An 88,122-nucleotide genomic window follows, 5' to 3' on the forward strand; every position below is an offset into this window, starting at 1 on the left:
CAATCCCAAATCGAAAATCGAAAATCCTCAAGAAAGAGCATTGATCCGTGGGGTCGCCTCTCAAATCGAAAATCGAAGCTGTCTTCTGCCTTCAAATGACAAGCGAATTTCTTCATGTGATACCCGCCACGTGATTTATCCGTGGAATCAATCCCAAATCGAAAATCGAAAATCCTCAAGAAAGAGCATTGATCCGTGGGGTCGCCTCTCAAATCGAAAATCGAAAATCGAAAATCGAAAATCGATTGACTCCTCAATCGCTAAAAGAACAAATGACTTTCCGGCTGAATATTAATCTCCATCGGCACAGCTTGCGGGTCAGCCGAAAGAGCAAACATAATCGCATTTGCAGCAGTTTCGGTACTCAGCATTTTTGACCTGTCTACCTTCAAACTCACATTATCCCAAAAGGGAGAATCCACCCCGCCAAAATAGAATAGCGTAAACTTAATGCCGTAGCGTCGCAGTTCATCTGCCATGCACTTGCTGAAACCAACTACCCCAAACTTTGAAGCGCAATAAGCCGTTCCCATCGCCATCGAATGCTTGCCCAAAATCCCGATGACATTGCAAATGTGGCCGGATTTGCGCTCTTTCATCACATTCGCCGCTGCTTGAGACGTGTAAAAACTGCCTTTCAAGTTCAAGTCAAGCATTGCATCTAAATCAGCGGGTTCTAACTTGTTCCACTGCTTGAGAATTCCGGCACCGGCGGCGTTGATGAGGGCATCAATTTGTCCAAAATGTTCCAGAGTTGTCTGCATCAACGTCTCGACTTGTGGCAAATCGGTGATATCTGTGGGCACGCACAGTACCTCTGTTGCTGAAAGTTCGCTAGCTAAAGTGTCTAATTTACTGCTGTCTCTGGCGGCGAGCACTAGCCTCGCACCCGCATCAGCGAGTTTGCGGGCCACTGCTGAACCGATGCCGCCAGTCGCACCCACCACAACCACAACTTTGTCCTGCATATCCCTTTACATTTCTTTACGTCCAGATTGTATGATAACTCAAGTTGCTAGTAATGGGGATGTTGATATAGCAATTCTTGCAGGAGTCGTAAATTTTTGACCCCACCCCAACCCTCCCCTTATCAAGGGGAGGGAGTAAGAAATTCACAAATTATTTAGGATGGCTATATATTTTAATTTTTAATTAATTGAGGGAAACTTGCCAGCCTTTTTCGGCTTTTTTTAGCTGGAGAGAAGCGCAGGATTGCAAAAATTTAGTAAATTTCTTACCCAAATTAAAATCTTTAATTATTTGGGTAATTTGTTTGCCGTATTGTCGGTGAAATTCGCTGCCTACATTGGAGAGAAATACAGAATTTTCAGGAGAGTTGTCGGTTAAGTCTCCAACGATTTTGACAAGAGCTCTTTCTAAGTCTTCGAGAGAATTAATATCGGTCAAAGTTGCAGGTGCTGGCTGGTGGTTATTCAGATTTTCTTGGTTAAGTATTGGCGGTGGGGGCGATAATCTTACTTCAAAAAGAGTGACATAAGTTTGAGAAGTTTCTGATGGTTTGTGGAGGACAAAATCGGTGGGATATTTGAGAAAGATATCCCTAGTTTTAGTGCCAAGCAAGTGATGGGCCACAACTTGATTGAGGACTAAACCGTAATTCTCCTTAAATAAAGCTGAAACAGTGGAAAGTTTTATCCACTGAGTTGAGGTGCGTTTTTGCTCTTTTTTGATTAATTCTTTGAGCTGAATAACTAATTGTTCTAGGGGTGTAATTTCCGGTGTGGTTACTAGGGAATGGGTTTCCAATTGTCCGGTTTTGCTGTTTAAAACTATGATTTTATCTATTTGTTTGCGGACTTGAAATACGGTTAGTCCGTGGGCTTGCAGTGTGTTGCTGAGGTGAGTGAGGGCGCGATCGGACGAACAGACAAAAATCTCTTTGGCTGTGGGATAATGTACGAAAATCGATGCGCCGACTGTAGCCATTTTTAAGTCGGCGCTGTCTTTGCCGGGGGGAACGTGAATTAGTTGATAGCCGCGCTGGTGAAATTCGGCATCTTTCTTGCCCATGCTGCGCCAGTTGGCAAAGGCAACTTTGATTTGGATGGGATAGTGGCAAATTCCTTCTAGGAATTTTTCGGTTTCGATGTTGAGTTGCAAGTTTTCGACATCTAGCAGCAAGATAGCAATGCCGAGAGGAAGCGGGGCTGGTTGATTGGTTGTGGGAGTTGGAGGTTCGGAGGAAACTGAGTTTTGTGATTTAGCCGGTGCTGTGTGAGATTGGGCTAGCTGCTGAATTTTGGCAAATAATTTGCTGAATTGAGGTGAATTAACGAATTCTGGAATCAGCAGAATTTGTAGGTATTTTTTCGCACTCAGCACCAGGGAATCTGTATCGCTGGCTACGCTGAAACTTTTTGTCAATTTTCCAATCAAAACTGACTGAAAATCAGGTTTGGCCCAGGGGGTTTTCCTGTATTTTTCAGTTATCCATTCGGGATGCTTTTCCTGAATGGTAATTAGGGTTTGAGCTATATAGCGACTGATGGCGCTGAATGCGAGAGATTCTTGAGTCGCAAGCTCGGAGGTTCGATCGGGCATGGCCCTCTACAATGCGGGATGCTGTTTCAATTTATCACAATTCTAGTTTTTCGCCGGGAGTCGGACGATCGCCCGCCAAATTAAACCGGCGACAATTAATGCCAATCCTGTCAGCCAAATTTGTCTCTCCACCCAAAAAGCCAGAAACAGACAATTCCCCAAACCCACCCAAGCCAACCACTGCGGATAAAGTCTTTCGGCGGGGGAAAGTTGCAGCGCCGCGAGGTTGGTGATAGCGTAGTAAATCAAAACGCTAAAAGCGCTAAATGACCAAGTGGTTTTGACATCGCCGACGAGGATTAAAAGTGCGATCGTAACTTCCACAACCACCACAGCCACGTAGGGAGTTGTCCCCGAAGGATTCAGCCGCGCCAAGACTCTGGGCATATCCAAGCGTCGCCCCATCGCCAGCCAGATGCGCGACAGCCCTAAAATTAAGTTCAGCAAGACTCCCAACATAGCGGTAATTGCGCCGACGGCTAGCAGTTGAGAAACTCCCGGAATTCGGAAACTGCGGGCGATGACTTCCAAGGGTGCAGTCGTGCCGCCTGGTTGTAAAGACAATTTATCGGCTCCCCCCGCGCCCGCGACAACTACTGCTACCCCGACGTAAAGCAGCATTGTCAGCACCAAAGTGAAAATTATGGCTTTGGGAATGGTTTCCCTCGGTTCCCGCACTTCCTCGCTCATTGTGGTGATGCGGGCGTAACCGCTATAAGCGACAAACATCAGGGCGGTGGCCTGGAAGATGGAGCCGATCGAGCTATCATTCTGTACGGTGGCCATTTCCCACCTTACCTCTGGCAAACCGACAGCAACAAACAGTGCTAAGGATAGAAGTGTAACTGAGACTATGGCAGTATTGGCAATATTCGATCGCCTAATTCCCGTCAATACAATTAAAGTGATGGCGGCGAGGGCGACTAAAGCTGTTAGGATCAGGTAAGTGCGATCGGCGACACCAACTGCATTTAAAAAATACCCCGCAAAACCTAAAGCAGCAGTAGCCGCAGAAGCCGTTTTCGCCAACAAAAACATCCAGCCGGCAGTGAAACCCAGCCAAGGATTGAGATATTTGTAGCCATATTCATAAGTACCGCCGCTAACAGGATGATTTGCTGCTAATTGAGCGCTGTTAAGGCCATTGCAAACAGCAACAAAAGCTGCAATACCCACAGCCAAAATCACCCCCGGCCCAGCAACTTCCGCCGCAATGCCGATACTCACAAATACTCCGGTACCGAGGATTGAGCCCAGGCCCATGAGAGTTGCGCCGAAAACACCTAACTCTCGCTTCAGAAGTGGTGAAGACATTTTTGCAAAAAACCTTACAAAGTTTTCAAGACGATCGCAAATAGCACATTAGACATATCCAATAATTTTTGTGGAACAGGCATCCTGCCTGTTCAAAACTGGCGTTTCTGGAGATGCCTCTTTAAAAAAACAATTGTCGCTGCCGTTTCTAGTTTAAGCTTTTTCCCGATCAATTTTATAGTCATCAAAAGATTGGTTCAACAGTCCATTATCTCAGTTGGTGGGAAAAATTTAAACTGTTCATAATCTAAATTAATTCAAAATTTAAAGATCGACTGTTATCCTCCTATAGGATTCGCTGCTCATCATACTTAACGCACAGGATCAAATTATATGGCGCTCAATTTGATGAAATTTAAGCTTAACGGCTGGACAATAGCCGGTGCATCGGCATTTGTAGCTGCGGCGATCGGTATGTCAGTCCCAGCGATTCAGGCTCAAGGACAAAGAATAATTAAAATCGACGGTTCCAGCACAGTCTACCCGATTACCGAAGCTGTCGCCGAAGAGTTCCAAAAAACCAACAGAGGCATACAAGTTACCGTGGGCGTCTCCGGTACGGGTGGGGGCTTCAAAAAATTCTGCCGCGGTGAAACTGACATTTCCAACGCTTCCCGACCGATTTTGAAAGCGGAGATACAGGCCTGCGCTCAAGCTGGGATTAGATATATAGAACTCCCCGTGGCTTATGACGCTCTGACAGTGGTGGTTAACAACCAAAATACCTGGGCGCAAAACTTGACAGTTGCCGAACTCAAGAAAATGTGGGAACCCGGAGCTCAGGGTAAAATCAATAACTGGAACCAAATTCGGGCAGGATTTCCCAACGCACCCCTGAAGCTTTTTGGTGCTGGTACGGCTTCTGGAACTTTTGACTATTTTACTGAAGCGATCGTCGGTAAATCTAAATCTAGCCGGGGCGACTACACTGCCAGCGAAGACGACAACGTGTTAGTCAACGGTGTTTCTCGCGACAAAAATGCCATAGGTTACTTTGGCTACGCTTATTACGAAGCAAATAAGGGCAAGCTCAAATCAGTGGCAATTAATGGTGGTAGAGGACCTGTATTGCCTTCTGCACAGACAGTGCAAAATGGCTCTTATCAACCGCTATCCCGTCCTCTGTTCATCTACGTTAATGCCAAGTCGGCAGATAAACCGGAAGTGAAGCAGTTTGTCGAATACTATATCAAGAACGGTGCTAAACTAGCGCGCGATGTCAAGTACGTAGCTCTACCTCCACAGGCTTATACAACTGCTATGGGTCATTTTACCAAGCGTCGTGTAGGCACTATTTTCGGTGGCGAAGAAGCTGTAGGTTTGACGATTGAGGAAATGTTGAAGCGCGAAGCCAGATAGCAAGTTTATCGGTATTTATTTAGTCAGCAGTCATTAGTTACTGGCGTAAATCCCGATCGTGGCGCTGCATTTACTTACAAAAATTATATCAATATTTCGGGGTGCCAATCCGAGAGTCACTACTAATGACCGATCGCTAATGACTAATAACCAATAACTCTTGATAACTAATGGCTCAAAAATCACTGAAATTATCCAAACAAGCCGCGTTTTCCCCAAAGCTAGTGAGGGATTTGCGCGAAGGTGCGATCGCTTTTTTGCTGTTCCTCGCAGCCTTTTCCTCAGTAGTAACTACTTTCGCTATTCTTTACATCCTAGTTTCGGAGTCCTTGGGTTTCTTCCAACAAGTTTCTTTGGTGGAATTTCTCACGAGTACAGAATGGACTCCCCTATTTTCCGAGCCTCGCTACGGGATTTTGCCCCTAGTTTCGGGTACTTTGGTAATTGCGGGAGTTTCAATGATGGTGGCAATTCCTATGGGTACAATCATTGCGATTTACCTGAGCGAATTTGCTGACAGTCGGGTGCGCGAGGTGATGAAGCCAGCGTTGGAATTGCTGGCGGGAGTTCCCACAGTAATCTACGGTTACTTTGCCTTCTTATTTGTGACCCCGATGTTGCAAATAGTGCTGCCGGATTTACCGGGATTCAATATGTTGAGCGCTGGATTGGTGGTGGGTATTATGATTGTACCCTTCATTAGTTCGATCGGCGAAGATGCAATGCGAGCTGTGCCAGTATATCTCAAGGAAGGCGCTTATGCAATGGGAGCAACACGATTTCAAACAGCAACGTCGGTAGTTTTTCCCGCTGCACTTTCGGGAATTTCTGCTTCTTACATTTTGGCAATTTCTCGCGCTGTGGGCCTTACAATGGTCCCCGCGATCGCCTCTGGTTTGCAGCCGAGTTATACCTGGAATCCAATGGAACCCGGTGCTACAATTGCTTCTTATATCGTGCAAGTTAGTCTCGGCGACTTGCCGCACGCCAGCTTAGAGTATCAAACAATTTTTGTGGCGGGGCTGACCCTAGTGTTGATGACTTTGATATTTAACATAATTGGGCATTTTCTGAGCAAGCGTTACAGGGAAATCTACTAATACTAAGTAAGGGTAATACCAATTTTTGGTGAGTTTCCATACAATCAGATCCCCCCTAACCCCCCTTAGTAAGGGGGGGACAACATTCTTCTCTCCGCCCTTAATAAGGGGGGACTCTTCTCAAAGTCAACCCCTACTCCCCTTATTAAGGGGGATTTAGGGGGAGCTAGCTATGTGAAACTACCCATTAAATTGGTATAAAAAGAAAGTTTTAAGGCTTGAGTTAACTAAACACAAGAATCAAAACTCCTCACCAATTACTAATCATCAATTGCCAATTACTAACTCCCAAAATATGGCCGTAAAAAATATACAGGAAATCCGAAAAATAATTGCAAAAGCTAAGCTGTGGGACAGCATTTTCGCTGCGATCGGCTTATTGTTGATGCTAGTAGGCGTGGTTGTCCTGTTAGCATTAATCATTGATTTGGCGATCGATGGTGTACCGCGTCTTTCCTGGCAATTCTTGACATCCTTCCCCTCCCGTCGCGCGGAAGACGCAGGCGTACTGTCTGCTTGGGTAGGCTCGGCTTTAGTAATGTTAGTAACAGCTTTAGCCGCGGTTCCCTTGGGTATTGCGTCGGGTATTTACTTGGAAGAGTACGCCCGGAAAAATTGGGTTGCTGATTTTATCGAAATTAATGTCACTAATTTAGCAGGCGTTCCTTCAATTGTTTATGGACTTTTAGCTTTAGGTTTCTTTGTATATCAATTAAACTTGGGTCAGAGCATTCTCACTGCTGGTTTGACTTTAGCACTGCTGATTTTACCAGTAGTAATTGTTACTACTCGCGAGGCACTGAGGGCTATTCCTAATGAGATCAGGGAAGCTTCCTACGCCACAGGCGCTACCAAGTGGCAAACGATTTCGGATCACGTTTTGCCATACTCCGCTGGCAGTATTATGACAGGAGTAATTGTGGGGTTGTCAAGGGCGATCGGAGAAACAGCACCTCTAATTACAATTGGGGCTCTCACATTTATTGCCTTTTTGCCCGACTCTCCCCTGCAATCCGAATTTCCTTATGTTTCGTTTAAATGGCTGATGTCACCCTTCACAGTCATGCCCATGCAAATGTTCAACTGGGTATCCCGCCCGCAACCGGAATTTCAAAACAACGCTGCCGCAGCAGGCCTGATAATACTGGCGATGACTTTGGCAATGAATGGCTTGGCAATTTATCTCCGCTATATTTTCCGCAAAAACATCAAATGGTAAAAAAAATCACAACCAACTCTTCGTCTTCAACTACCGTTAAGGCAAAAGCTGAAGTCAGAAACCTGAATTTTTTCTACGGTTCAACTCAGGCACTGAAAAATATCAACCTAGTTGTTGATGATAAAAAAGTGACCGCGCTAATTGGCCCGTCTGGCTGTGGCAAAACTACGCTGCTGCGGTGTTTTAATAGGATGCACGACCTCTATCCCGGCAATCGTTACGAAGGGGAAATCTTGCTGGACTCCGATGAGATTAATATCCTCAGCCGCAAGGTAGATCCCATCGAAGTTCGGATGCGGATTAGCATGGTATTTCAAAAGCCAAATCCTTTTCCCAAGTCAATCTATGAAAATGTAGTTTATGGGTTGCGAGTGCGGGGTCAAACGAAGCGCAGCGTCATGGATGAAAAAGTCGAAAAAGCTCTGCAGGGCGCGGCTTTGTGGAATGAAGTAAAAGACAGATTAAATGATTTGGCGTTTAATCTTTCGGGAGGTCAACAGCAGCGGTTGTGCATTGCTAGAGCTCTCGCAACCGAACCTGAGATAATTTTATTTGACGAACCAACTTCTGCCCTAGACCCGATCGCAACTTCCAGCATCGAAGCTTTAATTGCCGAATTGAAGGAACAAGTGACAATTCTAATTGTTACTCACAATATGCAGCAAGCCGCACGGGTTTCTGACTATACAGCTTTCATGTATTTAGGTGAAATGGTCGAGTTTAATCAAACTAAGACTATTTTTAACAGTCCTGCCAAGCAGCAAACGCAAGAATATGTAGAAGGTCGATTTGGATAATCAATGACTCAATTAAGGTGCGTTACAACTAGATATAACGCACCCTAATTTTTCAACTAATTACACTATCTATGCGGCTGTAAGTGCCCACATAATCAGAGGTCGTTTTATGTTGAGGACTCAGGAATATAGAAGGAGCTGAAGCATACTCTACAAGTTCGCCCACTCGCCTTCCTTCTTGAATCTTGATATTGAAAAAGGCAACAAGATCAGCAACTCTTGAAGCCTGCTGTAAATTGTGCGTGACTATAACAATTGTGTAATGCTTCTTCAGCCTGTTAATCAATTCTTCTATGCGTAAAGTTGAAATTGGATCGAGCGCTGAACAAGGTTCATCCATCAAAATTACCTCTGGTTGAAGTGCTAAGGCTCTAGCAATGCAAAGTCGCTGCTGCTGGCCCCCTGATAAAGTCATAGCATTTTTATTAAGCCGGTCTTTTACTTCATCCCACAGCGCTGCTTGACGGAGAGAATCTTCGACAAGCTCGTCAATATTTCCCCGATAGCCGTTGACGCGAAGTCCCAAAGCAATGTTCTCGTAAATCGATTTGGGGAATGGATTGGGTTTTTGAAATACCATACCGATGCGGCGGCGAATCTCTATGAGATTGAACTCTGTGATGTCTCGATCGTAAAAAGTAATTTTTCCGGTTATTTTAGCGCCTTTAACTAAGTCGTTGATGCGGTTAAAACAGCGCAGCAGAGTCGTTTTTCCGCAGCTAGAAGGGCCGATAAATCCTGTAACTTGATTTTTGTAAATTTCCATATTGATTCCTTGTATGGCTAAAGTGTCATTGTAGGATACGGATAGTTGCTGGACGCGCAAAATAGCTTCTAGGGGTGTTGGCAATTCAAAATCTGTTTGCATAGGTACAAAGAAACTGGGTATTGGCGATTGGGAATTGCAGATAGGGGGGTGTAAGGAAGAAGCAATAATTTATCCATTACAATCCTAATCCTGGATTTTTAGGTTTACAGGTGCGGAATTTTATTGCTACTTGGGTGAGGCTTGCTAATTGCTATTTGATGCTTTAAGCTTTTTTTTTGCTACAGCTATCTCGCAATATTATAGCCGAAATATTCATCACAAATAGAATGCCAATTAGCAAGATAATTGCTGCTGCTGCATTTTGTTGGAAATCGGCTTGACTTCGAGAAACCCAGTTAAATATTTGAACTGGTAGAGCGGTAAAAGGACTGCGTAACCCCTCCAGAGATAAAGCAGGCGTAAAGGTAATAAAAGCCGATGCACCTACCGCAATTAGCGGGGCAGTTTCGCCAATTGCGCGGGAGAGGGATAAAGAAATTCCCGTTAAAATACCGGGCATTGCAGATGGCAGGACTAGATGCCACAAAACCTGCCACCGAGTCATTCCTGTAGCGGTGCCTCCTTCGCGCAAGCTATGGGAAACGGCGCGCAGTGCTGAACGAGTAGCTATAATTATTGTGGGTAAAGCGATTACTGATAGAGTGAGGGACGCAGAAAGTAAACTGTACTTGCCAGTCACAAATCCTAATCCGTGAACAAATACTCCCAGCCCTAGCAAGCCATAAATAATAGAGGGCATTGCTGCTAAATTTGCAATGTTAATTTCGAGGAATTCGCTAAATAGATTATTGGGGACGTATTCTTCGAGATAAATGGCTGCTCCTACTCCAATGGGAGTAGCGAAAATTGCAGTTAATCCCAGCAACCAAAAAGTTCCCGCTAAGGCTACGTAAATTCCTGCTTCTTCGGGGTTCCTGGAAGCAAATGACGTGATAAATTGCCAGTTAAGGCGCGAGAGACCATCTTGAGACACATCAAATAATAAAAGCCCTAGAACGGTTATTAAAACCAAAGGTGGAATAACGGTGAGAATTATGAATATTCGATCTAGGAAGTGACGTTTGGTGAAATCAGGCTGAAAAATGTGAGGAATCTTTGGTATTTTTTGAGGGGAGTATTGAGCGATATCTGACCGAGAATTAATAGCTAAATGTTCTTGATTTACCTCCGGGCTGCCAATTGGGACTTCTAACATTAAATCGCGGTGACGCCGGACAAGCAAGTGACTCAGTGTGTTGAGGATCGAGGTCATCAAAAATATGACCGTCCCTACTGTGAAAATAGTGTGAAATTCTAGAGAATTTATAGGTACATCACCCAAACTTACTTGAATGATAAAAGCAGTCATTGTCGATACTGCTTCTAGCGGATTCAGAGCAAAGTGGGGATTTTGTCCGGCTGCAATGGAGGCGATTAGGGTTTCTCCCAAACAGCGAGAAGCTGCTAATGTAAAGGAGGCAATGATGCCGGGAAATGCGACTGGTAAAATTATTTTAGTGATAATTTCTGGTTTGGTAAAACCTAAAGCATAAGCTGCTTCCTGTAATCGTTTTGGGACATTTTGAATAGCGTCTTCACTCATAGAAGATACAATAGGTGCAATCATTATGCCAGTGACTAAACCTGCGCTTAAAGGGCTAAACCCGGCTAGATTGGGGATAAGTTTTTGCAGCAGCGGGGTGACAAATAACAGAGCAAAATAGCCATAGACTACAGTGGGGATGCCCGATAGAGTTTCTATAAAGGGTTTGAGCAGATAACGCACTCTATGGGGAGCGTATTCGCTGAGGTAGATGGCAGTGAGGAAGCCAATAGGCACGGCAACAGTCATGGCGATCGCCGTTGTCAACAATGTGCCGCTGGCAAGTACCATAATGCCAAAGGTTTTATTAGGAAACAGCGGCGTCCACTGCGTATCTGTCAAAAATCTCCACAAAGGTACTTCTTGGAAGAAAATAGCTGTTTCATAAATCAGGACTGTAATAATTCCTAGGGTGATGAATGCGGGAATACACCCAAGTATTCCCAATAGAGCGTGTAAAGCATACTCTTTCCACATAGCTGAGGTTAAATTGCGCTGCCAAAGCTTAGACTCAGGGGGTGGCAGATGCGAAGGGGCAGTTTTCATTTAAACCTGGGCTTTTGATTGTTGGCGATCGAGAGTGTCTTGATAGTTTAAAAATAATTAATTTTTCGTGCTAGTTAGTGAGGGATTAATTATTATTCAGTAATTGAGTCGCTGCAAACTGACTCAAAAAATTAGCTTTAAAAACTAATAACTAATGATTGCTAGTAGATGGTTATTTAAAATAACTGATGTTCTCTGATAATTTATCACAATAGCTAATCAAAAAGGGTTAAGAATAGGTAAGCAATTCGATAACTGAGGATTAAAGCCTCGGACTGGTTGAAAGAAAAGTGGGCCGCCCGATTAAAACCTGAGAGGCGAAAAGTTGTCTATTTGACCGAAAGCATCCAGGATACAAGCCCCCGAATTTATCTGTGGGGTCAATGCTTCAATTCTTTAATCTCAAATCTAAAATCTAAAATCGATTGACCTCAATCTTGAATACGATCGCCAGGGAGTACATGAGCCTAGTCGAAGAGCGAGCGTTACCTAAGCACCTTGGCGACTGCTATAGCTTGTAAGGTACGTCCAAGCGCACCTTACCCTCACAATTTATGACTTTTGAGTCATATATTTAATCCGTAACTTTGGCGATCGCCACTTGATGCTCCTTACCCTTTTTCTGAACTTTGAATTTTTGGCATGACTGCAAAAAATCGTGAAAATTGCTCCCCAAATGCAGCGATTGCAGCTTTTTAGTAATTGGTTGACCGTATTGCTTGTGAAATTCGGTCGCTACCTGGTTAATGCCAATGTAATTGCCGGGAGATTTAGCAGTTAATGCCTGTACAATATTTGCTATAGATGCTTCCAGGGCGGCTGAGGACTGTGTTTTTGAAGATGCTGCTGCTTTGGGAGCGATCGCCACTTGATGTTCGTTACCGAGCAATTCCATTTTGAAAACAGACGGACGCGATTTAAAAAAATTAATTAGACTAGAATCAGGCAAAAAATTTTTCACAATTAAATCGGCATGACACTGATATTTAGTATAAAATTGTTTCTTGATTGTTGTGACGGGAATAGCATTTTGTTTTAAATCAACTATCGCTTTCGCAATCATTGCTACAAGTATCTTTTCTAAAGCATCCAGCGAATGAATCCCAATTGAATTGACTGACTTGGTTTCGGGAACTTTTTGGGATTCAATATCTAGATCCACGACAAGAGGAGTTATACACTCTTTAGTCCCAGAAGAAATTTTGTCTTCTGCTGACTCCGACAGTGCAGCAGGGGAAGTTGTAGAAGGGAAAACAATAGTGTGGCGCTCTTGAAAAAGCTCAGCCACACTAGAAAAACGAGCGATCCGCTCATCAATAGATTTGTGTTCAGCCTTCAACAACTCTGCAACTTGATTAGCCAATTCTGCAAAACTAGGGATTTCCTCTTCCCTTTCGCAAGAATAGTGCTTGCTCTCACCATTCTGACAGTTTTCTACAGACAAAACTGAATTTTGCCGACGCACCCGAAACACAGTCACTCCCTGATTTTGCAACTGATTGCAAAGATGATTTAACAAACCATCCGAAGAACAGACAAAAACTTGTTTTACATCCCGATATCGATATAAAATAGCCGCGCCAAAAGCAATCATTTTACCGTCAGCACTATTAGCACCGCCCGGAACGTGAATCAGTTCGTAACCGCGATCGTAAAGTTCAGCATCCAACTTGCCGATACTCGGATTTTTCCAGTTAGCAAAAGCAATTTTAACTTGCAGGGGATAGTCGCACAAATCGGCTAAGAATTGTTCTGTATTAACCTTAAGTTTCAGATTTTCGGCATCTAACAGCAAAATCGCAATCCCGCCGGACTCTGTGGTGGTTGCAGACTCGATTCCTTGCAGGATAACTTCGCTTAACCGTGTTTCCGTGCATTTGCGACTTAAAGACGGCGGACTGGGCGGGTCAAAAAAATGTTTGCGGCAAGCTTTGCAAAGATACCGCTGGTGCCCGTTGGGACGGCCGTTTTTACGAACTTCGTCAGATTCGCATCTTGGACATTTCATGTAACCCATTATGCAGCCTAGGATCGCGAATTAAATAACTTACAATTTTAATTGTTATTGTGGGATGGGCCTAAGAGCCCGTCCAAAAAGGACGGGCTCTTAGGCCCATCCCACTTTCAAGAGTGGAAGTTATTTAATTCTCATTCCCTACTCCCGAACCGAACAAGGCATCACCTATCTTCTTCTTTCTCTTCCTACCCTACCCTTCGGGAACCCCTGCGGGGAACGGGAACGGCTTCGCCGAACGTGCCCTTGGCGTCTTCGCGGTTCGTTAAATAGATATTCTTTGACGGGTTCAAGAGTAACTTGTGGCAGTCGATCAGCTCATAATAACAAAAGAACGTTAACAATTCTTAAAAAAAATGGCTAGAGACTTGCGGGGATTCCTAAAACTACTCGAAGAACGGGGACAACTGCGCCGGATTAGCGCCTTAGTCGATTCCGACCTCGAAATTGCCGAAATTTCCAACCAAATGCTGCAAAAAGGCGGCCCTGGACTGCTGTTTGAAAACGTCAAAGGGGCCGAATTCCCCGTCGCAATCAACCTGTTGGGTACGGAAGAGCGCGTTTGCTGGGCGATGAACATGGAAAAGCCGATCGAATTAGAAGAACTCGGCAAAAAATTAGGAATGCTACAACAGCCAAAACCGCCGAAAAAGATTTCCCAAGCGATAGAATTCGGTAAAGTGCTGTTCGACGTAGTGAAGGCCAAACCGGGGCGCGACTTTTTCCCAGCTTGTCAGCAAGTGGTACTGGAGGGAGAAGGGCTGGATTTGAACAAAATCCCGATGATTCGCCCCTATCCGGGAGATGCGGGCAAAATTATCACCCTCGGTTTAGTAATTACCAAAGATTGCGAAACGGGCACGCCGAATGTGGGGGTTTATCGGTTGCAGTTGCAGTCAAAAAACACGATGACTGTACACTGGTTATCGGTGCGGGGCGGGGCGCGACACTTGCGGAAAGCGGCGCAGGCTGGTAAAAAGTTGGAAGTTGCGATCGCCCTGGGAGTCGATCCCCTGATTATTCTCGCCGCAGCAACCCCAATTCCTGTAGATTTATCGGAATGGTTATTTGCCGGACTTTACGGCGGTTCCGGCGTGCAATTGGCGAAGTGCAAAACAGTAGATTTGGAAGTACCGGCGGACTCGGAAATCGTGTTAGAAGGAACGATTACGCCGGGGGAAGTTCTGCCCGACGGGCCCTTCGGGGATCACATGGGTTATTACGGCGGCGTGGAGGATTCGCCGTTGGTGCGGTTCCACTGCATGACGCACCGCAAAGACCCGATTTATCTGACCACATTTAGCGGGCGGCCGCCGAAAGAAGAAGCAATGATGGCGATCGCGCTTAACCGTATTTATACCCCTATTTTGCGGCAGCAAGTATCGGAAATTGTCGATTTCTTCTTACCGATGGAAGCCCTGAGTTATAAAGCGGCAATTATCTCGATCGATAAAGCATATCCCGGTCAAGCGCGCAGGGCTGCTTTAGCATTTTGGAGTGCTTTACCGCAGTTTACTTACACTAAGTTTGTGATTGTTGTCGATAAAAGTATCAACATTCGCGACCCGCGTCAAGTAGTTTGGGCAATTAGTTCTAAAGTCGATCCTGTTCGGGATGTATTTATTCTGCCGAATACGCCTTTTGATACGTTAGATTTTGCCAGTGAAAAGATTGGTTTGGGAGGCAGAATGGGGATTGATGCTACTACGAAGATGCCGCCGGAAACCGATCACGAATGGGGGGAAGTTTTGGAGTCCGATCCTGATGTGGCTGCGATGGTAGAAAGGCGTTGGGCTGAGTATGGTTTGGCCGATTTGAATTTGGGAGAAGTCGATCCGAATTTGTTTGGATATGAGATGAAGTAGGGAAGGAATCGTAAAGGCGCAGAGGAGAAGGGGAGAGCGATAATTTCTCCCTTTTTTTCGTAATTTTGATAAACTTAGAGTAACGTTCAGTCACTTCTGAGATTTTCAGTATGTTGGAATGGTTGCTCAGGCTTAAAAATGCAAAATGAAAAATTAAAGATGGAGGATAGACCATGACATCACAACTTCAACAAGCCATAAATCTGGCTCAGTCACTTTCCTTCATAGAGCAGCTTGAACTCCTAAAAACACTATCCACAATCATTCAACAAACCCATTCTCTAGAAAAAAAAATCACGCCCGAAGCAGACACAGATTTTTCAGGAGAAAGCTTTCGCACATCCTGGCGCCAAGCTGTAACCGGACAAACTCTACCCCTTTCTGAACTTTGGGAGGGCATCGAACAAATATCTTGCATTTGTTGCGACATTCCGGCAGGGGTTTAAACCCCTGCCTCAAAACGAAAGTCCACGCTTTGTGGACTGAAGAAATGATTGATTCAAAATTTAAAAAAAAGGATTGAAGCGGAGAGCGATCGCTTTTTCAGTCGTCTTTAGACGACTTGAGCTTTGAGGCGGGGGTTTCAACCCCCGACGGACTGTTGCAAGAAGTGCAAAAACTAAATCACAAATCAGTTTACCGTTCCAAAACCTCAACCAAATCTTCCACCATCAAATCGAAGACAGCAGCAAGTTTCTGCAAAGCCGTGTAGTCCACCGTTGCCATTTTGGGAGCTTGGGCGTATTTTTTAACCGTGCTGTAGGGAATGCCCGTTCTCTCGGAAACTTCTTTCAGCGTCCAACCCTTTTCCTCAGCTAGTTCTCGAACTCGCAACCGTATTAGCCCCATCTTCCCGCTGACAAATCAGTTTACTGTTCCAAAATCTCGACTAAATCTTCGATCGCAATATCGAAGGCACGGGCCATCTTGTCCAAAGCCGTGTAGTCAACAGTTGCCATACCTGGAGAACTGGCATAGGTGGCGATCGTGGTATATGGAATACCTGTTCTTTTGGATACTTCTGTCAGATTCCAACCCTTCTCTTGAGCAAATTCTCGAACTCGCAGCCTAATTCGTCCCCTATTCCCAACGATTAATCAGCCTACTCTTCCAAAATCTCAACTAAATCTTCGATCGCAATATCAAACACGCGAGCCATTCTGTTTAAAGCTGTGTAATCTACCGTTGCCAGCTTGGGAGAATGGGCATAGCTTCTAACCGTACTGTAAGGAATGCCCGATCGCTCAGAAACTTCTTTAAGCGTCCAACCCTTCTCTTCAGCTAGTTCTCGAACCCGCAACCGAATTAGACCCATCTTGCACTTGACAGTCGATACGAACGTATCATAAGATTAATATTATCAAATTAGCGATCGCCCTCCGACCTGAGAAATCAAGGGCGAACGCCTTTCCTTTACCACCCACAAAAGTGGGCAGAACACATCTATGATACCAAAACAATCGACATATCGCGATCGACTTCAACCGGGAGTGCATAATTCGCCACCTCCCCAACTGTCAGCGCTTAACAGTCGCCCGTTTCAGCCGTCGCCCCGATGCCGAATCTTACCTAAATGCACTGCGCCGCTTAATGCCCGCAGTCCCGCATACAATTGTTTTCGTGAATGCGCTGTCTGTCTTAGATGAATCCCCATTTGAGTTTTTTGCTTTTTCGAGTTTTAGTTCTTCGGTTAGTTCTTTAACTTTGAGCTTGTACCGATCGCGTTGAGCTTCTACATTTTTAATTTCTTGTGACAGATATTTTTTAGTGTCTGCAAGCTTTCGGCTTAGTATTCTGTTGGTGTTTTGCAGGTTTTTGATGCTATCGCGTTTCTTTTTTTCCTTTTCAGTTTCTGACATGGTTATAATATTGATGCAAGGATTTGGCGATGGCCTAGTTTAGGCTCTGTTATGTATGATGCGAGACCTCGAAATACAGTGGCTTAAGCTCCCCTCAAGTTTGATTCTTGAGCCTTGTTCTACAGAATGGTTTGCAGTGCCGCTAGTCCTGCCAGATGGATTGGGTAGAAGTAGTAAAAAAATCTTTTCTCTACTGCCGTTGGTTTTTGGTCTTTGGTTGGGTCGTGGTAAGCTAATATCAGTGGTGTCAAGATTGCAAATATTTGAAGCAAGTAACCTGATGTTATTGCGTACACTCCATTTACCAGACACCAAGCAATCCACCACATTCGATCGCCTTTGCTTTTTAAGTTAATCATCAGCAGCGGACACGCGACTGTGTACCACCCGTAACTTACTCCCCACAATTGAGCTGCTGTTAACCCTAGTATTGTTATTATGAGTTTTCTATTTGTTTGAGCTTTGTGAATTTGTGTAAATGTTATTACAACCAGTGCAAAGCTAATTAATATATTAAACTCTAGCCTATTGAACAATATGATGTATGGAATTTGACTGATTATCCCAAACAACAGCAATCTGGTAATTAAAGGTTTAGCGCTTTTTTCTGGCTCTCGCCGCTTCCAGTTTTGAGCCAGTACCCATGCAAACAGCGGAAAGCTTAAGCGGCCGATAACACGCATTGGCTCTATTTCTACTAAAAATCCTACATGATCGATTACCATTAAAATTGTTGCCAGCCACTTGATTTGATTTTGATTCATGTTGATTGTACTCCGGTTAATTGATTGATAAATTCCGTAATAATTTCTAAACCTTTTTCTGAGACTATATAATTTTTTTTTCCCTGCTTCCATTCAAAGCTTACTAAATTTTGCTCTTTTAGTACGTTCAACCTTTTATAAATTCCGATGCGTGAGGGTGGTTTGTTTAGATTTATTTCACCTATTTTTTTTACGATATTTGACAGAGACAACTTATTTTCCCGAGACAATACTGCCAACACAAATACATCAACTCTACTCATAAGCTTTTTTAACTCATCACTTAGATTTTAGTAAACCCTTTTATTTAAAGCAATGGGTTGCTAAAAAGATAAGTGTCATTACTGTTGTGCTGACTACGTATCCCTCAGAAGATGGATTTATTGATTGGGCAACAAAATGATTGAACTGATTTTAGCGGCTTCGATCGCAAGCACTACGACAATGCCACCACCTCCACCCGTGACTGCTACCCCAAAACCAACTTACACTCCTACTCCTAAACCAACTTACACTCCCGGCCCTAAAGTAAATTCTACTCCTCCGCCTAGTGAATCTTGGTCGGATAAAATGTGGCGGCGCTACAAGGAGAATTCTAAATAATGGCTGTAACTAAAGAGGGCCGCGATTTAATCTCCAGCATTCTCCGAGTTGGAGACACTGGACCCGACACGAATGCTCGTCAAGGAAGAAAGACAACTAATGTTCCGGGCTACCCTGTGATTTTGTGTTGGGCTCGATGGGGTGGTGCTGAATTGAACGCTTCCGGCAATAATAAGGCAATTTTATTTTTGCCGTATCTCCAGACAGGTCAAATGCCACTGACTAAGTACAATGGTGCAACTTCTGTCGAGACTCCGCTTGATATGGTTATGAGTGAAGTTGATAATCCTTATAATTGCAAAGTTGGCGTTACTCCTTCACTTAATATCAGCAAGTTGATTGAGGGAGAGTATTACAGTTTTGTTTTAGCACTTAAACCCGCTGCGGTTGGGAATGGTAACAATCCAACTCCTTATTGGGATGGCTGGATCAAGGCAGTTGGTGCTGCTCCTAGTGATGTCTTTAAGGATTATTTTGCATTGTTTAATATCACGAAAACTCAATGGTCTAAGGCAAAAGTCTCTCGTGACGGCGAGGATGAGGAGGAAGTAGATGATACTCCTGACCACGTACAGCAATGATGATTTGATATCACTTATCGTTAGCTTTCTTTGGTCTAATCTTTTCATTTTACTAACTCAATTTTTCTGCCTTGCGTTGATTCTTCGGATAGTTCGACTGTTTATTGATTGAGGTGCTAATGAATGTCTATCGACTTAATGGTTGTCATTCTTGCCGTTTGGCCGCACTTTCTATTATTCTCGGTTGTGGTTTTTGGGTTTTGGGCGATACTTTCAGCTTTGCAGTAGCAGGCGATCGGATTACTGGAGCTCAAGCAGTGGAGAGAATATCGACTGTTTTGGGTTCCCCTGAACAATTTGCCGAAAATATGCGGTTGTCAACTCAAGATTTTATCGCCGACCACTTTGGCAGTATGGCGATTGCCTGTGCTTTTGGCATAGCTATAAGAATGAGGTCTTAACTATGTGGACCGCTGCCTTTCTTTCGGTTTACTTGATGGCTGCTCCCAGCATTGCAGGCAGTGCTGCTGAGGCGATGAATTTCATCAAAGAAGATATTAAGCCTGTGATCGAGTTTTCCATGGATTGGGCAATGAAAGCTGCTTTAGCTGCTACCTCTACCCATGCGTTTATTGTGTTAGCTAAGAGGTTTATTGATTGATGAAAGATTTTTTTCAAAATCTTTATTCTCAGGCTGAGCGTTACATGGCTTTACCTGACAAAATTATCGATACTCGTGCTGTTTTTTTAGCTCAACTTGCTATGTGTGCGTTTTTATATGCTGCCATAGTCGTAGCTCAAATGACGATTGTAAATCGTTGTATTGTCCCCATTCCTTCCTCGTTTGTTAAATGAAAGATTTTATTGATTCAGTAGTTGATGCTGCTGCGAGATACCGTTTCAGGGTTGCGGTATTGGTGCTTAGCCCCTGGTTTTCTCAATTCATTAGTCCTTTTAGTTAGTGGGTGACAAACATGGTTCAAGTTCAAGATCGAGTGCAAGATGAGGTTGCAGATGATATTTTTTCATCTATTGACCCTGAGCAACTTCGCAAACTCAATGAGCTTTTTTGGAAAGTTGAGCATAGTAAATCAGCTCAATCTGTTGCTGCTTCTGGTGCTGCTTTAGCTGCTGGTGGGGCTATTCTTGGCGCTGGCGGTGCTTTTGCTACTGCCACTGCTGGTGCTGGTGGTGATGCTGCGGAAGCTGCTGCGGCTTCAATTGCTGCCGGAGTTACGAATGCCATCAATATGATTAAAGCTATTGATGGCATTGGGCTAGCAGCTTTTGGCGTCGCGCTGGCTCCGATGGGTTTCATGGTTACGCTTCGCGTTCTCAACATGGTTTTAAGCCGCGTTTAGATTTTAGATTTCGGATTGTAACTATTTAGCTAAGGCGATCGCGAGTGCTTGGCGATCGCTTTTTAATTTAAAGGAGGTATCTTGCCTTTCACTGCTATTTATGGTCTTCCTGGTCGTGGTAAAAGTTTGCTTATGTTACAGCATGGTTTACGGATTGCTGAAAAATACAAACTAAGACTTGTTACAAATTTTAATCTTGACCCGCTTTGTCTTGCTTATTACTGCAAAATTAATAATTTAAAATGGCTTTGGCAAAATATACCCAAAGGTATTATTTATTATGTATCGAGCAATAAAAACTTTGCTCAGTTTTTACAAATTCGCAGGGCTGTAATTCTTTTGGATGAAATGGGTTTATACGCTCCATCTGCTCAGTCCTGGACTTTACCTCCTGAAGCATTTAATGCGGTAGCTAATAATCGTAAAATGTGCCAGCATATAGTTTACGCAGCTCAATACCCTACACAGGTGCATTCTTCGCTTCATCAAATCTGTTCAGAAATCTTATATGCTGAAGGAACTACTATTTGGAGTGAAGAACTAGGCAATGAGCGCTTACTTTTTAAGGATTGTCATTTGTTTATGCCTAGTGAATTCGAGGTATGGTTTAGGGACCCAAAAGTTCGTAAGAATCCTATTAAGGTTTGGGTGTTGGCTACCAGGCATTGGAAAGGAATTATCAGCGCTTTGGATGCTCACACTTTTAGAATTTATGATAGTTTTGGACTTCTTGAGAAGCAAGATGATAAAGTATTGCTTGATAAGAGCTTTGGCTATCAACCTTATGTAATTGATTCAGCTTGTTCGGTTGAGTTGTCTGCCCAAGACCTTCTTGACGAAGGGCATACTTTTGATGAGATTGAAGATAAGTTAGACCAATACTATAAAGCTGATAGATTCAAGAAAAAGCGTATTTATGAAGCTAGCAACAATTATCCTTTTGTGGCTTGGAAATTAGAGGGTCAGATTCCTTTTCCAGGGCCTCATATTTTCCAGAAAAATCTAATTCCTTTGTGGAATATGTTGCCGGCGGCTAGTTATCCTGGCTTAAAAAAACTTGATTTACGAATTACTAGGGAGTGTTTAATTTGGGATAAACTAGATAAGCAAGCTAAAGATGGTTATAAAATAATGTGGAGGGTGTTTATTGGGTTAATTTTATGGTTTATTACTTTATTAATAATTGACATATTTCTACCCAGAAACCCTTTGATAGCGTTGATTTCTCTTATGGGCTCGTTTTATTTACCCGTTCAAATGTTTAAGTAATATGGAATATTTAGCTCGAAACATTAGAATTGATTGGTTGAGATTTCAGGTGTCTAGTTATCATCCTAGTATGCTCCGACAAATTCAGCGGACTTTAGGATTACCATTTGAGCGTAAGCAGCAACAATTGCAGGATGCTCGTGATACTAATATTCTTGCTTTAAATAAAGTTTGGCATGAAGTTCATGAATTTCAAGGTAGTTTGATAGGTACTCGTTATCCTTCCGCTGGAACTCATGAACTTTATAAGCATTTTGTTGACCTTAATGGTTCTACGCTTGCCGGTGTTACTTTTGATAAGATTGCAGCTCTTTTAGCGTTTTGTCAGTTTGAGGAGGAATTTGTCGCCAATAGAATTGATATTGCGCTTGATTTTCCTGTTCAAACTCCCCGATTGTCGCGTCGTTACTGGGAGGTTTTTTTGGCTGATAATTTGCTTGTTGGTTATCGCGCTGTTAAACGCATTTCAAATTCTGGTAATAACCGACCTGGGACTACAGTTTATCTAGGTTCCCGCGAGTCAGAGCGATTTGTGAGGATTTACGATAAAAATATTGATGGTATAGATTACGATCGCCTTGAGATTGAATTTAAGCGTACCCGCGCTGAGTGGATTATGCAGGAGATGGTTTCTTGTCCCGTTGACGAATTGCCTAAATTTTTAAACGGTGTGGTTTGCGGTCAAATTAACTTTTCTCGACAGCGCGAGGATATAGAATTTTTTAAAGATTATAAATACGGGTCTATATCTGTTCCCGCTCCGTCGCTTCACTTGGATATTGAGCGGTCGATCGCTTTTATTGAGAAGCACTGCGCTACTTTGGCGATGGTTGAGGAGTTTATGGGTTCAGAGCGCTTCGACAAATTTATGCGATCTATGTTGGCGGCTGGTAAACTTCGGATGAAGCCCCGTCACCGCACTATTTTAGAGAATGCTAAGTTTTTGGGTGTTACTGCCTTTGGAGTTTTTCTGATGTTAGTTCAGACTCCTGGTGCGATCGCTGGTGGGTTGACCTGTCCTGTGCCGGTGCCGCTTTCCTTTCAGATGACTCAGAAATTTCCCATTGATATCGTTCAACCAAATGCTGCTGAGCAAGCATATTTTGACAATATTGGTGACGGCTGCTTTCAAATTAATGCTGGTTTAGAGTTTGAGCGTATTTGTCTCCCTGGCATGATCGTAAACGCACTCAAGCCTTTTGTAATCATGGGTTTGGGCATAAAGTTTATATTTAGTGATTGACTTGACTATGCTTTTACCTTTTTTGATTGCTACTTCTACCCCTGCGCTGCCACCTACTTACACTTGGTGTGTATATCAAGTTATCCAAGTTAATACTAGCGAGATGATTTCTGCCGCTTACGGCATGGGAGACGTTCCTGTTGGCACAAATTTAGAAGGGCTTTGTCATTCCTTTTATACTCGTGATATTCGTGCTGAGGATAAGCCCCTGGAGCTTGTGAGTTCTACTGGAAGTCAAACTACATCTAACCCTGATAATTTTTGGATTGCCAATACTTGGAGGCGCCCTTTAACCGCTGCGGAGTTGGAGCAGTATGATTGTTTGCTTAATAAAAGTGCTGGTTTGGCTTTATCTAATAAGGTATTGGATTTAATGCCAACTTCTCCCGATTCGATTCGTATACCTGCTTTAATGATTGCTGCAATAGATTCCGTTAATTCCCCAATTATGCGTTATGCTGCTGTTGTTTTGTATAGCACTGGATTACCTGTTATGCTAATAGCAGGATTGGTTAAGGCTTGGCGTTTAGTGAAGAAATAGATGCTTTTAAGATATGCAAAATTAGCTGGAGGTTTGCGGCTGTTAATAGCAACTGCTGCACCGCTTGCCGTTTCTACAGTATCGGTTATAAGTGTTAGGTCTGCTGCTTATTTAATAGGATTTGGTTTGAGTAGCATCCTTTCGATTTGGTTGCCAGTTGTGCTGTCTTTGGTGACTTTAACTGGCGCTTTTGGAGGGAGTACAGATACTACTATTTGTGATGCTTATAGAGCGCAAATACCTGTATCTACTGATAGTTTTGAATATTTTGATCCAGACAGTGGCTGCGGCTCTGTATATCCCCCTTGCCCTCCTGGCAAAAAAGTATGGTTGCAGGTTTTATGGGCAAGTCCTCGCGGTAATGCTAGTGATGCTAAAGGTTGTTTTATCGTTGCTTACAGTCAGGATTCTAATATATTGCCTCCTGTAATCGAATATAATCCTTATCTTCCCGTGGCTTTTGTTACTAATCAAGCTCTTCCTTATGCTGAAATTAAGGGTAATCGTTTGGCGGGTGCTAATACTGAGATTTGGAAAGATTTAGATTCAGTCAATGGCTGGGATAAAGGCTATTGGCAAGCTGAGTTTGTCCATCCTGAGTGTCGAGGCTGGCGTCCTGGTTGGTCGTTCAAGGTAAAATAAATGATTTTTAAAAAGTTAATTTTTTCTGCTTTTATAACAGGTATTATTTTTAATGTTTGTACTCTAGTTTTGGCAATTGTCTATATAATTGCAGTTGAAAATTATTTTAAACCTTTTGATTTCAAACATTCTATTAAATTAGGCACAATTTTAAGTGCTTCTAATATGTTTGACTTCAAAAATTTAAAAGATAAGCGAACTATTCCCCGATGGCAAGCAATAGAATCTAAGTTTGATTTTTTTATTCCTGATGTGGCTTTAAGGTCTGATGAACGCGGTCAAAAGTCTCCGAGGGTTGATGATTGGTGTCGCCGTCGTGCCAATCGCTGTTGGGCTCACCGCGTCGCCTACGATGATTCCCGCAAAAAAGATTATCGTATTTATACAGTTGATGATTGGTTTTTTAAGAATAGTCGTTTTCTCAATACTTCTCATGATGCACAAGTGCGCCTGCTTGATGTATTTTTGGCGGGACTTCCTGGTAATGCTGAGGTTGTATTGAATGAGCCTCTTGCTTTGTTTCAAAGCAACCCTAAAAATTTTCAACTTTTTAAGGATTGGGTAATCATTCTTAGGCGCAAGCATCCCTCCTTAAAATTCAAGCTCGGTTTGCAGTTGCATTTTCAGTGGCTAGATACTCAATTTTTGCGCTTGAGCGATGGGGTGTTATTTTCTCAGTTTGCTGATTTTTCTAAAAATTACGATATTCCTTGGGGAATTTTAGAATTTTCTATTTACGATCGCGTTTGGCGGCGCCGGCTTCAAAATACTTATGTGGCTGGTCGCCGCACTGATGGGTTAACTTCTTCTTTCGAGTCGCTTGTTCCCGATCGCCTCCGCCGTGCCATCGTCCTTCATCAGGCTTATATTATCCATCGTGATGTCGTGCGATCGGGTGCCAGCTTTATTGTTGAGTGGGGAAATTTTCCTACAATCTGGTTTTCTGGGGAGATTGATCAGGATTATCGATCGACTTTTGCGCTCTTTGACTGGGATGGTCGGCCGCTTCCTATGTGGTGGGCTGTTGCTCGGGGGATGGATGACGGGAAGAAGTAAATTTTTGATAGATTAATCCTGTTGCAACTGCTATTTGAGATACTAAAAACAGTGTTGCAATTCCCATATTTTTGTATCCTCCAATTTTTAAAGGATAAAGCAATAATTCTATGTAAAAAAATCGGGGTTGTATTTTACGTCCTGGTTTTTGCAGATTTTGGAACGAATAAGCTCCCCTACCGTAATTAAATTGTTGCTGGCAAAACGTATAAAAATTTAGTTCGTGCCAGTGATGAATTATTGCGTTTTTTTCGTATACGATATTGTACCCGTGCTTTATCCATCGCTGACAAAATTCTCTGTCTTCTGCTGCTGCTAGTGGGAATTGCTCGTTAAATCCTCCGATTTGTTTAAATTTGTTTGCACTGATAGCAAAATTATTAGATGTTATAAACTTACTATATTCAGCTATTTCGTTGTAATAGTTGTATAAGTAATCAATCAACATTTGGCTGGCAGTTGAGTATATATTATCGATGCCGTTTAATGTGTGACCTCCGATTAAACAGTTTGGTTTTTCTGTTAGATGCTTTTCTAAATTTTTTAGCCATTGTCTATCGGCAGTACAGTCATCATCCGTAAATGCTAGAAAGATTCCCTTTGCTGTTTCTGCACCTTTGTTTCTCGCTTTTGCTGGCCCTACTCCTCCAGACTTTATTAATGTAATATTTAATTTGTCTTGATAGTGCATAATTGTTCTATCAGCTCGTTCGTTTCCGTCATCCACTATGATAATTTCAAAGTTGTCTTTTGGATAGTTTACAGCGGTAAATAAGTGTAGACAGCGCCATAAATCATTTAAACGGTTGTAGGTGGGGATAATTATCGAAAATATAGGTTTACGCATTGGTTTTGTGCTAAAATGTAATTATTCTATTTTACAATATTTGAGTCGCTATGGATATTGAACAAAGATTAGAAGATTTGGAAAATTCTGTTTCTTACCTTTTAACCGAAGTAGAAGGTAAGCCAAAATTAATTAAGTTGATTGATGCTTTGCAAAAAGATAATGCGGAATTTCATGTACGGTGTGATAAATTAATTCGTGAGAACGTTGCTTTAAAAGAAAAATTATCACAACAAGAGTCTTTAATAAAGAAGTTGCGGTTAATAGTAGATGATGAAAAAAAATCATTTGTATTAGAGCAGCTAACTTGTATTCTTGATTTGTTAGAAAATGCTGAGTTAGAAATTAATAATTTACTTTATAAATTTCGGATTGATTGATTTAAATTTTTGGAGTTTTTTAATGAAAAAACGAGCTGTGTATAAGCGAAAACTAGCGCGTGTTTTGAAATCTGCATTTCTAGAAATAGATAGTTTTCCTGCTTATACTGCTGATGAGGCTTGTAAACGACTTGTAGAAATATCCTATAAAAAATCCTTAAGTGATAAACCGATTGTAGTGTGAAGAACGTGGGCCGGGGGGGGAGCTGGTTTATGGTTTGCCCCCCCGGCCGCGCCGGTAAAGATTTAGGGCGCCGCAGGCCAACCGGGGGGAGTAATACCCGGTATAACCTAAAGAAGTTGACATAAATTCACTAGAGGTGATAGTATGTCTGATTTAGTTTTATATTTTGTATGAAGAGACAATATTTTATTCGTGTTTTGTTTCAACGGATTGCGCGGCTAAAACGCGAGCGTGATTTTTACCGCTATCAAGCTCGCTGCTTAGCTTGCGCTCTGAAGTTTTACCAGCGCCGCTACTAGCTGCTACTGTAGAGCTTGTTGTAGGGATAGCTATGATGATGGGTTTGACGTTTTAAAATTAACCCAGTGGTCATTGGTTGTCCTTTCGCAGTTCCATTCCAGGTCTGAATGCGCTAGCTATCATTTGAACTCTCCAAGCTGCTTCTCGTCCGATTTTGATGTTTATTTTCGTAAAAACAAAAGTTCCTCGTTGAAACTGACTTTTGTTAGGTTTCGTCCCTGTCAGCTCTTTGATTTTCGAGCTTGGCAGGAATATGATGTGATTGGCGGCATATTCCAACGCTTTGTACTTTGCCAGTGGGTCTTGTTTGGCGGCGAAATGCCGGGCGATCGCTTCGACTAATTGCAGTGTTTCGTTGAAGTTGTCTAGTTGTCCAGTTGACTTGTCTAGTTGTCCAATCGAATTGTCTAGTTGTCTACTAGACAAAGATTCTACATTCCTTGGAAACTCCCAGATTTTGGCTCCTGGGTTGCTTTTCATGAATTTGTCCAGTTTGTCCAGTTCGTCCAGTGCTTGACTGGATATTTCACCGCGACTGACTGGATTGATTTGCAGCGCCTTCATGCGATCGTACACAGATTGTTTGCTTCCTAGACCGTAGCGATTTTGCAGTTCCGAGATTTTCATTGGTTGATGATTTCTAAGATTTTACTAATTGGTTCTCCGCTCCTTAGAGCTTTGCGGACTGCCGGACATTTGCTTGCCGGACAGTATTTTGCTCGTTGTCGCTTTCCGTCCATCCAGCGGTAACTGCTATAGGGGCCGGTGCATCCGATTTCAGGGCAGTTGATTGAATGCTGCTTTCCATTGCGGCGGATTTTGTAGTGGCTTTCGAGCCAGCCGTTGCCGCTGTATCCCTCGTCGGAGTTGTAGTAATTTTTAGGTTTCCCTACAACAGGCTCGACTATTGATTGCGCTGCGGGGGAAAGTTCCCCTACAACAGGCTCGACTATTGATGGCGTGATTCCAAGTTCCCCTACAACAGACTCGACTATTGGTTGCACTGCGGGGGAGATTTCCCCTACAACAGGCTCGACAGTTAACTTAATTTCCTCTGGATATAAAAAATCCCACTGATTAATGTGGGGATTCCAGAATTTCAGACTGCCGTTGATTGGGTGTACTTGATGGATTCGGAAAACTTCGCCGCGTTTAACCCATGCTGCTACTGCTGGTTTCCGTCGCAATTTCACCCAGTCACCCGCTTTGTACTCGCTCCCGGTCGCGGCGTTTGTGTCAAACAGTGAAAGCTGGCTACTGTTCATGGTTTATTGGGCGATCGTATTCGGGGTTCCATCCCATTTCTAGGATTTTGTAAGTCACTGGATAGTTTTTGAAGATTTCTTGCAGTTGTACTGCCGTACAAATTGCGATTTCTGTAAATTCACTGGTAGCGTTTGGGTGTCTGCTTGCCAGTTGGATGTGTGTAATCATCGCAAATACTGCGATTTCAGGCAGTCTGACTCCTACAGACTGCGATTCTTTGATTTTTTTTAGTTCGGCGGCAAATGCTTTGATGTCTTCTTCTTTGCTGTTGCAGTAGTTCATTTCTGGCAATGCAGTAAGTAAATAAGTGCCGGTCTCTCCCGGCTGTGATTCACCACTTTGTTGCAGACCCTACTACTTTTTTGAGAAGGCCAGGTCAGTCCTTAGCTTTGGTAGGGGTTCCACTCTTTCCCCATTACTGGTGCGTTGTTTGATGCCGGCAGCTCCTCCGATTTTGGAGCCCACGCAGGTTTTCTGGCAGGTGTCGCCAGCTCTTTTTGGATTGCTACTGATTACAGATTCCTGGGCGTATCAGTCAAATCTAGTTCTAGTCATAGTTACAGAGTTTTTTATATTTCTGCATTTGTAGTCTGAGTTAAGGAAAACCTGCCGTTGTCCCACTCGGCGGCTAACAGTTTCAGAGAACCCGGTGGTGCGGGGGATTAATCACAAGGATTTGTTCGCTTGTTTGAGAAAATGAGACAGCAATCAGACCTAGAGGCTCGAATTCAAGGCCTGATAGTTGTTTTTTACTAATTTATTATGTGCCTTCATATTGCCATATGTCAATACGCTGGCATATAATAAAAGGAGATTTCACAGTAATGCCGGTGAGAAATTGTCTGAAGCCAGTTTTAGAGAAAAGACTGCAAATATCTAGGTTGACTCCTTATAGGTTTGGCAAGCTAACTGGTCTGGGTCGTGGTACTTCGGACAAAATTAACGATCCAAATTGGGTTCCTAATGAAAAGACCTTGGAGATAATTTGTAAAACTTTTCGTTTGCAACCAGGGGAATTTCTCTATTGGGTTCCTGAAGATTCGCCTACTGAGTAAGGTTTAGCTTGTTTGTTAAATAGTTTCTGCCAGTATATTGACATATGTCTTTATACTGGCATATAATAGATACAGATGCAATTTGCATACCCTGTAACTTTGGCGCGGGGCTTGTTATCCAAGCCCTTTCTCTCAAACTATGTACACCTACACTGCTACACAGCTAGAACACAAGACTTTTGGTGAGCTCAAAGCGATCGCCCGCGAGCTCAATGTTGTCCCGACAGGCGATCGGCGGTGCCGCCAAGCTTGGATTGATGCGATTGTTGGCGTTGAGCTTCCGCTCCTGGCGTTGATAACTTTCCCCGCTGTCGAAACTGATTCAGTTCAGGAGCCGATGGCACCAGCGGCCAAAACTTCCCCTGGTGTCGAAATTGATGCTACACAGCTAGAACACAAGACCTTTGGTGAGCTCAAGGCGATCGCCCGTCAACTTAATGTTGTCCTGTCGGGTGATTCTCGCAAAAAGCGGACTTGGGAATTGGCGATTGCCGCTCAAGCTCAAATTATGGATATATCGATTGATGCGGCGTGTAATCCGATTCTACGCACCTACTGTCTTGGCGGTCGCAACAGGTTTACTTCAGAAGCTATTGAACAAGCTCTCGACTTGGTTGAACGTCATTGCTATCCCAGTGTTTTTCGTCTTAAAACCACTCCGACTGAGCCGATCGAGAACTCTCCCGGTGCTCAGTTAGCAGCTAAAGTTTTGCCTGGTATTGCTCATTTTCAGAATTTGATTGAATTGGCACTGACTGAAACTTCCCCTGGCGCACAAATCGATCCAGTCCAGGAGCCGATCGACTTGAATACCGGAAAGATTTTTCCGCTTCACGAGCTGATCGACTTGAATACCGGAAAGATTTTTCCGCTTCACGAGGCGATCGAAACTTCCCCCGGTGTCAATTTCGATCCGGCGGAATTCCAACAGACTCACGTGGCAGAAATTGAGAATTATTTCGCAAGCTTTAATGACGAACAACCTCCCAACCGTGGCGACGGGAAAGGACGGATTGAGCCGGAATTGAGCCAAAGTGCGATCGGCTTTTATGGTCCCCCGGTGACTTTTTCCCCTAGATTTCTCGCAACCTACCCGCCCTATTTCGGCGAGGTTCGCTATAAAGCAGAAGCCACCACCGGGCAACTAAATTTATTTGAACCGGAAACAGAGGATGAGCCGCCAGACCCGGACGATTTTGAATCCCTCGATGCGTTCCGAGAGGCGATCGCACTTTGGGATGCCCAACACCCGGAACCGCTAGAAATTTCCCTAGACTCAATGTGCGAGTGGGCACCGTGTCCCGATGCTTGGTATGAGCCGGAACCGTCCGAAGTGCTGGAACATTCACCGACTCCCGAAAGTTCCAGCACTTGCAACTTTTCCATTCCCACATTTGACGCTTGGTGCGATTGCGCTGCGCGACAAACTGACAGTGACGAACCGCCCGACACAGGGATTTTTGCTAAACTGCTGGGGCCTAAACCGCCGAAATTTCCACCAAGGGCGATCGGGCAATTTGATGATATGGCTTCTGCCAGTAGTGGTCATTCAGGGCGATCGCCTCCGGGAGGTGATGCTGTATTTTGATTTTTGTTTCCATCTACCTTGCTATCTTGCTCCTTTGTGCGATCGCTTTTTGGAGGATAAAGGGCGATCGCTTCTTCCGTACCAACTACCAATTACCAACTACTAATTACTGCAATGATTAACGTTAAAATTATCGTTCCGGTTTACAAGCGCGATGAATGGGGTCAATTTGACCGTAAATCTAATATTGAAATTGCTGCTGATGCAGAAACTTTTTCTGAAGCTTATTCTTTTTTAAGAGTCCAAGTCGATGAACTGTTGCAACAGTCAGGTGCAGAGAATACTCTTTTACTTAATCTTTCTGGTTTGGAGAAACAAATTTCTAACAAAGAGCGTACTCTTCAGCATCTCAACAAGAAAATAGAAATTGCTACAAATCAATTGCAGCGACTTCAAATTTTCCTTCAGCGACTGGGTATTGACCCTGATTCATATTCTTTGTTTATTGCTGATAAACTTATAGATTCTGGTGTTGCTGTGGAGGCTGAAGTTGACCCTATCCCTTTTAATTCTTCTGAGTATGATGATGACGATGACGATGATTCGAGGGAGTTCTAATTATGGAATGTTCAAACATTTACACATTTAGACATTCAGAAGTTCCTCCGCTTGACGATGCTATAAAGCAGCAGATGGCAGAGATTGACCTTTCGATATCGAACTTTATTTCGAGCAATCCAGGGCATTACCGCGCACTTTCAGCATTTGCTCAAACTCTCTATACTCAGGCAGGTATTTGTGAAATCAAATTAGAATCTATTTGTATCATTGCTGACTGCGATGTTACTGGGGATGAAACTGATTCACAGAGAGTAATCAGTTTAAATAATTTGCCTCAACCAGACAAATCTGCTATAGCATTTGAAGCACTAAAAGCAAGGACTGCTATTCAATTTTTAGCCAATGCGCCTGGGTGGAGCGAGGAAGAGGTATTAGCAGAAGTCCTAGTCGTGACCGACACGATTTTTTCAGAGACATCTGTCTACCAGGAAGCTGAAATAGTTCACCAAATTTCCCAAAATTTAAAAGAATACAGGGAGAGATAAGCAATATTATGGAAATTACTGCTGATTTCAACGATATTTATTGGGAACCTTCAGAAACAGAATTCCAACCGCTTCTAGACTTTGAATCCGAAATTTCTGACCAAGTACCGCACAACGATATTGCCGTACTCACCCAGAGAATCAAACGCAGCTTCCTTGACTACGTGCGCCAAGGAATCATGCTACATGCCGTGTGTCGCTACCGCTTATATAAACGGCAGTACCACGACTTCGCCGAATACTGCAAACTTGCTTTAGGGCGATCGCATTTTTACTGTAAAAAGATTATCCAAGCTGCCCAAATTTGCCTGCGACTCATCAAAGCGAAATTCAAAGTTTTGCCCACTTCGGTATCTCAAGCTTTGCCATTACTCAAATTTGCAAAAGTTGATGAGTACGGAGACTCTGAGCTCCAAGATAAATGGCAGACTGTTATCGATGGTTTCCCTCCCCAACTCATAACAGTGGCTAAAATCCAAGAAGTCTTGGATGAAAATCCTGAAGATAGAGCCAAGCAAGTTCGTATTAAGGGCAAAGCTTACAAGCTTTTGCAAGAAAAAGCTGTTGCTGCTGGAATGTCGGTATCAGAGTATCTTGAGTATTTGATTGGTGGTGAATCTGTTCCTGAAGATGATTTATCTAATGACGAAGAGGAAGACTTTTCCACTGTGCCATTGGATGAACAGACTGTTGATGTTGAATATACGTCACACCAACAAGCAATTTTGTCAGATTTGGATGTTGTTTTTAAATCGCCTGATGATGGCTGCCTAACTCAGCGGCCGAAACTCCCCCTTAAAAATGGGAGGGGTAGCGGATTGAGTCCAAATCATCCGTCAATCAATTGATTTGTAACTTAGGGCTTTATAGATGAAACAAGCTGTAATGGCTTTTCTGTTTTCATAAGCTTGGTTACTTGTTGATTGATTGCAATCTTCCCCTGCAATTTATAGCTTTAAGAGTGAATTAGGCTTCTTGCCTTTGGGTGATTCATAAGCTTTGCTATGGGGATTTGGAAACTATCACCTGTAAAAATTGAATGCAAATTATCGGACTTGACATCAGCAAGGCCTCAGTTTCTGCTTGCCTTTTATTGCAGAAACCAACTGAACCTCGACAATTTTATTATGATTGTGACTTTCACAAGTTTGATGCTACAGCTTTTGGAATTGCTGGACTGTTAGCATTAATTGGTGGTGATACGGATAATACGATCGCAGTGATGGAGCCGACGGGGGTGAATTACAGTCGGTTGTGGGGAACTCAGCTTGCCCGCGCCGGTGTAGAAGTTCGCCTCGTCGGTCATAAGGAACTTCGTTCGTTTCGCGAGCACCACCTCGGACTGCCTGATAAAGATGATGATGCTGATGCTCTGGCCCTGGCAATTTACGGCTGGGATTTTCTTGAAGTTTCCCGTCGGTTTGTGCAAGTGCGATCGCAAACCATTGTCGAAATTCGCCGGCTGGTGTTGCGACTTTCCCATCTCAACCGCGTTCAGTCACCTATCATTAACCGCGCTCGCCAGGATTTAGCGTGGCAATTTCCAGAAGTTGCTTTGGTGCGATCGGTGCGACTGGGTGAAAAAGTTCCTTTGTTGTGGGGTTGGCTTTGCGGTCAGCGTCACTCTGTTAAATATGATTTGATGCTGGAAAAGTCGATCGGTTCTGGCATAACTGACGAACTTCGGCGGCACGCTGCGCGCATCTGTGATATTCAGAGAGAAGAGATGGTTTTAGAATTTGAACTTTCCAAATTAGTTGGAGAGCCGCAGTTTTTGCCGTACCGTAAAGTTTTTGCCCGTTTTGGGTTTGGTCGCCGTGTCGAGGCCCTTTTATTGTCGCAAATATATCCATTTGAAAATTATCTTCTTGATGGCAAACCAGATGTGAAGATTCGTAAAGGTCGTAATTCTGGCAAACCTACCAAGCGACATTTGTCACTTCGACGATTTTGTAAGGCTTTGGGGTATGCTCCGTCTCAAGAATCTAGCGGTGATTTGCATAAATCAAAAGTTGTTGGTGGTAGTGATTTATGCCGGCGCGCGCTCTGGCAGTGGATTTTTACCCGAATTGAACCGGCTCGTGCTCGGCTTCACAATGATATTGGCGATCAGCTTGGCGCAATCCTGGATGCTGAAAAGTTGAGTGGTCGCCCGGTGCGGTTAGTGCGATCGCGTGTGGCGGCTAAAGCAGTTAAATTACTTTTTAAGGAACTGGTTGCTGAGCTTGTTCGCTCCAAAATCTAAAATCTAAAATCTAATTTCTAGCGGGATTTTTGTCAGGGGCCGCGAGATTTCTATCGGAGTGCTAAATATACAATCCGGCCCCTGCAAAAATTCCGCCACCCGTCCGGTAGGACACCAAAGTATATCTTGGTAGCGTTTAGTCTTTTGCCGCTATCTAAAATCTAGAATTGCTAGAGTGAAAACAGCGTTCCAATTCCGACGCAATTGTCGATCGAAGTTTAAGCGTTGAAAAGTGTGAACAACAGGTAAGATGCCGGTTCCACCAACATTAAAATATGTTGTGGGGTGGGCCGGAGAGCCCGCCCAAGAAACAGGCAAGATGCCTGTTCCACAAATATTCAACTAAACTAGAAATAGATTTGAGTCAAGGAGTCACATCAATGCCATCTCCCTTTCCCGGTATGGACCCGTATTTAGAGCATCCTGAACTCTGGCCTGCCCTACATCACTTGTTAATTAGTGAAATTTTTAGGTTTTTGTCTCCCCAACTGCGTCCTAAGTATTTAGTCTCGTTGGAAGTGAGAATCTATGAAACCGCTGACGACAATTTATCAATTGGCATTCCTGATGTAAACGTAATTCAGCCAAGAACTACAACCGAATTAATCACATCAAACGTAGCCGTTGCAGCGCCACCAACACAACCATTGACAGTAAATATTCCGATGCCCTACCAGGTTCGGGAAGGCTATTTAGAAATTAGAGAAAGAGGAAACCAAGAACTAATCACCCTGATTGAAATCCTCTCGCCTAGCAATAAGCGCACAGGAAAAGGACGACAAATGTACGAAGAAAAGCGAGAAGAAATTTTATCCAGTCGCACTCATTTAATTGAAATAGATTTATTGCGGCGCGGTCAAAAAATGCCAGTTATTGGCAATGACATTGAAAGCCACTATAGTGTTTTGGTGTGTCGGGGAAATCGCCGTCCCAGAGCAGATTTGTACGCTTTTAACGTGCAGAACCCGCTCCCGGCTTTTCCTTTACCACTGCGATCGGGCGATACCGAACCTATAATCAATTTGCAGGAATTATTCACTCAAATTTACGACATAGCAAGTTACGACCTCAAGATAGATTATCGCAACTGGGAACTCATACCAGCACTGTCAGAGGCCGATACAATTTGGGCAGATGCTTGGTTGCGCGATCGAGGATTGCGAGATTAATTTGGTATCAAGCTGGCACGCTGCTACCTTATCTTGAAGCTCTTCACCTTCCAATGCTTCATGGCTACTCACTCACACGATCGATCCTCATCCGATTGTGAGAATAGAACCCGTAAATCCCGATAACCGCTGACGACTCGCAAAACTTCAATACCTTCCTCAATAGCACGATAGAAAATTAGGTAATCATCGATCGGGAAACTTCGCACCTTGGGAGCCAGCTCATCCCGCTTCCGTCCCATATTGGGAAAGCTTGCCAACCTCTTGCACTGATCGTTAATTCTATTGAGCAACCGTTCCGCAGCATCAAAGCTGCTGTTATCAGCCACATAGTCAATGATGGCTTCGATATCTCGACTGGCGGGAACTGTGAACCTGCAAACATGGCTCATTGACCTACCTGAGCTTGCTGCTGCCGTAGTTTGTCCCGCAACCTTTGAAACATCACGTCAGCATCGATGACATCTCCTCGATCCGCCGCATCAATTCCGATCTGCACTTCTTGCTGGAGTTCCTTAAACCGCCCTTTATAGATATGCTCCCACTCATCCGAATCCAAAAACTCGATGAACGCTAACACCTCTTGTTGCTTTTCAGGTGGCAACACCCGCACCTTATCGATGATGGCTTCTTCAACGGTCATTTTTTTGCTCCTAGCGACTCTTTGACTTCTACAGCTATTTTACGTCCGCTACTTAACAGCTAAACATCTTGACTTTGCATCAACCGCTGCTTCAAACGCGCCGGATCTCCCCGATCGACCACTTCGCCCTTTTCCAACAAAAAAGCCCCATCACAATAATTCAACTCATCCAAACGGTGAGTCACCCACAAAGCCGTAATCCCGCGATTTTTCACCAACCGCTGCACCGCCGCCACCAAATCCAACTGAGAATCAGGATCTAACAAAGCCGTCGGTTCGTCCAACAGCAGAATTTCGCAGTGACGGGCGATCGCCCCAGCAAGAGCAATTCGCTGCTTCTGGCCCCCACTCAAAGCATAAATCGGTCGCCGCTGCAAATCCAGCAAATTCACAGCCTCCAAAGCCTCCGCCACCCTCTCCCGCACCTGAACGTTAGAAAGCTTTTCCTCCACCAAACCAAAAGCCACATCCGCACCCACCGTCGGCATCACCAATTGGTGATCCGGATTTTGGAACACAAAACCCACTCGCCCACTCAGGTCAATTTCCCCCGACTGGGGGTGCAGCAGCCCAGCCATCAGCCTCAACAGCGTAGACTTGCCGCTGCCGTTAGTGCCCAAAAGCATCCAAAACTCGCCCTTGGGTACATCCAGAGAGCAACCTTGCAACACTCGATCGCCCGACGGCCAGCAAAAACCCAAATCCCGCACAGCAACGGCTGATTGGCTCATATCGGCACCAACACCCCCAGCCCTCATTCTGCTGTCATCGAGACAAAACCAGGGGATCGGCCTGTAGATGACGCCCCCGATTTCTGAGAAACCACCACCCCAGAAATCTCGCTGCTGAGTACAGCCACCTTTTTCTCAGGATTTTTCTCGCAGGTGAGTTCCAAAATTTGCGGTTGGGAGTTGCGAATCGCCGCCAGTACCTGCTGGTAAACAGTCTCAGCGTCTTCCTCCAACTTCCGCTGCACCGACAGCGAGACGGGCGTATTTTTCACAATGATGTCAATGCTGAACATTCGGTTTAAAAAAATTAACTGTAAGATCCCAATTTTAAGTATAGGTGCTGAGGAGCAGAAGAGGATGATGGGATGGAAAAGATGGGGGGGTGGGGAAGATGAGGACAGTCATTCGATTTTAGATTTTAGATTTTAGATTTTGGATTGACTTGCGCGAGATCAATTCGGGGGCTTGAGGATTTTAGATTTTAGATTTTGGATTGATCCCACGGATAAATCACGTGGCGGGTACCACCTTTGAAATTCGTGGTCATGGACGCAACTGGCACACGGTGATGAGTGCGATCGCCCCTCGCACAGGAAGAATACAAGTGCGATCGCCTCATCTCAAACTCAAAGGCGATCGCGATTAATTTCACTCAAATAGAGTGGACAAAGCCCATGCTACAGAATCACAAAAGCATTTGTCGTCAAAGTGCTTTTCGCCACCCCTTGAACGATACCCAAATAACTGGAGCCGAATTTAATTGCTGTAGAATTGACAGCAGATTGTCCATTCAGCGTCAAACTGACATCTTCAAAGGATAGGCCGCCAAATGTACTCCCGTCGGTTAGACCAATTTTGTCCCCAGTCTTGAAGTCTGTAATCACATCTGCATCTGTTAAACTGAGCGCTGCTATCTGTCCCCCAGCTAAGACAAATGTATCGTTTCCATCGCCACCGGTGAGAAAATCTTGATGGCGATCGCCATAGAGAAAGTCATCGCCACCACCACCAGTCAGGCTATCTTTCTCTTTACCGCCCCGGATAGTATCATTGCCTTCTCCTCCGGTAAGAGTATCGTTGTCATTGTTGCCTAATATTTGGTCGTTGCCAGCACCACCTTCAAGGGAATCTGACTCTTTACCGCCGGATAAACTGTCATTACCCGCACCTCCGTCAATTGTATCGGCTCCTTGCATTCCGTTAACTGTATCAGCGCCGCTGGTGCCGATAATTTTATCGCTGCCAGATAGGGCTAAGATTTGTTTGCCAGTAGCAGTCGAGGGCAGTGAGAACAGCAAAATATCATCCTTACTGTCTGAGAGGTTGTAAAACAGGCCCGTAACAGTGTTTGCTGATTGCCCTGTAGGATTACCTGGGCCGGGGGCATTAATTGTTGGTGTTGCGATATCTACAGGTGTACCGAAAATCTGTGGCGATGTTCCCCCATTAGAAATATCTGGCAATGTAGAACCGTCGGGTACTTTTCCACCACTGCGCCCTAGTTGCAGAGTTTCGCCACTCCGAGGGGTTAATGTGACGCTACCTTGAGCAACACTGACCTGTAAACTGTAATCAGCAGCAGAAGCTGTGGAATTGGGAAATGTAGTGTTACTGCTGACGCGGATTCTGTAATCAATACCTGCGCGCGGAACAGTAAGCTGTGAGTTCAAACCGCCGCCGCTGTTATTATCTGAGACAAAAATTTCGGGATTCTTAGGGCTGATGACTGCTACGAAAGGGTCAAAGCCTATTGTTGTACTGCTAAGGGAAATTTTGAGCGGTTCGTTGTCGAGTGATGTACTTACGAGAAATTCATCAGCAAGTGTGTTACCACCTATACCTGGAAAAGTAAAGTCTTTGTTGACATCCAATTTACCAGTTAATGCAACGGTACTGCCCGTTAGAGGGCTGCTAAAGTTGCTACCTCTTGGAACTAAACTGACATTACCATTAGGAACGCTGGCCTGTAAAGTGTAGGGATAAGTAGACAATAGGTCGGTAACAGAATCTACGCTAAAGACGCGCACTTTGTACTTGGTAGTGCCGTCAATTGTCAAAGAATCAGGAATTGTTGAAATGTCAAATATATCACCACTTTGGGAAGGCTGACCAGGCGCAATCAATGAGTTTGTACTAATACCACCCTCATCGTCATTATCAGCAAGAACCTTACCCGTATTGGCATCTATAATTTCTAAGAATGTGTCAAATTTGCTTTGATCTGTAGCGTCAAGAGCAAGTGTGATTCCTTGCCCGATTGCATCTGTATTTAAGTCATATTCATCCAGCCAGGTATAGCCGCCGATATACCTAGCTGGAAACAGAAAGTCATTGTTATCCAACCGACTCGTTTTTGTATCAGAAGTTGTCATTCTAGTTTGCCCTAATGTAATAGTACATTTCGTCATGTCCCACAACCTCATGTGCTGTCTTAGCAGCTTTTCCAACAGGACCAATACAAGAAGATGACCCTATATTAATCCCCCAATTAGCACCTATATTGATTGGCTTGCCATCCCAGCGTAAATTTTGACTACCTGGTTTGATATTCCAAACAGCAAATGCGCGACCGTCACTGTCAGGGTGAGATAATATAACAGTTACAGTTGGATTGGTCTCATTTATAATCAATATTTTACCAATGGGATAACCAACTTTTCCACGGAAAAGTTTTTGGGATGCTGCGGGATCAAACCTTTCCCAGCAAGTCTGACTTTGTGCGGGGAGTGTTTTATAAGTCAAAGCAATAGCTGTGTATAAAATAATGACAGAGGTGACAAGAGTATGGATGCAAACTCTAGTTTTGAATTTCCTAATTCACTTGCCTAAAAAATTAGAAATCAAGGTTTTTATTTGCAGGACATCTTTATCCAGTAAGTTTTTTCAGTGCGTGAGTTACTTCTGTAGGGTGCGCGATTGCCTTTAAACTGAATGTCAACTCAATAGTGGGGAAATACTAGCGTACCCTACGACTCACTCAAGTTAGGCACTCGCAGCCACCAGAGAACCTAAGAAGGAGCGATCTGATGAGGTCAGAGACTCAACAAGCTTAGTCATATCATCCTTGCATTCCTGAGTTTCCAAGAACCTTTCTGCTATCTCAACCAATAAATCGAGATTATCGGGATCAGCACTAAAAGCACTAACATTTTCTTTTAGAAGTGGTTGAAAGCGAAAATATTCACTCTCTCCCTTAAGCAATTGTTTGGCAATATAATCAGTAGCATCAGTTGAACCATCAGAAAATACATCCATCAGAGGGATATTTCTTAGCAAGCTTGTCCAATTAAAGCCACCCCACCCTTTCGCTTCCCGAACTGTAATCCGATTCAAAGTCCAACCGGAACCAAAAGAAGCCACAACAGAAGGAAGAGTCTTAAATTGTGTCCGACATTCTGCGATCGCACAAAGTACAGGGTTATTAGCAACTATACCGCCATCAATCAACGGAATACCGTCATCAGGGACTTTTATGTTTGGTTCTTCCCCTGCTTTTTTCGCCTTTTCTTTAAGAGATTTAAGAAATTCCTCATTCTGGGTAACGTGAGCAGGAAAAGCAACAGGCGCAGCGCAGGAGGCTCTACAAACTTCCCATACTGGCATCGTTTTAAACTCTTCTGCGTTGTTTTTGAAGATTACAGCATCGTGATTATAAACATCGTAGCTTGGGACGATCACTAATTTTGGCAACTCACCAAGTTGCTGACAGCCAAATATATCCTTTAGTACGTCCTCCAGACCTTCGCCGTCATAGACGGGTTGACTCATAAATTTCTTGGTATCTTCCTTACCTCTATGCAAGAGGTTAAAAGTGTCAAATTCACTAAAATCTATCTCTTCATTCAGTAACCGCCAAATTAAACTCCTCAAAGTGTCTTTTAGTGGAGGGAAAATTTGGAGGCCAGTGTACCGGTACAATTCCTTCATTTCCTTGGCTGAAATTCCGTTGGCAATTCCACAGGCTAAGAGACTACCTGTCGAAGTTCCTGCAATGATATCAAAGTAATCTCTTAATTGCCGATCCGGGTTCTTTGCTCTTAGCTGTTTTTCTAGCTCTTCTAGTAAAGCAGCCGTTAAAATACCGCGAATTACACCACCGTCACAAGAAAGAATACGGTAAGAATCTTTTGGGAAATTATTAGTAAACATCTCTTTTCCTTCACTGAGTAATCTGTTGAGGAGACTTTGAACTTTGGCAATGGAGTGAACATTAATTAGAGAGGACGTAGGCAAGATTTGTCTATCAACACTATCGATAGGTAGCGCGTTAATAACGCACACTATTAATGGAGTTTTCACTGAGATATTCTGTACATTTCACTCTGTTAGAGTCACTCAGTGAGAGTGTATGTAAAATTCTTGGCGTTACCTGTGTCTACCTGTTCAAAGCCCTTCCACTCACCATTAGATCCACAGCGTCGATCTGAACTAGCCATTGTAAACTCAGATTCCACGGTACAAAAACGATGATTCCCACCCCACTGTCCTCCACTTTCACTTACACCATAAACATAATAAAACCTGTTTTTGAGCGAAGGATGATAGGTTGTAGCACATTCACCTGATTTGAGCCTGTACCAACCGTGTGAAGTCCAACCCCCGCCTTCAGGATATGCAAAGGCTACCGTAGCTGTTGAACCTGATTTATTACAGACCTTAAACCAAGCCTGTGCTGGTGGAGAAAATGAAAACATACCAACAGCCAATGTAGCTGAACCAAGAACAAATGTTGCAAGAGAAGTGCGAAAATTATTAATTTTCATACCTGTGCCTCCTGGAGGCTCTTAACTGTTTCTAAACACAGCTTAACCTCATAACCTCAGCCCCCACAGTGGGAAAAAGTCATAAAAAGCCAGCACTTTATATGAAGATTTGATAAATACAGTAAAAAAAAGTAAAAATAGTCAGAAAAAGTAATAACGTATGAGAAAAATCACTTAGTCAGCGTTTTAATATCACAGCTCATGACCCTCGAAAAAAGCGATCGCTGTGTTTATAGTCAGAACTTAAGCACAACTAACGCAATTCTGTCATTGCGAGGCTTCCGAAGCAATTCCAAACCTTTGCCACACCATTACAGTGCGTAAATCCTAATAGCGAGCGTGCTAATGCTGAAGTGTTACAAATTATTAAAGTATAATATAGCAATACTCCGGACAGTTTTTGGAACGAGACTACAAGCTTACGCGGGGCAAGAAGCATAAAAAAGTCGAATTAAATGCCTGTCAGGGGTGGAGCTGACATTGATTTAATTATCCACAGTGGCTCAAAGTCAAGCGAGCATAAGCCATTGGGCCATATAAAAACTGTCCGGACTATTGATATAGTATACTAATATAATAACTGTGACATAATTCAACAATTATGAGGTGTAAAAATGTGTGTCGTCAAAATCTTGGAAAAAAATTCCGAGCGAATTTCCTTTAAAGTTGGAAAAAAAGGCAAATTTTCAGTGAGCTTCATCGTCATAATGGTTGTATTAATTTTAGGGTTCTTCCTTTTATTGTTGCCGATGTGGCTCTCTGATATTGGTGGCAATTTATTTTCAATATGTCTCCTGTTGGGAGCCGTCGGTTATGGCTTTTATACGGTTGGTTATACAATTCGGTCTTCATTATGTACTTTCAATTTTAAAACCAATCAAATTGAAGTGTTTCAAGAAAGTCCAGTCAGAAAACATAAAATTAATCAGAGTATTGATAATTTCTTGAACTTCACGATCATAGAGTCATCTTCAGGGAGTGAATATGGAATGATTTCAACATTTTCGGTCTATCTCACCCTTGTATCTAACAAAAATATCTATTTAGGGAGTGGGAGCATTGAAGAAAAACAAATAGACTCTCTAGTGTTGGACGAAATTCAAAACTGGATTGAAAGGAATAAATAGTCTAATTGATGACCAGTGTAAAAAAATGCAAGATAGCCCTCAATAAATTAACCTCAACCTTCATTGACGGTTGAGGATTTCGAGTTATTTGAGGTTGGTAACGATCGCCATACCAATTTCTGCTTCTCGTCTGGAAATCGGATAAAGGTTGAAGCAGAAATGTTCTGTCACCCCGATCTTTGGGACCAAATAGATGCCAAAAATATAATTGGATGATGTCAACACTTGTATAAATTACCTCACCCAATCAAAGCCTCAAACTTGTTTTAAATCAGGAAAGATTTTATGTCATTTTACATCTATTGGTTAATGGTGAAATTTGTATGAGCTTTCATCTGCCAAAAGCTTTCCAAATGCCCCCCTATCTGTTCGCATGAAGATCCTCGTTTAGATTGACCATCAATTGTCAAAGAAAATCTGGAGTGTGGTTCCGCCTCTTCTGTTTGAGAGCTATACGCCTGATTAGAAACACAAAATTCAGCTATACGCTCAAACTGAGCTGGAACCTTAACCCCACTTTTTGAGGTTATCCGTATGTAGATGCTCTTTCCCTTGGTTTGTGTTTCGTAGACAACCTTGGATTCACCTGGATTAACAGACCACCAGCCTTTAGAAACCCAATAAGGGTGGGTCATTACTGCAAGGCTAGATGTGCTTCCACCCCCTGAAGAACTTCTCATAGGAATATACTCTCCATAGGCAACAGACAGAGGTTCATTACTTTGATTGATGAGGGTAAAACTCTCATAAATTTCACTCCTTCTTTGTGGCATTGGAGGATTAATGTTGTTTCGTATAGTCTTCGTTGGAGAGTCCCACTGACGGGGATTACAAGTAATATCAAGAAAACCACACCCGGCTAAGGCTCTATTCGGAAGGTCAAATAAGGGTAATAAAGAACCGAATAAGCCCACAGAAGCTAATACAAATATTTTTCGATTAATCATGACTGTACCTCTCTGAAATAGACGCATCTTGACCTCACAGTTTGCAATTTTCTTCTTGTTCCTGCGAAAATCATTTTATAAACACACAATAACCTTCTCACCTCAACCTCCACAGTGGGAAAAAGTCAGAAAAGGCCAGAAGTTTATATGAAGATTTGATAAATAAAGTAAAAAGAAGTAACAATAGTTAGAAAAAGTGATAGTCTATAAGAGTAATTACTTAGTCACTGTTTTACACTTACAGCTAATGACTCTCGAAGAAGCCTTAGCCATTTTAGACACCCTACTCAAACCAGGCCACTTAAACGACGTTCAAGACCTAGTATTCCGCCAATCTTGGCAAGGAAAGTCTTATCAAAACATGGCGGATACATCAGGATACGATGCCGACTACTTAAAAGATATCGGTTCCCAATTATGGCGAACAATTTCTTTGGCATTGGGAACTCAAGTCACAAAACGCAATATTCACTCAATCCTTGAATCATGTACACGCCCGTCTCCAGATAAAACACCGACAACAACATCACCCCATTTGCCCGATTGTTGGGCTAATTGTCACCTTTGGGAAGCTTTGGGCTTAAAACGTTATCCAGAGGAACAAGCGATCGCCTTCCCAAATCCTTCCTTAGTAACAAAAACCCACCACAATTTATCAGAGGCGATCGACGTTTCTATTTTCTACGGGCGTAGCCAAGAATTAGCTACTCTTAAACATTGGATTTTACAAGATCGTTGCCGCTTAATTACCATTATAGGTATGGAGGGCATTGGTAAAACTGCTTTATCGGTAAAGTTAGCCAAAGAAATTCAAAGTGAATTTGAATTTGTCGTCTGGAAAAGCCTTCGGAATAGTTCACCTTTACCAGAAGAATTAGCTAAACTTATCCAATTTTTTTCAAACGAGCAAAATACCGATTTAACCCAGGTTGTAGGCGAACGTATCTCTCTTCTCATCAAGTATTTACAGGAACATCGGTGTCTGATTATCCTTGATGATTTAGACTTCCTTTTCCAGAGTGGTAGCTATGCAGGTACTTACCGCGAGGGATTCTCTAACTACAGCCAACTTCTGAGACAAATTGCTGAAACCAATCACCAAAGTTGCGTGTTAATTGTCAGCAGAGAAAAAGCGAGAGAAATTGCATCTTTAACCGGAGCAACTTTACCCGTCCGATTCTTGCAACTGCAAGGTTTAGCACCAGTCGCAGCCAAGGAAATCCTCAAACTTAAGTCTTTAATAGGAACCGCTGCTGAAGAAGCGGAACTAATAAAATGCTACCAAGGTAATCCTATAGCTTTAAAAATAGCAGCGAGTTCCATACAAGATTTATTTGCGGGAAATATTCGAGATTTCTTAGAACAAGAAGAAACTATTTTTAATGGCATTCGCCTTTGGTTAGATGAACAATTTAATCGCTTATCTCCGATAGAGAAACAAATTATTTACTGGTTAGCCATTAACCGAGAACCAGTTTTGCCTACAGAACTTCTAAATGATATCGTCCCGCCCGTTTTCCACGCAGAATTATTAGAAAGCTTAGAATCTCTCCAGTGGCGCTCTCTCATTGAAAAAGCCGCAATTCAAGTCCCGGAAAAAAGTATTTTTGGCTTCACTCAGCAGCCATTAATCAGAGATTATATCACAGAAAAAATAATTGAGCAACTCTACCAAGAAATTACTAGAGAAGAATGCAATAGTTCTACATCCTCTTGTTCCTTGTTTCCTTTTCTTCAAAACTATGCTCTGATTAAAGCTACAGCCGAAGAGTCGGTCAGGAAAAATCAAATTAGCGCCATTGTTACGCCTTTAATTTCCCGACTCCTAGTTACCTACAACACCACCGAAAAGTTAGCCGAAAAACTAAATTACATTTTAATCAAATTAGCAGAGCAGGGTGTAGCACCCGGATATGGGGCTGGTAATATCTTCAATTTATTATGTCAACTTCAACTAGATTTAACGGGCGCTGATTTTTCTGATATCACTATTTGGCAAGCAGATATGAGGGGTGTTAATCTGTACCAAGTCAACTTTTCTGGATCTAATTTAGCCAAATCGGTTTTTAGTAGACCCAGAGAAAATAGTCATAATTTAGTTAGAGATGACCGCGAACAAACGATTGAATTTTCAACGGTTGAAATGCAGAAATATGGAAAAAATCTCTCCCATTCAAGAATTTATGAAGGCATGAATATCAAGGGCGTTACAGGTTTAACTCAAGGGCAAAAATCCTTGCTAAAAGCTTTAGGTGCTGTCGAGTAAGCTGTCAAATTATTTAATTTGGCAACTAAAAAGTCCAGATGTTCCGATGTTTATCGTTTAGTTGGTGGGTGATGCTGTGGGGCTAGGCCACCCTAAAGCGCTTGTGACAGTTCCTAAGTCTTGCGGGTTCGTAACCGTTTGTGATAAACCTAGTTAAATCTATAGGATTTAACCTAAAATGATTACAGGTAAAGCCACCGCAAACGCCAAATCGTAAAACGCCCAATCGTAAGCAGTTCTTTACCGAATATGACAGCCAAGACAACATTTTTGTTAAATCATTGAGGCGGATTTTGATTGACAGAGAAAATGGGATGCAAGCCCCGTCCTAAAAGGACGGCTTTATGCTATAGTTTAATTGGTTGAAATCCCCACCTAAGATTGCAGCGATATATACTCATCTTGAGTTGAAACCGGGACTGATCCAGTAATAGGGAAAGACCCAAGGGCAATGGTTAAAATCCAACCTGGAAGCAAAACAAAGTATTGTTAATGTTTTTTAAACAAAACGATACATATAGTCGGGATAGGGCATTGCCACGACTTAAAATGAACATGGAGGCGCTCGTAAGACTACTTCGGTAGCATTGGTCGATGAAGTGTTAAGAATCCTCTCGCCTTTAGGCAGGGGAGTATGTCAAAAAAGTAATTCCCCACTAGGTTGAGGGAATAGGGGGCTTGCCGTTTAGCATCTGGGTGCTAAATTCACTCAAAATGTCGATCGCTAGCAATCTCTAGTTTTTAACCAGCGGTTGCTCAATCATTTTCATGCTCAGCAATTGCCCGATCGCTCAGAAACCCGGATTCTCTCCTACTCGATTGAGAGAGAAACCCGCTTGCTCAATCATTTTCCGGCTTTGAGCAATTGTCCTGAGATCAGAAACCCAGATTCTCTCATACTCGATTGAGAGAGAAACCCGCTTGCTCAATCATTTTCCTGCTTTGAGCGATCGGCCGATCGCTCCGAAACCCAGTTGATCTATTGCCTTGCCCGTCAGAACTACCAACTTACTCAAAACTTAAAATTCGCTCTTGCTATTGTAAAGATTTCCCTTTATAATCATCATCAGCGGTAAAGAAACGTAAATTATATTCACACTCCACTCATTTTATGCTACAGCAGAGCTATGAGGTGGGAAGTTGTGACTAGAGACAGATCCGTTGTAATTATATCCATTTGGAGATTTGCGTAAATGACAATCGCAGTCGGACGCGCCCAGACCGAAAGAGGCATCTTTGATGTACTCGACGACTGGCTCAAACGCGATCGCTTCGTCTTCGTAGGCTGGTCTGGCATCCTGCTATTCCCCTGCGCTTACCTAGCCATCGGTGGCTGGTTAACAGGCACCACCTTCGTCACATCCTGGTACACCCACGGTTTGGCAAGCTCCTACCTCGAAGGAGCCAACTTCCTCACCGTAGCAGTCTCCACCCCAGCCAACAGCCTCGGACACTCCCTGCTGTTCCTCTGGGGCCCCGAAGCACAGTGGGACTTCACCCGCTGGTTCCAACTCGGTGGGCTGTGGACATTCGTCGCCCTCCACGGCGCCTTCGCACTGATCGGCTTTTGCCTGCGTCAGATTGAAATCGCCCGTTTAGTCGGCATCCGTCCCTACAACGCCCTAGCATTCACCGGCCCCATCGCCGTGTTTGTTTCGGTGTTCCTGCTTTACCCCTTGGGTCAATCAGGCTGGTTCTTCGCCCCCAGTTTCGGCGTAGCAGCAATTTTCCGCTTTTTGCTATTCCTGCAAGGCTTCCACAACTGGACGCTCAACCCCTTCCACATGATGGGCGTTGCAGGCATCTTGGGCGGTGCGCTGTTGTGCGCCATCCACGGTGCAACCGTAGAAAACACCTTGTTTGAAGACGGCGAAGGCTCAAACACCTTCCGCGCCTTCAACCCAACTCAGTCAGAAGAAACCTACTCGATGGTTACAGCCAACCGCTTTTGGTCGCAAATCTTCGGAATTGCCTTCTCCAACAAACGCTGGTTGCACTTCTTCATGCTGTTCGTACCTGTCACAGGCTTGTGGATGAGCTCCATTGGCATTGTCGGTTTAGCATTAAACCTGCGCGCCTATGACTTCGTATCACAAGAATTACGCGCTGCTGAAGATCCTGAGTTTGAAACGTTCTACACTAAGAACATTCTGCTTAACGAAGGCATTCGTGCTTGGATGGCTCCGACAGACCAACCTCACGAAAACTTCATCTTCCCTGAAGAAGTTCTGCCTCGCGGTAACGCACTGTAATCAGCGCGAAATATCAAAAATTCCAACTTTTTAAAAGGGTAAGATAAAGCACTTTAGGCTTTACCCTTAATGCTTAAAAAGCTCCTGCCTGGTGGCGGGAGCTTTTTGTTTGCAGGATTCGATCGAATTAGCGCCCTAAAAAAAGTTGATTTTGTACAAAAACCAACTCTGCCTGTAGCTAGAACAACTCGTGTCTATATATGGTGAACTCTCCATCTGGCAAGAAATCGATCGACCTTTCCCAGCCCCCAGAGTGGCCATGCACCTGATAACCGCACAGCCCGGATTCTGAAGAACAACATATCGGCACATGGCTGAAACTACGATCGCCCGCTTGCTGTAGAGATCGATCAAAGAGCTTGCAGCAGCAGTAAATTCCCCCGATCTTGCAAAAATCTCAATTTGCATCCCCCACTTCTAATTCCTTGTGTTATTCTAATAATTGTGAATACTAGAACGATACTCAGAACGCAAGTTCTTCTGGTCACGCTGGCAATGGCTAGCGCACAAATCATCACCTTAAATCTTGTATTTAGGTGATGTGCGTTCCAATATAAAGCCATTTAGCTAAACCTGGAGGTGATGCCCATGATAGAAAGTAGTAAACGCATGGGTCATCAGATTGGAAACTACCGGCTGTGCGCCGGGGCCGCTCACTAGCAGTCAGCCGTCGTCTCCAACGGGAAACGACTTCCACGGGGAACCAGGCTGAGCTAGGGATTCTCCCGGCAGTCAGGTTCTAATCTGAAGACCCGCTAGACCGCTCTCACCTCAAATAGTGTTAAATCTTAAGTATTAAAACTTGAGACTAAACGCTATTGGTGAGAGCGGATAGTTTTTGGTCAGGGTTTCTAAACGTTGGCAGTTAATCTGCCATTGCTAATCCCAAAGAAAAAAAAATATGGCTGAGCTAATTAATAATACTGAAATTCAAGATCGCGTCAGTCAATTGTCAGGCTGGACAATTGAAGGTAAACAACTGCGCTCTACCCGTTTATTTAAAGATTTTATCGAAGCGATCGCCTTTGTAAATAAGTTGGTCGCCCCCTCAGAAGCCGCAGGACATCACCCCGACATAGAAATCTCCTACAACAAAGTTACAGTTAACTTAACAACCCACGATGCCGGAGGCTTAACTGAGAAAGACTTTGCGCTAGCCCAAGAGATTTCTGCGCTAGATTAAAAGAGTGCCAGTTGACCCAACAAGAGTCCCCGCTAGAGAAAAGCTCGCAAATAAAAAATCGACTTGGGGTTAAAATCGGGTGTGAAAAAGTCGAGAGGCCCAACGTTCAATGTATAACAGGCTATTCCCCATCATCCGACCATGATCGTATTTGAAAAGCCAGAGTTCAAGAACGAGTCTGCTGCAGCCGAAAAAACCGATCTGATAGAAAAGCTTTTAGATATTGGCGCTGCTCTGTCGAGCGCCCAAGATTTGGGCGACTTGTTAAACTTAATTTTATCCAAAAGTAGGGAAATTACCTACAGCGATGCTGGCAGCGTTTACTTAGTAGATCACAGCGACGAAACACCTAAGCTGCTGTTCAAGGTAGCCCAAAACGCTTCTAAACCCAGCCTGTCGTTTAAAGAGTTTGCTCTGCCACTGACAGACAAAAGCTTGGCGGGATACGTGGCAATAACAGGTCAAAGTTTGAACCTGTCTGATGCCTACGACTTACCCCCCGGCGTACCCTATCGGCTAGATAGCAGTTTTGACAGGGATATTGATTACCGCACTTGCTCGGTAATGGTACTGCCGATGCAAAACCGACAGGGGGAGACAATAGGTGTACTGCAACTGATCAACCGCAAAACAAAGCCAGATACGGTGCTGACAGCAGACAATGCCTGGGAATCGACGCAGCAGTATTCCGAGTGGGAAGAAAGGATAGTTCGATCGCTCGCTTCTCAAGCAGCAATCTCGATCGAGCGCAATCAACTCCAAGACAGCATAGAACACTTGTTCGAGGGCTTCGTCAAAGCCTCGGTGCAAGTCATAGAAGCCAGAGACCCCTGTACCTACGGCCATTCAGAACGAGTAGCAGCCCTGACAGTACGCCTGTCAGAAGAAGTAAACACCGTCAGCAGCGGACGACTGCGCTCTATTTACTTTAACAACCGCCAAATTCAAGAACTTCGCTACGCCGCCCTGCTGCACGATTTTGGCAAAATAGGAGTGCCCGAAGCAGTTTTGACCAAACAGAAAAAGCTCTACCCCGCACAGCTAGAAATCATTCGCCACCGCTTTGGCTTAGCTCAACGGACGCTGGAAATGGAATGCGTCCAGTCTAAATATAAATACTTGCTGGAGCATTCAGCCTACCGAAAACACCAGATCCAGGAGCCAGAGTGCGCTCACTGCCAGCAAATCGAACAGCTAGACACTAAGCTAGCAGAGGCGAAAACCAGATTAGCAGAATACTGGGAAGTGCTGCTAGAGGCAAACGAGCCTCACATTTTGGCAGCAGAACCCCTAGCTCAACTGCGAGAGATTTCTCGACAAACTTACAGAGATATCGATGGGGCAAAGAAACCCCTGCTGAACCCAGACGAGATATTGCAACTGATGGTGTCGAGGGGCAACCTGACGCCGGAAGAACGCTCGGCAATAGAATTTCACGTAACTCACACTTACGAGTTTCTGAAACAAATTCCTTGGACAAAAGATTTAAAAAATGTTCCAGACATTGCCTACGGACATCACGAAAAACTCGACGGCACAGGCTATCCGCGAGGTTTAAACAAGTCAGAAATTCCAATTCAAGCACAATTGATGACGATCGCGGATATTTACGACGCCCTGACAGCAGGCGATCGCCCCTACAAGCGAGCTCTGCGAACAGAGGCAGCGATGAAAATTTTGCGGCAAGAAGCAGCTCACAATAAAATCAACGCTGATTTGTTAGAATTGTTCGATCACCGCCAAGTCTTTAGCGTTCTGGGACACAGCTTGGATGTTAAAGTCGAATCAGCCTAGACGAGTCGGGCGTGCTGTGCTAAAAAGTAAATAGGCAATCGGGTGCTGTCTAGTGTCATCCGTCAAATCAATCCACAGCCCAATCATGGCATGGTTTTGACGCCGTTGAGTAAAGGTTTAAAAACAGGCTTTCTGCAGCCGTCAGTCACATCTATATACTCAGTCAGCCCAAAAGAATCAAAAGAAAAAGTGAATTTTAGGTCTCTTTTTAGAGTATGCTAGTTGAGCAACGACTGACCACATAGAAGACTAGAAAAGTTTCTCTGTAATCGGTGTGAGGATGAGAGTGAATATGTCGAAATTTTTGTGGAGTTACTTACTAATCAGCCCAGCAGTCTTAGGAGCTACCCTAGTAGTTTCTTCGAGCGCGATGGCAGCAGACGCTCAGCAGGCTGCTGATGCGCTCAATCCCGCTGCAGCCAAAGCAGAAACCGCTGAAACCTCCGAAGCGAAACTAAATGCTTTAGCTGCTGTTTCCGAAACAACTGCAGAAACCGCTGAAACCTCCGAAGCGAAACTAAATGCTTTAGCTGCTGTTTCCGAAACAACTGCAGCCTCCGAGCCAGTAGAAGAAATTTCCCAAGTCGCTGGCAGCGAAACCCAGGCAGCGATGGCAGATTTGGCCACGCCTACAACTGAAAGTGCGATCGTCGGAGCCAACACAGCCCCTGCTGAGGTAGAACCCCAAGCGGCATCACAACCTACAAGTGAATCTTTAGCCGCAGTTGAGCAAACAGTAGCTCAACCAGTAGAAAATTCTGCCCCGGCAGCCCAACTAGAAATTCCAGCCCCGGCAGCTACCGCTCTCCCAGAGCAAATCGGTGCAGTTCAATTAGAAACTCCAGCCCCGGCAGTGGCAGAGTCGGCAGAACAAAGTTTGCCACAACCGGCTGAATCTTTAGCTCAAACTGTCGCACCACAAGAGCAAAACCCAGCCGCCACATTAGAACAGCTCAACGAGTACAGCAGCGAAGGTGCTGCCGGGGGCGAAACTCAAGGTCAAGTTACCTCTGTTTCCCAACTCTCCGACGTGCGGCCCACAGACTGGGCATTCCAAGCACTGCAATCCCTAGTCGAGCGCTACGGCTGTATTGCCGGTTATCCCGACGGAACTTTCCGCGGCAACCGGGCCATGACTCGCTACGAATTCGCAGCCGGTTTAAATGCTTGCTTAGACAAGGTAAGCGAGCTAATTAGAGGTGGCACTGGCAACTTCGCTACGAGAGATGACTTGGCAGCCCTCCAACGGCTCCAAGAAGAATTTGCAGCGGAACTGGCAACCCTGCGCGGTCGCGTCGATGCTTTGGAATCTCGGACAGCCGAACTCGAAGCCAACCAATTCTCCACCACTACAAAGCTGACTGGGGAAGCAATTTTTGCTCTCAGCGACGACTTTAGTAGCGACGTTAGCGTTTTTGGCAGAGACGGCGAAAGAATCGGCAGCAACAATAACGAAGCTGTCTTCCAACAACGGGTGCGTCTCAATTTAAACACTAGCTTCACCGGCAGAGACTTGCTGCTGACCAGGCTTCAAGTCGGCAACGGTCAAAGATTTAACCTTGGGGCTACCAGCGAAGGCACTCAAACTTGGAATTTTGTCGGCAGAACCGACAACGTTGTTGCCCTCGACACCTTGCTGTACAAGTTCCCCGTCGGTCAGCGACTGAACGTTAGCCTGATAGCTAACGCTGGCGTTTGGGACGACATTATGCCGACTGTCAACCCTTATTTTGAAGACTTTGACGGCGGTAACGGGTCATTGAGCACCTTTGGGCAGCGGAACCCGATTTATCGTTTGGGCGGTGGCGCAGGTATCGGCTTTGACTATGCCTTCGGTGGCAGGGGCTTGCTGGGCGGCGTGTTCGGCCCGACTTCTCTGTCCTTCGGTTATTTGGCGTCAAATGCAGCCAGTCCGGCTAGGGGTGCAGGCTTGACGAACGGCGACTACGCGGCGATGGGTCAGTTGACTTTTACCCCCGGACGCAACTTGCAAGTTGCATTCAACTACAACCACGGTTACTTTAGCAGAGGTAACTTTGGGTTTGACAATGCTTTATCGAATGGGCCAGGCAGTCTCGGCGGTTTCACCGGTACCGGCGTGGCTAATTCTCTCAACGGTTTGAGCGAAGGCTTTGACGGCTTCAATGCTCGCAAAGTTGTCAGCAACTCCTACGGTGCTCAGGCTTCGTTGCGGCTGAGCCCGAGGTTTATCCTTGGTGGCTGGGCTGGTTTAACCAATGCCCGCATTATCGGCATCGGCGATGCGAGAATCTGGAACTACGCTGTTACCTTGGCTTTGCCTGATTTAGGGAAAGAAGGCAACTTGCTAGGGTTCGTGGTAGGTCGTGAGCCTTACTTGGATAAACTTGAAGCTGCAAGCAGTTTGCGGAGCTTCCGCAACGATGATTCCTATCACGTTGAAGGGTTCTACAAGTTTCAGCTCTCGGACAACATTTCTGTTACTCCGGGCGTGATTTGGGTGACAAATCCTAATCAAGATGACCGTAATGATGACATCATCATTGGTACTCTGAGAACTACTTTCACGTTCTAAGAGCGGGTTAGAGGAGGCAGGGAGGTTATAACATAACCTCTCTGCTGGCCACTCTAAAGGCCAAGTTTAGCCCTGCCTAGCGCAGGGCTTTTTTGTTTGCGGCCGGAAGGGGGCGCCAAGAATATATTAAAAATTAAAAATTATCAGTCATAGAGGCAGACAACCAGGTTTCTTGAGGTAAGGCTGTGGTGGAAGCGGAGGGAGCCAAAACGAGAAACTGGGTTTGTTGGGTTCAGATTGCCGATCGCGTTCCAACGATCAAGTGATGAAAGTCGATTAAGTTCAGTGGAAAACCGGGGTATAATAAAAAGTAAAGTTAGGAGTTAGAATTTGGAACTCAACATTGAGGAGAATTTTAAAATCTGACTTCGGAGTTGATAATTCTGGTATTGGAAGCAATTATGGTAGAACTCTCCTGTAAAAGCGAATACGCAATCTTAGCTTTGCTGGAGCTTGCCGATTGCTACGATGAAGGCGAGCCTCTGCAAATTCGCCAGATAGCGGCTCAGCAAAATATTCCCGATCGATATTTAGAGCAGTTGCTGGCTACCATGAGACGCTGCGGGCTGATTCGTAGCCAGCGAGGAGCTAAGGGAGGTTATATCTTGGCGAGGGAACCGTGGAAAATTACACTCCTAGAAATTATCAACTGTCTCGAAGGCTCAGAGTTCGATCGCTCTGAAAAAGACTCGCCCGCTCAAACTGTAGAAAGTGCGGTGATTTGGGAAGTTTGGCAAGAAGCTCGATCGATTGCCAACTCAGTTTTGCAAAAATATACGCTACAGGATCTGTGCGAAAAGCGCAATGGCAGACGGCAGCTCGATATCATGTATTACATCTAGTTAAAATATTGCCAACTAGGAATTAACATTTACTTTCAACCACAAACTGACAAAGATTATGCGTATTGCTGGCGACATTACAGAATTGGTAGGGCGGACGCCCTTGGTGCAACTCAACCGCATTCCCCAAGCCGAAGGCTGCGTGGCTCGGATTGTGGTAAAACTCGAAGGCATGAATCCGGCAGCATCGGTGAAAGACCGGATCGGTGTGAATATGGTCAATCAAGCCGAGGCCGAAGGGCTGATTGCTCCGGGAAAAACGGTTTTGGTAGAACCGACTTCTGGCAATACCGGAATTGCTTTAGCAATGGTGGCGGCGGCTAAGGGCTACCAGTTGATTTTGACCATGCCGGATACGATGAGCACGGAACGCCGATCGATGTTGCGCGCTTACGGGGCCCAACTAGAACTGACTCCCGGAATTGAGGGCATGAGCGGCTGCATCCGTCGCGCTCAAGAGATTGTGGACAAAACTCCCAATGCCTATATGTTGCAGCAGTTTCGGAATCCAGCGAACCCCCAGGTTCACCGTTCGACAACGGCTGAGGAAATTTGGGAAGATACAGACGGCGAAGTGGATTTCCTGATTTCTGGGGTTGGGACTGGCGGTACGATTACGGGTATCTCGGAGGTGATTAAGTCCCGGAAACCCGAGTTTAAGGCGATCGCAGTTGAGCCGGCCAACAGTCAGATACTGTCGGGCGGAAAGCCTGGGCCTCACAAAATTCAAGGTATCGGTGCTGGTTTTGTGCCGCCGGTGCTGAATGTGGATTCGATCGACGAAATTATAGTTGTTACCGATGACGAGGCGATCGCCTATGGCCGTCGATTAGCCAGAGAAGAAGGACTTTTGTCGGGTATTTCCAGCGGTGCGGCACTATGTGCGGCGGTGAAAGTCGGCAAGCGTCCCGAAAATGCAGGGAAATTGATTGTGATGATTCAGCCTAGCTTCGGCGAACGCTATCTCAGCACTCCTTTGTTCCAAGATCCAGAACTCAATCTGGCGATGGCCCTTAACTAGGCTAGCCTCCGGCCCAAGTCGCAGAAATAGAGAGCAGGGCGTAGACTGTACGCTCTGCTTGGCTTTTGAGTAGATTAAAGAATGGCGATAGATTGTAGCTTTCTCGATCGCCAATGATGCCGAATTTCTGAAGGCGCTTTTTTTTGAACCGCTTTCGGCGTGTTAGCGAAGCGGGCGCTGACCGCTATTGTGGCGAAGGAAGAGAAAAGAAAAGAAGGAGCTAACTGTTGGCGGGAGCAGCGCTATATGAGTTCCCAAGGTCGATCGATTTGCCCCCTCAAAAGCCTCAATGTTTTTCTAAAATAGATTTATGATAAGTTGAAAACTGAGGTTTTTTACTGACAATTTTTGACATTTATATCAGATAAATACTTAAAAATTTAGCAAAAAATGATATTTTTGTCAAGCACTTTTTACCCGATTATCTAGATTTCAAGGAAATAACAGCGTGTCTTCCGTTATCAATCACTACAAAACCCTAAAAATTAGCCCAACCGCAACACAAGCCGAGATTAAACAAGCATACCGCCGTTTAGTCAAATTATTTCATCCAGACAGCCGCAGCGACATAGCGGGTCACGAAGAGATTGTCCGCCTCAATGCAGCCTATGAAATATTAGGAGACCCCCAGCACAGACAATCTTACGATCGCCAACTTTCCGAGCAAACCGAACAGCAATCACCCAGCGCACCAAACGTCAGCCGCCAGCAAAAACAAACAGCAAGGGAGGCGGATGAACTAATGGAACAGTGGCTGATTAAAGTATACAAACCCGTCAATAGAATGCTGAACAGCATCTTGAAACCACTTAAAAAGGAAATAGACGAATTGTCAGCAGATCCGTTTGATGACGAACTGATAGAAAAGTTTCAACTTTATATCGAAACCAGCCGCGAGTTTCTCAAAAAAGCTCATAACTTTTTTACATCCATGCCTAATCCATCTAATGTAGCCGGAGTTGCGGCCCATCTCTACTACTGTATCAATCAAGTCGGAGACGGCATAGAAGAATTGTATTTATTTACCCTCAATTATGACGATCGCCACTTGCACACCGGTCAAGAACTGTTTAGAATTGCCGCTAGACTGCGGCGGGAAGCGCAGGAGGAATTAAAAATTAAAGTTTAATAAAAGCAGATTGTTCCCTCTTCCCTCTTCCTTCTTCCTTCTATCCTTTACATCCGTTACATCCGTTACAAAATCCGTTGCCGAACTTCCCTCTTCCTTCTTCCTTCTATCCTTTACATCCCGTACATTGCTCGTTGCCGAACTTCCCTCTTTCAAATTCCAAAAAGAACTTGAATGCGCTTGCGAATTTTAATAAAAGGAGTTTGTCCCAGAGAGTCGCCATCCAACAATCCCAAGTCTCTCAAAGCTTGCTGGCGTTCCGACAATTTTTGAGCAATCTGATCGGCTAAATTGGGTTGTTCTCTTAAAAGTTTTTGCAAATCGTGACGTTCCACCACAAACAAAATTGCATCTTCGCTAGTTTTAACAGTCGCCGTTCTCGGAGTACCCAACAGCAAAGATATTTCCCCAAAAAACTCGCCCTCATGAAGCGTAGCAATATACTGACCTGCTTTTTGAGAAAGAACTTCTACAGTACCCGAAAGAATAATATAAAAAGAATCGCCAGGGTCATTTTCCTTACATACAACCTGTCCCGCTGGAAACAGTTGTCGGTAGCCATATTCAATTAACTGCCGCAGTTCTAAATCCGTACACTGTTCAAAATAAGTTACTCGCCGCAACAAATCTCGCAGCGTCCAATTATTAGGGGATTTAGGTACGGAATTTTTAGGTTCAGAAAGTGTGGAATTAGATTTTAAATCTGCTGAATATTTGGTATTATGCGGAAATACTTTGCCGTTGGAATTCTCGTCTTTGTTATTGTGAAAAAAATGAGTTAACTCTTGCGGATTTCGCAGCCACAAATCCCGCTGTGGAAAAGGGATTTCGATATTTCGGTGGCGAAACTCGTAATCTATTAAAAAATTTACTGCACTTTTAATAGCATCGCTTTCCTGTGGCTGGTCAATCCAAACTAAAAGTTCAAAATTTAAAGCGTTATCTCCAAAACCGCGAAACCATACTTTAGGAGAAGGATGGGACAAGACATTCGATTCCATCCGCGCCGCAATTAATAGTGCTTCCGTAACTATTACTGGGTCAGATCCGTAAGCAACGCCGACGGGGATGTGGAGGCGACATCTGGGGTCTCTGTAACTCCAGTTAATAATGTTAGTTTCGACAAATTTAATATTTGGTATAATCACAAATAGTCCGTCAATTGTTTTGATAATTGTAGAGCGGATTGAAATAGTTTCTACTGTTCCTAATAAATTGTCTATTTCAATAAAATCTCCGACTCTAATTTGGTGTTCAAATAGCAGGGTGAGACCGCTGATAAAGTTGCTGGCTAGATTTTGCAAGCCGAAGCCGAAACCAATACCGACAACCCCAGCTAAGACGGTGAGAGAAGTGAGGTTGAGGCCGGCACCTTGCAGGACAAATATACAGCCAAGGGTTGCTAAAATATAGCTAATTATAGTGGAAATTGCTTCTCGACTGCCGCGATCCAATCCCATCCGAACTAGCAAACTGCGCTTGATTCCTTCACTAATAATCTTAGCTATAATCAAGGCAAATATAGCTAAGATTATGAGTTTGACGATCGCACTGATGGACAGATGAGTGTCCCCGATATAGAAGAGTGGGGTTGTCATCGCACCCGAAAAATGTTCAAAAAAGCGATCGGCTCGTGCAGTAATCGAATTCATTAATATTGGGTAATGGGTAATTGGTGATTAGTTTTGAGCGCAACTGAACCGCAAACTGCTAACTATTGCAGAGCTTAGGCGAAAAACTCCAACTGTGGAGTGTCCTGTGTGGCAAAAAGGTCGATTCCCTACCCTTCGGGAACGCTTCGCGAACCGGATATATCCGCACGCGCGTACTTTCTCAAATGCTCGTAACTGATGAGTTAGCAAATGATGGCGAAAAACTATTTTGTAGCGGTATTTTCGGCCGGATATCTGTGTTGTGGTGTAAAATGGGCCCGGCGGCTCGATCGGCGACGTGTTGCCAATATTTGGAAAATTGGTAGAAATTCATTTACAGCACCCTCTAATAATCGAAAAATTCCAGCAAAAATTAGTTTATCCTTAAGAAGCGAGTCCTTTACAGAACTTAACAAACTTACCCTACTTGACTTTTATGCAGTGCATCATCAATCGTCGGGCACAGTTTTCGGCGAGTCACCGGTACTGGCTGCCGGAGTTAAGCGAAGCCGAGAACTTTGAACGGTTTGGCCCAACTGCTCGCGCACCGGGACACGGACACAATTACGTCCTTTACGTTTCCATGATAGGAAAACTCGACGAGTACGGCATGGTGCTCAACCTGTCTGATGTCAAGCACGTCATCAAACGGGAAGTTACCAAGGATCTCGATTTTTCCTTTCTCAACGAAGCGTGGCCGGAATTTGAGCAGACTCTGCCAACTACTGAAAACATAGCACGGCAAATTTGGCTGCGGCTAGCCCCTCATTTACCTCTGAGCAAAATTCAATTGTTTGAACATCCCGAACTTTGGGCTGAATATTTAGGAAACGGAATGGAAGCTTATTTAACTTTGTCCACTCATTTTAGCGCGGCCCATCGGTTGGCTCGTCCCGATTTGAGCTTTGAAGAAAACTCGGAAATTTACGGCAAATGTGCTCGTCCCAACGGTCACGGTCACAATTATCATTTAGAGGTGACTGTTAAAGGGGAAATTGATGCGCGGACTGGCATGATTGCTGATTTGGGAGCTTTGCAAAAAGCCATTGACGATTATGTTGTTGAACCTTTCGATCACACTTTTTTAAATAAGGATATTGCTTATTTTGAGAATGTTGTGCCGACTGCGGAGAATATTGCTGTTCGGATCGGGCAATTATTGCGATCGCCCATTCGGGAATTGGGCGCCGAGTTGCACAAGATTAAGCTGATTGAAAGTCCGAATAATAGCTGTGAAATTTTCGGTGCTGATTTAGAGGAAGTGGCGGCACAAAGTCAGCAGCCGGAAGCGGTTTTAGCTAAGGTTTAGATTTAAAAATCGCATCGTTTGGGGCGGGTTCACCCGGATCTTTGGCTAATTGTGCAGATTGGTGAAGCCCGCCCTACCAGCCTAATGATGATTCCGAGAGTTTTTCAACCGGATTAGGCGCGAGAATATATTTTTGGACAAAAGTTCCACAGCCAGAATTATTGGCAGTTTTCCTGAAAAGTCAGGCTGCGCGCGTATTTTGGAGATAGTAAGTCAGCATTCCTCTAGTCAGCTATTCTAACTGCTGAGAGTATGAGGTCGATCGCCCGATCGCTGACAACCAAGCACCAATTTCTCCTAAATGTAAATGAGTTGACGTTTATGCGCGTCTCTAATCTAGCTCTCTTGACTCTGGCTGCCCTCGCATCCCACAATTTAACTGCTAATACTAGCGCCAATCCTGCTGCACATCCTATTTCTCCTGAGACACCGCAGGCTAGCAACTTTGTTGATGCCGTAAATAATACTGAATCGCGTCCGGCTGAGTCAATTAGCGAGCCTGAGACGATCGCCCACGAACAATTTTCCCCAAATACTACCGTATCCCGTCGGGCTGAGTCAATTAGCGAGCCTGAGACGATCGCTCACGAACAATTTTCCCCGCGAATTGCTGTAAAATCGCCGACAGGTTTGCTCGTAGCGGCCGCTCAACCGGATGTATCTGCTAGTGCAAAAACCAAGGCGAATCCTCCGGCTGCATCCGGCGATGAACTAACAAAATCTTTACAAGAAACCTGGCTAGCTAAATTAATCGAAACCGGGGCTGAAAGCAATCCTCAAGTTCGCGAGGTTTTCGCTTTTATCTCCCCGTCTAGTGGCAGTGCTGAATCTGGATATGGTTTTAATAGTACCATAACTCTGCTCAATATTTTACTAATTCTTGGTACTGTATTTCCACCGGTGACAATTGCATTTTTTTGGATGATGCGACGGCTGATAATCAAACAGTTGGTGGCTGATGCCAATAAACGATTGCAGGGTATTGGTGTATTGGAATCAGAACTCATAAATTCTAGCCAATTGAATCAAAAGTTGAGGGATGAATTAGCCGCGCAAATGGGTGCAGCTAAACAATCCATTGATTTTTTAACTAGAGAAACTGAACTTTCCAAATCTTCGGTGGAGCAAATTGAGACTCTCAAATCTCAATTTATTATGCACCTGCAAGTTTTGCTGAGAGAAGTTGACGATAAAAAATCTCAAATTGTTCAAGAAATTGCCCAAGTTCCCGCAGTTGTTGCCAAAGAAGCTCTCAAAGTCGCACATCAACCGGCTTTAAACAATTCCCAAAATTCGCAAACAGCGCCGGCTAGCAACGAAAATTTGATTGCTGACGATTATATCAAGCAAGCCGAAGGGCTTTATTTTCAAGGCAATTATGATGAAGCATTAGTCTGTTTGGAAAAAGCTGTTTTAGCGAATAAATTTTTGCATGAGGCTTGGTATTGGCGCGGAAATGTGTTAATAAAATTGCAGCGCCCGGAAGAAGCACTCGCCTGTTACGACCAATCAATATCTATTAAACCGGATAACTACGAAGCATGGTATAATAAAGCGCATTTGCTAGCAAAATTGCAGAAGTACGAAGAGGCGATCGTCTGTTACGAGCGAGCAAGTTCGAGCGAATCCCGAAAATACGCTTGTTGGCACAGTATAGCGGCTTTGTTGGGTCAATTGCAGCATTACGAAGAAGCGATCGCCAGTTACGATCGCGCCCTCGCTATCAAAGCAACCGACAGCGAAATTTGGCACAACCGAGGTGCGATGCTGGGCAAAGTACAGCAGCACGCAGCAGCAGTCGATTCTTACGATCGCGCTCTTGAACTCAATCCGAAGAGATACGAAACTTGGTACAATCGAGGCAATATGCTGTGGAGACTGCTCCGCTACAGCGATGCTATTGATTCTTACGATCGGGCGATCGGCATCCGATCCGATAAATACGAAGTTTGGTACAATAGAGCTGCTGTGCTCGGAAAATTGCAGCGATATCAAGAATCGATCGAATCCTACGACAAAGCAATCGCCCTTAAACCGCAGGATTTTGAAGTGTGGCACAACCGAGGCGTAGCTTTCGAGAAACTCTCGCAGCACGAAGCAGCAATTGCCTCTTACGAATCAGCAATTACCCTTAATTCAGAGTGTTACGAAGCTTGGTTTGGTAAAGGCGAATCATTGGCAAAATTGCAGCGCAATGAAGAAGCGATCGCAGCTTATGAGAAAGCGATTGCTATTAAGCCAGACTCCTACGATGCTTGGCACCACTTGGGCACAGCTTTGTCAGAATTAAAGCGCTATGAGGAAGCAATGGCAGCTTACGATCGAGCTATTGCCATCAAACCCGAAAATGCCGAAGCTTGGCGCGATCGAGGCGCAATTGTATCAGAATTAAAGCAGGATACAGACAAAATTGAATCGGGTGAAAAAGAGACTTAAATAGTCCTGGACGCACGGGTGGTCAGAAACCGGGTTTTTTGCGAAAATACTGCATCCCGACCTTTAAAACTGGTAAAAACCCGGTTTCTTTGGTATTTATGCGTCCACGACTATTAAATTCAGTCCCAATCCGGTTGTTCAAAATTTATAGGTGCATCCCTCCCGTTGTTGACGAGTATTTAACGAGACTTGATAGCGGGCATTTAAATGCTTTTTGTCTAAGGATTGTCATCGAAATTTTTCCTTTTTTTTTCGCTGCGTTTGGGGCGGTTTTTTTTTATGGTAAATTTAGGGAAGCTGCAAACAAGGAGAATAGTTATATGTCTGTTCAGCTTCAAAAACGGTTATTTACAGTAAAAGAATATCATTTGATGACTGAGGCTGGTATTCTCTCGGAGGGCGATCGGGTAGAACTCATAGAAGGAGAGATTGTTAAAATGGCTGCAATTGGTACTCGTCACGCAAGTTGTGTGCGGCGACTGATCCGCAGTTTTAGCGTAATTCCAAAAAATCTTGCTATTTTGGGTGTCCAAGACCCTATCCAGTTGACTGAGCGGACTGAACCTCAACCGGATGTTGTATTGCTGGAACCTCGCGCTGACTACTACGCCACAGCCCATCCAGTACCGTCTGAAGTTTTGCTGTTAGTTGAGGTTTCAGATAGTACGGTTGATTATGACAGAGATGTGAAAGTATCGATTTACGCTCGATCGCTCATTCAAGAAGTTTGGCTGGTAGATTTAGTTGAAAATTGTTTGGAAGTCTACCGTCAGCCAGGCCCGAACGGCTATAGTTTAATGCTCAAGTTTTGGCGCGGTCAACAAGTTGCGCCGCTGGCTTTTCCCGAATTGGAAGTGAGCGTTGATTTTATATTGGGTTAGGGCGATCGCGCCACTCGTAAACCTACTGCTATCTTAACTTACAATATATTTAACAGCCCAAATCAGCGCAAGTTCTATTAGGTGGGTAATCAAGTGCTGTATTGCACTTATATAGAATTTGTGGCTAATTGATAGCGACAGGTTAGAGCTGAAACACAGGAATCTCTAATCATAATTAACGCTACTTTTATGCAATACTTACTATTCCAAATTTGCCAAATAATAGGACGCAATTTCTAACCTCTTCATAACATTCTCTAGGCTAGTAAGATTGCGTACTTTTTGAGCTACTCCACTAAAGTTATTATCTTCTGTAAGTGATTTATAGCGTTCTCCCAGTTGTTCAAGATTATTAATTTGGCCTTGTTCTAACCTGCGGGCAGTAACTACCATTACAGCTTCAAAGTAAGTAGGTATCAATAATTTTTGAGGTTTAAAAGCTTTGTTGCCAAGACCTTTATGGAGCAATTCAATTGTTGGGATAAATGCGTTTATTATTTGTTCTTCTGATTGGCGGGCTAGGTGCCTATTTTGCCTCATGTATTGATTAAGAAATTCTTTTAGAGAAGGCTTATAATCGTTTCCCTCGAAGTAAAAAGCCAGGAATCGTAAAATAAGTTCTTGATCTTTCCCGTTTTTGTCTGGGAGGCCAAATATCTGACGCCACGCTGGGTTTTTATTTAGTTGCCTTAGCAAATTATTGAGTTCGCCGTGATAGATGCAAGCACGAATTTCCTGCGGTTTAAGGATAGTACCTCCGGTATTCAGCCTTTCAAAGATATAGTAAATACTACTCTCGTCGTTTGCATAAAGTGGCTCGACAACTGTAGCCGATACAACCGAGTCATCTAACTGGCGTCGGTATGCGTCTTTCAGTGATTTATATGTCTCCTTCTCAAATTCTGTATGAACCCCTTTCAGAGCAAACGAGTGCCTACTGTTGAGAAACTTGCCTTGATAGAAATATAAAAGGCTACGTAATCTTTGCTGACCATCAATCACCAGCAGTTTTTTTGTTTCTCGCTCTTTTGCTAGAAATATGCCGGGAACTGGCAGACCAAGCAAGAGTGATTCTATAAAACGCGATGCTTGTTTTGGTTTCCAGACATAAGCACGCTGGAAGTCGGGAATAAATACGTCTTCGCTTTCCAGGCGTCTAACTAGACCCGCTACATCAAAATCAATTCGAGAAACTGCTATGGAAAATCTGGAGGGAATAATGTCCTCCTCATCTTCCCCGCTATCATCTTCCCCGCTATCCTGAATATCGTTTTCCTGTTCCTCATCTGCTAGATGCTTTGGGGGAGATGTCTCGCTGTTTGACTCAAATGTATTCATCTTGTAGCCTCCTTTCTGCCTGAGTTATTAGATATTATAGACCGATCGCTCCCCTCATCTATCTCTCAATATTAAGATTTCCTTAGTTGCTGCCGTCGCGCATAGAAATCGGTGATACAATCAACAGCTTAGCTAGGGGTGCCCGAATATCCGGGCTGAGAAAACACCCTTAGAACCTGAGTCTGGGTAATACCAGCGGAGGGAAGCTGTTTATCAAGGACATAAGATATGCGTACCGAATGGATCGCTAAGCGTAGCGGGCACACCAATGTATCTCAAATGCACTACGCCCGCCAAGGTGTAATTACTGAGGAAATGCACTTTGTTGCTAAGCGAGAAAATCTCCCGCCAGAACTGATCCGCGCCGAAGTAGCGCGTGGACGGATGATTATTCCGGCTAACATCAATCACACGAATTTAGAACCGATGGCGATCGGCATTGCCTCTAAATGCAAAGTCAATGCTAATATCGGTGCATCTCCCAACTCTTCCAATATGGAAGAAGAAGTTGACAAGCTTAAACTAGCAGTGAAATACGGCGCTGATACCGTGATGGACTTGTCCACTGGCGGCGGCAATTTGGATGAAATTCGCACTACGATTATCAAAGCTTCACCGGTGCCGATCGGTACTGTACCCATTTACCAAGCACTAGAAAGCGTTCATGGTAATATGGAAAGTCTGACCCCCAATGACTTTCTTCACATCATTGACAAACACGCTCAACAAGGTGTTGATTACCAAACAATTCACGCCGGAATTCTGATCGAGCATTTGCCGTTGGTAAAAAATCGGCTGACTGGAATCGTCTCTCGCGGCGGCGGCATTTTGGCGCGGTGGATGCTGCATCACCACAAACAAAATCCCCTCTACACTCACTTTAACGACATCATTGAAATCTTCAAAAAATATGATGTTTCGTTTAGTTTGGGAGATTCTCTGCGTCCCGGTTGCACTCACGATGCTTCTGACGAGGCTCAATTAGCTGAACTCAAAACTTTGGGACAATTAACTCGCAAAGCTTGGGAACATGATGTGCAGGTAATGGTGGAAGGCCCAGGCCACGTTCCGATGGATCAAATTGAGTTTAATGTCAAGAAACAAATGGAGGAATGTTCCGAAGCACCCTTCTATGTTTTAGGGCCGTTGGTGACAGATATTGCGCCTGGATACGACCACATTACCTCAGCAATTGGGGCAGCGATGGCTGGTTGGTACGGTACTGCAATGCTGTGTTACGTGACACCGAAGGAACACTTAGGATTGCCGAATGCTGAGGATGTCCGAAACGGGCTGATTGCTTACAAAATCGCGGCTCACGCTGCAGATATTGCACGGGGCCGTCCGGGTGCGCGCGATCGCGATGATGAACTCTCGAAAGCGCGTTACAATTTCGATTGGAACCGTCAATTTGAGCTGTCATTAGATCCAGAACGGGCAAAGGAATATCACGACGAAACTTTGCCAGCGGATATCTACAAAACTGCTGAATTCTGTTCGATGTGCGGCCCTAAATTCTGTCCCATGCAGACTAAGGTTGATGCCGATGCTTTGACGGAATTAGAGAAGTTTTTGGCTAAGGAACCTGTAGCCCAAAGCTAATTGGATTAATTCGTAGGGTGGGCATTGTCCACCTTACTTAATCGTAAAGCTGTTTCGTTTCTTGTGGGGCGGGCATCCAGCCCGCCCAAAATTAGCGTGCTGATGGCGCACCTTACTTAAGGTTATATAGCAATCCTAAATCATTTGTGAATTTCTTACTCCCTCCCCTTGGTAAGGGGAGGGTTGGGGTGGGGTAAAAAATTTACGACTCCTGCAAGGATTTCTATATTAAAAGGAGTTTCCGAAAAGGAGAATTGCTATGTTCCCTTGCAGGTACTTTTTTGTTACCAAGGAATCCAGAATTTTATCGAGATTGGGATGAGCCAAAAAAGTAGCTATTTGCTGTTTAGTTAATAGCTTGCCATCTGCGTCATGCCCAAATTATTTATTTCGCCTTTTCAAGATAAAACTCTTCATCAACTCAATTTCGTATAAACTCCACTCGCCTCGCAAACCCAGTGCCCAAGAATGAATCGAATTGCCACCGCGATAGTCAATTAGCGGCCTACCCTGTACTGGTAAACTAACTGAGCGTCGGGATTGATTTCGCTGCTTAATACGAATTCTGTTTCCAGATTCAAGGAACCAGCGGCGGATTCAAACGCTAATCTAATGCCGTCTCTTCCTGAGAATAAGCCAATAAAACGGATTTTTTTCAGGGCCATTAAGTTGGCGGTAAAAACTCATATTTTGTACTATTTTTTAAGGGAGGCAGAGCCTCTATATCTTCATTACCAGGCAGAGCCTGGTAACGAGAAACGAGAAATTTTCAATTCGTAGGGTGCGTTAACGCCGTGTAACGCACCGCCAGCCTCATGCACCATTTTAGCTAAGTAAAAGATTTACCTGGAGATGTTAGCTCGCGCTGTCTGTTGGCACGTTGAAAGAATGCGGCGATCGTTTGAGCTAATTGCGCGAATAGAATGCAGATTTGTTAGCTGAGTATTGATTTCAACTGTTTGAACTTTTCCGGCTGAGATTGCCTTCCCGTACAGTGTATTTCCCTGAATTTTACCAGTGAAGCACGCAAAATCCGATCGCGGCGCGTAGATTGCACCAACGACGCGATCGTCCTGGCGTTGAAACACGATATAGTTTTGAAGAACTTGGTTGGGCTGTGGCGAATCTCCGTACAGGTAAATACCATCTGGCAAAGCAGCAACATTAGTCTTCGATGGATTTTGTTGTGCTTGAATCGGTTGTGGCTGAATGCCAACACCAATTAGTGTCAGAGGAAAAATAAAGGCTGTTGCCAGTAGTTTCCATTTCTCTTTAATAGATGCAGGTAAAATCATTACTGCTTCTCCTTGCGTCGTCATCTAACATATTAAAACAATCTTCTCTAGTTAATATCTCACTCAGGTTATAATTTCGCTCTGCTAAAATCAGCCGATTGGTATAGATTCTGAACCTGAAAGCTTGCGCTTGTTTAGCACCGAAAACTTTATTTTCCCTTGTCCTCCAAGTGCCTGAGCTGATTTTGATAAAATTAGAGCAGACATAGTTTCTAATCCCACCCCATAAAACACCGATCTAACCTTGATGCCGATGCTTTGGCGGAATTAGATAATTTTTTGGCTAAGGAACCTGTAGCGCAAAGCTAGTTGCTAGGGTGAGCGGAAACACTCCGCCCACCCTTCCCAATTCACCGGGCGCTAACTTTTTGTTTGGTAGAGTACAAAACATTCTGGATAACTTCTAGAGCAACAGCTTTAACTACATTAATACTTACACTATTACCCAGTTGATGATAAGCTTTCTCATCATTAGGATGCAAAATAAAACTATCGGAAAAACCTTGTAACCGCGCCGCCTCGCGGGGAGTAATCCTGCGGACTCGGTTATGATAGTAAACTCCTAATCTATTAGCATCACTGGCAACAATTGTTACCGAAATTTTATGTGGATCGAGAAATTTATAGACTTCAAAGGAAAAATTACCGGATACAGGTTTGTATTGATTGTTGTTCCGTTGCAGGTACTTTTTTCTTACCAAGGAATCCAGGATTTCATCGAGATTGGGATGAGCAAAAAAAGTAGCTATTTGCTCTTTAGTTAATAGCTTGCCATCTTGGTCAGCTCCAAATTCTTTATTGCGCCTTTTCAATATAAAAAGATTCATTAATTCAATTTCGTCTAAACTGCACTCGCCTCGCAAACCCAGTTCCCAAGAATGAATCGAATTGCCACCGCGATAGTCAATTAGCCGCCTACCGTGCAAGCGACTGAAATCATTGTTAACTATTTGTTTCAAGGCATTAACAAATTCTGGCGAACAATCATATTTTGGATCTGGATTGTCTTCCAAAATATCTGCAACTGTGACAGGTTGACTTAACGGGGAAAAGAACGATAGCTGTTGATGACTAGAGGAATGCGAATCTTTTGGGCCTAAGTCGGTAATTAACCCTAATTTGGGCGAAGCATTCAATATTCCTACTAGGTAAACTCGGACGCGGTTCTGAGGTAAACTAAAGTTAGAGCTGTTGAGCAAAAAATAATCGAAGCTGTAACCTCGGCTTTTGATTTCGCCCTTAATAGTTTCGAGGGTTCTGCCGCCGTCGTGGCTGACAAGCCCCCGCACGTTCTCGAAAATAAATGCTTGAGGTTTAAAGGTATCAATTAACCTTGCAATCTCAAAAAATAGGGTGCCTCTGGTGTCTCCAAAGCCCTCTTTTTTGCCAGCATAGGAGAAAGACTGACAAGGAAATCCCGCTAGTAAAATTTCATGTTCAGGCAGTTTGTCAATTAATCGGATGTCGCCTAAAGGTGTGTCGGCAAAGTTTTTCTGGTAAACTAACTGAGCGTCGGGGTTGATTTCGCTGCTTAATACGCATTCTGTTTGCAGATTCAAGGAACGAGCGGCGGATTCAAACGCTAATCTCATGCCGCCTATTCCTGAGAATAAGTCAATAAAACGGATTTTTGGCATAGCCTTAAACTGGGTGGTTAAGATTGATATCTTGCACCATTTTTAACATGAGGCAGAGCGAAAGCATCTGCGTTACCAGGTAGAACCTGGTAACGAGGGGAATCGCACTTTTGCCTATTTTTTGCTAGCCATCCACTTTTGCAGATCGTTAATCGTAAAAACTGTTTCAAAGTCCAATCCAACAGATTGATAAAACTCGGCACCACCTTGCTCTCTGTCAATCAGCGACAACACGCGATCGACCTTATAACCAGCCGCCCGCAGCCTTTCCACCGCCTGCATCGCCGACTTACCCGTCGTCACCACATCCTCCAAAACCGCCACATTCGTCCCCTCTGGCAACAGCGGCCCCTCAATGTACGCCATTGTCCCGTGTCCCTTCGTCTCCTTTCTGACAATTAGCGCCGGAATCGATCGACCTTCCAAAGCCGAAACCACACTCACAGCAGTTACAATCGGGTCAGCACCCAAAGTCAAACCGCCCACAGCTTGCACATCCGACGACAGCATCGACAACAGCAAACGTCCCGTTGCCAAAGCACCTTCAGCGTGCAGCGTCACCGGTTTGCAGTTAATGTAATAAGAACTTTTCTGCCCTGAAGACAGCACAAAATCGCCTTCGCGATAGGCAAACTCGCACAGCAAATCTAGAAGTCGATCGCGCAACACCTTTAAATCCGCAGCATCCATAACTCACACCCTATAAAAAACACAAATAATCCGCCGATAATCAGTTTATCAAAAAATTGGGTTGAAAATCCCGTCTTTCGCTTGACCGAAGGCATCCAGGATAAAAGCCCCCGGATTCATTCCAACGCGCCAACTCAGGACCCAGAAATAAAAAACCTGTCTCCGATGAAACTTGCCGAACGTATTTATCCGTGCGGTCAATGCTTCAATTCTAAAATCTAAAATCTAAAATCGATTGACGGCTTTTTGATAGAATACACATGGTTGTAATTCCCAAGGTGGGCGGTTGTGAAGCGGCTTTTAGTCGGCCCCCTCGAACCTGAAAGCTTTTTAAAAGCAAAAAGAAGGGTAGCGAAAACCTTGTAAAATAGAGCTGGGGAATCAACGCATTCTCACCCACCAGAAAATCAATAATTTGTTTCAATCAAGTAGGGTGGGGCACACCCGAACTCTAGGTTCGTATCCTAGTACGCTTTTGGAGATAGACCCTCTGGGGTGGTTGTGAGTTAAGCTCGTCAATTGGTGCAATTGCACGGTTGAAAAGTTTAAGGATTGCCGAAAGGACGCAACATTTTAAGGTCAGTCGCTGAATTAAGAATCCCTGTCCTTTAGGTCAGGGAGTGTCAAATTGGAATCGGAATTAATTAAGGAGGCCCAAATATATGAGTCAAAAGTTAAAAAGCCTAAGCGGCGCGTTGATTCTCGCTGTCGCCTCTGCCGCAATGGCATACGTCAAACCAGCTCAAGCACAAACAGAGCGATTTCACCCGATTGCCGACGACTTCAACCGACAATACTTTGAAGCTTCAGGAGACTTTTACCACAACGTCAGCTTGCAAGGTTACTTGGGCGACTATTTAGGCATCGGTTCCCCCAGCGGCGTCGTTGCCTTTCCCGAAAAAGAAATCGAGCGGGATGCCAGTCGCCTCAGCGGCCTTTACCGACGAGTCATGCAGCGACAAGTTTCCAGCGACCCGATTCTCCGCGTCCCAGATGCAGTCAATCCCTTCGATGCCTCAATCATGGCACTCCCTGCTGCTTGCCAGCTAGGACCTCAACCAAGCGGCTGTTTCCCTACTCCCGCCGGACTCCAAGATCAGTTTACACTTCCAAGACAGCAGCAAGATTCACCGACTGATCCAGGGCCCGTTAGAGGACTTTATCAAGTATCGCCCCCTGGTAGAAATTAACTGCCAGTTCGGTATAAGTTTCCGGTTGCATCCTAATTAATATTACCCACAGTCAGGACACGGCAATGCCCCAGGCGTGTCAAATTAAGCTTTTCGTCCGCTAGTCCTCCCGCCTACCCGGCAGTCCGCCAGGGAATGAATTCCACGGGGCTTATAGCGAAAGTCCTCTCAAAGAGGACTGAATAATTCCTTAGTCCTCTGAAGCGAGGACTTCAGCTTTGAGGCAGGGGTTTCAACCCCTGTCGGAATATCGGTTTAACGTGTTTGTTGACACCAATGGGCAATGCCGTTTCCTGCAATTAATCGGGCGATAGTTACATCTCTCGCGAGCGCCATCGATTATTTTGGGGTAGGGAAACGGCAATGCCGTGTCCTCCGTTGCTCAAACTTATGATGAAACAATGCTGCCATCAGGCATGATTGTTCCTTTCAAAATAGCTTCGCCCAAATTAGCTCCCGCCAAGTTCGCTCCTCGGAGATTTGCCCCAGTCAAATTAGCCCCTCTCAAATCAGCTTTGCCAAGGTTTGTCCACCGGAAATCTGCCGCGCTCAACTGTGCAAAACAGAGATTTGCCCGGAAAAGATATGCTGCAGTGAAGTGAGCTTCTGCGAGGTTAGCTTTAGAGAAATTGGCTGCATAGCAATGTGCTTCAATCAATTCGGCTTGAGTCAGATTGGCTTGACTGAGATTAGCACAGTTGAGGTTCGCGCCCATCGCATTAACTCGAAACATCACCGCACCGATTAAATTCGCCTCTCCAAAATCGGTTTGTTGGAGATTGGCACCGCTAATGTCCGCGCCAATTAAATTAGCACCGCTCAAATCAGATCCTCTGAAGTCAGCCGCTTGGAGGTTGGTTCCAGTTAAATTAGCTTTAATTAAATTAGCTTCCAGCAGTTGCGCTCCGGCAAGATTTGCTAAACTAAGATTAGATTCAGCAAGGTTTGCCGCAATTAATTTAGCCTTAAACAAATCTGTTTTAAAAAGGTTCGATCGCCAAAGATACGCACCTCTGAGATTTGCTTCGGCGAGGTTAGCTTCACTGAGATCCGGTTCTATATTTGGGTTGAGATTTCTCCATTCAATCCAACTAACTGCACCTTTTTTTAACAGCGCTAAATGCTGTGTGTTTGCCATAATTGCCTCTCCTTAAACGGCTATTCCTTGCGACCAAAAATTGCTGGATTTTCTCGACCCGTCACGCTTTCCACCGCCGCAATTGCTGCCTGGGAACCTGCTATAATATCTCGTTCTGCGCCGCCGAGGTAAAGCCGTCCGAAACTGCCTACAGCCTGAACCTCTAAGATGTTAATAGATGCGCCTTTTTCTGCTTCATTAGCCGCCAGCGCTGCATAGGCCGCGGGTTCTACTTCCAAGACGTAAAGCGTTTGTCCCGCCAGCAGCAACTGTCCGCGCCGGGTGCGGTTGATTAATTGTGTTTGGTGGGCATCAATATTGCGAATAATTTGACTGGAAATCACTCGTGGTTTGATACATTCTTCTCTGCGGACTCCGATGAATTCTAGAATTGCTTTACCTGCGGCCCGCGTTTCCCCCTGCTGACTCGAGTGTACTTCCAGAAGTCCGTACAAGCGTTCGACTATCTGTACTCCGGGGCGCACGGAGGCAGATTTGAGGGCGACATCGGTAATTCGGTTAATTTCGATACCGGGCGAGATTTCTATCCACAGCGACGCATCCCCTGGCAGCGGCAAGAATCCGGCGGCGACTGTGCCGATGTATGCTGCGTGCTGTGGCTGCAAGTTGTCTAGAAATACGTAGCTGCGTAGCTCTATACCCAAAAGTTTCTATCTCCGTCGATCGACTTCCAACAGTTGTCTGTGCAATATCTGAGTTTACCTTTTTTTGTAAACAACACCTTGTCTATTGTCGGGACTGCCGGAGTGCGTCATAACCGAGTGAGGTGCCAGACCCCCTATTTCTAGTACCGGAGTGCCTCCGCGAGCAATATTTCATTTTGTGTGCCTGCTAAAAATTTGATATCAATCTGTAGTTATAGGTGGAACATAACCATCTTTACTGCTAGAGGTGGATTTAACTTTAAAAGCCAATCGATATAGTTTTGATAGTTAAAGATTTTAGCCAACAGAGAGCATTTGAATTATGAAACGTTCTGATTTATCCAAAGCAATCGGTGCAGGTATTATAGCTGCTGGTTTAGCCCTAGCACCAGCTCATCTGCCTGCTTCAGCTCAGACAGATACAACTGGCGGTACTAACAACACTACAACCACCACCACTCCTCGCTCCGATGTCTACAATGCTGAAACAGATCGCGATTTTGATTGGGGATGGTTGGGACTGCTAGGCTTGTCTGGTTTGTTGGGTTTGATTCCCCGCAAACGTGAAGAAAATGTCCGCTATACAAGTACAACGAGTGAACGCGAGCCCGCCGTGCGTACTGACTACCGCTAAGAATTGAGTCTTAGGGCTGTGGGCATCATGCAGGGACAGGATGTTTTAACCTGTCCGATCAGTACCAATAATCATCAAAAAACCTCCATCTGTGGGGTTTTTTTATTGGAGATGATGCGCGATCGATCGACAATAAAATTGGTTACATCTGAAATATTGTACCATTGTCAATCAGATTTTTATGAACAGGCTTTCCGGCCTGTTCCACAAGAAAATTCACTTTTTGTGGAACAGGCCGGAAAGCCTGTTCCTGACAATGGTGCAATATCTCAGATATAAGCGGAATTGAGATTATTAACTTCTTCCTATCTTCTTCCCTTCTTCCTTTGCGTTCTTTGCGTCTTCGCGGTTCATTAAATAAAGACTTTTCAGACACAAAAAGACTTTAAATAAGGTTTTTGCCCGATCGATCGAGTACCTCCCAAACCGCCTGCACCAACTTTTCGGGGTCTAAAGGCTTACAAATGTGTCGCTGGAACCCCGCAGCCAGGGCCTGCTGATAGTCAATTTCTCCAGCATAAGCCGTGAGGGCGATCGCCGGAATCCGTCCCCCTTTGTCGGGCGCCAGAGCCCGAACCTGTCGCATCAACATATAACCGTCGGTATCGGGCATTCCAATATCGCTCAACAGCAAATCCGGCACAGACTGGGCTAAAACCGCCAAGGCATCGGCGGCGTTAGCAACTGCTGTAACGCTTGCCCCACACTCCTCAAGCAGAAAAACCACTAAATCTAGCGCATCCGCCTCATCATCCACCGCTAACACGCTGACACCGCTCAAATTGAAGGATTGATCCGGCGCCGCAGTTCCCGCAGGACTTGTCTGAGATGGGATGGGCATCAGAGGTATCCTGACAGTCAAGGTTGCACCTTTTCCTTCGCCGGGACTGGCGGATTTCACCGTGCCACCGTGGAGTTCGACGAGATGGCGGACGATCGCCAATCCTAAACCCAATCCGCCAAACTTGCGCGTCATCGAGCTGTCAGCTTGCCGGAAGTAGTCGAATACATAGGGCAGAAAATCAGGTTCGATACCTTTTCCAGTATCAGTTACAGTAATTTGGGCCTTAGTGTCAACCCGATCGAGAACGACTTGGATTTTGCCCGACGGCGGGGTGAACTTGACGGCATTTGACAGCAAATTCCAGACTACCTGCTGAAGTCTGCCCGCATCGCCCAACACCGGGCCCAGATCCGGTGCAAATTGAGTGGTGATTTGAATCGACTTGACTTGGGCCGCCAGACGCACCGTTTCAATAGCAGCGCCGATGACCTCGGCTAAATCCACAGGTGCAATATTCAAGCTAACCTTGCCTTGCAGAATCCCCGACACGTCGAGCAAATCTTCGATAAGCTGGGTTTGCAGTTTGGCGTTGCGCTCGATCGTCTCTAAGGCATAACGCTGCTTTTGGGGTGTCAGAAGATTCGATTGCAGCAGCTTCGCCCAGCCCATAATCGGGTTTAAGGGAGTCCGCAATTCGTGGGACAAAACAGCCAAAAATTCGTCTTTGACGCGGTTAGCGCGTTCTGCCTCTTCCCGCGCTGCCTTTTCGCGGGCTAGAAGGCGTTCCCGTTCCGCTTCTGCAACTTTGCGATCGGTAATATCGGTGTTAGTGCCACACCAGCGCAGCAGATTGTTTTGCTCGTCGTGAATCGGCACGGCGCGGGAGAGAAACCAGCGGTACGATCCGTCTTTGCCGCGCAAGGGGAAAGTATCTTCCCAGAGTTCGCCTGTTTCAAGGCAGCGCCTAAATTTTTCCACAACGCGATCGAGGTGTTCCGGGTGGTGTACCTTTTGCCAGCCCCAGCCTAGCATTTCTTCTAGGGTGGTGCCTGTGTAGTCAAACCAGCGTTTGTTATACCAGAAAATCCCCCCAGCAGCATCTGTCATCCAAGCCAACTGAGCGATGTTGTCAGCTAGAGCGCGGAACCGAGCCTCGCTTTCGTGCAGCTCATGCAGAGCTCGCGCGTGCAGGATCACCGTCCAGAGGCGAGCCACCACTTCTTGCATCAGCCAAACTTCATCGGGCCGCCAGTGCCGAACCACCCTTGATGTCACCAGCAAAAGAGCCACCCAGCGCCCTTCCTGAAGGCAGGGAACATCGACCAAAGCACGAATCGACACGGCACCGTAGTTATCGAATAAATGCGCTGTATGGGGGTAATTAGCGATATCTGAGATGACAAGTGTTTGACCTGCCATAGACAGGGCTTTCAGTTCTGGCGTCTTAAAGTCTGAGATTTGATAGGTGCCGACGGTGCTGGCCAGGTCGGACTGGTGCCAGTCTTGGTGGACAATTGCCCGATCGGCTTCTAAATCGATTTCGTGCCAGATGCAGCGATCGACCTTTAAATATTCTCCCAGACTTTTCATGGCTTCCCACAACATTTCTGTGGGGTTGAAGCGCTGTCGCAAGCGGGCTTCGAGATCGGAGAGAAACTGCTCGTTGAGTTGGGCTTGTTTGCGATCGTGAATATCGGTGTTTGTGCCGATCCACTCGACAATCTGGCCCGCTGCGTCGCGAATTGGCACGGCGCGGGACAAATGCCAGCGTTCCATCTGGTCTACTGCCCGCCGCAGGCGCAGCTCAATTTGATAAACTTCTCCGGTGATTTGACATTCTTCCCAGCGGGCCCAAGATTCTGCCAAATCCGAGGGCGGGACTAGGGATTGCCAATTGCTTTGAGCCGCTTCCTCGTAAGACATTCCCAGATATTCCAACCATTGTTGTTGATTGGTAAAGCGAATTTCCCCGCCGGAACTTACGTTCCAAAGCAGGTGGGGCAGCGACTCAGCCAGGAAGCGAAAGCGGCGGTCGCTTTCTGCTAAGCTTTCTTCTGCTCGTTTGCGATCGTCAATATCAATGCCGATACCAGCCCATTGCACCACCTTTCCCTTCCTGTCTTTGACGGGTACAAGTCGCGCTAGATGCCAGCGGTAATTACCATCAAACCTGCGTACCCGACACTCGAATTCGTAGGCTTCCCCGGCTGCAATCGCAGGAGTGCGCGTGGCGACAACTGCTGGCAGATCATCAGGATGAAATAATTGCAGCACCGGCGCAAGCATCGGCAATTCTGGCCTCATGCCGGTATAGGTTTTCCAGTGTTGGTTGCAAAACTCTAACCTGCCGTCGGCGGTGTTGATCCACATTAATTCCGGGACGCCATCGGCGAGGGTGCGGTAGAGATTTTCGCTGTGCCGCAGTGCTTCTTCTATTTGCCGGCGCTCGGTTTTGTCCTGCATAATTTTCAGGAAACCTTGCACCTCGCCGTCTGCGTCACGCAGGGGCATCACCAGCCCGCTGCCCCACAAGCGGCTGCCGTCTTTGCGGAGGTGCCAGCGCTCGTTTTCTCCTTTTCCCTGAGTCAGGGCGATGTGCATTTCTGCTTCCGGCTTTCGGGCAGCAGAGTCTTCTGGAGTAAAGATGATGCGTCCGTGCTGCCCGACGATTTCAGTTTCGGAATAGCCCAGCAATCTCTGGGCCCCTGCGTTCCAACTGGTAACCTGTCCGCCGATGTCGAGGGTGAAGATGGCGTAGTCTTTGGCGCTGTCGAGAATCAACTGCAGGTGGGTTTCACGATCGCACAGTGCTGCTTCTGCTTGTTTGCGCGGGGTAATGTTGCTGGTGAAGCCGACTATTTTGGTCGCTTCACCTTGCTGGTTGCGGATCAAACAGCCGCGTTCCGAAACATCGATCCAGCGCCCATCTTCGTGCCGGACTCGGTACTCGATTTCATAGCGATCGGGAATAGTCAAGATTGATTGCCCCCCGGCTTGGATGCGTGCCAAATCGACCGGATGGATGCGTTCTCTCCACCACTCTGGTGTTGCCGTTGCATCCTCTGGGTAGACACCGACGATCGAGCACAGTCCCTCGGAACGGTAAACTGAGTTTGCTGCCAAATCCCACTCAAACACCATGCCGTCGATCGCCCTTGTAGCTAATTGGAAACGGTTGTAGCTTTCTTGCAAGGCGAGTTCGGCCATTTTGCGAGCGGTAATTTCCTGTACCACGATATGAATCCCCACAATCTCTGGGCCCCTGTCTCTGAGCGGCCACCAATTCTGGAGCCAAGTGCGAACAACTGTGGGTTGATCCCTAGTTGCACCGGTGAGTTCATAATTCCGGATCGGTTCTCCGGTGTCTAGAAGGTGTCCCAACAAAGGTTCGGCTGTGTCTGCCCAGTCGGGGACAATTTCGCGCAGGGTATGGCCGATGTGCCTTTGTACGGCCAAGCCGTTCATTTGGGCAAACCGCTGGTTGATCCGCACGAACCGCAAATCTGTGTCTAAAACGGCTAAACCCACGGGAGTTGTTTGGTAGAGCGACTCTATCTCTACAAGTTGACGCCGCACGGTTTGTTCGCTCTCTTGTAGGGCGAGCTCGGCTTTTTTGCGATCGGTAGCATCAAATAATACTCCGATAAACCGCACTGCTTCGCCTGCTGCGTCGTAGAGATAGCGCCCGAACGCGCTCAACCAGCGGATTTCTCCGTTGTCGGCGCGGATGATCCGGTATTCGGGGGAGTAGAGCGATCGCGTTTGGCGAGCTGTTTTGGCTGCTTGCATGACTTGCTTGAAGTCATCTGGATGCACGCAGTTTTGCCAAACAGCCGCGCTTGCTTCGCCGCCCGGTGTCTGTTCGCAGCCCAAAATGCTGAAATGGGTCGCCGACCAAATTACTCGATGTGTTCGCACGTCAAAATCCCAGGTTGCCATGCCTGAGCCTTCGATGGCGACGCTCAAACGTTCTTCGCTTTGTTTCAAGGCAATTTCAGTTTGTTTGCGATCCGTGATATCTGTCACGGAACCCACAGCCCGCAGGGGATTGCCTGACTCGTCCCAAATTGCTCGCCCTCTTGCTAAAACCCATTTGTAGCGGCCGTCTGGACAGCGAACCCGGTACTCGCAGCAGTAATGTGAGGTTTCTCGACGCAAGTGCTGCTGCCAATTGATTTGCATTATCTCCAAATCATCGGGATGAATGTAGCTCAAAAATTGGCTGAACTCCTTGACTTCTTCGGGCTGACGTTCCAAAATCTCTAAACACCGATCGCTCAGAATCTGGCAATTTGTTTGCAGGTTGTGATCCCAAATGCCGTCGTTGTTGCCGGCACAGGCTAGCTGCCAGCGTTCTTGGCTTTCTCGCAAAGCTTCTTTGGTTTGATTGGCGCGATCGATTTGTATGGCGGCAACGGCAAAGTCTGCTAGGGCGATCGCGATCTGCAAGTCTTCGGCATCGAATTGGCGATCGGAATCGTGAGATACAATCCATATTGCCCCCAGCGATTGATTTTCTGCTTGCAGTGGCACGACTAACGCTTCGGCGATCGGCTTTTCTAGCTGCTGTAAGTCGGTGAAGTATTTTTCTGGAGCGAAGTAAAGCTGAGGAGTTTGGCGATCGATCGGGGTTCCCGACAAACGCAATTTGCGGGGTGTGTTTCTATGTTCTGCTGCTTCCCACGCTCCCGCTAAGGCCTCCCACCGAAAGATTTGTTCGGAAGTTGCATTTTCTTCTAGCAAGCAGACTCCGACGCTTCCTGCGTCGCACAAATCTTGAGCGATCGCCACCAGTGTTTTGAGCAGCGTGTGGGGTGAGGTTGCCAATTGTCGAGCCAGCGTTTGCAGCGCTCGGTTTTCTGCTTTTTGATCGTGCGATCGAGGGATGCGGCGCGACAGTTCATCGGCGATCGGAATGTCGGTTAAATTAGTTTGTGGGGTGTGCCAAGCTTCCATCAATTAGTGGTCTCTATGTCTTTCGGTCTGAGCTGGCGAGCGTATATCAGCGCCCTCTTCAACCATCTGCTACAAATTATAGCATTTACCCAGAGACAAAATTAGTTATCTATCTTGGTAATTACTTTTTATTTTTCAGGCTAGTGGATTGCCTTAGTTGCCTTTACTCTTGTCGCCGCCTTATGCACAATTTCATTCCAGAATCGCGCTTTTTTCCATATCTGACTTGGAGAGAAATTCAGTCTATGCCGGATAAGGAAAATACTGTGATAATTCTGCCGCTAGGTGCGATCGAACAGCACGGCCCTCATTTGCCTTTAATTGTAGATGCGGCAATTAGCGCGGCAGTTACAGGCAAAGCCCTGGCAAAGTTAGAGGCAAATATTCCCGCCTATGCTTTGCCACCTTTGTACTATGGCAAGTCGAACGAACACTGCCATTTTCCCGGTACAATTATGCTCAATGCTCAGACGCTTTTAGTAGTAATCAGTGAAATTGCAGACAGTATTTATCAGGCTGGCTTTCGGAAATTAGTGTTAATGAATGGTCACGGCGGACAGCCACAGGTGATGGAAATTGCGGCGCGGGATATTCATCAAAAATATCAGGATTTTTCGGTTTTTCCGCTGTTTGTTTGGCGCGTTCCTAATGTGGCTGCTGAATTATTAACTGCCAAGGAGTTGGAGTTGGGGATTCACGCGGGTGATGCAGAAACGAGTTTGATGTTGGCAATTTTGCCCGAACAGGTGAAAATGGAACTGGCCGTTTGCGAGTACCCGCAGGGTTTACCAACAGACAGTTTGCTGAGTATGGAAGGGAATTTGCCTTTTGCTTGGCTGACGCGAGAGTTGACTGAAAGCGGTGTGTTGGGCGATGCGACGGCGGCGACGAAAGAAAAGGGCTCTCGTATTCTCGAATCTCTCTCTGACGGCTGGGCACAAGTTATCAAAGATGTTTACAAATTTCGACAGCCTCGTAGTAACTAAAAATTAAGAATTAAAAATCAAAAATTCTTCTAATTTGTGTCAAAATGAGTCTAAGAAATTTTTTGAGTTGGAAAACTAACGATGAGTGTAAATTCTAAATTGCAGCGCGCTTTTGAGCAAGGTCGCGCCCTGAAAATTATCAGCGGTTTAAATAATTTTGATGCCGCCAACGTTGCGGCTGTCGTCAAAGCAGCGGATCTCGGCGGTGCTTCCTTTGTTGATATTGCTGCCGATCGCGATTTGGTATTGATGGCCAAACAGTTGACAAGTTTGCCAATTTGTGTATCTGCCGTGGAACCGGAAAAGTTTGTGCCTGCAGTAGAAGCTGGTGCTGATTTGATTGAAATTGGTAACTTTGATGCTTTCTACGCAGAAGGCCGCCGCTTTGAAGCTGAGGAAGTTTTGGAGTTGACTCGCGAAACTCGATCGCTATTTCCAAACATCACTCTTTCTGTGACAGTTCCCCACATTTTGACCCTCGACAAACAAGTGCAATTAGCAATTGAATTAGTCAAAGCTGGGGCTAATATCATCCAAACCGAAGGTGGCACCAGCGCTCAACCAATTCACGCTGGCACCTTGGGATTAATTGAAAAAGCAGCGCCTACTTTGGCCGCAGCCTTTGAAATTTCCCGCGCCGTATCCGTCCCCGTACTCTGCGCTTCCGGCATCTCCAGCGTCACCGCACCGCTCGCTATTGGAGCCGGTGCTGCTGGTGTTGGTGTCGGTTCTGCTGTCAGCCAACTTAATAGCGAAGTGGCGATGATTGCGGCTGTTCGCAGTTTGGTTGAAGCTTTGGCTTTGGTTTCGCGATCGCACTTGCCGGCTTCCATTTAATTAAGAAGGAAGAAGGAAGAAGGAAGAAGGAAGAAGGAAGAAGGAAGAAGGAAGAAGGAAGATTTTTCCCATCCCTCGCTCTTCCCCTTCTCCCAGTCTTCGCCTCTTCCACTCCCCCACTCTTTCACTTTTCCACTCTTCCTTAATAATTGATAAACCACACGGCATAATCATCTAATAACTGATTGTTGCGGGAGATTACATCAACTGATTCTAACTCAGATAAAGGCAACATAAACTTTTGGCGATCGCTGAGGCGCTGCACTTCCACAAATATGCCTTCTTCCTGAATCACCAAATCATCCAACTGATTAATTGTGAATCTATCAGTATAAGAAGGTTGAGTTTTTTTGAGCCGTGCATATTCTTTTTTGCTGCCCGAACCCATTGTATATTCTTCTTCCCATTCAAACTCTTCTATGCCGGTAACGTGGCAGGGTAGTTGAATATTTTGCTTGATGTATTCTAGATATTTGACTGAATTTTTTAGGCTGAAATCAATATTTTTTGACCCCAAAATCTTACTGATTTTAGTTTCAAATTGCTTGGTATTAAATGGGAGATTTTCATCGAGATGCGCTAACATTTCTGGATCGAACCCCGCTCTCAATTCGGATAATTCCTCCAGCAGCCTCTGAAAGTCGTTGACCGGTTTGGGTCTTCTGCCTGCTACAATGGTTTCATCAAGCTGAACTGGAGGAAGTTCGGATTGTGAAGGAAGGGATTGGCTTTGCTCTGGGCGATCGTCCACTTTAGATTTGTTAACTTTAGATTTGTTAACTTTAGGCTGGTTAAGTTTAGGCTTGTTAAATTTAGGCATCGCTCGGTCTCGCTGGCTCGGTTTATCAATAAAGTATATCTTGGCAGAAGTACATTGTGTCTGATAGGAGGAAGCTGTAATGCAACTACTGAAATCACCTGATGAATCGCCAGTCTATCAAGGACAATTCGGCGAGTTTACGATTACTCAAAACGATCGCACGGGAGTGTTGATTTACCGCGCCGGATTGGGGGTGGCGGCGCTGTGTTTTGCGATCGGCACTACTCTGGTGCTGCAACAGGGCGACAACCCGATGGCAATCCAAGCTGTAACGCCTGTTTTTGCTTGTTTCTGGATAGCTTTAGGCGTCAGCTTGGCAACTATTCACATTTACATGATCGCGCTGCATCGAACACTACAGGCGTTTTGGGCGATCGGCGGCGCGGCAGCATTGTTTGTGGCCCTACAAAGCAGCCAACCTCTAGCTTTAGCAGTGTACGAACATCCCGCGACGTTGTGGGGCATTGGCTTTACTTTTGCAGCCTTAAATGGCATTTATTTTAAGGAAGCATTCTGCTTTAATCGCCTCGAAACTAAGTTTTTGACTCCGGGAGTTCCTCTATTAATTTTAGGACATATTTTCGGATTTTTGTCAGCCGAAAATGAACAATTTTTGCTGGCCGTTTGGGCGGCTTTGTTTATCATCTTTGCTGTGCGTAAGTTTTTTCAACCAATGCCGCAGGATATCGGGGATAAAAGCGTTTTTGAGTATCTGAAACACCAATAATTTGGGAATGGGGCATTGGGAATGGGGCATGGGGTATTGGGAAATTCTATCACTTTCCCACTATTTCCCTCTTCCCCAGTCTCGCCGAATCTGCCTCCATACCTGAAAACATCTAGATCGAGTTAAAATGAGAATTCGTCTAATCCGCCGCCGAGAAATGTGGGCAGTTACCAGGGAAGGCTGGGTAATTGCTCTGATGGGATTAATAATTGCAATGATCTTAATTCTCACAAATATCCATCCATTTTTGGCGGTAAATGCGCCGATTAAAGCAGATATATTGGTTGTGGAAGGCTGGTTGCCGGATTATGCGATCGAAAGTGCGATCGCCGAATTCAAAAAAGGCGAATACCGCCAATTAGTTACCACAGGAGTTCCTTTAAGTAAAGGCTACTATCTTGCTGAATATAAAAATTATGCCGAACTAGCTGCCGCGACTTGTATTGCGCTAGGATTTGATAAAAACAAAGTAGTAGCAGTACCAGCAGCGAGTGTTCTCAAACACCGCACTGCTGCTTCTGCGATCGCACTTCGGGATTGGCTAGGTGCTTCTGCCATAAAAGTTGAGTCAATTAATCTTTATTCTTTTGGCCCTCACGCCCGCAGAAGTTGGATTATTTTCAAAGAAGTGCTGAATCCTGACATTAAAGTCGGGATTATAGCTGCTGAACCGCAAGATTACAATCCCCAAGAATGGTGGAAATCGAGTGAAGGTTTTCGGACTGTGATCGGAGAAATTATTGGTTATATTTACGTGCGTTTCGTTGATTGGAAAGCTTAGCCAGTAATTGTCAACCTCCCTCTTAATTTTCTTCGCCTTCTTAGCGCCTTCGCGGTTCGTAAAAAATATTTCTAGCAATCTTTGCAGGAGTAGTATTTTTTTGCCCCACCCCAACCCTCCCCGCGGGTTCGGGGAGGGAGTAAGAAATTTACAAATGATTTAGGATTTCTATATATTCAACCAAAAATGATAAAATTATTTTCATATAAGTTGAGGGTAACTCCTTGGTAGAAGAACGCGCTTACTGGTTGGCATGGTCGCAAATTAACGGTATCGGGCCGATTTTGTTGCAAAGATTGCACCAAAATTTCAATAGTTTGGCAGAAGCTTGGACGGCCAAACCAGTAGATTTCATGCGAGTTGAAGGGTTTGGTAAGCAGATAATTGAAACAATTTCCCAAGAACGAACTAAACTCAATCCTGAAGAATTTCTCGAAAAACATCTTATAAAAAATCCCAGTTTTTGGACGCCCGCCGATTCAGATTATCCCCGCTTATTATTGGAAATTCCCAATCCGCCACCAGTGTTGTATTATCGTGGTAATGTCGATCGCAAAGAGAATCAAGGAATTACGCCGACGGTGGCAATGGTTGGTACTCGCAGCCCAACGGAATACGGCAGAAGGTGGACTCGCAAAATTAGTACGGCTTTAGCTAGAAGCGGTTTTACTGTGGTTTCGGGATTGGCGGCGGGCATTGATACAGAGGCTCATACAGGCTGTTTGGAGGCGGGAGGAAGGACTTTCGCAGTGGTGGGGACGGGAGTAGATATTGTATATCCTAAACAAAATGAGAGGTTGTGCGATCGCATTTTGCAGCAGGGATTGGTAATTAGTGAATATCCGGCGGGTACTCAACCGAATAAAACTAATTTTCCTCGCCGAAATCGCATAATTGCTGGCTTAAGTCGCGCTACAATCGTGATAGAAGCTCCGCATAAATCGGGTGCTTTAATTACTGCTTATCAAGCGAATGATTTTTGCCGGGATGTGTATGTTTTGACGGCAAGATTGGATGATGAGCGTTCGTTTGGGTGTTTGGAGTTGCTGAGTAAAGGTGCTCATCCGATTCTGCCGAGTAGCGATCGACTGTTAAGCGAAGACAGGTTGTTGGAAATGCTCGGAGCTATGCCAAAATTGGATAGAGCCGAGCAGTTGTCGCTATTTCCTCCAAATCCGACGGTTGAGAAGCAAGGGCCGCCGTTGGAGCCGGAATTGGCTAAGGTGTTAAGTGCGATCGACTCTGGGCCGATTTCTTTTGATGTAATTGTGGAAGCAGCGGGATTAGAAGCGGGAACGGTTTCTAGTATACTTTTGCAGTTGGAATTGTTGGGATTAGTTTCGCAGTTACCGGGAATGCGATATCAGCGGTGCTGATTTGGAATGTTAGATTAAATCCGCATTTTATACAGATACTCGGCGGTTGAAACCGCGTCTACACAGACAAAATCCGCCTGCGCGGATTGAAGGCAACAAAGGACACGGCATTGCCGTTTCCCTACCCCAAAATAATCAATTTTCCTCGCTCGGATGTAAGCATCACGCGATCGATTGTAGGGACACGGCACAGCCGCATCCTGATTTCGGGTAATGGGTAAAATCAACCGGATTGGATGATGAAATTGCCCGATTGGGCGATCGGATATAAGGATCGAGAACACGGCAATTGAGGACACGGCAACAGCCCAATTGGTGTCAACTTAAGGTAAAACCGATAGTCCGACAGGGAATGAATTCCCTGTCTCAAAGCTAAAGTCCTCGCTATGAGGACTGAAGAACTCATTAGTCCTCTGAAGAGGACTTTAGCTATTAGACAGGGGTTTCAACCCCTGGCGGACTCACGGATGAGCGAGAAGACTAACGGACTAAAAGCTTAAGTTGACACTAATGGGCAATGCCGTTTCCCTGCCCAATTCTCAAATCAATCCGAAATTAGCAGCACTAATACTGCTAGCAGAAACACCATTGAGAGAAGCTAAAATCTCCCCTGTTTGTGCCAACCGGATTAAAGTCGAACCGCTATCTTGAGCAATTGCCAATTGCGAGAAAGTCAACCCGTTACCCAATATTAACAAGTCTTGACCGACTTCAAAGTCAGTAATCGTATCAGTACCGGAATTGGTAGAGAGTAGGAATTTATCTAATCCCCTTCCTCCTACCAAAGTATCAATTCCCAAACCGCCCGCCAGTAAATCATCGCCCTTCCCTCCGTAAAGAATATCATTACCATCATCACCATTCAAAAAGTCAGCACCACGGTTGCCAAACAAGACATCATCACCGCTACTCCCCAGGATTGTATCGCTACCTTTGCCCCCGAAAATAGTGTCATTCCCCAGAACTCCATCGAGGGAATCATTGCCCCTCATCCCCATCAACACATTATTCGCACTGTCGCCCGTCAGGATATCGTCGCCATTTGTACCGAGAATTGCATCCGGGGAATTGCTGCCCAAATCAGCATCACCGCTGACAACAGGAGTGGCAATCCCAACAGGCAATACTACAGCTTCAATTCTGCTATCTAAAGCAGTACCAGTATTGTCAGCAACTAGCTGGGAAATTGGTTTATTTCCCGTACCAACTTCTTTGAATTCTTGAGTAGTTGGGCCCAAGGCTACTTGTTGGAGGCGGGCAAGTGATTCAGGAATTGATGTTCCTGTTGGGTTGGAGACAGCCGCATCAATGCGCTGATTGGCTGTTGCCATTACTGTCGCGGATTGCGATGTAATTTGGCTGACTTGTTGAGAGTTGAAACTGGGGTCTATTTGCTGGATTTTCGTGGCTGCTTGCTGAATGATTGGTTCTAAAGCTGCTGCATTACTCAGGTTTAAGACTGTACCTGATTCAATTTGATTGGTAATTGAGCTGACAACAGCTTTGACAATATCGTTGTTAGCTGCACTGGATGCACCGTCAATCAAACCGCTAGTTTGGGTGATGAAGTTTTGGACTTTCACCATTGCGGATAAGACTTCGACTCCCCCTGGTTGGTTGTTGTTGGTCGCTGCTATTGGATCTAAGCTAGTTAGGTCAACTTCAGCGGGGAGAGAAAGGGCGGCTTTGACTAAAGATTGAGCTTCTTCGGGTGCAATTTCTTTGTCGGTTAAGTCGGCGACTAAACTGGTTAGGAGTGTTACTACACTTGCATCTGGTGGTGCGGTGAGTGGTGTTTCTAGGGGTAAGCCGGTGGCGGTGTCAGTGCCTCCTGTGACAACTAAATTGCCTTCTGATGGGTCGATTTCTCCGTTTTTGTTGGTGTCGAAAATGTCGAAGGGGATGTTGAGATTGAACTCACCCTTGCTGTTAGTGGTGGTGGATGGTTCGTTGGTGTCGAGTATGCCGTTTTTGTTGGCGTCTAGGAACACAGTAGCACCGGAGATATAACCGTCAATTGCAAGGCCCTGAATGGCATTGAATGCCAGGATAAATTCGTCGCTGACACTGGCACCAGCATTGTCCGTTGCTGTCACCTTAATTGGGAAATAGATGTTTGAGGGGACATTTGCCACATCGAAATCCACGCTAAAGGTCAGCGTATTCGGGTCGAACTTAAGCCAATCGGGTGGAATGATGGTGCCGGTATTGGGGTCGAGAGTCAGCCCGATGGGGAGGAAGTTCGGGTCTGGAGTTATGGAGTACGAGTAAGTGAGGCTGTCACCTGGATCATAATCAGTAAAGGTGTCTGGAGAAAGAGTCAAATTGAAGTCGCTGCGGAAAATGCCAAGACCTTGATTCCTGATGGAATTAGTCACCACCGGCGGGCGGTTGTTGAGTGTAGATTCAGCATCGATAATTTTCAGAGTGGCAGTGTTTTGGGTGCCAATAATGGAATTATCCCGATTGGTGATCCGAAACGCAATTTCTTCTGTTCCCTCAAATTGAGCATCCGGAAAAATGTCAATTGTGAAAGTTTTGGTATTTTCGCCTGGGTTAAAGGTGAGTTCACCAGAGAAATTGGGCGGAACGTCCCAATCAGTTCTGAAAGTCGCTGAACCAGTAGGAAGTTCTAGGTACACCCTGGAAAAGTTGTTTAGATTCCCAGTGCGAGTGAGGGTAATTTGTTTCTGAACGATTCCTGTGCGACTTTCATTGACCTGGTAAGTAGCTTCGGAAAAATTAATTGTAGGAGGCCCCTGAGCATCCAAAATTTGCAAGGTAGCAGTATTTTGGAGACCAATAATGGCATTATCCCCATTGGTGATCCGAAACGCAATTTCTTCTGTTCCCTCAAATTGACCATCCCCAAAAATGTCAATTGTGAAAGTTTTGCGGTTTTCGCCTGGGTTAAATGTGAGTTGAGGAGAGAAATTGGGGGTATTCCAATCTGTTCCGAAAGTCGCTGAACCCGTAGGAGGTTCTAGGTACACCGTGGAAAAGTTGTTTAGATTCCCAGTGCGAGTGAGGGTAATTTGCCTCTGAACCATTCCTGTGGGACTTTCATTGACCTGGTAAGTAGCTTCGGAAAAATTAATTGTAGGAGGCCCCTGAGCATCCAAAATTTGCAAGGTAGCAGTATTTTGGAGACCAATAATGGCATTATCCCCATTGGTGATCCGAAACGCAATTTCTTCTGTTCCCTCAAATTGACCATCCCCAAAAATGTCAATTGTGAAAGTTTTGCGGTTTTCGCCTGGGTTAAATGTGAGTTGAGGAGAGAAATTGGGGGTATTCCAATCTGTTCCGAAAGTCGCTGAACCCGTAGGAGGTTCTAGGTACACCGTGGAAAAGTTGTTTAGATTCCCAGTGCGAGTGAGGGTAATTTGCCTCTGAACCATTCCTGTGGGACTTTCATTGACTTGGTAAGTAGCTGGGGAAAAATTAATTGTAGGAGGCCCCTGAGCATCCAAAATTTGCAAGGTAGCAGTGTTTTGGGTGCCGATATTGACATTATTATCCCCACTGGCGATCCGAAACACGATTTCTTCTGTTCCCTCAAATTGACCATCCGGTAAGATGTCAATTGTCAAAGTTTTGCTATTTTCGCCTGGGTTAAAGGTGAGTTGAGGAGAGAAATTGGGGCCAAAGTTCCAATCTATTCCCCCACTCGCTGAACCAGTAGGAGGTTCTAGCCACACCGTGGAAAAGTTGCTTAGATCCCCAGTGCGAGTGATGGTAATTTGTTTCTGAACGGTTCCTGTGCGACTTTCATTGACTTGGTAAGTAGCTGGGGAAAAATTTACCGTGGGAATACTAAGAATCTGATTGTTAGGTTCCGTTATTCCCAAAGGAGTTTCATTAGATTTCGGTAATCCGATCGGGAATTTGTTTGTGCCGCCTGTTCCTGTAGTGAGTGGCGTCGGAGTTGGAGTACCAGTTGTCGGCGTCGGAGTTGGAGTCTCAGTTGTCGGCGTCGGAGTTGGAGTCTCAGTTGTCGGCGTCGGAGT

Annotated in this window: 85 protein-coding genes and 1 riboswitch; of the genes, 46 read left to right on the top strand and 39 right to left on the bottom strand. The window is 45.0% G+C overall.

Features of this window, described 5'->3' with window-relative positions; translation table 11 throughout:
* On the top strand, positions 1-295 hold a 295-nt coding region (locus QUB26_RS08985; RefSeq protein ID WP_333317580.1), incomplete at its 5' end, for a hypothetical protein.
* Here the strand turns inward: QUB26_RS08985 and QUB26_RS08990 are convergent.
* The 3 genes from QUB26_RS08990 to QUB26_RS09000 all read right to left on the bottom strand — a co-directional run bounded on the left by QUB26_RS08990 (position 261) and on the right by QUB26_RS09000 (position 3,876).
* Positions 261-968, bottom strand: a complete 708-nt coding sequence (locus tag QUB26_RS08990; protein WP_333055228.1) for an SDR family oxidoreductase — start codon at positions 966-968, stop codon at positions 261-263. The two genes, QUB26_RS08985 and QUB26_RS08990, sit on opposite strands and share 35 nt — an antisense overlap.
* A gap of 184 nt (positions 969-1,152) precedes the next feature.
* Complete coding sequence (locus QUB26_RS08995) at positions 1,153-2,562, bottom strand: NYN domain-containing protein (RefSeq protein WP_333317582.1); 1,410 nt, start codon at positions 2,560-2,562, stop codon at positions 1,153-1,155.
* 42 nt (positions 2,563-2,604) lie between these two features.
* Positions 2,605-3,876 carry an APC family permease gene (locus tag QUB26_RS09000; RefSeq protein WP_333317584.1) on the bottom strand — a complete coding sequence of 424 codons (1,272 nt, stop codon included), beginning with the start codon at positions 3,874-3,876 and terminating at the stop codon, positions 2,605-2,607.
* 333 nt (positions 3,877-4,209) lie between these two features.
* Between QUB26_RS09000 and QUB26_RS09005 the strand changes: the two genes are divergently transcribed.
* The 4 genes from QUB26_RS09005 to pstB (QUB26_RS09020) all read left to right on the top strand — a co-directional run bounded on the left by QUB26_RS09005 (position 4,210) and on the right by pstB (QUB26_RS09020) (position 8,351).
* On the top strand, positions 4,210-5,235 hold the full coding sequence (locus tag QUB26_RS09005; protein WP_333244745.1) for a PstS family phosphate ABC transporter substrate-binding protein: 1,026 nt from the start codon (positions 4,210-4,212) through the stop codon (positions 5,233-5,235).
* Between the two features lie 170 nt (positions 5,236-5,405).
* Positions 5,406-6,335, top strand: coding sequence for a phosphate ABC transporter permease subunit PstC (pstC, locus tag QUB26_RS09010; protein ID WP_333055221.1), 930 nt, complete (start codon positions 5,406-5,408; stop codon positions 6,333-6,335).
* A gap of 295 nt (positions 6,336-6,630) precedes the next feature.
* Positions 6,631-7,554 (top strand): phosphate ABC transporter permease PstA, encoded by a 924-nt coding sequence (gene pstA / locus QUB26_RS09015; protein ID WP_333244748.1) that lies wholly within the window; start codon positions 6,631-6,633, stop codon positions 7,552-7,554.
* Positions 7,548-8,351: a phosphate ABC transporter ATP-binding protein PstB gene (pstB, locus tag QUB26_RS09020; RefSeq protein ID WP_333244751.1), complete on the top strand. Its 804-nt coding sequence runs from the start codon at positions 7,548-7,550 to the stop codon at positions 8,349-8,351. Before pstA (QUB26_RS09015) ends, pstB (QUB26_RS09020) begins: the two co-directional genes overlap by 7 nt.
* A gap of 52 nt (positions 8,352-8,403) precedes the next feature.
* Here the strand turns inward: pstB (QUB26_RS09020) and pstB (QUB26_RS09025) are convergent, their stop codons facing one another.
* The 3 genes from pstB (QUB26_RS09025) to QUB26_RS09035 all read right to left on the bottom strand — a co-directional run bounded on the left by pstB (QUB26_RS09025) (position 8,404) and on the right by QUB26_RS09035 (position 13,325).
* The gene (gene pstB / locus QUB26_RS09025; protein WP_333244754.1) at positions 8,404-9,219 is read right to left on the bottom strand and encodes a phosphate ABC transporter ATP-binding protein PstB; all 816 of its coding nucleotides are present in this window, start codon (positions 9,217-9,219) and stop codon (positions 8,404-8,406) included.
* Positions 9,220-9,382: 163 nt separating this feature from the next.
* Positions 9,383-11,308, bottom strand: coding sequence for a phosphate ABC transporter permease PstA (pstA, locus tag QUB26_RS09030; RefSeq protein ID WP_333317586.1), 1,926 nt, complete (start codon positions 11,306-11,308; stop codon positions 9,383-9,385).
* Between the two features lie 574 nt (positions 11,309-11,882).
* Entirely contained in the window at positions 11,883-13,325 is a 1,443-nt protein-coding gene (locus QUB26_RS09035) for an IS1/IS1595 family N-terminal zinc-binding domain-containing protein (RefSeq protein ID WP_333302809.1), read from the bottom strand.
* Positions 13,326-13,678: 353 nt separating this feature from the next.
* On the opposite strand from QUB26_RS09035, the gene QUB26_RS09040 reads away from it, so the two are divergent.
* The gene (locus QUB26_RS09040; RefSeq protein ID WP_333160993.1) at positions 13,679-15,187 is read left to right on the top strand and encodes a UbiD family decarboxylase; all 1,509 of its coding nucleotides are present in this window, start codon (positions 13,679-13,681) and stop codon (positions 15,185-15,187) included.
* Between the two features lie 173 nt (positions 15,188-15,360).
* On the top strand, positions 15,361-15,633 hold the full coding sequence (locus tag QUB26_RS09045) for a hypothetical protein (RefSeq protein WP_333244763.1): 273 nt from the start codon (positions 15,361-15,363) through the stop codon (positions 15,631-15,633).
* Positions 15,634-15,823: 190 nt separating this feature from the next.
* Here the strand turns inward: QUB26_RS09045 and QUB26_RS09050 are convergent, their stop codons facing one another.
* The 6 genes from QUB26_RS09050 to QUB26_RS09075 all read right to left on the bottom strand — a co-directional run bounded on the left by QUB26_RS09050 (position 15,824) and on the right by QUB26_RS09075 (position 18,073).
* Entirely contained in the window at positions 15,824-16,036 is a 213-nt protein-coding gene (locus tag QUB26_RS09050; protein ID WP_333244766.1) for a helix-turn-helix transcriptional regulator, read from the bottom strand.
* A gap of 20 nt (positions 16,037-16,056) precedes the next feature.
* The gene (locus QUB26_RS09055; protein WP_333244804.1) at positions 16,057-16,281 is read right to left on the bottom strand and encodes a helix-turn-helix transcriptional regulator; all 225 of its coding nucleotides are present in this window, start codon (positions 16,279-16,281) and stop codon (positions 16,057-16,059) included.
* A gap of 8 nt (positions 16,282-16,289) precedes the next feature.
* Positions 16,290-16,502, bottom strand: coding sequence for a helix-turn-helix transcriptional regulator (locus QUB26_RS09060; RefSeq protein WP_333244770.1), 213 nt, complete (start codon positions 16,500-16,502; stop codon positions 16,290-16,292).
* Positions 16,503-16,752: 250 nt separating this feature from the next.
* The gene (locus QUB26_RS09065) at positions 16,753-17,046 is read right to left on the bottom strand and encodes a hypothetical protein (RefSeq protein ID WP_333317588.1); all 294 of its coding nucleotides are present in this window, start codon (positions 17,044-17,046) and stop codon (positions 16,753-16,755) included.
* Between the two features lie 119 nt (positions 17,047-17,165).
* On the bottom strand, positions 17,166-17,810 hold the full coding sequence (locus tag QUB26_RS09070) for a TraX family protein (RefSeq protein WP_333317590.1): 645 nt from the start codon (positions 17,808-17,810) through the stop codon (positions 17,166-17,168).
* Positions 17,807-18,073, bottom strand: a complete 267-nt coding sequence (locus QUB26_RS09075) for a hypothetical protein (RefSeq protein ID WP_333317592.1) — start codon at positions 18,071-18,073, stop codon at positions 17,807-17,809. The genes QUB26_RS09070 and QUB26_RS09075 overlap by 4 nt, the downstream gene beginning before the upstream one ends.
* Positions 18,074-18,209: 136 nt before the next feature.
* On the opposite strand from QUB26_RS09075, the gene QUB26_RS09080 reads away from it, so the two are divergent.
* From QUB26_RS09080 to QUB26_RS09130, 11 genes are all read left to right on the top strand, one after another.
* Positions 18,210-18,413: a hypothetical protein gene (locus QUB26_RS09080; RefSeq protein WP_333317593.1), complete on the top strand. Its 204-nt coding sequence runs from the start codon at positions 18,210-18,212 to the stop codon at positions 18,411-18,413.
* On the top strand, positions 18,413-18,994 hold the full coding sequence (locus QUB26_RS09085) for a hypothetical protein (protein ID WP_333317595.1): 582 nt from the start codon (positions 18,413-18,415) through the stop codon (positions 18,992-18,994). Before QUB26_RS09080 ends, QUB26_RS09085 begins: the two co-directional genes overlap by 1 nt.
* Positions 18,995-19,113: 119 nt before the next feature.
* Entirely contained in the window at positions 19,114-19,395 is a 282-nt protein-coding gene (locus tag QUB26_RS09090) for a hypothetical protein (RefSeq protein ID WP_333317597.1), read from the top strand.
* A 2-nt stretch (positions 19,396-19,397) separates the two neighbouring features.
* Entirely contained in the window at positions 19,398-19,595 is a 198-nt protein-coding gene (locus tag QUB26_RS09095) for a hypothetical protein (protein ID WP_333317599.1), read from the top strand.
* Positions 19,595-19,789 (top strand): hypothetical protein, encoded by a 195-nt coding sequence (locus QUB26_RS09100; protein WP_333317601.1) that lies wholly within the window; start codon positions 19,595-19,597, stop codon positions 19,787-19,789. Before QUB26_RS09095 ends, QUB26_RS09100 begins: the two co-directional genes overlap by 1 nt.
* Positions 19,790-19,908: 119 nt before the next feature.
* On the top strand, positions 19,909-20,295 hold the full coding sequence (locus QUB26_RS09105) for a hypothetical protein (RefSeq protein ID WP_333317603.1): 387 nt from the start codon (positions 19,909-19,911) through the stop codon (positions 20,293-20,295).
* A gap of 81 nt (positions 20,296-20,376) precedes the next feature.
* Positions 20,377-21,564 (top strand): hypothetical protein, encoded by a 1,188-nt coding sequence (locus QUB26_RS09110; RefSeq protein ID WP_333317606.1) that lies wholly within the window; start codon positions 20,377-20,379, stop codon positions 21,562-21,564.
* Between the two features lie 70 nt (positions 21,565-21,634).
* Positions 21,635-22,807 (top strand): replication initiation factor domain-containing protein, encoded by a 1,173-nt coding sequence (locus QUB26_RS09115; protein ID WP_333317608.1) that lies wholly within the window; start codon positions 21,635-21,637, stop codon positions 22,805-22,807.
* A 7-nt stretch (positions 22,808-22,814) separates the two neighbouring features.
* A complete protein-coding gene (locus QUB26_RS09120; RefSeq protein WP_333317610.1) occupies positions 22,815-23,348 on the top strand; it encodes a hypothetical protein in 534 nt (177 codons plus the stop codon).
* The gene (locus QUB26_RS09125) at positions 23,349-23,990 is read left to right on the top strand and encodes a hypothetical protein (protein WP_333317613.1); all 642 of its coding nucleotides are present in this window, start codon (positions 23,349-23,351) and stop codon (positions 23,988-23,990) included. It abuts the gene before it with no gap.
* The gene (locus tag QUB26_RS09130) at positions 23,991-25,046 is read left to right on the top strand and encodes a hypothetical protein (RefSeq protein WP_333317614.1); all 1,056 of its coding nucleotides are present in this window, start codon (positions 23,991-23,993) and stop codon (positions 25,044-25,046) included.
* Here the strand turns inward: QUB26_RS09130 and QUB26_RS09135 are convergent.
* The gene (locus QUB26_RS09135; protein ID WP_333317616.1) at positions 25,000-25,893 is read right to left on the bottom strand and encodes a glycosyltransferase; all 894 of its coding nucleotides are present in this window, start codon (positions 25,891-25,893) and stop codon (positions 25,000-25,002) included. The two genes, QUB26_RS09130 and QUB26_RS09135, sit on opposite strands and share 47 nt — an antisense overlap.
* 50 nt (positions 25,894-25,943) lie before the next feature.
* Here QUB26_RS09135 and QUB26_RS09140 point away from each other — a divergent pair, with 50 nt between their 5' ends.
* Positions 25,944-26,273 (top strand): hypothetical protein, encoded by a 330-nt coding sequence (locus QUB26_RS09140; RefSeq protein WP_333317618.1) that lies wholly within the window; start codon positions 25,944-25,946, stop codon positions 26,271-26,273.
* A gap of 553 nt (positions 26,274-26,826) precedes the next feature.
* Here QUB26_RS09140 and QUB26_RS09145 read toward each other — a convergent pair.
* Genes QUB26_RS09145 through QUB26_RS09155 form a run of 3 tightly spaced genes read right to left on the bottom strand, consistent with a single transcriptional unit; the run spans position 26,827 to position 28,305 of the window.
* Positions 26,827-27,384 (bottom strand): hypothetical protein, encoded by a 558-nt coding sequence (locus QUB26_RS09145; RefSeq protein ID WP_333317620.1) that lies wholly within the window; start codon positions 27,382-27,384, stop codon positions 26,827-26,829.
* The gene (locus QUB26_RS09150) at positions 27,381-28,022 is read right to left on the bottom strand and encodes a hypothetical protein (protein ID WP_333317623.1); all 642 of its coding nucleotides are present in this window, start codon (positions 28,020-28,022) and stop codon (positions 27,381-27,383) included. Before QUB26_RS09150 ends, QUB26_RS09145 begins: the two co-directional genes overlap by 4 nt.
* Complete coding sequence (locus QUB26_RS09155; protein ID WP_333317624.1) at positions 28,012-28,305, bottom strand: hypothetical protein; 294 nt, start codon at positions 28,303-28,305, stop codon at positions 28,012-28,014. Before QUB26_RS09155 ends, QUB26_RS09150 begins: the two co-directional genes overlap by 11 nt.
* A gap of 912 nt (positions 28,306-29,217) precedes the next feature.
* Here QUB26_RS09155 and QUB26_RS09160 point away from each other — a divergent pair.
* The gene (locus tag QUB26_RS09160; RefSeq protein WP_333317626.1) at positions 29,218-30,666 is read left to right on the top strand and encodes a hypothetical protein; all 1,449 of its coding nucleotides are present in this window, start codon (positions 29,218-29,220) and stop codon (positions 30,664-30,666) included.
* Here the strand turns inward: QUB26_RS09160 and QUB26_RS09165 are convergent.
* A complete protein-coding gene (locus QUB26_RS09165; protein WP_333317628.1) occupies positions 30,624-30,758 on the bottom strand; it encodes a hypothetical protein in 135 nt (44 codons plus the stop codon). The genes QUB26_RS09160 and QUB26_RS09165 overlap by 43 nt on opposite strands.
* Before the next feature lie 22 nt (positions 30,759-30,780).
* On the opposite strand from QUB26_RS09165, the gene QUB26_RS09170 reads away from it, so the two are divergent.
* The 4 genes from QUB26_RS09170 (at position 30,781) to QUB26_RS09185 (ending at position 33,957) form a co-directional block, all read left to right on the top strand.
* A complete protein-coding gene (locus QUB26_RS09170; RefSeq protein ID WP_333317630.1) occupies positions 30,781-31,224 on the top strand; it encodes a hypothetical protein in 444 nt (147 codons plus the stop codon).
* A gap of 2 nt (positions 31,225-31,226) precedes the next feature.
* Entirely contained in the window at positions 31,227-31,712 is a 486-nt protein-coding gene (locus QUB26_RS09175) for a hypothetical protein (RefSeq protein WP_333317631.1), read from the top strand.
* 8 nt (positions 31,713-31,720) lie between these two features.
* Positions 31,721-32,560: a hypothetical protein gene (locus tag QUB26_RS09180; protein ID WP_333317633.1), complete on the top strand. Its 840-nt coding sequence runs from the start codon at positions 31,721-31,723 to the stop codon at positions 32,558-32,560.
* A gap of 191 nt (positions 32,561-32,751) precedes the next feature.
* A complete protein-coding gene (locus tag QUB26_RS09185; protein ID WP_333317635.1) occupies positions 32,752-33,957 on the top strand; it encodes an IS110 family transposase in 1,206 nt (401 codons plus the stop codon).
* Positions 33,958-34,107: 150 nt separating this feature from the next.
* On the opposite strand, the gene QUB26_RS09190 is transcribed toward QUB26_RS09185, so the two are convergent.
* A complete protein-coding gene (locus QUB26_RS09190) occupies positions 34,108-34,275 on the bottom strand; it encodes a hypothetical protein (protein ID WP_333317637.1) in 168 nt (55 codons plus the stop codon).
* A 62-nt stretch (positions 34,276-34,337) separates the two neighbouring features.
* On the opposite strand from QUB26_RS09190, the gene QUB26_RS09195 reads away from it, so the two are divergent.
* The gene (locus tag QUB26_RS09195; protein ID WP_333244773.1) at positions 34,338-35,126 is read left to right on the top strand and encodes a DUF4058 family protein; all 789 of its coding nucleotides are present in this window, start codon (positions 34,338-34,340) and stop codon (positions 35,124-35,126) included.
* Between the two features lie 68 nt (positions 35,127-35,194).
* Here the strand turns inward: QUB26_RS09195 and QUB26_RS09200 are convergent, their stop codons facing one another.
* From QUB26_RS09200 to QUB26_RS09215, 4 genes are read right to left on the bottom strand one after another with little or no spacing between them, the layout of a single operon-like run.
* Entirely contained in the window at positions 35,195-35,518 is a 324-nt protein-coding gene (locus QUB26_RS09200; RefSeq protein WP_333244776.1) for a type II toxin-antitoxin system RelE/ParE family toxin, read from the bottom strand.
* A complete protein-coding gene (locus QUB26_RS09205) occupies positions 35,515-35,769 on the bottom strand; it encodes a hypothetical protein (RefSeq protein ID WP_333125018.1) in 255 nt (84 codons plus the stop codon). Before QUB26_RS09205 ends, QUB26_RS09200 begins: the two co-directional genes overlap by 4 nt.
* Positions 35,770-35,828: 59 nt before the next feature.
* A complete protein-coding gene (locus tag QUB26_RS09210) occupies positions 35,829-36,500 on the bottom strand; it encodes an ABC transporter ATP-binding protein (RefSeq protein WP_333244779.1) in 672 nt (223 codons plus the stop codon).
* A 23-nt stretch (positions 36,501-36,523) separates the two neighbouring features.
* Positions 36,524-36,793 (bottom strand): hypothetical protein, encoded by a 270-nt coding sequence (locus tag QUB26_RS09215; protein WP_190663726.1) that lies wholly within the window; start codon positions 36,791-36,793, stop codon positions 36,524-36,526.
* Positions 36,794-37,014: 221 nt separating this feature from the next.
* Between QUB26_RS09215 and QUB26_RS09220 the strand changes: the two genes are divergently transcribed.
* Positions 37,015-37,146 (top strand): hypothetical protein, encoded by a 132-nt coding sequence (locus tag QUB26_RS09220; protein WP_333244782.1) that lies wholly within the window; start codon positions 37,015-37,017, stop codon positions 37,144-37,146.
* A gap of 31 nt (positions 37,147-37,177) precedes the next feature.
* Here QUB26_RS09220 and QUB26_RS09225 read toward each other — a convergent pair whose 3' ends face one another.
* The 4 genes from QUB26_RS09225 to QUB26_RS09240 all read right to left on the bottom strand — a co-directional run bounded on the left by QUB26_RS09225 (position 37,178) and on the right by QUB26_RS09240 (position 41,263).
* Complete coding sequence (locus QUB26_RS09225) at positions 37,178-38,872, bottom strand: calcium-binding protein (RefSeq protein WP_333317639.1); 1,695 nt, start codon at positions 38,870-38,872, stop codon at positions 37,178-37,180.
* Position 38,873: 1 nt separating this feature from the next.
* Entirely contained in the window at positions 38,874-39,242 is a 369-nt protein-coding gene (locus tag QUB26_RS09230) for a hypothetical protein (protein ID WP_333244788.1), read from the bottom strand.
* A 240-nt stretch (positions 39,243-39,482) separates the two neighbouring features.
* On the bottom strand, positions 39,483-40,799 hold the full coding sequence (locus tag QUB26_RS09235; RefSeq protein ID WP_333244790.1) for a patatin-like phospholipase family protein: 1,317 nt from the start codon (positions 40,797-40,799) through the stop codon (positions 39,483-39,485).
* Between the two features lie 32 nt (positions 40,800-40,831).
* Entirely contained in the window at positions 40,832-41,263 is a 432-nt protein-coding gene (locus QUB26_RS09240; protein ID WP_333244793.1) for a DUF1036 domain-containing protein, read from the bottom strand.
* Positions 41,264-41,877: 614 nt separating this feature from the next.
* Here QUB26_RS09240 and QUB26_RS09245 point away from each other — a divergent pair.
* Entirely contained in the window at positions 41,878-42,390 is a 513-nt protein-coding gene (locus tag QUB26_RS09245; protein WP_333244796.1) for a hypothetical protein, read from the top strand.
* Positions 42,391-42,689: 299 nt separating this feature from the next.
* On the opposite strand, the gene QUB26_RS09250 is transcribed toward QUB26_RS09245, so the two are convergent.
* Positions 42,690-43,337, bottom strand: a complete 648-nt coding sequence (locus QUB26_RS09250) for a DUF1036 domain-containing protein (protein WP_333244798.1) — start codon at positions 43,335-43,337, stop codon at positions 42,690-42,692.
* Between the two features lie 247 nt (positions 43,338-43,584).
* On the opposite strand from QUB26_RS09250, the gene QUB26_RS09255 reads away from it, so the two are divergent.
* The 8 genes from QUB26_RS09255 (at position 43,585) to QUB26_RS09290 (ending at position 56,378) form a co-directional block, all read left to right on the top strand.
* The gene (locus tag QUB26_RS09255) at positions 43,585-45,603 is read left to right on the top strand and encodes an NB-ARC domain-containing protein (protein ID WP_333244801.1); all 2,019 of its coding nucleotides are present in this window, start codon (positions 43,585-43,587) and stop codon (positions 45,601-45,603) included.
* A gap of 1,193 nt (positions 45,604-46,796) precedes the next feature.
* Positions 46,797-47,855, top strand: a complete 1,059-nt coding sequence (gene psbD / locus QUB26_RS09260; RefSeq protein WP_333055206.1) for a photosystem II D2 protein (photosystem q(a) protein) — start codon at positions 46,797-46,799, stop codon at positions 47,853-47,855.
* A gap of 901 nt (positions 47,856-48,756) precedes the next feature.
* Complete coding sequence (locus QUB26_RS09265; RefSeq protein ID WP_333055205.1) at positions 48,757-49,038, top strand: 4a-hydroxytetrahydrobiopterin dehydratase; 282 nt, start codon at positions 48,757-48,759, stop codon at positions 49,036-49,038.
* A gap of 141 nt (positions 49,039-49,179) precedes the next feature.
* A complete protein-coding gene (locus tag QUB26_RS09270) occupies positions 49,180-50,832 on the top strand; it encodes an HD domain-containing phosphohydrolase (protein WP_333244553.1) in 1,653 nt (550 codons plus the stop codon).
* A 292-nt stretch (positions 50,833-51,124) separates the two neighbouring features.
* Positions 51,125-53,386 carry an iron uptake porin gene (locus QUB26_RS09275; protein ID WP_333244550.1) on the top strand — a complete coding sequence of 754 codons (2,262 nt, stop codon included), beginning with the start codon at positions 51,125-51,127 and terminating at the stop codon, positions 53,384-53,386.
* Positions 53,387-53,787: 401 nt separating this feature from the next.
* Positions 53,788-54,228, top strand: a complete 441-nt coding sequence (locus QUB26_RS09280) for an RrF2 family transcriptional regulator (protein WP_015176708.1) — start codon at positions 53,788-53,790, stop codon at positions 54,226-54,228.
* 58 nt (positions 54,229-54,286) lie between these two features.
* Positions 54,287-55,249 (top strand): cysteine synthase A, encoded by a 963-nt coding sequence (cysK, locus tag QUB26_RS09285; protein ID WP_333244546.1) that lies wholly within the window; start codon positions 54,287-54,289, stop codon positions 55,247-55,249.
* A 448-nt stretch (positions 55,250-55,697) separates the two neighbouring features.
* Complete coding sequence (locus QUB26_RS09290; RefSeq protein ID WP_333244543.1) at positions 55,698-56,378, top strand: J domain-containing protein; 681 nt, start codon at positions 55,698-55,700, stop codon at positions 56,376-56,378.
* Positions 56,379-56,530: 152 nt separating this feature from the next.
* Here the strand turns inward: QUB26_RS09290 and QUB26_RS09295 are convergent, their stop codons facing one another.
* Positions 56,531-58,030 (bottom strand): cyclic nucleotide-binding domain-containing protein, encoded by a 1,500-nt coding sequence (locus QUB26_RS09295; RefSeq protein ID WP_333244540.1) that lies wholly within the window; start codon positions 58,028-58,030, stop codon positions 56,531-56,533.
* Between the two features lie 181 nt (positions 58,031-58,211).
* Positions 58,212-58,364, bottom strand: a complete 153-nt coding sequence (locus QUB26_RS09300) for a hypothetical protein (protein ID WP_333317641.1) — start codon at positions 58,362-58,364, stop codon at positions 58,212-58,214.
* Positions 58,365-58,466: 102 nt separating this feature from the next.
* On the opposite strand from QUB26_RS09300, the gene QUB26_RS09305 reads away from it, so the two are divergent.
* The 3 genes from QUB26_RS09305 to QUB26_RS09315 all read left to right on the top strand — a co-directional run bounded on the left by QUB26_RS09305 (position 58,467) and on the right by QUB26_RS09315 (position 62,656).
* Positions 58,467-59,339 carry a 6-carboxytetrahydropterin synthase gene (locus QUB26_RS09305; RefSeq protein ID WP_333317642.1) on the top strand — a complete coding sequence of 291 codons (873 nt, stop codon included), beginning with the start codon at positions 58,467-58,469 and terminating at the stop codon, positions 59,337-59,339.
* 252 nt (positions 59,340-59,591) lie between these two features.
* Positions 59,592-61,775 (top strand): tetratricopeptide repeat protein, encoded by a 2,184-nt coding sequence (locus QUB26_RS09310; RefSeq protein WP_333317645.1) that lies wholly within the window; start codon positions 59,592-59,594, stop codon positions 61,773-61,775.
* 320 nt (positions 61,776-62,095) lie between these two features.
* Positions 62,096-62,656: a Uma2 family endonuclease gene (locus tag QUB26_RS09315; RefSeq protein ID WP_333317647.1), complete on the top strand. Its 561-nt coding sequence runs from the start codon at positions 62,096-62,098 to the stop codon at positions 62,654-62,656.
* Between the two features lie 201 nt (positions 62,657-62,857).
* Here the strand turns inward: QUB26_RS09315 and QUB26_RS09320 are convergent, their stop codons facing one another.
* Positions 62,858-63,994 carry a DUF262 domain-containing protein gene (locus QUB26_RS09320; RefSeq protein WP_333317649.1) on the bottom strand — a complete coding sequence of 379 codons (1,137 nt, stop codon included), beginning with the start codon at positions 63,992-63,994 and terminating at the stop codon, positions 62,858-62,860.
* 124 nt (positions 63,995-64,118) lie between these two features.
* Positions 64,119-64,215: riboswitch (TPP riboswitch) on the top strand.
* A gap of 7 nt (positions 64,216-64,222) precedes the next feature.
* Between QUB26_RS09320 and thiC the strand changes: the two genes are divergently transcribed.
* Positions 64,223-65,596 (top strand): phosphomethylpyrimidine synthase ThiC, encoded by a 1,374-nt coding sequence (thiC, locus tag QUB26_RS09325; protein ID WP_333317651.1) that lies wholly within the window; start codon positions 64,223-64,225, stop codon positions 65,594-65,596.
* Positions 65,597-66,093: 497 nt separating this feature from the next.
* On the opposite strand, the gene QUB26_RS09330 is transcribed toward thiC, so the two are convergent.
* From QUB26_RS09330 to pyrE, 4 genes are all read right to left on the bottom strand, one after another.
* Positions 66,094-66,261 carry a DNA cytosine methyltransferase gene (locus QUB26_RS09330; protein ID WP_333244522.1) on the bottom strand — a complete coding sequence of 56 codons (168 nt, stop codon included), beginning with the start codon at positions 66,259-66,261 and terminating at the stop codon, positions 66,094-66,096.
* 177 nt (positions 66,262-66,438) lie between these two features.
* Entirely contained in the window at positions 66,439-66,915 is a 477-nt protein-coding gene (locus QUB26_RS09335) for a hypothetical protein (RefSeq protein WP_333317653.1), read from the bottom strand.
* A gap of 326 nt (positions 66,916-67,241) precedes the next feature.
* Positions 67,242-68,528, bottom strand: coding sequence for a DNA (cytosine-5-)-methyltransferase (gene dcm, locus QUB26_RS09340; RefSeq protein ID WP_333317655.1), 1,287 nt, complete (start codon positions 68,526-68,528; stop codon positions 67,242-67,244).
* A 114-nt stretch (positions 68,529-68,642) separates the two neighbouring features.
* Complete coding sequence (gene pyrE, locus QUB26_RS09345; protein ID WP_333244510.1) at positions 68,643-69,218, bottom strand: orotate phosphoribosyltransferase; 576 nt, start codon at positions 69,216-69,218, stop codon at positions 68,643-68,645.
* A gap of 662 nt (positions 69,219-69,880) precedes the next feature.
* On the opposite strand from pyrE, the gene QUB26_RS09350 reads away from it, so the two are divergent.
* Entirely contained in the window at positions 69,881-70,408 is a 528-nt protein-coding gene (locus tag QUB26_RS09350) for a hypothetical protein (protein ID WP_333244507.1), read from the top strand.
* A gap of 388 nt (positions 70,409-70,796) precedes the next feature.
* On the opposite strand, the gene QUB26_RS09355 is transcribed toward QUB26_RS09350, so the two are convergent.
* Both QUB26_RS09355 and QUB26_RS09360 read right to left on the bottom strand, forming a co-directional pair.
* Positions 70,797-71,546 carry a pentapeptide repeat-containing protein gene (locus QUB26_RS09355; RefSeq protein WP_333244505.1) on the bottom strand — a complete coding sequence of 250 codons (750 nt, stop codon included), beginning with the start codon at positions 71,544-71,546 and terminating at the stop codon, positions 70,797-70,799.
* A gap of 20 nt (positions 71,547-71,566) precedes the next feature.
* Complete coding sequence (locus tag QUB26_RS09360; protein WP_333084286.1) at positions 71,567-72,211, bottom strand: hypothetical protein; 645 nt, start codon at positions 72,209-72,211, stop codon at positions 71,567-71,569.
* Between the two features lie 322 nt (positions 72,212-72,533).
* Between QUB26_RS09360 and QUB26_RS09365 the strand changes: the two genes are divergently transcribed.
* Positions 72,534-72,845 carry a WGxxGxxG family protein gene (locus QUB26_RS09365; RefSeq protein ID WP_333244502.1) on the top strand — a complete coding sequence of 104 codons (312 nt, stop codon included), beginning with the start codon at positions 72,534-72,536 and terminating at the stop codon, positions 72,843-72,845.
* A gap of 385 nt (positions 72,846-73,230) precedes the next feature.
* Here the strand turns inward: QUB26_RS09365 and QUB26_RS09370 are convergent, their stop codons facing one another.
* Positions 73,231-78,585, bottom strand: coding sequence for a PAS domain S-box protein (locus tag QUB26_RS09370; RefSeq protein WP_333317657.1), 5,355 nt, complete (start codon positions 78,583-78,585; stop codon positions 73,231-73,233).
* A 182-nt stretch (positions 78,586-78,767) separates the two neighbouring features.
* Here QUB26_RS09370 and QUB26_RS09375 point away from each other — a divergent pair, with 182 nt between their 5' ends.
* The gene (locus tag QUB26_RS09375) at positions 78,768-79,571 is read left to right on the top strand and encodes a creatininase family protein (protein WP_333317660.1); all 804 of its coding nucleotides are present in this window, start codon (positions 78,768-78,770) and stop codon (positions 79,569-79,571) included.
* Between the two features lie 81 nt (positions 79,572-79,652).
* Positions 79,653-80,408: a DUF561 domain-containing protein gene (locus QUB26_RS09380; RefSeq protein ID WP_333317662.1), complete on the top strand. Its 756-nt coding sequence runs from the start codon at positions 79,653-79,655 to the stop codon at positions 80,406-80,408.
* Positions 80,409-80,550: 142 nt separating this feature from the next.
* Here QUB26_RS09380 and QUB26_RS09385 read toward each other — a convergent pair whose 3' ends face one another.
* A complete protein-coding gene (locus tag QUB26_RS09385; RefSeq protein ID WP_333317664.1) occupies positions 80,551-81,228 on the bottom strand; it encodes a calcium-binding protein in 678 nt (225 codons plus the stop codon).
* Between the two features lie 79 nt (positions 81,229-81,307).
* Between QUB26_RS09385 and QUB26_RS09390 the strand changes: the two genes are divergently transcribed.
* From QUB26_RS09390 to dprA, 3 genes are all read left to right on the top strand, one after another.
* The gene (locus QUB26_RS09390) at positions 81,308-81,955 is read left to right on the top strand and encodes a DUF2301 domain-containing membrane protein (protein ID WP_333055172.1); all 648 of its coding nucleotides are present in this window, start codon (positions 81,308-81,310) and stop codon (positions 81,953-81,955) included.
* A gap of 127 nt (positions 81,956-82,082) precedes the next feature.
* Positions 82,083-82,736: a YdcF family protein gene (locus QUB26_RS09395; RefSeq protein ID WP_333317665.1), complete on the top strand. Its 654-nt coding sequence runs from the start codon at positions 82,083-82,085 to the stop codon at positions 82,734-82,736.
* Positions 82,737-82,960: 224 nt separating this feature from the next.
* Positions 82,961-84,112, top strand: a complete 1,152-nt coding sequence (gene dprA, locus QUB26_RS09400) for a DNA-processing protein DprA (RefSeq protein WP_333317667.1) — start codon at positions 82,961-82,963, stop codon at positions 84,110-84,112.
* A 539-nt stretch (positions 84,113-84,651) separates the two neighbouring features.
* Here the strand turns inward: dprA and QUB26_RS09405 are convergent.
* Positions 84,652-88,122: Calx-beta domain-containing protein (locus QUB26_RS09405; RefSeq protein WP_333317669.1), on the bottom strand; the 3,471-nt coding region annotated here is incomplete at its 5' end.

The organism is Microcoleus sp. B4-C1, from assembly GCF_036705285.1.
Lineage (GTDB): Bacteria > Cyanobacteriota > Cyanobacteriia > Cyanobacteriales > Microcoleaceae > Microcoleus.

Coding starts and splice junctions, on each gene's coding strand:
- QUB26_RS08990 (WP_333055228.1), bottom strand. CDS start 968: ATGCAGGACAAAGTTGTGGTTGTGGTGGGTGCGACTGGCGGCATCGGT.
- QUB26_RS08995 (WP_333317582.1), bottom strand. CDS start 2,562: ATGCCCGATCGAACCTCCGAGCTTGCGACTCAAGAATCTCTCGCATTC.
- QUB26_RS09000 (WP_333317584.1), bottom strand. CDS start 3,876: ATGTCTTCACCACTTCTGAAGCGAGAGTTAGGTGTTTTCGGCGCAACT.
- QUB26_RS09005 (WP_333244745.1), top strand. CDS start 4,210: ATGGCGCTCAATTTGATGAAATTTAAGCTTAACGGCTGGACAATAGCC.
- pstC (WP_333055221.1), top strand. CDS start 5,406: ATGGCTCAAAAATCACTGAAATTATCCAAACAAGCCGCGTTTTCCCCA.
- pstA (WP_333244748.1), top strand. CDS start 6,631: ATGGCCGTAAAAAATATACAGGAAATCCGAAAAATAATTGCAAAAGCT.
- pstB (WP_333244751.1), top strand. CDS start 7,548: ATGGTAAAAAAAATCACAACCAACTCTTCGTCTTCAACTACCGTTAAG.
- pstB (WP_333244754.1), bottom strand. CDS start 9,219: ATGCAAACAGATTTTGAATTGCCAACACCCCTAGAAGCTATTTTGCGC.
- pstA (WP_333317586.1), bottom strand. CDS start 11,308: ATGAAAACTGCCCCTTCGCATCTGCCACCCCCTGAGTCTAAGCTTTGG.
- QUB26_RS09035 (WP_333302809.1), bottom strand. CDS start 13,325: ATGGGTTACATGAAATGTCCAAGATGCGAATCTGACGAAGTTCGTAAA.
- QUB26_RS09040 (WP_333160993.1), top strand. CDS start 13,679: ATGGCTAGAGACTTGCGGGGATTCCTAAAACTACTCGAAGAACGGGGA.
- QUB26_RS09045 (WP_333244763.1), top strand. CDS start 15,361: ATGACATCACAACTTCAACAAGCCATAAATCTGGCTCAGTCACTTTCC.
- QUB26_RS09050 (WP_333244766.1), bottom strand. CDS start 16,036: ATGGGGCTAATACGGTTGCGAGTTCGAGAACTAGCTGAGGAAAAGGGT.
- QUB26_RS09060 (WP_333244770.1), bottom strand. CDS start 16,502: ATGGGTCTAATTCGGTTGCGGGTTCGAGAACTAGCTGAAGAGAAGGGT.
- QUB26_RS09065 (WP_333317588.1), bottom strand. CDS start 17,046: ATGTCAGAAACTGAAAAGGAAAAAAAGAAACGCGATAGCATCAAAAAC.
- QUB26_RS09070 (WP_333317590.1), bottom strand. CDS start 17,810: ATGAATCAAAATCAAATCAAGTGGCTGGCAACAATTTTAATGGTAATC.
- QUB26_RS09075 (WP_333317592.1), bottom strand. CDS start 18,073: ATGAGTAGAGTTGATGTATTTGTGTTGGCAGTATTGTCTCGGGAAAAT.
- QUB26_RS09080 (WP_333317593.1), top strand. CDS start 18,210: ATGATTGAACTGATTTTAGCGGCTTCGATCGCAAGCACTACGACAATG.
- QUB26_RS09085 (WP_333317595.1), top strand. CDS start 18,413: ATGGCTGTAACTAAAGAGGGCCGCGATTTAATCTCCAGCATTCTCCGA.
- QUB26_RS09090 (WP_333317597.1), top strand. CDS start 19,114: ATGAATGTCTATCGACTTAATGGTTGTCATTCTTGCCGTTTGGCCGCA.
- QUB26_RS09095 (WP_333317599.1), top strand. CDS start 19,398: ATGTGGACCGCTGCCTTTCTTTCGGTTTACTTGATGGCTGCTCCCAGC.
- QUB26_RS09100 (WP_333317601.1), top strand. CDS start 19,595: ATGAAAGATTTTTTTCAAAATCTTTATTCTCAGGCTGAGCGTTACATG.
- QUB26_RS09105 (WP_333317603.1), top strand. CDS start 19,909: ATGGTTCAAGTTCAAGATCGAGTGCAAGATGAGGTTGCAGATGATATT.
- QUB26_RS09115 (WP_333317608.1), top strand. CDS start 21,635: ATGCTCCGACAAATTCAGCGGACTTTAGGATTACCATTTGAGCGTAAG.
- QUB26_RS09120 (WP_333317610.1), top strand. CDS start 22,815: ATGCTTTTACCTTTTTTGATTGCTACTTCTACCCCTGCGCTGCCACCT.
- QUB26_RS09125 (WP_333317613.1), top strand. CDS start 23,349: ATGCTTTTAAGATATGCAAAATTAGCTGGAGGTTTGCGGCTGTTAATA.
- QUB26_RS09130 (WP_333317614.1), top strand. CDS start 23,991: ATGATTTTTAAAAAGTTAATTTTTTCTGCTTTTATAACAGGTATTATT.
- QUB26_RS09135 (WP_333317616.1), bottom strand. CDS start 25,893: ATGCGTAAACCTATATTTTCGATAATTATCCCCACCTACAACCGTTTA.
- QUB26_RS09140 (WP_333317618.1), top strand. CDS start 25,944: ATGGATATTGAACAAAGATTAGAAGATTTGGAAAATTCTGTTTCTTAC.
- QUB26_RS09145 (WP_333317620.1), bottom strand. CDS start 27,384: ATGAAAATCTCGGAACTGCAAAATCGCTACGGTCTAGGAAGCAAACAA.
- QUB26_RS09150 (WP_333317623.1), bottom strand. CDS start 28,022: ATGAACAGTAGCCAGCTTTCACTGTTTGACACAAACGCCGCGACCGGG.
- QUB26_RS09155 (WP_333317624.1), bottom strand. CDS start 28,305: ATGAACTACTGCAACAGCAAAGAAGAAGACATCAAAGCATTTGCCGCC.
- QUB26_RS09160 (WP_333317626.1), top strand. CDS start 29,218: ATGTACACCTACACTGCTACACAGCTAGAACACAAGACTTTTGGTGAG.
- QUB26_RS09170 (WP_333317630.1), top strand. CDS start 30,781: ATGATTAACGTTAAAATTATCGTTCCGGTTTACAAGCGCGATGAATGG.
- QUB26_RS09175 (WP_333317631.1), top strand. CDS start 31,227: ATGGAATGTTCAAACATTTACACATTTAGACATTCAGAAGTTCCTCCG.
- QUB26_RS09180 (WP_333317633.1), top strand. CDS start 31,721: ATGGAAATTACTGCTGATTTCAACGATATTTATTGGGAACCTTCAGAA.
- QUB26_RS09185 (WP_333317635.1), top strand. CDS start 32,752: ATGCAAATTATCGGACTTGACATCAGCAAGGCCTCAGTTTCTGCTTGC.
- QUB26_RS09195 (WP_333244773.1), top strand. CDS start 34,338: ATGCCATCTCCCTTTCCCGGTATGGACCCGTATTTAGAGCATCCTGAA.
- QUB26_RS09200 (WP_333244776.1), bottom strand. CDS start 35,518: ATGAGCCATGTTTGCAGGTTCACAGTTCCCGCCAGTCGAGATATCGAA.
- QUB26_RS09205 (WP_333125018.1), bottom strand. CDS start 35,769: ATGACCGTTGAAGAAGCCATCATCGATAAGGTGCGGGTGTTGCCACCT.
- QUB26_RS09210 (WP_333244779.1), bottom strand. CDS start 36,500: ATGAGCCAATCAGCCGTTGCTGTGCGGGATTTGGGTTTTTGCTGGCCG.
- QUB26_RS09215 (WP_190663726.1), bottom strand. CDS start 36,793: ATGTTCAGCATTGACATCATTGTGAAAAATACGCCCGTCTCGCTGTCG.
- QUB26_RS09225 (WP_333317639.1), bottom strand. CDS start 38,872: ATGACAACTTCTGATACAAAAACGAGTCGGTTGGATAACAATGACTTT.
- QUB26_RS09240 (WP_333244793.1), bottom strand. CDS start 41,263: ATGAAAATTAATAATTTTCGCACTTCTCTTGCAACATTTGTTCTTGGT.
- QUB26_RS09245 (WP_333244796.1), top strand. CDS start 41,878: ATGTGTGTCGTCAAAATCTTGGAAAAAAATTCCGAGCGAATTTCCTTT.
- QUB26_RS09250 (WP_333244798.1), bottom strand. CDS start 43,337: ATGATTAATCGAAAAATATTTGTATTAGCTTCTGTGGGCTTATTCGGT.
- QUB26_RS09255 (WP_333244801.1), top strand. CDS start 43,585: ATGACTCTCGAAGAAGCCTTAGCCATTTTAGACACCCTACTCAAACCA.
- psbD (WP_333055206.1), top strand. CDS start 46,797: ATGACAATCGCAGTCGGACGCGCCCAGACCGAAAGAGGCATCTTTGAT.
- QUB26_RS09265 (WP_333055205.1), top strand. CDS start 48,757: ATGGCTGAGCTAATTAATAATACTGAAATTCAAGATCGCGTCAGTCAA.
- QUB26_RS09270 (WP_333244553.1), top strand. CDS start 49,180: ATGATCGTATTTGAAAAGCCAGAGTTCAAGAACGAGTCTGCTGCAGCC.
- QUB26_RS09275 (WP_333244550.1), top strand. CDS start 51,125: ATGTCGAAATTTTTGTGGAGTTACTTACTAATCAGCCCAGCAGTCTTA.
- QUB26_RS09280 (WP_015176708.1), top strand. CDS start 53,788: ATGGTAGAACTCTCCTGTAAAAGCGAATACGCAATCTTAGCTTTGCTG.
- cysK (WP_333244546.1), top strand. CDS start 54,287: ATGCGTATTGCTGGCGACATTACAGAATTGGTAGGGCGGACGCCCTTG.
- QUB26_RS09295 (WP_333244540.1), bottom strand. CDS start 58,030: ATGAATTCGATTACTGCACGAGCCGATCGCTTTTTTGAACATTTTTCG.
- QUB26_RS09300 (WP_333317641.1), bottom strand. CDS start 58,364: ATGAATTTCTACCAATTTTCCAAATATTGGCAACACGTCGCCGATCGA.
- QUB26_RS09305 (WP_333317642.1), top strand. CDS start 58,467: ATGCAGTGCATCATCAATCGTCGGGCACAGTTTTCGGCGAGTCACCGG.
- QUB26_RS09310 (WP_333317645.1), top strand. CDS start 59,592: ATGAGGTCGATCGCCCGATCGCTGACAACCAAGCACCAATTTCTCCTA.
- QUB26_RS09315 (WP_333317647.1), top strand. CDS start 62,096: ATGTCTGTTCAGCTTCAAAAACGGTTATTTACAGTAAAAGAATATCAT.
- QUB26_RS09320 (WP_333317649.1), bottom strand. CDS start 63,994: ATGAATACATTTGAGTCAAACAGCGAGACATCTCCCCCAAAGCATCTA.
- thiC (WP_333317651.1), top strand. CDS start 64,223: ATGCGTACCGAATGGATCGCTAAGCGTAGCGGGCACACCAATGTATCT.
- QUB26_RS09330 (WP_333244522.1), bottom strand. CDS start 66,261: ATGGCCCTGAAAAAAATCCGTTTTATTGGCTTATTCTCAGGAAGAGAC.
- QUB26_RS09335 (WP_333317653.1), bottom strand. CDS start 66,915: ATGACGACGCAAGGAGAAGCAGTAATGATTTTACCTGCATCTATTAAA.
- dcm (WP_333317655.1), bottom strand. CDS start 68,528: ATGCCAAAAATCCGTTTTATTGACTTATTCTCAGGAATAGGCGGCATG.
- pyrE (WP_333244510.1), bottom strand. CDS start 69,218: ATGGATGCTGCGGATTTAAAGGTGTTGCGCGATCGACTTCTAGATTTG.
- QUB26_RS09350 (WP_333244507.1), top strand. CDS start 69,881: ATGAGTCAAAAGTTAAAAAGCCTAAGCGGCGCGTTGATTCTCGCTGTC.
- QUB26_RS09355 (WP_333244505.1), bottom strand. CDS start 71,546: ATGGCAAACACACAGCATTTAGCGCTGTTAAAAAAAGGTGCAGTTAGT.
- QUB26_RS09365 (WP_333244502.1), top strand. CDS start 72,534: ATGAAACGTTCTGATTTATCCAAAGCAATCGGTGCAGGTATTATAGCT.
- QUB26_RS09370 (WP_333317657.1), bottom strand. CDS start 78,585: ATGGAAGCTTGGCACACCCCACAAACTAATTTAACCGACATTCCGATC.
- QUB26_RS09375 (WP_333317660.1), top strand. CDS start 78,768: ATGCACAATTTCATTCCAGAATCGCGCTTTTTTCCATATCTGACTTGG.
- QUB26_RS09380 (WP_333317662.1), top strand. CDS start 79,653: ATGAGTGTAAATTCTAAATTGCAGCGCGCTTTTGAGCAAGGTCGCGCC.
- QUB26_RS09385 (WP_333317664.1), bottom strand. CDS start 81,228: ATGCCTAAATTTAACAAGCCTAAACTTAACCAGCCTAAAGTTAACAAA.
- QUB26_RS09390 (WP_333055172.1), top strand. CDS start 81,308: ATGCAACTACTGAAATCACCTGATGAATCGCCAGTCTATCAAGGACAA.
- QUB26_RS09395 (WP_333317665.1), top strand. CDS start 82,083: ATGAGAATTCGTCTAATCCGCCGCCGAGAAATGTGGGCAGTTACCAGG.